Source organism: Paraburkholderia sp. CNPSo 3281, from assembly GCF_024206515.1.
In the GTDB taxonomy this organism is placed as follows: Bacteria; Pseudomonadota; Gammaproteobacteria; order Burkholderiales; family Burkholderiaceae; genus Paraburkholderia; species Paraburkholderia nodosa.
In genome coordinates this window covers 336,960-445,493 of record NZ_JAMBPS010000001.1, presented here as the reverse complement: position 1 = coordinate 445,493, position 108,534 = coordinate 336,960, and the positions used below count along the sequence as shown (strand labels likewise).

Here is a 108,534-nt window from a genome sequence, read left to right as displayed (position 1 = left end):
TCAATCTGAGCCAGGATCAAACTCTTCAGTTCAATACCTGTTACTGTTTTCGGTTTCTCTCGAAACCGGTCGCTCACTCAAAGCTGACAGGTTCTGAATAAATTCAAAAACCTGACTTACTTTAGTGTGAGACTCTTGATACTTTTGCTGCTCCCGGCTTCATTCCGAAGAACAAGACCGGGTCGCCACCGCATCAAGCGCCCACACTTATCGGCTGTAAATTTTTAAAGATCGATCGCGAAGTTGCCGTTAAAACACCTAACTACCGGCTTCTTTCTGCGTTGCTGCGTCAGCAGCAGAGAAATGAGATTATGAAGAATCTTTTTCGCTTCGTCAACCCCTTTTTTTCGCTCACCGCTTAAAAAAGCTGCCGACTCCTGCGTCCGCCGGTTTCCGCGGCGGCCCTCGCTGCCCTGATGTCTGAGACATCGAACTGCGAAGGGGGCGAATCTTATCGCCTCGATCGCGAGTCCGCAAGCCCTTTTCCATCGACTCAATTGAAAAGAGGCGCAACGCGCCTCTTTCAATGAGCGGCATTCGCGCTCATGACTTCGGATCGACCATCGTCGGCGGGTCGAACATCGCCTTGCACGGCGGCGAGAGCTCATCGTAGTGCTGCTTCAGGCACGCCGCGATCTTCTCCTTGTTGGGAATCGCACGCGCGCAGAAGTGGAACGCATCGCCGCGGCACGCGTGTTCCTGCTCGTTGCGCGATTCGCCGCTGCTCGCCATCGCGAAGATCAGGCCGACCAGCAATGCGCCCGCTTTCGTCGTGCGATCGAACGGTTCCCTCATGGCGTTCTCCTCGTGATGCGTGGTCCGACGCGACCTTGCAAGGGCTATTCCCGGCACGCCGCTTGCAGCGCAGCCCTCACCTGCCACGATGAGGCGCTGCTCTCACGCAGCGGAACACCATGAACCCACCGATCATCCGGATCCTCGCGCTTTGCTCGGCGATTGTCATACCAGGCATCCCCCTGGCCGCTCATGCGGACGACAGCGCAAGCCCTTGCGCGGCGCTAAAGCGCATCGTCGCGGCGGCGCCCCAGCATTTCGCGTCACTGAGTCCTGACGACGGACGCGCCGTCGCGCAACCCTATGGCGACGACGCGCAGTGCGCAACGAGCGGCGGGAGTTTTCAGTGCGTCTGGAGTGCGCGCGACGCAGGATCGGGGACGAACGCGCTCGAAGGGGTAGGCGCCGACATTGCCTCGTGCCTGCCCGACGCAACGCACGACGTAAACTCGCCTGGACGCCAGCACTTCTATCTGGGGCAGCGCGGCAGCCGGACCGAGATCACCGCGCAGACCGATGGCTCGACGCGCGTAAAACTGATCGTTTCACATCAATAGGCACGCCATCAGCCAAACGCGTTTGGAAACCGGCAGCTCGAGACGTCATCCATCAAGAGCCCGCGGCCGCACGCCGCCGCGTCGCGCCCGCGGCTCGCGCCGCGCCATGCCGGCGCCCGGTGAGCACGGTCTGCACGATCACCGCAGCAAGCAGGAATGCGCCGCTCGCCAGGTTCTGATAGTAAGGGCTCAGCGTGCCGACCTGATTGATCACATTGTCGATGACACCGAGAAGCAGCACGCCGGCCAGCGGCCCGGCCATCGTTCCCACTCCGCCCGTGAGCAACACGCCGCCGATCACGGCCGCGGCGATCGACTGCAGTTCGTAGCCGGTCCCCGCCCCCGACAACCCCGAGTCCAGATGCGACGCCAGCAGCGCCCCCGAGAGACCGGCGAGCGCACCGGACAATCCATAGGCGAGTATCTTCACGCGCTCCACGCGCACGCCCAGCATGCGCGCCGCCTCTTCGTTGCCGCCGATCGCAAAGATCGCCGCGCCAAAGCGCGTGTGATTGAGCAGCGCGCCGCCGAGCGCATAGACGACCACGAGCACCCAAATGAGATTGTTGACGCCAAACACCGAGCCATTGGCGATGCGCGCGAAGAAACCCGGATTGGCAATCAGCAGATCCTGGCTCGCGAGCACGAGCGCGAGCCCCTTGAGCCCAAGCAGCGCCGCAAGCGTGACGATGAACGGTGCCATGCGCGCACGGGCGATCAGCACGCCGTTCACCAGCCCGATGACGAAACCCGCCGCCACGGGCGCGAGCATCGCGGCGCCCCAGCCATACGGCGCGGCATAGGCGGCCAGCACCGTGCCGAGTCCGACCATCGACCCGACCGAAAGATCGAATCCGCCCAGGACGATGACGATGCTCTGCCCCACGGCGACGAGCCCGAGAAACGCGCCGTTCGACGCGATGTCCGCGAGGTTCGCCGGGCGCAGGTAGTCGGGAAACACCATGCCGGCCACGAGCGCGACGACCACGAGCATCGCGATCGCCCCCCGCGACTGCACGAGCGCGATCACTTGCGCGCGCCGGCTGGCACCCGGTGCGTCGGCGGATTGAGCGTCCGCTGGTTTGGCCTTGTGCATTGTGTCAGGCTCCCGAGCGTTGCAGATACAGCGCGACGACGATGAACACCACCTTGAGGATCTGCGCGTAGGTGAAGCTGATGTTGTTCATGATGAAGCTCGCGTCGAGCACCTGCAGAAGCAGCACGCCGAACACCGCGCCGACAATCGAAATGCGCCCGCCCGACAGCGGCGTGCCCCCGATGACCGAAGCGGCAATCGCATCGAGTTCGAAGTTCACACCCACATAGTTGGGATCCGCCGCGCCAAGCCGCGACGACGCGAACACGCCGGCGAGTCCGGCAAGCGTGCCGCTCACCGCATAGACGAGAAAGAGCGTGCGCCGCACCGGAATGCCCGCGAGAAACGCGGCGCCGCGGCTCGCGCCCACGAGAATCGCATAGCGCCCGAAGGTCGTGCGCCGCACCACGAACGCCACCACCACCGCGAGCCCAAGCGCGATCAGCATGACGATCGGCAGCGGGCCGAGCGGGCCGGCGCCGAGCAGATCGAATGCGGGCGTGTCGGGCAGATTCACGCGCGAGCCGCCCAGCAGCGCCTGCGCGAGCCCGCGCGCGGCGACCAGCAAGGCGAGGCTCGAGATCAGCGGATCGATGGCGAGCAGCGCCACGAGGAACCCGTTGCACAAGCCGACTACGGCGCCCACCGCGACCGCACCCACGAGCGCCGGGCCCACGCCATACGGCAGGAACACGGCAATCGACGCGCTGGCGAGCGCCATCACCGAAGAGATCGATACCGCGCGTCGCGATCGCGAGATTCTGGCCCAGCGCGATCAACACGATCGGCGCTGCCTCGAACAGCAGGCTGCGCGCCGCGAACGGATTCGAGAAGCCGGGCGTGACCGCGAGATTGAACGCCACGAGCGCGGCGAGCGCGAAGTACACGCTCTGCTCGCGCAGCACGGTGCGCCAGGTCTGCGCGCGCGCCGCGGTGCCGGACACAGGCGAGACGGAACGGTTCGAGGAATTCGAAGGATTCGAGGGGCTCAAGCTTGCCTCGTTCACAATCCACGACAACCGCTCCGATGGCGACCAACCTTGAATCGAAGGCCGGCTCACTCACAGGCTGGCCGTTTCGCTACGAAGCGCGCCAGCACCTCACGCTCGACGCCAGCGGCCTCACCGTGCGCATGTGGGCTCGCAACCTCGCCGCGCGGCCCATGCCGTTCGGGCTGGGCCATCACCCGTATTACCCGCGCCCGCCCGGCACGCACATCGCCGCGCGCGTGCGCGCCATGTGGGAAATCGACACGGAAGTCCTGCCGGTCTCGCTCAGCGCCCACCCGGCCGTCGACGCCCTGCAGGCCGGCCTGATCGTCGACGACTTCGATCTCGACAACAACTTCTCCGGATGGCGCCGCGAGGCGGTCATCGAGTGGCCGCACGAAGGCCGTCGTCTCGCGCTGCGCGCAAGCACGCCACTCGACTTCTTCGTGGTCTTCTGCCCGCCCGGCCTGCCGTACTTCTGCGCGGAACTGGTCAGCAACACGACGGACTGGCTCAATCTGCGTCACGAAGGAACCGTGCAGCGCATCGACGTGGGCGGCACCGTGCTCGCTCCCGGCGAAACGCTCGAAGCCCAGCTGGCCTGGCAACCTGAGCGGACCTGAAGCGGCCAGTCGCTCACATGCCCGCGCCGCTATGCCCACCCGAGCGCACGCCCGCCAACGGGGCGCCGTAGCCGCCCGCCTCGGCGTTATTCGGGTGACCGTTCGCGAGTTGCCCGCGCGGATCGGTAGGACCGACCGGCATCTCGCCGGCCTGGCGATTGCCGTGGGTCGGGTACTCGCTGCCGGGCTGGGCGCCCGGCATGAGCGCGAGGCTATTTTGCGGCGCGCGCAGGTCGTCATTCGGCGCGAGCTGGGCAAAAACCTGGCCGGGCGCACCTGCCAGCATTGCGCTTGCCATGAGGCACGGCATGCCCGCGTGGGCGAAGAAAGGCTTCATTGGGAACTCCTTGTCGCGCAACGCGACACGCCTGCAGCACGCGCGTGCTCGCCGTGCTGCTTTCAGGCTAGCAGACGGCCGCCTGCCGCGCCCGATGACGATCCCCAGCAAACCCCGCGCTGCGGTTACTATTCCAGGTTGTAAGGCAAACCAGAAAAAGCGGCACGCCACGGCGGGCCGATACAACGACAACCTCGGTCGACAGGAGACAAAACCATGGACCAGCCGCGTGCCGTCGACGTCCAGACCTTCATCAACGAACATCCGTTTTCGCCGTTCCAGTGGTTCATTTTCGCGATGTGCTTCGTCATCGTCCTGCTAGACGGTTTCGACACCGCCGCGATCGGCTTCATCGCGCCTTCGCTGCTCGGCGAATGGGGCATCCCCAAGCCCGCGCTCGCGCCCGTGCTGAGTGCGGCGCTCTTCGGCCTCGCCTGCGGCGCACTCGCGTCAGGACCGCTGTCCGACCGCCTCGGGCGCCGCGGCATGCTGGTCGGCTCGGTGCTGCTGTTCGGCGTGACCTGCCTCGTTTCGGCGTTCTCCACCAGCATCGGCGAGCTCACGTGGCTGCGCTTCATTACAGGTGTGGGTCTCGGCGCCGCCATGCCGAACGCGGTCACGATGATGGGCGAGTTCTGTCCCGACCGGAACCGCGCCACCGTGATCAACCTGATGTTCTGCGGCTTTCCGCTCGGCGCGGCCTGCGGCGGCTTTCTCGCGGCGTGGATGATTCCGCATTTCGGCTGGCGCAGCGTGCTCATGCTCGGCGGCGTGACGCCGCTCGTGCTCGCCGTGCCGCTTTTCCTGCGCATGCCGGAATCGGTGCGCTACATGGTGGCGAATCAGCGGCCCGTCGAGCGTATTCGCGCCGCGCTCGCCCGCATCTCGCCCGACGCCGCCAAGGCGCAGGTGTTCACGATGACGGAGCACGCCCCGCAAACGGAAAGCCAGGGTCTCGGCGTCGTGCTCTCGCCGATGTACCTCGTCGGCTCGGTGATGCTGTGGGTCGCGTATTTCATGGGGCTCGTGATCTTTTACGCCTCGATCAACTGGATGCCGCTGCTGCTCAAGGACTCCGGTCTCACGGCCTCGAGCGCCACGCTGATTTCGGCGCTCTTCCCGCTCGGCGGCGTGGGCGCGGTGCTGAGCGGCATGCTGATGGACCGCTTCAACGCGAACCGCATCATCGCCGTGTGCTACGTGCTCACCGCGATTTCGGTCTGGCTCATCGGCCAGGCGGCCGGCAACGTGGCCCTGCTCGTGCTCGTGGTGTTCGTGGCCGGCGTGCTGATGAACACGGCGCAATCGTCGATGCCCGCGCTCGCCGCCGCGTTCTATCCCACCCAGGGACGCGGCACCGGCGTGGCCTGGATGCTCGGCATCGGGCGCTTCGGCGGCATTGCGGGCTCGTTCCTCGTGGCCGAACTCGCGCGCCGGCACTTCACGTTTGCAGGCATCTTTGCGACGGTTGCCGTCGCCGGTCTCGTTGCCGGCGCGGCGCTGCTCATCAAGCAGGCCGCGCGGCCGCAGCCGGGCGGATCGTCGGCGGCAAAAACGGAGTCGTTTGGGCACTGAGGCCCGCTGGCGTGTCGAGGATTGCGCCGTGCCGCAGGCTACAGGACGGCGCAATCCGCAGAATGGTCAGCCGCCGAGCGCGCCGAGATTGAGCGTGTGCGAATGGCCGATCCACACGGCGCCGTCGCGATGATCACGCAGGGCATCGGTGGTGTTCGGATGCACGAACACGTCGAGTGCGCCGTGATTGAGCGTGAGCCATTCGACGACTGTCGTGAAATGCTCTCGCGCGATGGCGAGCTGATACGACCACATCGGATGCGGCCCGACCGGGCGTTCGTGAAAGCGCCCGATCTGCACGATCTCGCCGAAGCGGGCTTCGATCGCCTCGCGCAAGGTCCATGCGGCGTCGCGTGTCGCCGCGTCGAAATAGACGTGGGCGTGCCAGCTCGTGATATCGGCGGGATCGAGGTAGTTCATGGCGGAAGCAGGAATGCGGTCAAGGTTCGAGCCGACATTGTCCATCGAATGCCCGCACCGCGCAGGCGAACGCACCGCGTCAGGTTTCAGTGCGCGCCGTTCGAATACGTGTCGCCTACCATCAGCCGAACGATCTCGTCGCCATCGGTGTCGATCACGCGCCGCTCGCCCGCCACTTCGCCGCGCCGCAGCACGACGATGCGCTCGGCCACGGCGAAAATATCGTGCAGGTTGTGCGAGATGAGAATCACGGCCACGCCCTGCGCCTTGAGCCCGCGAATCAACTCCATCACCTTGCGTTGCTCGGGCACACCGAGCGCCGCCGTGGGCTCGTCCATGATGAGCACGCGCGCGTTCCAGTAAATCGCGCGGCCTATCGCAATCGCCTGGCGCTGGCCGCCCGAGAGCATTTTCACGGGGCCCGTGAGCTTGCGCGGCGGGATCACGATATCGAGCCGCTCGAGCACTTCGCGCGCCACCCGCGCCATATGCGGCCGGTCGATCACCTGGAAGCCGAATAGCCGTCTCACGGGCTCGCGGCCGAGGAAGATGTTGCTGCCCACGTCGAGATTGTCGGCCAGCGCGAGATCCTGATAGATGGTTTCGATGCCCTGCGAGCGCGCATCCTGCGGATCGCGCAGTTGGAGCGGACGCCCTTCGAAATGCAGATCGCCCGCATCGGCGCGATACACGCCCGAGAGGATCTTGATGAGCGTGGATTTGCCTGCGCCGTTGTCGCCGGCGAGCGCCAGCACTTCGCCGGGCATGAGCCGCAACGACACGCGCTTGAGCGCCTCCACACCACCGAACCGGATCGAGACGTCGCGCGCCTCCAGAATCGGCGTGTCGCTCGCGCCGCTCATTGCGCGCCTCCGAGCCGATCCTTGTACTGGTCGATCAGCACCGAGAGAATGATGACGATGCCGACCACGATGAATTGCCAGAACGCGTTGACGTCGATGAACACAAGCCCGAATTCGATCACGGCGATGATGAGCGCGCCGATCAGCGTGCCGATGACATTGCCGGTGCCGCCAAAGAGACTCGCGCCGCCGATCACGACCGCCGCGATCGAATCGAGCAGCATGGGCTCACCCGCATTGGCCGCGCCCGCCGCGAAGCGCGCCGTGTAGACGATGCCGCCCACCGCCGCGAACGCCGCCGCAATCAGATAGATTGCGAACAGATGACGGCGCACGTTGATGCCCGCGCGCACCGCCGACTGCGGATTGCCGCCTATCGCATAGGTGTACTGGCCGAAGCGCGTTTGCGAGAGCACGAAGTGCATGATGGCGAGCAGCACGGCCGTGAGAATCACGGGCGTCCAGCCGCTGCCGAGCCACGCGAGCCCAGGATTGTTGACGGAAACGGTCATGCCGCTGCCCGCAGCGAGAAAGCCCACGCCCCGCGCGACCCCATACATGCCGAGCGTGCCGATGAAGGCAGGCACGCCGAGGCGCGCGATCAATACTCCGTTCACGAAGCCTGGAATCAGGCACACGAGCACCGTGAGAGGAATCGACATCAGCAAGATCCACGGCGATTCGCCGCCGGGAATCGTGAACTGCGCGACGCACACCGCCGCGAGCCCCATCACGAAGCCCACCGAAAGATCGATGCCCGCGGTGATGATCACAAAGGTCTGACCGATCGCCAGCAACAGCGGCGCGCTCGCCGCAAGTCCGATCGACTGCAGGTTGTACGCGTTGAACACGAACGACCGATGCGCCGAGATGCGCGCCCACGCCTCGAAGAAGACGAGCAGCGTGCCGAGAAAGAGCCACGGCCAGACCTTGCTGACGAGCGCGAGCCTGTCGAGTCGTTTGTCGTTCATGTGGCTCTGTTCGCGTGGCTTAGTTCGAGTAGATGTACTGCTTCATCTCCGGCTTGTCGATGTTCGACTTGTCCAGCACCACGAAGCCCGTGCCCTTGTAAGTGGGAATCTTCTTGCCGTGGATGGCGTCGGCCGCGAATTTCACGGCGTCATAGCCCATCTCGTCGGGAAGCTGCGCAATGGCGATATCGACGAGGCCGCTTCTGATCTGCTCGTCGATGCCCGGCACGGCGTCGAACACGACGATCTTCACTGCGCCCTGCTTGCCCGCGTTCTTCACGCCTTGCGCCGCGCCCGCGCCCGAAAACGTGTTGGCGCCGAACACGCCCGCGAGGTCGGGATTGCGCGCGAGCACCGCCGCCACGTGCGAGGCGGCGCGATTGGCGTCGTCCTCGTTGTACTGCGTCTCCAGCACCTTGATGTTGGGGTGCTTCTTCATCTCTTCCATGAAACCTTGCGCACGCGCGTCAGTGCTGGAGATACCCGGCTTGTTGTTCTCGCAATAGACGGTGCCCTTGTCGCCGATCGCCTTGGCGAGTGCGCGCGCCGCTACGCGGCCGCCTTCCAGGTTGTCCGAAGCGATATAGGAGAGCGGGAAGTCGGCGTCGCCCTTGCCGGTTTGGTAGCGGCCGTCGCCGATATAGGTGTCGACGGTGATGACCTTGATGCCGGCGTCGGCGGCTTCCTTGAGCGGGCCGATGAGCTGCTGCTTGTCGACGGGCGAGACGAGCAGCACGTCGGGATGCTTGGCGATGAACGCCTTGAGGATCGGCACCTGTTCCGTGGTGTTCCAGGCCTTCGGAACCTGGAACAGCAACTGGATGTTTTCTTCCTTCGCTGCGCGCTCGGCGCCGCGATGCATCGTGAAGTAGAAAGGATCGGTGACGCCGGGCAGCAGCGCGACGACGGGATGCGCCGCATCCGCTTGCGCCACGCCGGGCAGCGCGCCGGCGACGATCGTGGAAAGAACCATCAGACAGCCAAGAGCGATCCGCAACATGTTTGTCTTCCTCCAGGTGAGTCCGACGCACGGCGCCCAATCTTCCCGAGGCGACCACGCCCGGCAGCAGTGGCTCAGTATACTGACGCGCACTGCTGCCGGGCCTGGTGTTTTCCTGCACTCTTTCTGCTCTTTATGCGCTTCAGATGCAGGCGTCCCGATTGGTGGGACGCCTGACTATTTTCATTGCAGGAACAACCGATACGCCGGATTGCTCGTCTCTTCCCAGTGCGGATAACCGAGCGTGGCAAGGAAGCGGCGGAACTCGGCGTCTTCGGCGGCGGGCACCTGGATGCCCACCAGAATCGAGCTGTAGTCGGCGCCCTGGTTGCGGTAGTGGAACAGGCTGATGTTCCAGTTCGGCGCCATCGACGAAAGAAAGCGCATGAGCGCGCCCGGGCGCTCCGGAAACTCGAAGCGAAACAGGCGTTCGTCGTGCGCGAGCGGCGAGCGCCCGCCCACCATGTAGCGGATGTGCTGCTTGGACAGCTCGTCGCCGGTCAGATCGACGCTTGGAAAGCCGTGATCGACGAAGGTCTTCGCGATCTGCTGCGACTCGCCGCGGTTGCGGATCTGCACGCCCACGAAGATGTGCGCGCGCTCGGCGTCGTCGATGCGGTAGTTGAACTCGGTCACGCTGCGCGTGCCGACCAGCTCGCAGAAGCGCTTGAAGCTGCCGCGCTCCTCGGGGATCGTCACGGCGAACACCGCTTCGCGCGCCTCGCCCACCTCGGCGCGCTCGGCCACGAAGCGCATGCGGTCGAAATTCATGTTCGCGCCCGAGGTGATCGCCACCAGCGTTTGCCCCTCGATGCCCTCGCGCTCCGCGTACTGCTTCGTGCCCGCCACGGCCAGTGCGCCGGCGGGTTCGAGCACGCTGCGCGTGTCCTGGAAGACGTCCTTGATCGCGGCGCACAGCGCGTCGGTATCGACGGTGAGCACTTCGTCGAGATAGTGCTGGCACAGGCGGAAGGTTTCCTCGCCCACGAGCTTGACGGCCGTGCCGTCCGAGAACAGTCCGACTTCGGTGAGTTCCACGCGCTGGCCCGCCTCGATCGACTGCGCCATCGCGCAGGAATCATCGGTCTGCACGCCGATCACCTTGATCTCGGGGCGCACGGCCTTTACGTACGCCGCCACACCCGCAGCCAGCCCGCCGCCGCCGATCGGCACGAAGATCGCATGAATCGGGGCCTGATGCTGGCTCAGCACTTCCATCGCCACGGTGCCCTGGCCGGCGATCACGTAGGGATCGTCGAACGGATGCACGAAGGTCAGGCCGCGTTCTTCCTGCAGGCGCACGGCGTGGGCGTAGGTGTCGCTGTACGATTCGCCGGCCTGCACGACCTCGACGGTCGCGCCACCGTGGGCGCGCACGGCGTCGACCTTCACCTGCGGCGTGGTCACCGGCACGCAGATCACGGCCTTCACGCCGAGCTTCGCCGCCGAAAGCGCCACGCCCTGCGCGTGATTGCCCGCCGAGGCGGTGATCACGCCGCGCTCGAGTTGCGCGGGCGAGAGATGCGCCATCTTGTTGTACGCGCCGCGCAGCTTGAAGGAGAACACCGGCTGGTTGTCCTCGCGCTTGAGGAACACGGCGTTGCGCAGGCGCGCCGAGAGGTTCGGGGCGCGCTCGAGTTCGGTCTCGCGGGCAACATCGTAGACGCGGGCGGTGAGGATTTTCTTCAGGTAATCGTCGTGAGAGGCCATGCGAGGGCGCGCCGGGCGCGGTTTCAGGGCGGGAAAGCGTAAATGATAGCGCCAACGGCTCCCGCGCTGGCGGCGCGGGCAGGCGGCTGGCGCTCGATGCGGCAGCGCTATTCACCGACCGGCCGGAAGGCAAATCATCGTCAAAGCGCGCGCAATCCGGCGCGAGTCGTCCGTCAACGCAAGTGAATCTTGTGTGTTCACCAGCTTCCTACGCCGCGTCAGCGCGGGTGCGGATCATGCGGTAAAATCCTTTTTCGAAACAAGGATCGGATGATGCACTGGCAACCTCGGAGAGCCCATTTGATGCCCGCACGGCGCGTGACCCGCCCGGCGGCGCAGCGGCACGCCCGCCACGCACGATCGTGTCGCTAAATCCGAGCGCCGGGGAACCATCGGCGTGAGCGTTGCCGCCATGTGCCTCCCCACCCCTTTCGTCCGTAGCCTGCCACAGGCGGACACGATTTCAGAATAGCGCCCCACGCGCCCCGTCAGCATCCGTCGCAGCGGCCGCGAGCCGTGCGCGGGACTGGCCCAAAGAGTCGTCCAACCATGAACGCACCTCAAGTTTTCGATCCTCACGGCGCCGCCACCGCCGTGGCCGCCGACATCGAACCGCGCCTGCGCGAGATTCCCTATAACTACACGTCCTTTTCGGACCGCGAAATCGTCATCCGCCTGCTCGGCGAAGACGCTTGGAACGCGCTCGCCGTGCTGCGCGCGGAGCGCCGCACCGGCCGCTCGGCGCGCATGCTCTACGAGGTGCTGGGCGACATCTGGGTCGTGCGCCGCAATCCGTATCTGCAAGACGATTTGCTCGACAATCCGAAACGCCGCGCGCTCCTGATCGAGGCGTTGAACCACCGCCTCGCCGAAATCGAGAAGCGCCGCCGCGCCGACCTGCAGGAGCATGCAGACAAAGAAGGCGTGGACCGCGCCGCGCGCGTGGAAAAACTGGTCAGCGCCACGCGCCGCGCCATCGACGCCTTCGCGGGCGAGTTCGAGAAGGTGGCCGACCTGCGCCGCCGCTCGACGAAGGTGCTCGGCAAGCGCACGGCCAAGGACAACATCCGTTTCGACGGCCTCGCGCGCGTCTCGCACGTGACCGACGCGACCGACTGGCGCGTTGAATATCCGTTTGTCGTCCTCACGCCCGATACCGAAGCCGAAATCGCCGGCCTCATCAAGGCCTGTTTCGAACTGGGGCTCACCGTGATTCCGCGCGGAGGCGGCACGGGCTACACGGGTGGTGCGGTGCCGCTCACCCCGTTCTCGGCCGTCATCAACACCGAAAAGCTCGAGCAGCTTGGTCCCGTCGAAATGACCGAGCTGCCGGGCGTGAACCGCAAGGTGGCGACGATTTTCTCGGGCGCGGGCGTGGTCACGCGCCGCGTGACCGAGGCCGCCGACGCCGCGGGCTTCGTCTTCGCAGTCGATCCGACTTCGCTCGATGCGTCGTGCATCGGCGGCAACGTCGCGATGAACGCGGGCGGCAAGAAGGCGGTGCTGTGGGGCACGGCGCTCGACAATCTCGCCTGGTGGCGCATGGTCGACCCGCAGGGCAACTGGCTGGAAGTCACGCGCCTCGACCACAACATGGGCAAGATCCACGACATTCCCGTGGCGCGCTTCGAGTTGAAGTGGTTCGACGGCGAATACGCGCCGGGCGAAAAGCTGCTGCGCTCCGAATCGCTCGATATCGAAGGCAAGCGCTTCCGCAAGGAAGGCCTCGGCAAGGACGTCACCGACAAGTTCCTCGCCGGCCTGCCGGGCGTGCAGAAGGAAGGCTGCGACGGGCTCATCACGTCCGCGCGCTGGGTGCTGCACAAGATGCCCGCGCATACGCGCACGGTGTGTCTGGAGTTCTTCGGCCAGGCGCGCGAGGCGATTCCGAGCATCGTCGAGATCAAGGACTACCTGTTCGAAACGTCGAAACAGGGCGGCGCGATTCTCGCGGGCCTCGAACATCTCGACGAGCGCTATCTGCGCGCTGTGGGCTACGCGACCAAGAGCAAGCGCAACGCGTTTCCGAAGATGGTGCTGATCGGCGATATCGTCGGTGACAACGCCGATGCCGTGGCTACCGCGACTTCGGAAGTCATCCGCATGGCGAACGGCAAGAGCGGCGAAGGTTTTGTCGCGGTATCCGCCGAGGCGCGCAAGCGCTTCTGGCTCGACCGCAGCCGCACGGCCGCGATCGCAAAGCACACCAACGCGTTCAAGATCAACGAAGACGTCGTGATCCCGCTCGACCGCATGGGCGAGTACACGGACGGCATCGAGCGCATCAACATCGAGTTGTCGCTCAAGAACAAGCTGCAACTGGTCGACGCGCTCGAAGCGTTCTTCAAGGCGGGCAAGCTGCCGCTCGGCAAGACGGACGACGCGAACGAGATTCCGTCCGCGGAACTCCTCGAAGACCGCGTGCAGCAGGCGCTCGACCTGCTCAAACGCGTGCGTGAGCGCTGGACCTTCGTGGGCGAGAAGCTCGATCTGTCGCTGCGCGAGGCGCAGCACTATCTCGTGCAACTGGGCTACGAGGCGCTGGCGGAGAAGTTTGCCGACCGCGTGGATGCGCAGCCGGACGCGAACGTCTTCCACGTGACCCAGGACCGCACGGTACGAATCTCGTGGAAGCAGGAGATCCGCGCGGAACTGCGCAAGATCTTCAACGGCGGCGAATTCAAGCCGATCCTCGACGAGGCCCAGGCGATACACAAGAAGGTGCTGCGCGGCCGCGTGTTCGTGGCGCTGCACATGCACGCCGGCGACGGCAACGTGCACACGAACCTGCCGGTCAACTCCGACAACTACGAGATGCTGCAGGACGCGCATGTCGCGGTGGCGCGCATCATGAAGCTCGCGCGTTCGCTCGACGGCGTGATCTCGGGCGAGCACGGCATCGGCATCACGAAGCTCGAATTCCTCACGGACGACGAGATCGCCGAGTTCCGCGCCTACAAGCAGCGCGTTGATCCGCAAGGCCGCTTCAACGCGGGTAAGCTGCTCGAAGGCGCCGACCTGCGCAACGCCTACACGCCGTCGTTCGGCCTGATGGGCTACGAGTCGCTCATCATGCAGCAGTCCGACATTGGCGCAATCGCCGATTCGGTGAAGGACTGCCTGCGCTGCGGCAAGTGCAAGCCGGTGTGCGCGACCCACGTGCCGCGCGCGAACCTGCTCTACAGCCCGCGCAACAAGATTCTCGCGACCTCCCTGCTGGTCGAGGCGTTCCTGTACGAAGAGCAGACGCGCCGCGGCGTGTCGATCAAGCACTGGGACGAGTTCAACGACGTGGCCGACCACTGCACGGTCTGCCACAAGTGCGTGACGCCGTGTCCGGTCAAGATCGACTTCGGCGACGTGACCATGAACATGCGCAATCTGCTGCGCAAGATGGGCAAGAAGAAGTTCAACGCGGGCAACGCGGCCGGCATGTTCTTCCTGAACGCCACGAACCCGCAGACCATCAATCTCGCGCGTACCGCGATGATGGGCGTGGGCTACAAGGCGCAGCGCCTTGGCAACGACTTGCTCAAGAAGGTCGTGAAGAAGCAGACGGCGCATCCGCCCGCATCCACGGGCAAGCCGGCCGTGGTCGAGCAGGTGATCCACTTCGTCAACAAGAAGATGCCGGGCAACCTGCCGAAGAAGACAGCGCGCGCGTTGCTCGACATCGAAGACAACAAGATCGTGCCGATCATCCGCAACCCGAAGACGACGAACGTCGATTCGGAAGCGGTGTTCTACTTCCCCGGCTGCGGCTCGGAGCGTCTGTTCTCGCAGGTGGGTCTCGCCACCCAGGCCATGCTCTGGGAAGCGGGCGTGCAGACGGTGCTGCCGCCGGGCTACCTGTGCTGCGGCTATCCGCAGCGCGGCTCGGGCCAGTACGACAAGGCCGAGAAGATCGTTACCGACAACCGCGTGCTGTTCCATCGCGTCGCGAACACGCTGAACTACCTCGACATCAAGACCGTCGTGGTGTCGTGCGGGACGTGCTATGACCAGCTCGCGGGCTATGAATTCGACAAGATTTTCCCGGGATGCCGCATCATCGACATCCACGAGTTCCTGCTGGAGAAGGGCATCAAGCTCGACGGCGTGACGGGCACGCGCTACATGTACCACGACCCGTGCCACACGCCGATCAAGACGATCGATCCGGTCAAGCTCGTCAACGAGCTGATGGGCTCTGAACACGACGGCTACAAGATCGAGAAGAACGATCGCTGCTGCGGCGAATCGGGCACGCTGGCCGTGACGCGCCCGGACATTTCGACGCAGGTGCGTTTCCGCAAGGAAGAGGAAATCCGCAAGGGCGCGGCGAAGCTGCGCGGCATTCCGATCGTGGGCAACGGCGCGAACGGGGTGCAGCCGGCGACGCAGCAGGAAGCGGGCGGGCAGGGTACGACGCAGGACGTCAAGATTCTGACGAGCTGCCCGTCGTGCCTCCAGGGTCTGTCGCGGTACAACGAAGACGCCAACATTGAAGCCGACTACATCGTGGTGGAAATCGCCCGACACCTGCTTGGCGAAAACTGGATGGCGGACTACGTTCAGAACGCGAACAATGGCGGAATCGAGCGCGTGCTGGTCTAATGGCAGCGCTCAATTTTCGGTGAACGGGTTCGAGGACGACGATGACATGCGTATTCTGCAGTGAGGAAGGCGGCGATGTGCTGTGGCAGGACGAGCGCATGCGTGTCGTGCTCGCGACTGCCGAGGCCGACTATCCCGGCTTTTGCCGGGTCATCTGGAATGCGCACGTCGCCGAATTCTCGGACCTGGGCGCGGCCGACCGGGAACATCTGATGCGCGCGGTCTACGCCGTCGAGCGTGCGCTGCGACGTGTCATGCAGCCTTCGAAGGTGAATCTGGCGAGCCTCGGCAACCAGGTGCCGCACGTGCACTGGCACGTCATTCCGCGCTTCACGAACGACGCCCATTTCCCGCTGCCCGTCTGGGCGCCGCGCCAGCGCACGGTGTCCGAGGCGATGCTGGGCCAGCGTCGCGCGCAGGCCACGCTGCTGCGCGACGCGGTGCGACAGGAAATGGAGCACGCTTAAGGCCTCAGCGGGCGGGGGCGGTGAGCGTCCAATGCGCGTCCATCGCGCGTCCAACAGCGGGAACGATCATGAGTGGACTGAAATCCGATACGCCGGTGCCAACCGGCGTCGTGGTGCACGCCGTCTCGCGCGTGCTGGAACTCCAGTATGCGAACGGGGAGAGCTATCGCGTGCCCTTCGAGCTGATGCGCGTGTATTCGCCCTCGGCGGAGGTGCGCGGGCACGGCCCCGGCCAGGAAACGCTGCAGACCGGCAAGCGCGAGGTGACGATTACGGCGCTTGAAGGTGTCGGCAACTACGCGCTGCAGCCCACGTTCTCCGACGGCCACAACACCGGCATTTACTCGTGGGACCAGCTCTACGAGCTCGCCACGCGCCAGGACGAACTCTGGGCGGAATATTTCGCCAGCCTGAAGGCGGCGGGCGTCGAGCGCGACGCGCCCATGGCGGCGCCCCCTGCCGCGCATGGCCACTGCCACTGACGCTTCCTGTTACGATCCAGCCCCGCCGCTTCTGTGACAGAAGCGGCGCAGCACCCCAATAGAACACCCTTCCGCGAAAGGACGAGCGCGATGAGCAAAACCCACTTCGGCTATCAGACAGTCGACGAACAGGACAAGGCGAAGAAGGTGGCCGGCGTGTTTCACTCGGTCGCCTCGAACTACGACCTGATGAACGATCTGATGTCGGGCGGGCTGCACCGCGCGTGGAAGGCGTTCACGATTGCGCAGGCGAACATCCGGCCCGGCGCGAAGGTGCTCGACATTGCCGGCGGCACCGGTGACCTTTCCATGGCGTTCGCGAAGAAAGCGGGCCCGACGGGCGAGGTCTGGCACACCGACATCAACGAGTCGATGCTGCGCGTGGGGCGCGACCGCCTCATCGACAATGGCGTGATCACGCCGGCGCTACTTTGCGACGCCGAGAAAATTCCCTTTCCGGACAACTACTTCGACGTGGTGACCGTGGCTTTCGGGCTGCGCAACATGACGCACAAGGACGCCGCGCTCGCCGAGATGCGCCGCGTGCTCAAGCCGGGCGGCCGTGTGCTCGTGCTCGAATTCTCGAAGGTCTGGGAGCCGCTCAAGAAGGCGTATGACGTGTATTCGTTCAAGGTGCTGCCGTGGCTTGGCCGGCGCTTTGCACAGGACGCGGACAGCTACCAGTACCTCGCGGAATCGATCCGCATGCATCCGGACCAGGAAACACTCAAGACGATGATGGAACAAGTCGGCCTCGAAGCCGTCAAATATTACAATTTGTCAGCTGGCGTGGTAGCCTTACACGTCGGCACAAAGTATTAGTGTTCCCAACTTACTGTCTTTAAAGGAATTTTCACCATGTCTGAGCCCCGAACCGATGCTTACAAAAAGCTTTCATCGTCATGGGCCAGACGAATCGGCGTCCTGGCTCTCGCCGGCGTGATGATTGCCGGCAGCCTCGCGTCGTTCGATGCGGAGGCTCGCCGTATGGGTGGCGGCCGCAGTTTCGGCAAGCAGTCGTCGGTGGCCTCGCAGCGCAGCACCACGCCGCCGCCTGCCCAGCCCAGCCCCACGAATCCCGCGCAGCAGGCCGGGGCCCAGCGCGCTCCCGGCACGCCGGCTCCCACGCCTGCGCCCGCACCGGCGCGCAATCGCTGGCTTGGGCCGATCGCGGGCCTCGCGGCCGGTCTCGGCATCGCCGCGCTGCTTTCGCACTTCGGTCTTGGCGAGGCGTTTGCCGGCATGATGGCCAACATGATCGTGATCGCGATCATCGCCTTTATCGCCGTCTGGCTGATCCGCAAGTTCATGAGCCGCCGCCGTGCCGCGGAACCCGCGTACCAGGGCGGGTACTCGTCGAACAGCCTGAACTCGTCGTCGGGCGGATATCAGCCGCAGGAGCCGCGCTACACCGCGCCGCCCACGGGGCAGTACCTCGCGCCTGAAGCCAATCCGCTGAGCACGCCGCACATCGACACGCCTGCTGCTGACGTCGCGTCAATTCCGGCCGGCTTCGACACGGAAGCCTTCGTGCGTAACGCGAAGGTCTACTTCGTGCGCCTGCAGGCCGCGTGGGACGCCGGCAACATGGACGACATCCGCGAATTCACGACGCCCGAGATGTTCGCCGAAATCCGCGTCGATCTCGCGGGGCGCGGCGCGCAGTCCAACCAGACCGACGTCGTGCAGCTCAACGCGGACCTGCTCGGCGTGGAAGAGCGCGGCAGCGAGTACCTGGCGAGCGTGCGCTTCTCCGGCCTGATTCGCGAAGCCATGGGCGAGCCGGCCGCACCGTTCGTCGAGGTGTGGAATCTCTCGAAGTCGCGTACGTCGGGCGAAGGCTGGCTGCTCGCGGGCATCCAGCAGGTCGAATCTCACTGAGCCAGCACTGGGGCCGCGCGTCTCGTGATTTGATTCAGATCACGGAGTGTCGCGCCTTCGAGCGGCCGCGCGGCATTGGACAGGGCAGGATGGCGGCGCGATCCTGTGGCTCGAACGTTACAATAGGAACCCGCCCGGGCTTGTGCCCGAGCGGGTTTTCTTATTCCATGCCGATGACTCTTGCCGCCAAGCCCTTCGCCGCTGCCGTCAATCACCTGCTCGCCCGCGAAACGTGGGCCCGTGAGCGTCTCGCCCCCTATGCCGGCAAGACGGCCCGCCTCACGTGCCCGCCCGTCGTGCTCACGCTGCTCGTGCAGCCGGACGGCTATCTGGGTGCGGTCGAGGACCACGATGCAGGCGACGTCGATGTGACGCTGTCGCTGCCCGCAGGCGCGCTCTCGTCGTTCGTGCAGGGCGGCCAGGCGGCCGTGATGAAACACGTGAAGATCGAGGGCGATGCCGAATTTGCCCAGGTCATCGGCAAGCTCGCCGAGCATCTGCGCTGGGAGCCCGAAGAGGACCTCGCGAAGCTGATTGGCGACGCGCCGGCTTCACGCATCGCCACGCTCGCGCGCGCCGCGGGCGAGCAGGCCCTGCGCACCGGGCGCAACGTGTTCGGCTCGGTCACGGAATATCTGCTCGACGAAAATCCGCAGCTCGTGCGGCGCGCCGAACTCGACGGCTTCAATGAAGAACTGTCGCGCGCACGCGATGCGCTGGCACGCGTGGAAAAGCGCATCGAGCGGCTCGAACAAAAATCACTGGCCAGCGGCGGGAGCCAAAGCGCTGCGCCGCGCGGCTCGCGCTAGTCAACAGGCCCCCCAGACATGCGTTTTCTGCGTTTCCTCAAGATTTTCTTCACCGTCATCCGCTTCGGCCTGGACGAGATGATGTTGAGCCGGATCAACGACCGGCGTGTGGCGCTGCTCCTGCGCATCACCACGATCGGCCGTCGCTTCGACGACCCGCCCGGCTTGCGTCTGCGTCTCGCGCTGGAAAGTCTCGGCCCGATCTTCGTGAAATTCGGCCAGGTGCTGTCTACGCGCCGCGACCTGCTGCCGCCCGACATCGCCAACGAACTTGCGAAGCTGCAGGACCAGGTGCCCCCGTTCGATTCGAACGTGGCGATCGGCCTGATCGAGAAGTCGCTGGGCGCGCCGGTCGACACGATCTTCGACGATTTCGAACGCGTGCCGGTGGCGAGCGCGTCGATTGCCCAGGTGCACTTCGCCAAAGTGAAGTCGGGCCAGCACGCGGGCAAGCCGGTGGCGGTGAAGGTGCTGCGCCCGAACATGCGTCCGGTGATCGATTCCGACCTCGCGCTGCTGCGCGACATCGCCGTATGGGCCGAGCGCCTGTGGGCCGACGGCAAGCGCCTGAAGCCGCGCGAAGTGGTGGCCGAATTCGACAAGTACCTGCACGACGAGCTCGACCTCATGCGCGAGGCCGCCAACGGCAGCCAGTTGCGCCGCAATTTCGCGGGCCTCGACTTGCTGCTCGTGCCGGAAATGTACTGGGAATTCAGCACGGCCAACGTGCTCGTGATGGAGCGCATGGTCGGCGTGCCGATCAGCCAGGTGGACAAGCTGCGGGCGGCGGGCGTGGACATTCCGAAGCTCGCGCGCGAGGGCGTGGAGATCTTCTTCACGCAGGTGTTCCGCGATGGCTTCTTTCACGCCGACATGCATCCCGGCAACATACAGGTGAGTCTCGATCCCGCGCATTTCGGCCGCTATATCGCGCTCGATTTCGGCATCGTCGGCGCGCTGTCGGACTTCGACAAGAACTACCTCGCGCAGAACTTTCTCGCGTTCTTCAAGCGCGACTATCACCGCGTGGCGACGCTGCATATCGAATCGGGCTGGGTGCCACCCCATACGCGCGTGGAAGAGCTGGAAAGCGCGATTCGCGCCGTGTGCGAACCGTATTTCGACCGGGCGTTGAAGGACATCTCGCTTGGCCAGGTGCTGCTGCGCCTCTTCCAGACCTCGCGGCGCTTCAACGTGGAAATCCAGCCACAGCTCGTGCTGCTGCAAAAGACCATGCTCAACGTCGAGGGCCTCGGGCGCTCGCTCGATCCGGAGCTCGATCTCTGGAAAACGGCGAAGCCTTATCTCGAGCGCTGGATGACCGAGCAGATCGGTCTGCGCGGCTGGTACGAGCGCTTCAAGATCGAAGCGCCGCAATGGAGCAAGACGCTGCCACAATTGCCGCGCCTCGTGCACCAGGCGCTGCTGCACCGCCAGGAGCCGGGCGGTTTCGCGAACGACGAGACGATCCGCGCGATGCTCGCCGAGCAACGCCGCACGAACCGCCTGCTGCAGGGCCTGCTCGTGTTCGGCGTGGCCGTGGGCGTGGGCATGGTGGCCGCGCGCGTGTGGCTCGCGTTCGCCTACGGCGGCTGACGGACCACGAGAACAAGGAGTGAGACGATGAGCGACCCGACCCTGCCGCCGCAACCGGGCGAAGTGCCCGAGTTCGAAACCCGCGACCCGGCGTCGCCCTCGTTCTGGGACGAGCGCTTCGCGCGCGGCTTCACGCCGTGGGATCAGGCGGGCGTGCAGCGCCAGTTCGAAGCTTTCGCCACGGCGCACCCTGAGGCCGCCGTGCTGATTCCGGGCTGTGGCAACGCCTGGGAGGCACGCTGGCTCGCCGAGCGCGGCCGCACGGTGCGCGCCATCGACTTCGCGCCAGCCGCGGTCGCGAGCGCGCGTACGGCGCTGGGGCAGTACGCGGGTGTCGTCGAAGAGGCGGACTTCTACGCCTACACGCCGTCGTTCACGCCGGCCTGGGTGTTCGAGCGCGCGTTCCTGTGCGCGTTGCCCAAAGCGCAGCGCGCGAGCTACGCCACCCGCATGGCCCAGCTGTTGCAGCCCGGCGCGTTGCTCGCGGGCTACTTCTTCATCGGCGAGACGCCCAAGGGGCCGCCGTTCGCCATCGCGCGCGACGAACTCGACGCCTTGCTCACGCCGTACTTCTCGTTGGCCGACGATCAGCCCGTGGCCGACTCGCTGTCCGTGTTCGTCGGGCGCGAGCGCTGGCTCGTGTGGCGCCGCAACGACGTCGCGCCGTCGCACGTTTGAGCTGTCTTTAGGCAGGCACGCCATGGGCTCGCCGCCTTGCATGGCCGCGCGCTCTCTTGATGTGCACGCAACCTGCCCTCATCTGAGGTGTGGCGGCCGCAACCCTCCGATCCTCCCCGCTGGGCACGCAACCCCGGTAAATGCCAGGGACGATCCTGGTTTGCGGCTATAATTCAAGGCTTTGCAAGCAATTATCAGATTTTCATCAGGATAGAGATCATGCCGATCTACGCTTATCGCTGCGAGTCGTGCGGCTTCGACAAGGACGTGCTCCAAAAGATGAGCGATGCGCCCCTGACGCAGTGCCCGAGTTGCGGCGCGGACACATTTCGCAAGCAGGTCACCGCAGCGGGCTTCCAGCTGAAGGGTTCGGGCTGGTACGTCACCGATTTCCGCGGCGGCAACGGCGGCAAGAGCGGCGCGGCGACCGGCGCGAAGGAGGCTGGCGAAAACGCGCCGTCGCCGGAGGCCAGCAAGCCGGCCGGCGAGGGCGCCGCGAGCGCTTCCAGTGATTCGAGCGCAGCGGCGCCTGCCGCGAGCACCCCAGCGAGCACGCCCAGCCCGGCAGCCTCGACCTGAAAACCTGCGGCGCGATTCCTGCAATCCCAGGGAGAGGCGCCGCGCTTGGCGGTGTACATGACGATCAAGAAAGCGACGTTCAAATCGGTATTCCTGACCGGCCTGCTGGTGCTGGTGCCGCTGGCCATCACGCTGTGGGTGCTGAACCTCGTCATCGGCACGATGGATCAGACGCTGCTGCTGCTGCCCGAATCGTGGCGGCCGGAGCGCATGTTCGGTGTGCGCCTGCCGGGACTCGGCGCGGTGCTTACGCTCGCGTTCATCTTCGGGGTCGGTCTGCTCACGCACAACTTCATCGGCCAGAAGCTGGTGGAGTGGTGGAACGCGCTGGTGCGCCGCATTCCGATCATCGGACCGCTGTACGGCAGCATCCAGCAGGTTTCCGATACACTGCTTTCGAGCAACGGCAATGCATTTCGCAAAGCGCTCCTGATCGAGTACCCGCGCAAGGGTTCGTGGACGATCGCGTTTCTCACCGGCATCCCCGGCGGCGACGTGGTCAACCACCTGCAGGAAGATCACGTGAGCGTGTATGTCCCGACTACGCCGAATCCGACGTCGGGCTTTTTCCTGATGGTGCCAAAGAGCGAGGTGGTCGAGCTGGACATGACCGTCGACGCCGCGCTCAAGTATATTGTTTCGATGGGCGTGGTCGCGCCGGCAACCTCACCACGCCGCCCCATCGATCCTCCGCTTTAATACCGGACGACGCGCTGCTGCGCGCCGCTCCCGTTCATTCATGCATAACGAAAGACGAACATCATGTCGATGAGATCTGAATACTGCGGTCTGGTGACCGAACAGCTGCTGGGCCAAACTGTTTCGCTGTGTGGATGGGTGCAGCGCCGCCGCGACCATGGCGGCGTCATCTTCATCGACCTGCGCGACCGCGAGGGCCTCGTTCAGGTCGTCTGCGATCCGGACCGCGCGGAAATGTTCAAGATCGCCGAAGGCGTGCGCAACGAGTTCTGCGTGCAGGTAAAGGGTCTCGTTCGCAATCGTCCGGAAGGCACGGTCAACGCCAACCTCACGAGCGGCAAGATCGAAGTGCTGTGCCACGAAATCGTGGTGCTCAACGCGTCGGTCACGCCGCCGTTCCAGCTCGACGACGACAACCTCTCGGAAACCACGCGCCTCACGCATCGTGTGCTCGACCTGCGCCGTCCGCAGATGCAGCACAACCTGCGTCTGCGCTACCGCGTGACGATGGCCGTGCGCAAGTATCTCGACGCGCTCGGCTTCGTCGACATCGAAACGCCGATGCTCACGAAGAGCACGCCGGAAGGCGCGCGCGACTACCTCGTGCCGTCGCGCGTGAACGCGGGCCAGTTCTTCGCGCTGCCGCAGTCGCCGCAGCTCTTCAAGCAGCTCTTGATGGTCGCGAACTTCGATCGCTACTACCAGATCGTCAAGTGCTTCCGCGACGAAGACCTGCGCGCCGACCGTCAGCCCGAATTCACGCAGATCGACTGCGAAACGTCGTTCCTCGGCGAGCAGGAAATCCGCGACCTGTTCGAGGACATGGCGCGTCACGTGTTCAAGGAAACGATCGGCGTCGAGCTCGATGCGAAGTTCCCGGTCATGCCGTACTCGGAAGCCATGAGCCGCTTCGGTTCGGACAAGCCGGACCTGCGCGTGAAGCTCGAATTCACCGAGTTGACCGATGCCATGAAGGACGTCGACTTCAAGGTGTTCAGCACACCGGCCAACACGAAGGACGGCCGCGTCGCGGCGCTGCGCGTGCCGAAGGGCGGCGAGCTTTCGCGCGGCGACATCGACGGCTACACGGAATTCGTGCGTATTTACGGCGCGAAGGGTCTCGCGTGGATCAAGGTCAACGAAGCGGCGAAGGGCCGTGACGGTCTGCAAAGCCCGATCGTCAAGAACCTGCACGACGCCGCGATTGCCGCGATCCTCGAGCGTACCGGCGCGCAAGACGGCGACATCATCTTCTTCGCGGCAGATCGCGCGAAGGTCGTGAACGACAGCCTGGGCGCACTGCGCCTGAAGATCGGCCACTCGGAGTTCGGCAAGGCCAACGGCCTCGTCGAGAAGGGCTGGAAGCCGCTGTGGGTCGTCGACTTCCCGATGTTCGAGTACGACGAGGAAGAAAACCGCTACGTGGCCGCGCACCACCCGTTCACGAGCCCGAAGGACGAGCACCTGGAATACCTCGAAACGGATCCGGGCCGCTGCCTCGCCAAGGCTTACGACATGGTGCTGAACGGCTGGGAGATCGGCGGCGGCTCGGTGCGTATCTATCAGGAAGACGTGCAGAGCAAGGTGTTCCGCGCGCTCAAGATCAATGCGGAAGAAGCGCGCGCGAAGTTCGGCTTCCTGCTCGACGCGCTGCAGTACGGCGCGCCGCCGCATGGCGGTATCGCGTTCGGTCTGGACCGCATCGTCACGATGATGGCCGGCGCCGATTCGATTCGCGACGTGATCGCGTTCCCGAAGACGCAACGCGCGCAGGATCTGCTCACGCAGGCGCCGAGCCCGGTGGACGAGCGTCAACTGCGCGAACTGCACATCCGTCTGCGTCAGCCCGAGCAGAAGACGGCGCAGTAAGCGGCACTCCTGCTGCGAAGGCCCATCAGGGCTTTTGCATCGCAACAACAAAAAAGGCGCATCGTGCGCCTTTTTTGCTTTTTGCGTTAAATTACCTTTAGACGCGCCGCAAGCGCGCAGCGCGCGTTCCTCCCCACGCTCCAACACCATGCAGAAGCCGCCGAAGATTCCGGAATCCGTACTCGTCGTCATCCATACGCCGCAACTGGAGGTCCTGATCATCGAACGCGCCGACCGCCCGGGTTTCTGGCAGTCGGTCACCGGCTCGAAAGATCGCCCAGGCGAGCCGTTCGCCGAAACCGCCGTGCGCGAGGTGGGCGAGGAGACGGGTATTGCCGTCGGCGCGGTGGGCGTTCCGCAGGCGGCGCTGCTCGACTGGCACCACGAGATCGAGTACGAAATCTATCCTGTCTGGCGCCATCGCTATGCGCCCGGCGTCACGCGCAATACCGAGCACTGGTTCAGCCTGGAAGTGCCCACGGGCACAGTCGTCACGCTCGCGCCGCGCGAGCATACGGCTTATGTGTGGCTGCCCTACGAGCAGGCGGCGGCGAAGTGCTTCTCGTGGTCGAACCGCGAGGCCATATTGCAACTGCCCGAGCGGTTGCGTGGAGCAAGCAAGTGAGCGAGACCCAGCGCGAGCGCCCCGATCCCTTCGCGGACGAGAACGGCCGCGAAGTCGAGCCGCACCGCCTGGTTCGGTTGCGCGAGGCGCTGCTTGGCCGGCGTTATCGTTCGCGCTATCGCTTTACGAGCGGCAACGACGTGCGGCTTTTCCAGTCGGGCACGGCTCTCTTCTCGGCGATGATCGAGCGCATCGACGCGGCCCAGCGCGATGTCGCGCTCGAAACCTACATCTTTTGCCATGACGATACCGGCCAGGCCGTGTCCGACGCGCTCGTGCGCGCGGCGGGGCGCGGTGTGCGCGTACGCGTGATCACCGACGGCGTGGGCACCGAGAGGCTGGATCTTTTCAACGAATGGCCTGCCGCCGGCGTCGAGCATCGTATCTACAACCCGCATATCTTTGGGCGCTTCGGCTTCTCGCGAACGCACCGCAAGCTGGTTGTCGTCGACGATCTTTACGCGTACTGCGGCGGCATCAACGTCGTCGACGACATGTTGAACGACGGCAAGCCGCTGCCGTTTCCGCGCTGGGATTTCGCGGTAGAGCTGACGGGCCCGGTCGTCGTGGATGTGCGTGAGGCCGTCGAACTTCAATGGCGGCGTATCCGGCTCGGCTATCGGCCGCCGCTTGCCGCGCCGGGGTCGCCAACCTCGCTTTCGCCGGGCGTCCCCGCGAGTGCCGGCTATCTCGCGCCGCATCCAACAGGGCACACCATCGGCCGGCCAACCAAGGCCGTCAATGAAATGCTGCGCGAACTCGCGCCCGTCATGCGCACGGGCCGTGCGCGGCGCATTGTCGAGCGTTTGCGCGAGCGCCTGCGCGCGGGCGTGCCCGATCCGCGCACGGCGCACGTGCCTTGCGTGGCGTTCGTGGCGCGCGACAACGTCGTGAACCGCCGCGCGATCGAGAAGGCCTACCTCGAAGCCATCGGCGAGGCGCGCAAGGAAGTGCTGCTCGCCAATCCGTATTTCATGCCGGGGCGGCGGCTGCGGCGCGCGCTCGTCGAGGCGGCCACGCGCGGCGTCGACGTGAAGCTTTTGATCGGACGAAAAGAATTCAAGGTGCTCGACTACGGCACCCCCTTCCTTTATCACCAGTTGCTCAGCGCGGGCGTTCAGATTGCTGAGTACGAGAAGACCATGCTGCACGGGAAGGTGGCCGTGGTCGATTGCCTGTGGGGCACGGTCGGTTCGTCGAACCTCGACGCGCTTAGCCTGGTGCTCAACAACGAGGCCAACGTCCTGCTCGTGAGCCATGCGCAGATCGAGGAGCTGCGCGACGCCATCCTCGCCGCGTTCGAGGAGTCGCCCGAGATCGACCGCGCACGTTACGAATCGCGCCCGTGGCACGTGCGAGCGGTGAGCTGGTTCGCTTTTTCGCTGTACCGTGCGGTCATGAAACTCATCACCATCGGCGGCTACGACTAGCATCGCTCGCGGGCTGCCGCGCGGCATGTCTGCCATACGCCCCCCCGCACGTGCAATCGAGAGAATGTCGGCTTGCGCGCGGCGCACGAACCCCGAAAATTAGAGTGCCGGTTAGAAATCGGTTTCTAATAAAGTCCTTGTTTCGCGGACGGCTGTCCTCAACAATAGTACGGCCGTTCGATTTAATTCGGGCCCAGATGTAAGCAGTTAATGAGCAGTTGACAGCGACATCGCGGCCACATCGTTACGGTAAAGAAAGCTATGCGAAAAGGCGAACAGACACGAGCCGCCATTCTGGACGCAGCACTCGACCTGGCAGGTCGCGATGGCCTTGAAGGCCTGACCATCGGCCTGCTCGCCGAGCGCATGCAGATGAGCAAGAGTGGCGTCTTCGCTCACTTCGGGTCTCGGGAAGACCTGCAGGTCGAGGTGGTGCGCGAGTACCACCGTCGATTCGAGGAAGAAGTCTTCTTTCCGAGTTTGCGCGAGCCACGCGGTTTGCCGCGTCTGCGTGCGATGCTGTCGCGATGGTTCGAGAAGCGCATTCACGAAGTCACGACTGGCTGCATCTACATCAGTGGCGCCGTCGAGTACGACGACCGCGCCGACAGCCAGGTGCGCGAGACCTTGGTCGCGAGCGTGTCGATGTGGCGTGCTGCGCTCCTGAGGGCCATTTCGCAGGCAATTGAAGAAGGCCATTTGCGCAAGGAGACCGATCCCGCGCTGATGCTCTTCGAACTGTATAGCGTGACGCTCGGCCTGCATCATGACGGCCGCTTCCTGCATCTGCCGGACGCGGTCGAGCATACGTGGGCCGCGTTCGAGAAGCTGATTGTTTCGTATCAGAGCGAGACCCAGTAGCGCCCAGGCCGCAACATCGAAGTCGCGGCGGCGCGCGAGGGACCCGAAGCTCAAATTTTGGAGAGAAGACATGGGACAGTACACCGCGCCGCTGCGCGACATGCAGTTCGTTCTGCACGAACTGCTGAACGTGGAAGGCGAAGTGAAGCAGATGCCGAAGCACGCCGACCTCGACGCCGACACCATCAACCAGGTGCTCGAGGAAGCCGGCAAATTCTGCTCCGAGGTGCTGTTTCCGCTGAACCAGGTCGGCGACCGTGAAGGCTGCACCTACGCCGGCGACGGCGTCGTCACCACGCCTGCTGGTTTCAAGGAAGCGTACAGGCAATACGTCGAAGCCGGCTGGCCCGCGCTCGGCTGCGATCCCGACTACGGCGGCCAGGGCCTGCCTGCGTTCGTGAACAACGCGCTCTACGAGATGCTGAACTCGGCGAACCAGGCGTGGACCATGTACCCGGGTCTTTCGCATGGCGCCTACGAGTGTTTGCATGCGCACGGCACGCCCGAACTCCAGAAGGCCTATCTACCGAAGCTGGTCGAAGGCGTGTGGACCGGCACGATGTGCCTGACCGAGCCGCACTGCGGCACCGACCTCGGCATCCTGCGCACGAAGGCCGAGCCGAACGGCGACGGCTCGTACGCGATCACCGGCACGAAGATCTTCATCTCGAGCGGTGAGCACGACATGGCCGAGAACATCATCCACCTCGTGCTCGCGCGTCTGCCTGATGCGCCGCCGGGAACCAAGGGCATTTCGCTCTTCGTCGTGCCGAAGTTCATTCCCACGGCAACGGGCGAAGTGGGCGAGCGCAATGGCATCAAGTGCGGCTCGATCGAGCACAAGATGGGCATTCACGGCAACGCGACCTGCGTGATGAATCTCGACGGCGCAAAGGGCTGGCTCGTCGGCGAGCCGAACAAGGGCTTGAACGCCATGTTCGTGATGATGAACGCGGCGCGTCTGGGCGTTGGCATGCAGGGCCTCGGTCTCACCGAAGTCGCTTACCAGAACTCCCTCACGTATGCGAAGGAGCGTCTGCAGATGCGCGCGCTGACCGGCCCGAAGGCGCCTGAAAAGGCCGCTGACCCGATCATCGTGCATCCGGACGTGCGCCGCATGCTGCTCACGCAGAAGGCCTGGGCCGAAGGCGCGCGCGCCTTCACGTACTGGTCGGCGCTGCAGATCGACAAGGAGCTCTCGCACGGCGACGAAAGCGAGCGCAAGGAAGCCGGCGACCTCGTCGCGCTGCTCACGCCGATCATCAAGGCCTTCCTCACCGATAACGCATTCGAGAGCACCAACCTCGGCATGCAGGTGTACGGCGGCCACGGTTTCATCGCCGAGTGGGGCATGGAGCAGTACGTGCGCGACGCGCGTATCAACCAGATTTACGAAGGCACGAACACGATCCAGTCGCTCGACCTGCTGGGCCGCAAGGTGCTGGGCGACATGGGCGCGAAGCTCAAGAAGTTCGGCAAGCTCGTGACGGATTTCGTCGAAGCCGAAGGCATCAAGCCGGAAATGCAGGAGTTCGTGAATCCGCTCGCCGACATCGGCGACAAGATGCAGAAGCTCACGATGGAAATCGGCATGAAGGCGATGCAGAACCCGGACGAAGTGGGCGCGGCCGCGGTGCCGTACCTGCGCACGGCGGGCCACCTCGTGTTCGCCTACTTCTGGGCGCGAATGGCGCGCATCGCGCTCGACAAGGAAAGCTCGGGCGACCCGTTCTACAAGTCGAAGCTGGCCACGGCGCGCTTCTACTTCGCGAAGCTGCTGCCCGAAACGGCTACGTCGATCCGCCAGGCGCGCGCGGGTTCGAAGACGCTGATGGAAGTCGACGAAGCGCTGTTCTAACAGCCAACGGGCGCGCGCCTTTCAAAGGCGCGCGCCCCGTCAACACGATGTCCAGAGGCGGCGCCGGTTGCATCACCCGTTGCGGCACGCCGCCCCCACACCTCAATCCGCTCGACATTGCATACCCGCTGGAGGAACAACGTGAGCAACCTCAATATTCGCAAGGTGGCCGTGCTCGGCGCCGGCGTGATGGGCGCGCAGATCGCCGCGCACCTGATCAACGCCCGCGTGCCCGTGCTGCTGTTCGATCTGCCCGCGAAAGAAGGCCCGAAAAACGCCATCGCGCTGAAGGCGATCGAGACGCTCAAGAAGCTCTCGCCCGCGCCGTTCGGCGTGAAGGACGACGCGCAATACATCACGCCTGCGAACTACGAAGACGACATCGCGAAGCTCGCGGAATGCGACGTGGTGATCGAGGCGATCGCCGAGCGCATGGACTGGAAGCACGACCTCTACAAGAAGGTCGCGCCGCACCTCGGCCCGAACGCGATTTTTGCGACCAACACCTCGGGCCTGTCGATCACCGAACTCTCGCATGGCTTCGACGATGCGTTGAAGGCGCGCTTCTGCGGCGTGCACTTCTTCAACCCGCCGCGCTACATGCACCTCGTCGAGCTGATCCCGACGTCGCAAACGAAGCCCGAAATCCTCGACCAGCTCGAATCGTTCCTCACGAGCGTGGTGGGCAAGGGCGTGGTGCGCGCGAAGGATACGCCGAACTTCATCGCGAACCGCGTGGGTGTGTTCTCGATCCTCGCGGTGATCGCCGAGGCGAAGAAGTTCGGTCTGCGTTTCGACGAAGTCGATGACCTCACGGGCGCGCGCCTTGGCCGCGCGAAGTCGGCGACGTTCCGCACAGCGGACGTCGTGGGTCTCGACACGATGGCGCACGTCATCAAAACGATGCAGGACAACCTGAAGGACGATCCGTTCTTCCCTGTGTACGAGACGCCGGCCGTGCTCGCGGGTCTCGTGGCGAAGGGCGCGCTCGGCCAGAAGACGGGCGGCGGTTTCTATCGCAAGGAAGGCAAGTCGATCAAGGTGCTCGACGCCAACACGGGCGAGTACGTCGATGGCGGCGGCAAGGCCGACGAACTGGTGGGCCGCATCCTCAAGCGTCCGCCTGCCGAGCGCCTGAAGCTGCTGCGCGAAACGCAGCACCCGCAGGCGCAGTTCCTGTGGTCGATCTTCCGCGACGTGTTCCACTACATCGGCGTGCATCTGCAGTCGATCGCGGACAACGCGCGCGACGTCGATCTCGCGATCCGCTGGGGCTTCGGCTGGAACGAAGGTCCGTTCGAAGGCTGGCAGGCCGCGGGCTGGAAGCAGGTCGCCGAGTGGGTGAAGGAAGACATCGACGCGGGCAAGGCGCTGTCGAATGCACCGCTGCCCGCCTGGGTGTTCGAAGGCCTGGTCGCCGCGAACGGCGGCGTGCACGGTGCGGAAGGTTCGTGGTCGCCCGCTGAAGCGCGCTACGTGCCGCGCTCGACGCTGCCGGTGTACGAGCGTCAGGTGTTCCGTGCGGCGCTGTTCGGTGAAACGAGCGCACGCGATCCGAAGACCTACGGCAAGACGCTGTTCGAGAACGAAAACCTGCGCGCCTGGGTGGACGACCGCGCGGGCGAGGACGACGTCGTCATCGTCTCGTACAAAAGCAAGATGAACACGATGGGCCCGGGCCTGCTCGACTCCCTCGTGAAGGCCATCGACATCGCGGAAGACGGCTACAAGGGCCTCGTGATCTGGCAACCGACGTCGCTCAAGCTCGGCGCGCCGGGCGGTCCGTTCTCGGCTGGCGCGAACCTCGAAGAGGCGATGCCCGCGTTCATGATGGGCGGGGCGAAGGGCATCGAGCCGTTCGTGAAGAAGTTCCAGGACACGATGCTGCGCGTGAAGTACGCGAACGTGCCGGTGATCGCGGCGGTGTCGGGCATCGCGCTCGGCGGCGGCTGCGAAATCATGCTGCAAAGCGCGAAGCGTGTCGCGCACGTCGAGAGCTATGTCGGCCTGGTGGAAGTGGGCGTGGGTCTCGTGCCCGCTGGCGGCGGCCTGAAGGAGGCGGCGATTCGCGCTGCCGAAGGCGCGCAGGCGATCGGCGCGGCACCGAGCGATCTGCTCCGGTTCCTGCAGAAGTCGTTCGAAAACGCGGCGATGGCGAAGGTTTCGGCCTCGGCGCACGAAGCACGCGCAATGGGCTATCTGAAGCCTTCGGACACGATCGTCTTCAACGTGTTCGAACTGCTCGATACGGCGAAAAAGGAAGCGCGCGCACTCTCCGCCGCGGGCTACCGTCCGCCGCTGCGCGCGACGCAGATTCCGGTGGCGGGCCGCTCGGCGATCTCGACCATCAAGGCATCGCTCGTGAACATGCGCGACGGCCGCTTCATCAGCGACCACGATTACCTGATCGCGGGCCGTATCGCCGAAGCGGTGTGCGGCGGCGACGTCGAGGCGGGCAGTCTGGTCGACGAAGAATGGCTGCTCAAGCTCGAGCGCCGCGCCTTCGTCGATCTGCTCGGCACGCAGAAGACGCAGGAACGCATCATGGGCATGCTGCAAACCGGCAAGCCGGTGCGCAACTAAGCGGCACGACGCATACCAGATACTGGAGTAAGAGATGAGCAAACAGTTGCAGGACGCATACATCGTCGCCGCGAGCCGCACGCCCATCGGCAAGGCGCCGCGCGGCGTGTTCAGGAACACCCGCCCGGACGAGCTGCTGGTGCACGCGATCAGGTCGGCCGTGGCGCAGGTGCCCGGCCTCGACACGAGCGTGATCGAAGACGCCATCGTCGGCTGCGCGATTCCGGAAGCCGAGCAGGGCCTGAACGTGGCGCGGATCGGCGCGCTGCTCGCGGGGCTGCCGCAGAGCGTGGGCGGCGTGACCGTCAACCGCTTCTGCGCATCGGGCCTCACGGCGCTCGCCATGGCCGCGGACCGCATCCGCGTGGGCGAGTCCGACGCGATGATCGCGGGCGGCTGCGAGTCGATGAGCATGGTGCCGATGATGGGCAACAAGCCGTCGCTCTCGCCGCATATCTTCGACCGCAATGAAGACGTTGGCATTGCCTACGGCATGGGCCTCACGGCCGAGAAAGTGGCGGAGCGCTGGAAGGTGAGCCGCGAGGCGCAGGACGCGTTCTCGGTCGAATCGCACCGCCGCGCGCTTGCCGCGCAGCAGGCCGGCGAATTCAAGGACGAAATCGCGCCGTACACGCTCGCCGAGCGTTTCCCGGATCTCGCCTCGGGCGAAGTGAAGGTGAAGGAGCGCCTGATCGAACTCGACGAAGGCCCGCGCGCCGATACCACGCTCGAAGGCCTCGCGAAGCTGCGCGCGGTGTTCGCGAACAAGGGCTCGGTCACGGCCGGCAACAGCTCGCAGACTTCGGATGGCGCGGGCGCGCTGATCGTCGTCTCCGAGAAGATCCTCAAGCAGTTCAACCTCACGCCGCTCGCGCGTTTCGTGAGTTTCGCGGTGCGCGGCGTGCCGCCGGAGATCATGGGCATCGGTCCGAAGGAAGCGATTCCCGCGGCGCTCAAGGCCGCGGGCCTGAAGCAGGACGATCTCGACTGGATCGAGCTGAACGAGGCGTTCGCCGCGCAGTCGCTGGCCGTGATCCAGGACCTCGGCCTCGATCCTTCGAAGATCAACCCGCTTGGCGGCGCAATTGCGCTCGGCCACCCGCTCGGCGCGACGGGTGCGATCCGCGCCTCGACGGTCGTGCACGGCCTGCGTCGCCGCAACTACAAGTACGGCATGGTGACGATGTGCGTCGGCACCGGCATGGGGGCGGCGGGCATCATCGAGCGGCTGTAAGCGTTCATCTGATTTGCGCTTCGGCGTTATCGACACGGTTCGCAGACTTCGCGGTCTGCGGACCGTTTTTCGTATCACGATTGGGATGCGAGGAGACAGGCACATGAGCAACGAAATCCAGGTAGCACACGAAAACGGCGTGCTCACGATCACTATCGACCGGCCCGCGCGCAAGAACGCGCTCACGCCCGCGATGTATCAGGCGATGGCCGACGCGCTCACCGGCGCGAACAAGGACGCCTCGGTGCGCGCGGTGCTGCTGCGCGGCCACGCCGAGATCTTCACGGCCGGCAACGACATCGAAGACTTCCTGAAGGGTCCGCCCGCGGGCGCCGATTCGCCCGTGATCCGCTTTCTCGACGCCATCGCGGCTTGCGAGAAACCGCTCGTCGTCGCGGTGAAAGGGCCGGCGATCGGTGTGGGGACGACGCTGCTGCTGCATTGCGACATGGTCTACGCGGCCGACAACGCGCGTTTTGCCGTGCCGTTCGCGCAACTCGGGCTGTGCCCCGAAGCGGCTTCGTCGCTGCTGCTGCCGCGCATTGCGGGCCACCAGGGCGCGGCGGAAAAGCTGCTGCTCGGCGAGACCTTCGATGCGGCGGAAGCGCATCGCATGGGCTTTGTGAACCGCGTGCTACCGGCGGCCGAACTCGACGCGTTCGTTAGCGGCCAACTGGCGAAGCTCGTGGCGCTGCCCGCCTCGTCGCTGCGTGTGACGAAGTCGCTTATGAAGCGCGCGGATACGCACGAGATCAAGACGCGCATGAGCGAAGAGTTCGTGCACTTCGGCAAGATGCTGCTCGCACCCGAAGCACGCGAGGCGTTCACGGCTTTCCTCGAAAAGCGCAGGCCGGATTTCCGGCAGTTCGATTGAGCGCTAACGGCGCTTCAGGCCGTTTCGTAATCGACGTACCCGGACTCGCGGCAAAAGCTCACGAGCCGCAGTCCGGCGCGCTTTGCAATGGCGATGGCAAGCGAGGAGGGCGCCGAGATCGTCGCGACCATCGGAATGCCCACGCGCGCGGCCTTGCGCACCAGTTCGTAGCTCGCGCGGCTGGAGAGGAAGACGAAGCCCTGCTGCGTGTCGGCGCGCTCCATCACGAGCTGGCCGATGAGCTTGTCGAGCGCGTTGTGGCGACCCACGTCCTCGAAGGCGCGCAGGATCGCGCCGTGTTCGTCGCACCAGGCGGCCGCGTGCAGGCCGCCGGTGAGCTTCGTGAGCGCCTGATGCTGCGGCAACTCGCGTGCGGCGCGCGCGATGGCGTCAGGTGCGAGGCGCGCGGCGAAGCCCGTATCGGGCACCTGCTCGGGTTCGAGATCGAGCAGGTCGATGCTCTCGATGCCGCACACGCCGCAGCCGCTGCGCCCGGCGAGTGCGCGGCGCTTTTCCTTGAGTTCGACGAACGCCTGCTGCACCACGGTCAAGTGGACTTCGGCGTGCGGCAGATCCGACTCTGCGTGCCAGTACACCTCGATGTCCTGAATGTCGGCATTGCGCCCGACGATGCCTTCGGAGATCGCGAAGCCCACGGCGAACGCTTCGAGGTCGCGCGGCGTGCACATCATGACCGCGTGCGAAATGCCGTTGAAGACGAGCGCGACGGGCCATTCCTGGCCCACGTGGTCCTCACGCGTTTCCACGCCGCCGCCGCGGTGCCGATGCACGCGCAATTCGATGGCGCCAGGCTGGCCTTCGGTTTCGAGGGGATGTGTCGGCGGATTCGTCGTCGTGATCTGCGGCCGGTTTGCGGTGCTCATTGGCGTGGGGGTTGGGGTGCGGGTCGAGGTGGTCAAGCGCAAAATTCCATCGGTCCTTGTGCGGCGCGGTACCGCAGCGCCGCCGGGGGACAGCGGGGCCGCGCCGCGCGCGGAAGGTTCTAAAATACCTCAAGCGGGCCGCCCGCGCTTATGTCCGCCTCGCGAGGATACCGTCATGGCATTGAACGAAGCTCCGCTGCTTTTCCGGTTCGAGGTCGACTCGTCGGAAAACCTCACCTATATCCCGATGTGCGTGCGCTTCAACCTGGATCGTTTTGGTCTGCGCATTTCTCTCGCGCAATGGCAGTTGCTGCCCTATGAGGACCGCCGGCTGCTGGCGTGTTTCCCCGTGGACGAGGACACGCAAATCGAGCCCAATTTCGACCACGCGCTCTTCGAGATGATGCGCACGCACGCGAACGTCGAACCCGAATGGTTCGCGCCCGAAGAAGCGCCGGCCTGGCGTGACGTGAACGCGGTGCCGGGCGGCATTGCGCTTCAGTCCGAGCTTGCCAGCCTGCAGGCGCCCGGCCTCGAAGACTGGGCGCAGCTCGACCCGTTCCGGCGCTACGTGCTTGCGAAGCTCGCGCGCAAACCGGAGGGCAATCACGACTTCGCGCCGGCGATGCACGAGTTCGGGCTGGCGGTGCCGCGCTGATTTTTAGCCGCTGTTTCCCGCCGATGCTGCCCGCCACGATTCGTAGCCGATCCCTACCCGATTCCCGCTAACCGCGGCTGCCTTGCGCCGCCGCGGGTCGTTTTCCGCTTCTTTCTCCACATTTACCCTCAAGACCCGGCCGGCCCTGCCGTTATTTCGGGTTGGCGCGTCAGGCGCCGACCGGTCGCGCGCAGTCGTGACCCATCATCCCGCGCTCACGGCGCGGGCGCGAACGACGCTCGGCATTCATGAACCTTCTTTTTTCGAAGCGCCAACTCATCAATCTGGCCGTCGTCGCGGCGGCCGTTGGCGCGAACGCTTTTGTCGCGTGGACGCAGATCGACGGTCAGCGCGAGATCGACCTGCGCGCGAGCCAGGCGGCGACGATCCGTCACGACCTCGACCGCTATCGCGATGCGCTTGGCAGCGGCGTGAGCGCGCTGGGCCGTTTCGCAGCACAGGGCCAGACGGAGTCAGCCGCCGCGCACGACGCGCGCGCCGCCATGCTCGACGAAACCGCCCGCGCACTGCGCGCGGAACTGGCCGGAAACGCCGACCTCGCAGCCCGTTTCGACGCGTTGGCGGCGCAGGCTAGCGCGATGGCGAGCGAGATCGACGTGACGCTTGCGCGCGCCGAGCAGCGCGTTGCCGACGAGCGCGGGCAGGCGACCGTGGCGGCGGGCGCGAGCGGAACCGCGGCGGCGGCGCAGGCTGTGCCGGCTGACGGTGCGGCCAGCCAGGAGTTCGGCACGGCCATGCCCGCGAATGCCGCGCGTTCGCCCGCGGCGCCGTGGGGCGCGCGCGAGGCGCTCGCCAGCAACGCCGCCGCCGCGAAGACGATTCAACCCGGAAACACCGCAGACGCGCGCATGGCCGGTCATGTCGTGACTGGCACGATCTTGCCGCTGCACGCCGCGGCGGATGACGCGGCGAGTGCCGTGACGCTGGACACGCTCACGGTGGCGCCGGCTGTCCAGAATGGCGCCCAGAACCCCATCACGGCGACCGCTGGGCTGCCTGACCCGGCAACGACAACGCCCGCCACGGCCGCGTGGCTCGCCGGCGAATACATCCGCATCGACAACCTCGTGGATCAGCTCGACGGGCAACTCGCGTCGCTGCAACGTGCCGAGGATCTGGCGCTAGCCGCCGCGCTCGCAGACTCGGCGCGCTCGGGCGGCCGCGCACTGTTACTGCTGATCGTGACGATGCTCGCGGGCGCGACGCTCCTCATCTACACGTTCGGCGCGCGCGAGAGCGCCGCCCGCGAGAAGCTGCGCGCCGTGAGCGGCATGCGCCTGCGCAGCGAGCGCTTTCAGGGCCTGTTCGACGCACATCCGGTGCCGATGTACGTGTTCGACCGCGAGACGCTGCGCTTTCTCGCCGTGAACGCCGCCGCGATCCAGCAGTACGGCTACAGCGAGGAAGAATTCCTCACCATGACGATCCGCGATATCCGTCCCGCCGAGGACGTCTCGCGGCTCGAACAACACCTCACGCGCTCGGACATGGTCACGCAGAACGTGCGCATGATGGCCGGCATCTGGCACCATCGCCGCCGCGACGGCTCGATCATCAGCGCCGACATCTCGCATCACTCGCTTACGTTCCTCGGCCGCGACGCCGTGTTCGTGCTCGCCGACGACGTGACCGAGCAGATCAAGGCCGAGGCGGAGGCGCAGCGCTCGAACCAGATGCTCGAGTCGGTGATCGACAACATCCCGCAGCGCATCTTCTGGAAGGACGCGCAGTCGCGCTATCTCGGCTGCAACATGACCTTCGCGCGCGACGCAGGCCTCGCGTACCCCGAGCAGATCATCGGCAAGTCCGACGACGACCTGCCGTGGCGCGCCTACGCCGACGGGATGCGCGAACAGGACCGCGAGGTGATCGACTCGGGGCTGCCGCGCATCAACTACGAGGACAACCACACGATCGACGGCCTGCACCGCACGACGCTCACGAGCAAGCTGCCGCTGCTCGACGGCGACGGCCGCGTGATCGGCGTGCTCGGCTCGTACTCGGACACCACCGAAAGCAAGCGCGCCGACCTCGCGCTGCGCCTGCAAAGCCGCGCGCTCGACGCGTGCGTCAACGCCATTCTGATCACCGCGCCAGGCCCGGGCGGCAGTAATCTGATCGAGTACGCGAATCCGGCGTTTCGCCGCATCACGGGCTTCGATCCGGCCGAGGTGATCGGCCAGGACTGCCGCCTCCTGCAGCGCGACGACCGCGATCAGGACGGACTCATCGCGGTGCGCAAGGCGCTGCTTGCCAATCGCGAAGTGAGCGCCGTGCTGCGCAACTACCGCAAGGACGGCGCGCTCTTCTGGAACCAGTTGCTGATCGCGCCGGTGCCCGATCTCGATGGCCGCATCACGCATCACATCGGCATCATCAACGACGTGACCGAGCTGATCCGCTACCAGGAGCAGCTCGAATACCAGGCGAACTACGACAGCCTCACGCTGCTGCCCAACCGCAACCTGCTGCGCGACCGTCTCCAGCACGCACTGCTCGCGGCGCAGCGGCACGACACGGGCGTGGCCGTGGTGTTCATCGACCTCGACGGCTTCAAGAACGTCAACGACAGTCTCGGCCACAGCGTGGGCGACCGGCTGCTGGGTGTGGTGGCCGAGCGGCTCCAGCGCTGCACGCGCACGACCGACACGGTCGCGCGCCACGGCGGCGACGAGTTCGTGATCGTGCTTACCGACACCATCGACGAGAAGTCGCTGATCGGCTGGATGGAGCGGGCGCGCGCGCTGATCTCGGAGCCGGTGTGGATCGACGGCACCGAGCTGTATGTGGGCTGCAGCATGGGCGCGAGCGTCTACCCGCAGGACGGCAACGATGCCGAGACGCTCATGAAGAAGGCCGACGTCGCGATGTACCGCGCGAAGGACATGGGCCGCAATACGTTCCAGTTCTTCCAGCCCGAAATGAACGCGAATGTGGGGGCGCGCCTGAATCTGGAGCGGCGCCTTCGCCGGGCGCTGCGCGACAGCGAGTTCCTGCTGCACTACCAGCCGCAGGTCGAGATCGAGGGCGGCCGCATCATCGGCATGGAGGCGCTCGTGCGCTGGCGCGATCCCGAGGTCGGGCTCGTGTCGCCTGCGCAGTTCATTCCCGTGGCCGAGGAAAGCGGCCTGATCGGCCCGCTCTCCGACTGGGTGCTGCGCGAGGCCTGCCGGCAGAATCGCGCGTGGCAGCTCGCGGGGCTGCCGCCCGTGCGCGTGTCCGTGAACTTCTCGGCGAAGACGTTCCACCAGCGCGACATTGCGCAACTCGTGAAGGACGTGCTGCAGGAAACCGGGCTGGAAGCCTGCTGGCTCGAAATCGAGCTGACCGAGAGCACGCTCATGCGCAATGCCGAAGAAGCCGTGTCGATGTTGAACGAGTTGCATGCGCTGGGCATCGGTATTGCCATCGACGACTTCGGCACCGGCTATTCGAGCCTGAGCTACCTGAAGCGTCTGCCCGTGGACCGGCTCAAGATCGACCGCTCGTTCGTGGCCGACATCGGCACGAGCAGCGACGACGAAACGATCACGGCAGCCATCATCGCGCTTGCGCACGAGCTGCAGTTGCAGGTGATCGCGGAAGGGGTGGAGACCTCGGCGCAGTTCGCCTTCCTGCGCGCGCGCGCGTGCGACGAGCTGCAAGGCTACTTCTTCGCGCCGCCGCTACCCGGCGACGAGGCCGCGGCGCTGTTGCGCGCGAGCGCGACCTACGAGGACGCGCCTGGGCTTGTGTGGACGGTTTGAGCCGGGTTTGAGCCGAGTGCAAGCGCCGGGGGCGCTTGCGGCCTGGTTATTCGATCGGCGGCAACTGACGCGGACGGCGGTCCGTGCCGGTCGCGACATAGGTGAGCGTGGCTTCCGTCACCTTGACGACTTCCTCCTGGAGGCGCATACGCTGCGCGTACACCTCGACCTCGACGGTCACCGAGGTGTTGCCGGTCTTGACGATATCGGCGTAGAAGCTCAGCAGATCGCCCACGAACACCGGTTGCTTGAACACGAACGAGTTCACCGCGACGGTCGCGACGCGTCCGTTGGCGCGGCGGCTTGCCGGAATCGAGCCGGCAATGTCGACCTGCGCCATGATCCAGCCGCCGAAGACGTCGCCGTGAACGTTGGCGTCCGAAGGCTGTGGCACGACGCGCAGCGCAGGCGATTTTTGGGGGAGCGGGAAGGAGTCGGTCATCGGGCGTCCATGAAAAGGGATCGAACGGCGCAAGGCTTTGCGGCGCAGGCCTCGCGCCGGCGTGGGGCGCTCAGCGGCGTGCGCCGCCTTCTGCGACAATACGTCGATCAGGAATTGTACGGGAAAGCATAAGGCGCGGCGGGCGGGTCGATTAGAGCCCTCCACCTTCGCGAAACCCGTCGCCAGGAACCTCACATCCGCCCCACATGACTCGCCGTGCCGTTTCGCCGCGCCAGCTTCCGGTTCCCGAACCGGACTTGGCGCGCCGCCTGGCACAGGCATCACGCCGCTCGCCCCATGCGCCGCTTTCCCGCTTCCAACGAACCCCCGCTGCCCGCCACCGGGCCGCGCAACGACTGGCAGACGATCGTTTCGCTGCTGCCTTACCTCACCGCTTACCGTTGGCGCGTGGGGTTCGCGCTCACCTGCCTGATCGGTGCGAAGGTGGCCAACCTCGGCGTGCCGATCGTGATGAAGCACATCGTCGACGGTCTCGCCTCGGTGCGCCATCTCACGGCGCTCGGTCGCGCGGAGCACGCGCCCGGCATCGTGCTCGCGGGCGGCATCGGACTGCTCGTGGTGGCGTACGCCGTCGTGCGTCTGTCGACGTCGCTGTTCACCGAGCTGCGCGAAATCCTGTTTTCGAAGGTGACCGAGAGCGCCGTGCGCCAGCTCGCGCTCAAGGTGTTCCGCCATCTGCATGCGCTCTCGCTGCGCTTTCACCTCGAACGGCAGACGGGCGGCATGTCGCGCGACATCGAGCGCGGCACGCGCGGCATCACGCAGCTCATTTCGTACTCGCTCTACAGCATCCTGCCGACGCTCGTGGAAGTGGGCCTCGTCCTTGGCTTCTTCGTGGTGAAGTACGAGGCGTACTACGCGATCGTCACGCTCATCGCGCTCGTGGCGTACATCGTGTTCACGGTGAAGGTGACGGAGTGGCGCACGCATTACCGCCGCACGATGAACGAACTCGATTCGCGCGCCAACGCACGCGCAATCGATTCGCTCATCAACTACGAGACCGTGAAGTACTTCGGCAACGAAGAATGGGAGACGAAGCGCTACGACGAAAACCTGCACCGCTACCGGCAGGCCGCGATCAAGTCGCAGCACTCGCTTTCCGCGCTCAACTTCGGGCAGCAGGCGATCATCGGCACCGGGCTCGTGTTCATCCTCTGGCGCGCCACGCAGGGCGTGATGGCGGGGCGGCTCACGCTCGGCGACCTCGTGCTCATCAATACCTTCATGCTGCAGCTCTATATTCCGCTGAATTTTCTCGGCGTGGTGTATCGGGAGCTCAAGCAGAGCCTCACCGACATGGACCGCATGTTCACGCTGCTCACCGTCGAGCGCGAAGTGGCCGACGTGCCCGGCGCGCAGGCGCTTGCGGTGCGCGGCGCCGAGGTGCGCTTTTCGCACGTGAACTTCGCGTACGAGCCGTCGCGCCAGATTCTGCACGATCTGAGTTTCACCATTGCGGCGGGCACGACCACGGCCGTGGTGGGACATAGCGGCTCGGGCAAGTCCACGCTCGCGCGGCTCTTGTTCCGCTTCTACGATCTCGATCGAGCGAGCGGGGGGGCGATTACGATCGACGGCCAGGATATCCGCGATGTGACGCAGGATTCGCTGCGCGCCTCGATCGGCATCGTGCCGCAGGACACGGTGCTGTTCAACGACTCGATCTACTACAACATCGCCTATGGCCGGCCCACGGCGAGCCGCGAGGAAGTGATCGCGGCGGCGCGCGCGGCGCACATTCATGCGTTCATCGAGAGCCTGCCCAAGGGCTACGACACGTCCGTGGGCGAGCGCGGCCTCAAGCTTTCGGGCGGCGAGAAGCAGCGCGTGGCGATCGCGCGCACGTTGCTCAAGAATCCGCCCATTTTGCTGTTCGACGAGGCGACGTCAGCGCTCGATTCGCGTTCGGAGCGCGCCATCCAGCACGAGCTCGACCAGATCGCGCGCGAGCGCACGACGCTCGTGATCGCGCACCGGCTCTCGACCGTCGTGCACGCGCAGCAGATCATCGTGATGGATCACGGGCGCATCGTCGAGCGCGGCACGCATGCGCAATTGCTGCTTGCCGGCGGACACTATGCGCAGATGTGGGCGCTTCAGCAGCAGAAGGCGGCTGAGGCGCCCCAGTCCCAGTCACAACAGGGGCAGGTGGAGTTGCCGGCGGCGGGTGGAAACTGAAGAGGCGCGCCGCGCCGGCATTGGCATGGCGCGTCGCGTCGCGGGTTTCAGCCGGGGTGCGCGTCGGTCGAATTGCGCAGCGCGGCGTCGAGCGCTTCGAGTTGTGCGGGTGTGCCGACGTTTTCCCATATGCCTTCGTATAGCTCGCCGCTCACGCGCCCTTGCGCAATCGCCTCGCGATAGTACGGCGTGAGCGCGCGCTTCGTGCCGGGCGCGAGGTCGCGGAACATGCGCGTGTCATAGAGGCCGATATTGCCGAACGTGTAGCGCGGCGCGCCTTCGAGCGCTAGCCGGCCGTCGACGCCCAGCGCGAAGTCGCCCTTCGGGTGGAACGGCGGGTTCGGCACCATCACGAGATGCATGCCCGGCTGCGCCTGCGCCGCGAGCGCTTGCGCGTGCGTCTTCAGGCGCGCGAAATCGTAGGCGCTGTAGACGTCGCCGCTCACCGCGAGGAACACCTCGGGCGTGCCCATCAACTCGATGAGCGGCAGCGCCTGAGCAATTCCTCCCGCCGTTTCGAGCGCGTCGTGCTCGGGCGAATAGTGGAGCGTCACGCCAAAGCGCGCGCCGTCGCCGAGCGCGGCCTCGATCTGTGCGCCAAGCCATGCGTGATTGATGACGATGCGCGTGTAGCCCGCCGCGGCGAGCCGCTCGATCTGCCACTCTACGAGCGGTTTGCCGCCCACGGTGAGGAGCGGCTTCGGGCAGGCGTCGGTGAGCGGGCGCATGCGTTCGCCGCGTCCGGCTGCGAAGATCATGGCGGTGCGGCCGTGGCCCGCCTTGGCCGGCGTGTGATTCGATTGGGTCATGACGGCCCGCTTCAGAAGGTGTAAGCGACTTCGACGGCGCTGCCCTGCAGCTCGTCGATGAGCCGTGCGAACGGCGCGAGCGGGCGGTAGCGGTGCGCGACCTTGCTCGCGTAGGCGAGAAAGCGCGGCAGGTCGGCCATGTAATGCGGTTTGGCGTCGCGATAGTTGATGCGGCAGAACAGGCCGAGCACCTTGATGTGGCGCTGCAGGCCCATCCACTCGAGCTGGCGGTAGAACTCGCCGAAGTCGGCATCGACAGGCAGTCCCGCCTTCTTGGCGCGCTCCCAGTAGTGCGCGAAGCAGTCGAGCTCGAACTCCTCGTCCCAGCTCAGGAACGCGTCGCGCAGCAGCGAGACGACGTCGTAGGTGATCGGGCCGTACACGGCGTCCTGGAAGTCGAGCACGCCGGGGTTGGGCGTGGCGATCATCAGGTTGCGGGGCATGAAATCGCGCAGCATGAAGCTTTGCGGCTGCGCGCGGGCGCTCGCCACGAGCAGGGCGAAGGTGCGATCGAGCACGCCGCGCGTGGCTTCGTCGACCTTGCGGCCCAGATGGCGCTCCAGATACCACTCGGGCATCAACTCCATCTCGCGGCGCATGAAGGCTTCGTCGAAGTCCGGCAGCACGCCAGGCCGTGAGCTGAGCTGCCAACGGATCAGCGCGTCGATCGCGTCGCGCATCAGCTCGCGCGAGCGCGCACCGGGGCCGGCTTCCTGCAGCGCTTTCAGGTAGGGCGCCGTGCCGAGATCGGTCACGAGCATGAAGCCCGCGTCGAAATCGGCTTCGAGCACGCGCGGCACGTGGACGCCGGCCGCCTCGAGCCACTGCGCGATCTGGGCGAATTCGCGGCTCTTTTCGGGCGGCGGGGCGTCGACGGCGATCAGCGTCGCGCCGTGCGCGCCCGCGCTCGCGAGGCGGAAATAGCGCCGAAAGCTCGCGTCGGCCGAGGCCGGGGCGAGCGTTGCGAGGTCGAGGGCGTACTTGCCGACGTGGCTGCCGAGCCAGGCGGCGAGCAGGTCGCGGCGATTGTCGGTCGGAGAGGCGCCAGAGGAAGCGGCGGGAGAATGCGCGGCGGAAAAGGTCATGAAAGCCAGAGGCAAAATCAGTGGATCAACGTCTTGCCATATAATACCCCACGACTTTTTTGACGCGACTCGCGCCAAAGCCCGCATGACGGTTCGCTCGCCGCATTCATCGTCGCTCCAGGGGGACGATGAATTGTAATTAATTGTTTGCAGCCCGGCCTCGATCCGGTTCATCGGGAGGCGGGTGCCCAGGCGGGCCACCATCATGCAGAGGGCAGGCGGCCGGGCCGATTCGCCAAAACCATACATGCCGCCCAGACAGCTTTTCCAGACGATCTCCCTTAGTGACGACGGCGTGCCGGGCAAGCGGCGGCTCATCGCGGCACTCCTGGCCGTACCGGGTCTGGTGCCCGCGCTCGCGCACGCCCAGCTCTCGGGCGCGGCCGCGCAGCCCGAGCAGCTGGACGGCCCGTGGAGCCTGCGGATTGCACCGCAACTCGAAGATCACCCCAATGCGTCGGGCCAGCACCCGGCGACGTTCGTGCTCGGCGATTCGACGACCGGCACGGTGGACACCGACCTCGCCGTCAAAGGCGCCTCGGAGCTGCGCCAGGGTTCGAACGTGGTGAAGGGCGACGCCCTGCACTACGACCAGGACACCGACATGGCCAATGCCTACGGCAATGTCACGGTCGTGCAGAACGGCACGACGTTCTCGGGGCCCGAGGCGCATTTGAAGGTCGAGGCGAACGAGGGCTTCATGCCCGCGCCGAAGTACCATTTCACGCTCACGGGCGGCTCGGGCAGCGCCGCGCGCGCCGACCTGCTGGACAGCGAGCGCTCGGTGCTCACGACCGGTACCTATACGGCGTGCCACTGCTCGACCAATCCGGCGTGGTACATCAAGGGCAGCGAGTTCGATTTCGACACCGGCAGCGACGAAGGCGTCGCGCACAATGCCGTGCTGTTCTTCCAGGACGTGCCGATCTTTGCGAGCCCGTGGCTGTCGTTTCCGCTTTCGGGTGACCGTCGCAGCGGCCTGCTGCCGCCGACGTTCTCGGTCAGCTCGACGAACGGCTACGAAATCTCGCTGCCGTATTACTTCAACATCGCGCCGAACCGCGACTTCACGTTCACGCCCGAGATCATCTCGAAGCGCGGCGTGTTCCTGCAGGGCAACTACCGGTATCTCTCGACGAATTACTCGGGTTCGATCACCGGGACCTTCCTGCCCGACGACGCGATCACGAAGACGAACCGCTACGCGCTGTTCATCCAGCACAACCAGAACTTTGGCAACGGGTTCGGCGGTTACGTCTACTACAACAAGGTCTCGGACAACACCTATCCGTCGGACCTGTCGTCGCCGGCCAACCAGTTCCTGAACGGCACGCAGACGCTGTACCAGCAGGAAGCCGGCCTCACGTACAACAACGGGCCGTGGTCGGTGCTGGGCCGCTACCAGCACTGGCAGACGGTCGAGTCGTCGACGCCGCCCTATGGCCGTGAGCCGCAGTTGAACGTGAAGTACGCGAAGTACAACGTCGGCGGCTTCGACTACGGCATGGAAGCCGACTATTCGCGCTTCCGCATTACGGAAGACAATGCGACCCAAGGCGACCGCGTCGTCTTCAACCCGTACCTGTCGTACTCCCTGATGGGGCCGGGTTACTTCGTCACGCCGAAGGTTCAGTGGCACTTCGCGTCGTACAACCTGAGCAACATCGGCCCGGCGGGCACGACCTTCGGCTCGCCGGTCGGCACGCCGAAGAGCTTCACGGAATCGATCCCGACCTTCAGCTTCGACACGGGCCTCGTGTTCGACCGCTCGGTCCACCTGTTCGGTCAGGATTACATCCAGACGCTGGAACCGCGCCTGTACTACGTGTACACGCCGTACCGCAACCAGCAGTTCGCGCCCCTTTTCGATACCGCAGAGTCGGACTTCGGCCTCGCGGAAATCTTCACGCCGAACACCTTCGTCGGTAACGACCGCATTGCCGACGCGAACCGCCTTACGGCCGCGCTTACCACGCGCTTCATCGACCCGGCTTCGGGCGACGAGCGCGCGCGCTTCGTGATCGCGCAGCAGTACTACTTCCAGGATCAGCGCGTCACGCTCAACTCGGGCGAGAGCACGAGTCAGGCAACGCATTCGGACCTGATTGCGGGCGCGGCCCTGAAAATCGGGGCCGGTTTCGCTTCGGAAACGGCGTTCCAATATAATGCCGACAGCAACCAGCTCACCAAGGCGAGCATCGGTTTCGGGTACAGCCCGGGAACGAGCCGCGTGCTGAACGTGGCCTACCGCTACACGCGCGCGAACACCACGCTCGACTTCCAGCCGATCAATCAGGTTCTGATCTCGGCTCAATGGCCGTTCTCGCACCGGGTGTACGCCGTGGGCCGCTTCAACTACGATCTGAACGGCCATCGGATCGTCGACGGCCTGGTCGGCATGCAGTACGACGCCGACTGCTGGGTGCTCGGGGTCGGCCTGCAGCGTTACGCGAACGGGCTCAATACGTCGGGCACGCCGAATTCGTCAACGCGGTTTCTCGCGCAGCTTACGCTCAAGGGACTGTCGAACGTCGACAACGGGCTGGTGGCGGCGTTCAGGACCGCAGTGCCGGGGTACACGCAGCTGCCGGCTCAGTCGCCGCCGGATTCGCGCTTCACTGATTATCAATAACGCGTGATCCGGAGCGCCTTGCTTGCGCGAGGCGCCTCGGGGCAACGCGGTGTCGGTTGCATAGAGACGGGCGAAGCGTGCCCGCCAACATTGGAGTATCTGTGGGAATCATGAAAAAGCTTCGCCTGGCAGCGTACGCTGCGAGTCTCTTCGCCGTCGCAGGCGTGTTGCCGGCCGCGCCGGCGCAAGCTCAAGGTCTCCCGGCTGGCAACGGCCAGACGGTCGACACGATCGCCGCAGTCGTCAATGACGGCGTGATCACGCAGCGCGAGCTCGACAGCCGCGCCGAAATGATTGCTCACCGGCTGCAGCAGCAAAATGCGCCGGTTCCGCCCGAGGAGCAGTTGCGCGCGCAGGTGCTCAACCAGATGGTGCTCGAGCGCATTCAGCTCCAGAAGGCCAAGGAAGACGGCATCACCGTCGACGACGCCGGCGTGCAGCGCACGCTCGAGCGCCTCGCCCAGGCCAACGGCATGGATCTCGCCACCTATCGCGCGCGCATCGAGGCGGCTGGCGTGCCCTGGACCACCTTCATGCGCGACGCGCGCACCGAGCTCACGCTCTCGAAGCTGCGCGAGAAGGAGGTGGACAGCAAGGTCACGGTGACCGACGCCGAAGTCGCGAACTACATCGCGAGCCAGCGCGGACCGAACGCGGGCCAGTCGAGCGACCTGCATTTCCAGCACATCTTCATCAAGGCGCCGCTGAACGCCTCGGAAACCGACATCGAAGCCGCGCAGGCGAAGGCCAATGCGCTGCTCAAGGAGGCCCAGTCGGGTAGCAAATTCGAGAGCCTTGCGAAGTCGAACTCGCAGGCGAGCGACGCGGGCAAGGGCGGCGACATGGGCTTCCTGCCGCAGTCGAAGCTGCCGCCCGAATTCGTGACCGCCGCTTCCACGCTGCGTCCGGGCGAGGTGAACCCCTCGGTGATCCGCACCAGCGACGGCTTCGAGATCGTGCGCCTCGTCGAGCGCCGCCAGGGCCAGGGCACGGCCGCCGACGCGCCCAAGCTCGTGCAAACGCACGTGCGCCACATCCTGCTGCGTGTGGGCGACGGCATGTCCGAGCCCCAGGCGCGCCAGAAGTTGCTCGAAATCCGCCAGGAAATCGGGGCGGGCGGCGACTTCGCCAAATTTGCTCGCACCTACTCGCAGGACGGCTCGGCTTCGCAGGGCGGCGACCTCGGCTGGATCAGCCCGGGCGAGACCGTGCCTGAATTCGAGCGCGCCATGAATACGCTGCAGGACGGCCAGTTAAGCGAGCCCGTACGCACCGAGTACGGCTACCACCTGATCCAGGTGCTGGGCCGCCGCGACGCCGAAGGCTCGATCGCGCAACAAATGGAACTCGCGCGCCAGGCCATCGGCCAGCGCAAGGCGGAGCAGGCCTACGCCGACTGGCTGCGCCAGCTGCGCGACAGCGCCTACGTCGATTACAAGATCGCGGGCATGACGCCGCCGCACAACTGAGAGTCACACAGGGATCGAGCCATGAACGCCTCCGCATCGTCGTCGCCGGCTCCGCGGAGGGCGGGGCCGATCCGCATTGCCATCACCACGGGTGAACCGGCCGGTGTCGGCCCCGAGCTGACTGCCGCCGCGATGGCGGGCGCCTCGGCGCACTGGCCCGACGCGCAGTTCGTCGTGCTCGGCGACAGCGCGCTGCTCGAAGCGCGCGCGCAGGCCGTGAGCGTCGACTGGGCCGCCGTGCTGGCGAACCAGCCCGTGCAGGTCGAGCATGTGGCGCTGGCCACGCCTGCCAAGCCCGGCAAACTCGACCCCGCGAACGGCCGCTATGTGCTGGCGCTGCTCGACCGCGCCATCGACGGCGCGCTGGCCGGCGAATTCGACGCGATCGTCACCGCTCCGCTGCAAAAGAGCACCATCAACGACGCCGGCGTGCCGTTCACCGGCCACACCGAATACCTCGCCGAACGCACGCACACGCCGCGCGTGGTCATGATGCTGGCGGGCACCGGCGCGCGTCCGTTGCGCGTGGCGCTCGCCACGACGCATCTGCCGCTCAAGGACGTGTCGGCGGCGCTCACCGTCGAGGGGCTCGTCGAAACCCTCGGCATCATCGACCACGACCTGCGCCATCATTTCGGCGTGCCGCTGCCGCGCATCCTGGTGACCGGCCTCAACCCGCATGCGGGCGAGAATGGCTACCTGGGGCGCGAGGAGATCGACACGATCTCGCCGGCGCTGGCCGCCGCTGCCGCGCAAGGCATCGACGCGCGCGGCCCGTACCCGGCCGACACGCTGTTCCAGCCGCGCTACCTCAAGGACGCGGACTGCGTGCTGGCTATGTTCCACGATCAGGGCCTGCCGGTCCTGAAATACGCGACGTTCGGCGAAGGCATCAACGTCACGCTCGGCTTGCCGATCGTGCGCACCTCGGTCGATCATGGCACCGCACTCGACCTCGCCGGCACTGGCCGCGCGGACGCGGGCAGCCTGATCGCCGCCCTCGACACCGCCGTTTCGATGGCGCGCCACCGGCGCGCCATCTGATTGATTCCAGAGAAGATGTCCAACAGCAGCAGACAGCATCAGGGCCATTTCGCGCGCAAGCGCTTCGGCCAGAACTTCCTCGTCGACACAGGCGTGATCGATTCGATCGTCGACGTCATCCGCCCGCTGCGCGGCGAGCGCATGGTCGAGATCGGGCCGGGTCTCGGCGCGCTCACCGAGCCGCTCATCGAGCGTCTCGCCACGCCCGAATCGCCGCTGCACGCGGTCGAGCTGGACCGCGACCTGATCGCGCGCCTCACGAAGAAGTTCGGCCCGCTGCTCGAACTCCATGCGGGCGACGCGCTCGCGTTCGACTTCGGCTCGCTCGCGGCGCCGGGCGAGAAGCCCTCGCTGCGCATTGTCGGCAACCTGCCGTACAACATTTCGAGCCCGCTGCTGTTTCATCTCACCAGCTTCGCCGAACGCGTGATCGACCAGCACTTCATGCTGCAGAACGAAGTGGTCGAGCGCATGGTGGCGGAGCCCGGTAGCAAGGCGTTCGGCCGTCTCACGGTGATGCTCCAGTACCGCTACGTGATCGACAAGCTGATCGACGTGCCGCCCGAGTCGTTCCAGCCGCCGCCGAAGGTGGATTCCGCGATCGTGCGCATGATTCCCTACGCGCCGCACGAACTGCCGAAGGTCAACGACGCCGTGCTTGGCGAACTCGTGACGGCGGCCTTCTCGCAGCGCCGCAAGATGCTGCGCAATACGCTCAGCGACTACCGCGAGCGCCTCGATTTCGACGCGCTAGGCTTCGATCTGGCGCGCCGTGCCGAGGAAGTGCCCGTTGAGGAATACGTGAGTCTCGCGCAGGCGCTGGAAGGGGCTGGCGGCGCTTGATGTGCGCGTGGTGCGCCGCCTCGCCGGTGCGCTAGCCGCCGCTCAGGCCGCCTCGGCGCGCTGGGCCTCGTAGGCCTTGAGCTGGCTGTAGACGATGCGTAGCACCGAAAGCTCGCTCGACGCGTGCTGTGCCGCGCCGCCGCGCTGGATCAGGTCGCCGAGCACGTGATCGGCCTCGATGCGCGAACCGTTCTGCACGTCGCGCAGCATCGAGGCGGTGAGCGACGAACCCCTGGCGAACAGCATCGCGCGCGAACGCTCGAGGAAGCTGTCGCGCACGGCGTGGCCGTGCCCAGCTGCGATCGCGCGGCATTCGGCGAACAGGCGCTCGATGATCGCGGCGCCGTCGGACGTGGCGAGAATCGCGCCAATGGGCGCGCGGAAAAGACACGTGCTGCCCGCGAGCGACGCGAGGAACACCCACTTCTCCCACATCTCCTGAAGGATGTGATCGCTCGCCTTCACGTGAAAGCCGGCATTGCCGAACTGATCCGCCACGGCTTGCACACGCGGTGAGACGCCGCCGCCGAGTTCGCCGAACGTGATGGCCTGCACGTCGTTCAGATGCACGATCTCGCGCTTGTCGTTGAGCGTGGACGCGATCAGGCAGACGCCGCCCAGCACCGCCTGCGTGCCGAAGCGCGCCTGCAGGACTTCGAGATGACGCATGCCGTTGAGCAGCGGCAGGATCAACGTGTTCGGGCCGACGGCTGCGGCGAACGAATCGATGGCATTGTCGAGGTCGTAGGCCTTGCAGCTCAGCAGCACGAGATCGAACGGTTGAACGCCTTGCGGCTCGAGCGCTTCGCGCGTAACGGTCTTGACCTCGCGCAGGGTGAGATCGCCCGCCGGACTGCGAATGACAAGGCCCGCTTCGTGCAGTTGCGCGGCGCGCGCCTCACGTACCAGAAACGTCACGTCACGCCCCGCAGCGGCGAGCCGGCCGCCGAAATAGCCGCCCGTCGCACCCGCACCGACTACCAGAATTCGCATGTCCCCTCCTCGGTTCTCACGTTCATTGCCTGCGCGCTTTGCAGACGCGCATTGCTTACGCCTCGCTGGCGAAATTGCCGCAGCAATTTCGGGATGGCGTCCATGCTAGAGCAAATCGGCACATCTTGCCGGCGCCGGCAGGGCTGGCCCGTTTTTGGTACAGTCCGTTTTTTGACGATGGCAAAACGGAGTACACCATGCGCCTGCTGCACACGATGATCCGGGTCGGCGACCTCGATCGCTCGATCAAGTTCTATACCGAACTGCTCGGCATGAAACTGCTGCGCCGCGAAGACTACCCCGATGGCAAGTTTACGCTGGCCTTCGTCGGGTACACGGACGAGCGCGATGGCACCGTGATCGAACTGACGCATAACTGGGATACGGCTTCGTACGATCTTGGGACTGGCTTCGGCCATCTGGCGGTCGAGGTGGACGATGCCTACGCTGCCTGCGCGAAGATCAAGGAGCAGGGCGGGACGGTGGTGCGCGAAGCCGGTCCGATGAAGCATGGGACCACGGTGATCGCGTTCGTGACCGATCCGGACGGGTACAAGATCGAGTTTATTCAGAGGAAGAAGTAAAGTCTTTCTCGTGGCGGTGTCGGGATTGCCCGATGCCGTCGCTTGAGGCTCATTGAGCATTAAGTCGAATTGGCAATCGTCCGGAATTAAAAAGAAAATATTGGGCGATTTGTGAGAATTTGAATATTCCGTTATCTCTATCTCGTTTTGGATACGAGTGCGGCTATTTGTCGATTGCGCGTCTCATCATTATTGGTGATTGATTTCGTATGTCATTGCCAGGCGCTTGTTTCGGTGGATTCTGGATTGCCGGGACTACCTGGGTGCGATCTCCTACGACTCCATTTCAGACTCTTCCTATATACGTAGAAGTATCGGCGGAAGAAACTCTCTCCCCTGTCATTAAACATGAAACGGATTCGGCAAGGCGCTCCTACGCGCGGGGTAGCCACCTTCGGGCTGGCACGCGCAGGTTGTGCGTATCCGCGCGAGCGTAATCGAATTCGTCGAGCGAGGGAGTGCAGCGTGCAGGCAAGCAACCAGTTTCCGCGTATTTCGTTTCTTATCCTCAGTGGATTCATGGCATCGCTGGACATTTCACGAATCAACCTGCAGTCACTGACGACGAGTCGAGTGCGCCAGCGGTGATGAACCCCGTCTGCAGAGACGCGGCGATCGATTCATTCGTGGAAAGCCCAATGCATCTGCCCGCTCAAGGCAATCCCACCACATCGAGACGCCGCTTTGGCGCACTGATGCGTTTGGTGGACTTTGCTGTGATCGCAGCGTGCGCGTTCATTGCGCTGCGGCTGGAGGCAACAGCGGCTCAGCCCGGCTACGACAACGCGCTTGTCGCCTTCGCACTATTGGCGTCGGTCTTCCTCTTTCCGCTCTTCGGCCTGTATCAGGCCATTCGCAGCCACATCTTCTGGCGCTGCGTTTGCGCGCCTGTAGTCGCCTTGGTGCTCGCTTTCGCCGTCGCATTGCTGATCGCGACCACGTTGCTCGACCCATATCGACCGGCGGGTGACTGGTTCGTGCGGTGGATGTACCTCTCCGGTCTGGGCCTCGTGATCTGCCGGATCACCGAACGCAGCCTTTGTCTGCGCCGGAAGGAGCAGGGCGCACGTACGCGCGCGGTTGCGATCGTCGGCAGCGGGGCGTATTGCGACCACTTGCTGCGCAAGGTCGAAACAATGCCATATTCGATTTACAGCGTGTCGACCATCTTGGACACCGGCCCCGGGACTGCCATGGCGTCCAGCGTCGTACCGGCGTTTCGCGACCGGGAACGGTTTGCCGAATACGTGCGGCATTATTGCGTCGCGGAAGTCTGGCTCGCGTTGCCGCTCTCGGAAGCGAACACGATTCGCGAATTCATCGACCTGTTTCGCAACGACCTCGTGAACATCCGGTTCGTTCCCGATGTCAGTGGCCTGGCGCTTTTCGAAGGTGAAATGGTCAACCTCGACGGCACGTTTGCGATCAACCTCGTGGGTTCACCGTTTTCGTCTGGCGCCGTCGTGTCGAAGGATATTTTCGATCGCGTGTTTGCATTGCTGGCTGTCATCGGGCTGGCTCCGGCGCTTTTCATCATCGCGCTCGCCGTGAAGCTTTCCTCGCCGGGGCCTGTGTTCTTCACGCAGCGTCGCAAAGGTGCGAACGGCAAGGTCTTCAACATCTACAAGTTCCGCAGCATGCGAGTGCATGAAACGGCCCACGGCGTCGTCAGGCAGGCAACCCGTAACGACCCCCGTATTACGCGTGTTGGTGCTTTCCTGCGTCGTACGAGTCTCGATGAACTACCGCAATTCCTAAACGTGCTGCGCGGCGAAATGTCGGTAGTCGGGCCGCGCCCACACGCCATCGAGCATGACGCGCTCTATCAAAACATCGTGGACGACTATGTTCACCGCTATCGCATCAAGCCGGGAATTACAGGCTGGGCGCAAGTCAACGGCTTTCGCGGCGAAACGGATTCAGTCGAGAAGATGCGGGGCCGCATCGAACACGATCTCTATTACCTCAGCAACTGGTCCTTCTGGCTCGACATGCGAATCATAGTCGCAACGATCTTCAAGGGACTGGTACATCGCAACGCGTATTGAATAGCCGGAATGTGGACGTGCTGACACGAATCAATCAACCGTTTAGTCGCGCAGGTCGCAGGCAGCTGCACGAGGCCGCCGCCCGGCTTGCGACTAGCGCTACTGCAATCGCGCTCTGTGTAGCGCTGGGCGCTTGTGCCATCGCGCCGGGCATGCGCATGCTGGTTTCGCCGGGAACGATTCAAGCCGCGCCGGGCGCCGCCACCGGCACGAATGCCGCGACTGCTTCATCCGAGGCATCTCCAGGCGGCGAAGGCACGCAAGTCGCCAGTGCGACTTCCTCCACGCCCGAAGTGGACATCACGGAACTCAATGTCGACACCGTAAAGCGCTTCCAGGAAGCGCGGCAGAAGCAGCAACAACAGCAGGTCGATTTGCTTTCGACGACTCCGCAGGCTTACACGATTGGCGCCGGCGACGTGCTCCAGATCGTCGTATGGGACCATCCTGAACTCTCCGCGGCCGTAGGCAGCACGCAGTCGCAAGCCTCCACGCGGCCCGGCGATCCGTTCTCCGGCTTCATCGTCGATCAATCGGGCGACCTCACGTTTCCCTACGCCGGTGCGATGCGCGTTGCCGGACTTCGCACCGAGGAAGTTCAACGCCGCTTGACGACGTCGCTTGGCCGCTATTTCGTCAAACCGCAGGTGACGGTGCGCATGGCCTCCTATCGCGCGCACGAAGTCTATGTGGACGGCGAAGTGCGCAACCCAGGTGTGGTTGCAGTCAATGACGTGCCGATGTCGCTTTATGAAGCGATTTCGCGCGCGGGCGGCTTCGCGGACACGGCCGATCAAAGCGACCTCGTGCTCGTGCGCGACGGCAAATCGCACCGCGTGAATCTCACGCAGATGGTGGCAAGCGGCCTCAGCCCGTCGCGCCTCTATCTCAAGCCGGGCGACATGTTACGGGTCGTCGCGCGCGACGAAAACGACGTCTACGTGATGGGCGAAGTCAACAAGCCGATCTCCGCCATTCCGCGTCGTACGGGGCGTATCACCCTGGCTGACGCCATCGCACAGGCGGGCAGCGTCAATTCGTCTACCGCAGACGCAGCGCAAATGTTCGTCATTCGTGGCGCGTTGAGCGGCAAGCCTGAAGTCTTCCATCTGGATGGTCGTTCGCCGGTGGCAATGCTCGTTGCGAAGGAGTTTGATCTTCAGCCCAAAGATGTCGTGTATGTCGATGGCAATGGCCTTGTCCGCTTCAATCGCGTATTGACGTTGTTGATTCCTGTGATCAACGCGGGCTTGACTGCGGGGGTGATGGCGAAATGATCGAGAGCGTTCTGGTCGTTTGCGAAGGCAACATCTGCCGCAGCCCGTTGGCGTGCGCCATGCTGGCGCGTTCGGTCCCGGGCATCACTTTCAGTTCGGCGGGTACGCATGCGCTGACAGGCGAGGGCGCGGACCCGCTCATGATCGAAATGGCGCGCGTTCGTGGCGTGGGACTCGAGGGTCACGTAGCGACGCCGATTACCGACGAGCGCGTGCGCAACGCCGACCTGATCCTCACCATGACGAAGCTGCAGCGGGAGCATATCGAGCACGCCTGGCCGTTCGTGCGTGGCAAGGTGTATCGGTTGATCGAAACGGAAGGCGTCGACATCGTCGACCCGTATCGTCGACATCGCGCGACGTTCGACCTCGCGGTTGCACAGATCGAACTCGGCGTCGCGCACTGGCGCGACGTCCTCGCAGGACAGCAAGTTCATTGAATCATGACTCTTCTGAAAAAAAATCCGCAGACCAATACCGCGGACGACGATGAAATCGACCTCTCGGAGTTGTTTGCCGTGCTTCGCGAGAACCTTTGCTTGATTGGTATCGTCACGGCAATCGTGTTCGTACCCGGGGCGCTCTACGCGTTTCTCGGCACGCCTGTTTATCGCGCGGATGCGGTGATTCAGGTGGACGACGACTCGGGCATGGGTTCGATCAACGACAAGCTGGGTGACCTGGCATCGCTGTTCCAGTCGAAGGCGACTGCGGACGCGGAAATCGAGTTGATTCGCTCGCGTACCGTGGTAGGCGAGACGGTCGACAAGCTCCATGTCGATATCGACGCGCGTCCCCACTATTTCCCGCTGATTGGTGCGCCGATCGCGCGCTATCGCGCGCAATTCAGCGATGGATTGCTCCCGCCCATGCTCGGGATGAAAAGCTTCGCGTGGGGCGGTGAGCGCATCGGCGTCGCGCAGTTCACCGTACCCGCGGCGCTTTACGAGAAGAAGTTCAAGCTAACGGCCCTTGATGACGAAGCGTTTGAACTCGTTGATCCTGACAACAATGTGGTGCTTCGGGGACGCGTCGGAACGATAGTCAACGGCAGAACGGAGTATGGTCCGATCACGCTCAAGGTGACGTCGTTGCTGGCTCATGCGGGCGCGCGTTTCGATTTGAAGCGCTTCTCGACGCAGCTAACCGTCGCCGAACTCCAGAAAAACCTGGACATTGCCGAGAAGACGAAGCAGTCGGGGATCATCGGCATGAAGCTCGATGGCATCGACGCCCAACGCGTCACGGCTATCGTCAACATGATTGCGAGCCTTTACGTGCAGCGCAACGTCGATCGCAAATCGGCGCAGGCGGAGCAGATGCTCAGCTTCCTTGGTGAGCAGTTGCCGCAACTGCGCGCTGACCTGGACAAGGCGGAAGCTCGTTATAACGCATTTCGGGCGATGTCCGGCGCGATCGATCTCGACGCGCAGGGCAAGCTCCTCCTGCAAACGGTCGTCGATACACAAACGCGTTTGACGGAGCTTCAGCAACAGCGCGCTGACCTTGTCCAGCGATACACGGCATCGCATCCCATGGTCGCGGCGGTGGACGCGCGTATTGCGGAACTGGAGCGCCAGCAGGATCAATACGAGAAGCAGGTGACGGCGCTACCCGACACGCAGCAGCAGGCGCTGCGGCTCATGCGCGACGTGAAAGTCAGTACCGATCTCTACATGAAACTGCTTGATAGCACGCAGCAATTGCGCGTGCTGAAGGCGGGCCAGCTTGGCAACGTGCGGACGGTCGATTACGCCGTCGTGCCCGAAGCGCCTGTGCGCCCGTTGAAGCTTCTGGTCCTGCCTCTAGCCCTGATGCTAGGTCTGCTGCTTGGGTGTGGGCTCGCGCTCGCACGCCGCATGTTCAATCGTGGGCTGGAGACCCCGGCGGAAATTGAGCACGCCGTCGATATTCCCGTATACGCAATCATCTCGCACAGCGACAAGGAACTTGCACTGCGTCAGTCCGTGCGCCGCAACCCGACGAGGTCAGCCGTTCTCGCAGCGGCGTATCCAGACGATGTGGCGGTGGAAGGATTGCGCAGTTTGCGTACCGCCATGCAATTTGGGCTACTCAAGCCCGAGAACAACATCGTGATGCTTACCGGGCCGCGGCCGGGCGTCGGCAAATCGTTTGTATCGGTGAACCTGGCAACGGTGCTGGCGGCAACCGGCAAGCGCATTCTATTGATCGATGCCGACATGCGACGCGGCGACGTTCACGTGTACTTCTCCATCAATCGCAAGCCCGGGTTCTCCGAGCTACTGACTGGGCGCGAGGCGAAGGATGTCATTCATCACGAAGCGCTGCCCAACCTGGACGTGGTGACGTCAGGCTCGATACCCGAGCGTCCGGCGGAACTTCTCGTTCGAGAGCGACTTGGCGAAATGCTGAAGGCGCTGGCACAGACATACGACATGGTCATCATCGACTCACCGCCTGTGCTAGCGGTGACCGACGCAGTCCTGATAGGCAAGCACGCAGGCGCCACGCTAATGGTCGTGCGCCATGGGCGCCATTCCGCCGCCGAGTTGCGCGAATGCACGCGCCAGCTTGCGAGCGCTGGCGTCGATGTCGATGGTTTGCTGCTGACGGATGTGCCTGGACGTGGCACATCCTACGGCGCGCACTCGAACTACACCAGGAAGTCCAACTAAGACGGGGCGCCGCGTCGCACGAACCGTTCAAGGCAATGCTGATGGAAAAAAATGTACTACTAACATTTGGAACGCGACCAGAGGCGATCAAGATGGCGCCTCTGGTCAAGCGCCTCCAACGCGAGCCGGGCGTTCGGTGTCGGGTGTGCGTTACCGGGCAGCATCGCGAGATGCTGGATCAGGTGCTCAGCTTGTTCGCCGTTGAGCCCGACTTCGATTTGAACATCATGAAGCACGGTCAGGATCTCTATGACGTCACGGCTTCCATTCTGGCGGGCATGCGTGACGTGCTCGAACAAGAGCAACCCGATCTGGTGCTCGTGCATGGCGATACGACCACGACGATGGCGGCAACATTGGCCTCGTTCTATAACCGCACGCCGGTCGCACACGTTGAAGCGGGATTGCGGACTGGGAACCTGCTTTCGCCCTGGCCGGAAGAAGCCAACCGCAAGCTGACGGGCGCGCTCGCGTCGCTTCATTTTGCACCCACTGAAACTGCGCGGGAAAACCTGCTGCGCGAAGGCGTTTCGGCGCAATCAATCATTGTTACGGGCAATACCGTCATCGACGCGTTGCTGCACGTGAGAGAGCGCCTCGCGACGGATGCAAAGCTGAACGAGCAAGCACAACATGCTCTCCCGAAACTCGACCCCAAGCGTCCGCTCATTCTGGTAACGGGCCACCGCAGAGAGAGTTTCGGGGATGGCTTCGAACGCATCTGCACGGCGCTCGCGCAAGTCGCGCGGGCGTGGCAGGACGTGGACGTCGTCTATCCCGTTCATCTGAACCCGAACGTGCGCGAACCCGTCAATCGCCTGCTCACCGGAATTGCGAATGTGCATTTGATCGAGCCGCTTGACTATTTGCCCTTCGTCAGCCTCATGGACCGCGCGCATTTGATCCTGACGGATTCGGGCGGAATCCAGGAGGAGGCTCCCTCGCTGCGCAAGCCGGTGCTCGTGATGCGTGAAACGACCGAGCGCCAGGAGGCAGTCGATGCGGGCGTGGTGCGGCTCGTTGGCACGGACGTAAGCGCAATCGTGCAGGGCGTGACGCACTTGCTGGAAGACCGGAAGGCTTACGCGTCGATGGGCCGCGCCGACAACCCGTACGGGGACGGACACGCATGCGAGCGCATTACGAGTGCGTTGAATGACTGGTGGGGTACCGCCGCTCGCGCGGCGTGAGGACATGAAGAATAGAGGCTTGGCTACCATGAACTTCGAAACGATTTCGGTTGTTGGTCTGGGTTATATCGGCCTCCCCACAGCGGCAGCGTTCGCTGCGCGCCGCAAGAAAGTCATTGGCGTTGACGTCAACCAGCACGCAGTCGACACGATCAACCGCGGCGCCATTCATATTCTCGAGCCGGAACTCGACATGCTGGTTCAGGCGGCGGTATCGCAGGGGTATCTGCGCGCGACGACGCATCCCGAACCCGCCGACGCATTTCTCATCGCCGTTCCGACGCCGTTTTCGGACGGCCACAAACCCGACCTTTCATACATCGAAGCGGCAAGCCGTGCCGTCGCGCCGGTACTGAAAAAGGGCGACCTGGTTGTGCTCGAATCGACTTCGCCGGTTGGTGCGACCGCGCAAATGTCCGAGTGGATGGCGGGGATGCGTCCGGACCTGACCTTCCCGCAGCAAATGGGAGATGCGTCCGACGTGCGTATTGCACACTGCCCTGAGCGGGTGTTGCCTGGCCACGTGATTCGGGAACTCGTTGAAAACGATCGGGTGATTGGCGGCATGACGGCGCGTTGCAGCGAGGCGGCGCGCGAGCTTTACCAAGTGTTCGTGCGTGGCGAATGCATCGTTACGGACGCCCGAACCGCCGAGATGTGCAAGCTCACCGAGAACTCGTTCCGCGATGTGAATATCGCGTTCGCGAATGAGCTTTCACTGATTTGCGACCGACTGGATATCAACGTGTGGGAATTGATCAAGCTGGCGAACCGGCATCCGCGCGTGAATATCCTCCAGCCGGGGCCGGGCGTGGGCGGGCATTGTATCGCCGTCGATCCGTGGTTCATCGTGGATTCGGCACCTGAGCAGGCTCGTCTCATTCGTGCCGCGCGTACGGTGAACGATGACAAGCCGCATTGGGTTGTCGAGCGTGTGGAGCGCGCAGCGAGGCGCTTTCGTGAGCCGGTGATCGCGTGTCTTGGGCTCGCGTTCAAGGCGAACATCGACGATCTGCGTGAAAGCCCGGCTGTGGAGATTGCGAAGGAACTGGCCCAGCGTTTTCCGGGGCAGGTGGCGGCGGTCGAGCCGAATATTCGCGAACTGCCGGAGGGGTTGCAGGGTGTCCTGCATCTGTGTGATCTGCGTGCCGCGTTAGCTGAGGCCGATGTGATTGTGATTCTGGTCGATCATTCGCCGTTCAAACAGGTCGATCCGGTCCGGTTGCAGGCGAAGGTGGTGATTGATACGCGTGGGGTGTTGGCGTGAACGCAGAGCAAGCGTTTTCACCGCGCAATCGGACCGCAAATGGATAAGGCAGGATGCTCGCCGCGAATCCTGGGCGCAGCGGGACGGATGGCGCGAGCGCCGCGCCTCAGCCGCAACTTGTTCGCGATGATCGCGTGGCAGGTTGGCAATTACCTCGTGCCGCTGGCAACGTTCCCGTATCTCACGCGCATGCTCGGGCCGACGAATTTCGGCATCCTCAGCTATGCGTCGGCCATTGCTGTCTACGGTGTGCTGTGGACGGACTGGGGCTTCAACCTCAGTGGGCCGCGCGCGATCGTGGAATGCCGCGGCGACAAGACCGCCATCAACGAACTGATCTGGTCGGTCATCTTCGCGAAGGCGCTGCTTTGTCTTGTTTCTCTGCTCGCGCTGGGCATCGCGATGCGCTTCGACAGGCACGCCGCCGCCGCGCTACCCGTCGTGCTGATGTCGTGGATCACCGTCCTGAGCAACGTGTTCACGCTCAACTGGGTGCTGCAAGGGCTGGAGCGATTTTCGCTGTTCGCGGTGGTGTCGCTGGCGGGGCGCTTCGCGACCCTGCCGCTGATCTTCGTATTCGTCAAATCAGCTGACGACATTGCGATCGCGGCGGCGATTCAGGCGCTTGCACCCTGCCTGACGGGTCTCTTCTCGCTGCTGATGGTACGCCGACTCGGGCTGCTGGGCCTGCCGGGCCGAGCATGGCGCTCGGCGGCACGGCGCCTTGCACAGAGTGCCGACATGTTCCTGTCGACGATCTCAGTCAGCCTGTTCGGAGTGAGCAATACCGTGCTGCTCGCTGCGCTCACCGATCCCTATCAGGTGGGGCTCTACGCGGCCGCCGATCGCATCAAGACCGTGGGAAACATCGTGCCCGCCCAGATCAATACCGTGTTGTATCCGCGGGTGTCGGCGCTGATGCTGGACAGGCCGAGGTCCGCGGCGAAGCTCACGGCGCTTGGCGCCGCCGCAACGCTCGCCATCACTGGCGCGGGCGTGCTTGCCGTCACCGCGCTCTCGGGCTACGTGACGAGCGTAATTCTCGGGCGCGGCTTCGGCGCGGCGGCGCCGGTGTTGACATTGCTCTGCCTCGCGACGGTGTTCGGCAATCTCGCCTATCTGCTCGGCCTCCAGGTGCTGGTGCCGTTCACGAACGGCAAGTTGAGGTCGATCGTCATGCTGCTCGCGGGCATCCTCAACATTGGATTGTCGTGCGCGCTGATTCCGCGCTTCGGCGCACGCGGCGGCGCGTGGGCGTTCCTGATCGCCGAGGCGGCGATCTTCACGGTGTTCGTCCTGGTAATCGCGAGATCGACCCGCATGCGGGCGCATTTCACACAATTGCTGAGGGCATGAATGGCAGCAAGATTTCCGGTCATGATCGTTTCACTTGCGCGCTCGGGTCGGCGCGAGCGCATCGCAGAGGTGATGTCTAGATATGGCGTAGATTTTTCGTTTATTGACGCGATCGATGCCCGGGGTTTCGAGAGCGGCGAACTCGCCCGTCTTTACGACGACTCGGCGGCGCGCTCGCGCTACCGGCGAGCGCTGACGCGGGGCGAGGTGGCGTGCTTCCTCAGTCATCGGCTGCTTTGGCAGCGCATCGTAAGTGGCGGCAGGAGCGTGATCGTGCTCGAAGACGACGCGTTGCTGGATCACGTGTTCTTTACGGAAGTGCTGAGTTGGCGCGAAGACACGCTCGCACGCATGGCTGACGTCGTGCTGCTGGGGCGGTCGAAGCTGAGCCGGTCGAGCGCGGCGCGGGCGTACCTCTACGAGCCGCTCAAGCGCGCCGAACGCATCGACGGACTGCGGATTGGTACACCCTTCAAGCAATGGACTTCGGGTGCTGTCGGCTACTGGATCTCGCCGCGCGGCGCGATGCTCGCGCTGGCTCATACGGAAGGGCCGGTGCGGGCGCTACTCGACGACTGGCCGTGGCATCGTGACGACGGTGGGATGAACATCAAGGAACTGCGGCCCTACGTGGTATGGGAGGCGTTCGAATCACTGGCGAGCGACCTGGAAGGCGAGCGCATCCGCCTTGCGCCGACGAGAGCCCTATGGCGCGATTGCCTGCTCGAGCCCTTGCGCACAGTGAGACTCATCGCGCGCTGGACAGTCGCGGCGGTGATTCGCATCGTCGAGTCTGCCGGTGGCAGCGGCAAGCGGCAGGGCGGCGCGCAATGATTGACTCGGCAGTCCCGATGCGCGAATCACGCGCGGGCGCTTGGGACAAATCGGTGAGGGCGATGATCTGGCTCATCCTCCTGGCCGGTATCGCACTGTCGCCGTTCTCAGACTTCCTTTCCGTTTATGCGCTGAAGGGGCAGGTCGGCGGCGACATGGGCGCGCGCTATTCGCTTTTCGTGCGAGGCGCGATGGTCGCCGGGTTGATCGCCATGATGCTGTTCAGCGGACGGGTACGGCTCTCGAACTGGCGCATCTGCTTGTTGGCGCTGGTTGTGGTCACCATGTCGTGCGTCTCGCTGGCGTTCGACGACATGGCTGGGGGGGAATTCGTCGAAGAAGTCATCGTGATCGCGAAGGTCTTTTCGCTGTTCGTCTATGTCGCGGCATTCTCCGAACTCACGGACGCTCAACTGGAGAAAGTCGAAGCCTTGATGCGCGTGACGTTGCTGGTGTACGCGCTCGCGATTCTCGCAGGCGCCGTGTTCTCGATTGATATCTTCCGCAGCTATCGGGGCGGCACGCAGATCCGCGCGGGCTACAAAGGCATCATCTATGCGCAGAACGAGGCGTCGGGGTTACTGCTCTCGGGGCTGGCGCTGGCGTACCTGCACGTCGTCCGGAATGGCTGGAGCGCAAGGCGCATCGGGCTAATCGTGGCGCTTTTCGTGGCGGCGTTCCTGTTGGGCACGAAGGGTGCGCTGGTCACCGGCTTCGGCGTCGTTGCGGCGTACTCCTATGCGCGATACGGCGTTATCAAGGCGAGTGTCCGGCTCGTCGTTGTCGTCGCGATGATGTCGGTGATTGCGGTTGCGGTCTATTTCATCGTGCCCTTCGTGCACCAGGCGGTTGATCTAAGCATTCAATACTTCAGATATCAAAGCGATCACGCGGGCGGCGGCAAGATCGCGACAGTGCTCATGTCCGGTCGCGACATAAAGTTCTCGAATGTATGGGACGAACTCGCCAGTCGAGACTTCCTGCCTCTGCTCACAGGCGGTTATCCGATCGTTCGTTACCTCATCGAAATGGACGGACCCGACCTCACGTTGATCATGGGGATCCCGGTGTTCTGCCTGTACCTGCGGGATATTTTCAGGCTGTACGCACAGCAGGGCGATGGGCATATCTCGCACTACGGAAGTTATTTCCTCCTCTTGCTGATGATGATCGCGTGCTCGGCCGGTCACGTGTTGACGTCTGCGATCGTTGCGCCTTATCTCGCCGTGATCGCGGACCTGGTGCGCCGATGGTCCGACGAGGAGCGCAGGGCAATTGCGGACGGGCGATGAACGTATGAAAAGCGAGTGCCAGTGTCATGGTTAAAGCAATGTGTGTGCTTCACGTGGGTCCTGGATTTGGCCAGCGAGGGGGTGTCGCCTCCGTGCTCGACGAGTTGCGAGCCGCGAAAGCGCTGTTCGAGGAGAACGCGATTCGAGTCGAATTCTTCGAGACGCGCGGCTTCAAGGCGACGAAGGACAGACTGCTGTTCTTCGTGCTGGACATACCGCGATTCTTCCTGCGTGTGTTGAATGGAATTGATGTCATTCACTTCCACGTTTCGGCGCGCGGCTCGATGCTGAGGAATCTGATCCTCTATCGGGTCACTCGCATGCTCCAACGAAAGGTGATTTTTCACTGGCACTCGAACAACCTTCCCGATTGCATCGAGCAGTCCAACGGATGGATCAAGTCGGGTTTGAGGGACTTCATCGAGTCGTCCGACGAGGCCATCGGCGTGTCTACCGCAATGGCCGCGGACATTCGCAAGTTCAGAAATGGAGCAAGCGTTCGGGTCGTCGGCAACTGTGCGCTCAATGCGGAGCGCATTGCGTCGCTTGGGCCGGCGAAAGCGATGAACGCACGCGATCCTCAGTCATACGTCGCGTTTTCGGGAAGCTTCTCCGAAGAGAAGGGGCTGTCCGAGCTGTTCGCCGCGGTTGCGATTTTGAAGAAGAAACAGCGGCACATTCACGTGAAGCTTGCCGGGACGGGCGAAACGGATCAATGGGCCGAGCTTGCCCGGCAGTTCGAAATAGAGGATCGTATTTCGTTTGTCGGCTGGCTGCGCGGTGACGAACTGATGGACTTCTACCGCAACGCGCGGGTGTTGTGTTTGCCCAGTCATCGTGAGTCGTTCGGCATCGCGACCCTCGAGGCAATGCTTTGCGGTCTTGCGGTCGTAGGCACAAGGACGGGAGGATTCTTCGATCTCGTCAAGGAAGGGAAGACGGGATTTCTGGTCGAATCGGGCAATGCCGGGCAGCTTGCTGAGGCGCTCGAACAGATCTGCGTTAATCCCGGCATGGCGTGGCAGATGGGCGAGGCGGGGCGTCGGTACGGCCTTGCGTGTTACTCGGTCAAGAGTGTGCGCGCCGAGTATGTTCTTTGTTACCGTGGGCTACGGTGACAACCCCTTCGAGCGCCAGATCAAGCTATTTAGGAACACATATGAAGCTTGCATCATTGCAATTACCGCGCTTTGGTTTGTGCGGCGTGACGCTGCTCGCGTGCGCGCTCATGATGCCGGCTCTGACAAATGCGGATCTGCCACCGGTCGACCCCGCAGGAACGCGAATGATCCACGTGGATTGGGACGCCGGATTTGGTAGTGTGGTATCGCTGCAAGCGAATCCCGGAGGGATCGAGATCGTGTCCGATCCGGAAAATGCGGCGCGCAAGGTCTTGCGGTCGACGATTGCGCGCCGCGAAAGCTATACGCATGTCGCGAACGGTACGCCGCGAGCTGAATTGCTGTTCCGCGAGCCGGCGACGTTCGCACAAGGATCCGATTATCTCGTCCGATGGAGCACGTACATTCCGCGCGATTTCGAATTCGACGGTAAGCAAATGGTGATCATTTCGCAGATTCATCAGTCGGCGAGGGAGGGAGGGCCGACGCTCGCGTTGACCTTACTCGCGACGAACTACTACATTTCGACGCGCGGCGGCACGCAGGTGGAGAAGACGACCGCCGGCGCAAAACTGTGCTGCGCTGATGGCGACAAAGGGAAGTGGGTCTATTGGATGCTTCGCTATATCCCAGACGACTCTGGCCAGCAGTCGCTTACGCAGCTTTGGAAGAATGGCGAATCGGTCTTTCGTTCCGAACACGTCGCCAATGCCTATCCCGATGATCAGCATGCCTATTTGAAAGTCGGATTGTATAAGGCCGGATGGGAGAAAGAGCCATCCGACGTGGAAGTCCAAACATTGTTCTATGGACCTGTCTCAATCTTCAAGCGATAAATCAGTTATGGAAATATCACGTAAGAAGGGACGGGATCAGGTCGGAGGGATTTGCGATGCGCTATTGCATAGGATCAAAAGTGACGATTACTGCGGTTACGATCCCTACGATGCGTTGAACAGCAGTCTGTTCTCGACGCTCGGAGGCATGCGCCTTCGGATGGCCAGAATTGCCTGGCAGCAGTTGCACAGGCGCAGTCCGATCAATCTAAGGGCGCTCTGCGCGATTGAAAAAGCCAGGAATCCGAAGGGGATTGCGTTGATGGTGCTCGGATTGATCGAGCGCTTTGAGCAGCGGCGAAGCAATGCCGACCTTGACGAGGCGATCAGGCTGGGCGACTGGCTGTTGTCCCAGCGGGCCAATCCACAGGCCTGGCCGCACAGTGCATGGGGATACAACTTCCATTGGGCTGCGCGAGCATTCGACGTACCGCGTGGCAAGCCAAATGCGATTACGACGTGCTATGTCGCGCGAGCGCTTCTCGGGCTATGGCGGGTGACGGGCGAGCGCCGGTTTGTCGAGAGCGCGCTGGACGCAGGAAAATTCCTGCAAACCCTGTACATGGTGCAGGAAGAAGGCGTTTTCTATCGCTATGTGCCCGGCGAGAGCGTGATGGTTCACAACGCCAACCTTTGGTCGGCTGCGATCGTCGCATTGACGGCGAGTCACGCAGGGGATGGCGCGGCGTGCGAGCAGGCGCTGCTCGCGGCACGTCATTCGGCCCACGCGCAGGGCGCGGATGGCGCGTGGCGGTACGGCGAACGCAGTCATCACGGGTTCGTCGACGGATTCCACACCGGCTATAACCTGGAGGCTTTGTCCACACTGCAAGGGGCGTTGGCGACGCGTGAGTTCGAGCAAGTCGTGGAGCGGGGCATGGGGTTCTACCGACAAGCATTTTTCGAGCCGAACGGCGATGTGAAGTACTACGCGAGCCGAACGTATCCACTCGACATGCATTCGGTTGCGCAAGCTGTCATCACGCTGCTGCGTGTCGGCGGGTCCGACGAAGACCATGAACTTGCGCGACGAGTTATCCATCGCGCGATCGAACGCCTCTATCTGCGAAGCAGGGAACGCTTTGTCTATCGACAGGGGCGCTATTTTTCCAACCAGGTGAATTACATGAGATGGACTCAGGCGTGGGCGTTCTACGCGCTGAGTCTGTATGGCGCCGACGCCGAGCGGCGCACGCGAGTTGCACAATGAAACGAATAGAGCTGTTTTCCTGCCCGATGGACGTGGCTACCGGCCGCGAGACCGTCGAGTTGATCAGGAACCGCGTCGAGGCCAGGCAGTTTACGCAGCATGTCGTCGTCAACGCGGCGAAGGTCGTGCACATGCAGCGCGATATCGTCCTTGCGGCGTCGATTCGCGCATGTGACATCATCAATATTGACGGCATGGGCGTCGTCTGGGCCGCGCGCATGCTCGGCGTTGACGTGCCGGAGCGGGTTGCCGGCGTCGATCTGTTTGACGACCTGCTCGCGATGGCTGCCGAGTGCGGCTTTCCGGTCTTTCTGCTTGGCGCCACGTCCGAGGTGGTGCAGGCCACTGCGGAGACCATCGGTGGGCGTCATCCTCGCCTGATCGTGGCGGGCTATCACCACGGCTACTTCTGGGACGATGAGCCCGCGATCGTCGAGAAGATCGGTGCATCGGGCGCACGCCTTTTGTTCGTTGCGATTACATCGCCGAAGAAGGAGAACTTCATCGATCGCTGGCGCGCGCAACTTGGCGTGGATTTCGTCATGGGAGTGGGGGGCACGTTCGATGTCGTCGCGGGGAAAGTGTGCAGGGCGCCAGTGTGGATGCAACGTTACGGCCTCGAATGGCTCTATCGTGTCATTCAGGAGCCGGGTCGCATGTGGCGTAGATACCTGACTACGAATTTGCAATTCGCCGGCCTGCTGCTCAAGGCGATACTGCGCATGCCGCGAAGGCACGTGCATTAATCGGGGACAACGTGATCATTTCACCGAACGTCGTCATCGGTGGCAGGAGTGGGAAACCTGCGGCGCCCGCTCACATCCCCGGCACCATCTCGGGCGGATGCTGCTTAAGCTGCTTCCTCGCCTCGCGAAACTCCGGAAAGATCGATTCAACGGTTTCCCAGAACCTTGGGCTGTGATTCATCTCGCGCAAATGCGCGAGTTCATGCGCCACCACATAGTCCACGACGGAGAGCGGAAAATGAATCAGCCGCCAGTTCAGGCGAATTCTCCCTTCGCTTGAACAGCTCCCCCACCGCGTCGCCGCCGAAGAAAGCCCATAAGACCGGAACGAGACCCCAAGCTTCTCGGCATACACCTCGAGCCGCTCACCGAAAATCCGCGTCGCTTCGCCCTGCAGCCATCCAGTCACGCGGTCCTTGATCTGCTGCGCGTCAGCATGCGGCGGCAGCGGCAACGCAAGCACGCGCGTCTCCTGATCGAACGCGAGCAAGGAAGCCCCCAGCTTCACCGTAATTGGCTTGCCAAGATAAGGCAGCTCGGCCCCGTCGCTCCATTCCACGCGCGGCAAGGCGCGCTGCTCCGTGCGCGTTTGCCATTCGGCGAGCTTGGCGAAAATCCACCGCTGCTTCTCGGCGATCGCGGTCTCGATATCGGCGATCGTGACCCACCTGGGGGCCGTGATGCTGAGCCCGGTGCCGTCGATCACGAACCCGATCGATTTGCGCGACGAGCGCTTGAGCCGGTAATGCAGCGTGCGCGCGCCAAGCACGATAGTACGCAGGCGCGTGCCATCGGGCGCAAGCGGTGCCTTGCCGGGCTTTTCGGGCGAGTGCGGAGTCGCAGGCTGCGGTGTGAGAGAGGGGGAGGACGCATCAGGCGGCACCACAGGCGCCGGTTCAGCAAAGAGCGGCAAGTCGAGTTGCCGGTTGTCGAGTGCCGCGTTTGGGCGCGGCGTGGGGGACTTCTGCATCGTCAGGCCTGGTGCGGATGGGCGTGCGCGGCGTGGGCGTGCGCCGTTCGCGGGTCGTTTGCGCGGGGCTTCTGGCGCCGTGTCGCGTGGCGCGCCCAACCGTGCGGCGAGCAGCGCCCACATCCGCGCCACGACGCTTCGCGCGACGCGAGCCAGTTCGCCCTGCGCCTCAAATCCGTGCCGCTTTCGCCGCTGCGCCATCCGTTTCGCGATATGCCTCAGGATCGATCCGCCGCATTTCCGTTTCGATCCACGTTTCCACGCGCGTGTTCACTTCGTCGGGCGTGAGTCCGGTCGTCTCGATCGGCTTGCCGATCGACACCGTGACTATACCCGGATATTTCATGAACGAGTTTCGGGGCCAGACGTGGCCCGCGTTGTGCGCGATCGGCACCACGGGCGCGCCCGTTTCAATGGCGAAGCGCGGGCCGCCGGTCTTGTACTTGCCCTGCTTGCCCACCGGTATGCGCGTGCCTTCGGGGAACATGATCACCCATGCGCCTTCGGCCATGCGCTCCTTGCCCTGACGTATCACCGAGGTGAACGCGTTCTTGCCTTCCTTGCGGTTGATATGAACCATCTTCAGCATGCCCAGCGCCCAGCCGAAGAACGGCACGAACAGCAGCTCGCGCTTGAACACGTAGCACATCGGCCGCGGCATGAGCGCGGGAAACGCCAGCGTCTCCCATGCGGACTGGTGCTTCGAGAGCAGCACGGCCGGCCCGTTGGGCAGGTTCTCCATGCCCTCGATGCGGTAACGAATGCCATTGAGGTAGCGCGCAACGAACAGCGTGGAGCGGCACCAGCCCACGGCCATCCAGTAGCGCCGCGTCGCGTTCATGAACGGGAACGCGATAAAGCACGCCGTGGCGTACGGCATCGTGTAGACGATGAAATAGATGAACAGCAGCAGGGAGCGGAGAAAGCGCATCGGTCGAGCCGGGTTAGTGTTCGCGTGTGCCGCCTGCGCCTTTACGCAGGGACGTTCGCAAGAAAGTCGAGCGCGAAAGCGCGCAGGTCGTCGTGGATCAGCGTGCCGTCGGGCAGGCCGCCGGCGGCGAGCGTTTTCTCGCCCTTGCCCGAACGCACGAGGTGCGTGCGAAAGCCGAGTACCGCGCCTGCCTGGAGGTCACGCAGCGAGTCGCCTACCACCGGGGTATAGGCCGGTTCGATCTCGAAGCGCTCCGCGATCATCTTGAGCATGCCCGGCTGCGGCTTGCGGCACTCGCAATGGTCCTGTGCCGTGTGCGGGCAAAAGAACACGGCGTCGATGCGGCCGCCCACGGCTGCCGCCTGGCGGTGCATCTTCGCGTGCATGGCGTTGAGCGCGGCCATGTCGAACAGTCCGCGCCCGATGCCCGACTGGTTCGACGCCACCGCGACGCGATAGCCCGCCTGGTTCAGGCGCGCGATCGCTTCGAGGCTGCCGGGTATCGCGACCCATTCGTCCGGCGACTTGATGAACGCGTCGGAGTCGACGTTGATCACGCCGTCGCGGTCGAGGATCACGAGTTTTCTGGTAGTGCTGGTCGGCATGGCGTCTCGCTCAGTTCCGCTTGTTTGCGCTTACGCAGCCAGCCGCGAGATGTCCGCGACGCTGTTCATCTGCCGATGCAGCGCCTTGAGCAGCGCGAGGCGGTTCGCACGCAGCGCCGGGTCTTCGGCGTTGACCATCACGTCGTTGAAGAACGTGTCCACGGTTTCGCGCAGCGCCGCGAGCGCGGTGAGCGCGCCCGTGTACTCGCGTGCGGCGAGCTGCGTTTCCACGCGCGGCGCGACCTGTTCGAGCTGCGCGTAGAGCGCCTTCTCGGCGGCTTCGACGAAAAGTGCGATCTGCACGCCCGCATCTTCCGCTCCCTCGGACTTCTTGAGGATGTTCGAGATGCGCTTGTTGGCCGCCGCGAGCGAGGCCGCTTCCGCGAGCGCTGCGAATTCGCGCACCGCGTCCAGACGCGAAACGATGTCGTCGAAGCGCGTGGGGTTCAGCGCAAGCACCGCGTCCACCTCGGTGGCCGCGAAGCCGCGTTCGCGCATCATGCCGCGCAGGCGGTCCATGCAGAACTCGTAGATGGCCTGGGTCGACTCCGTCACGGCCTCGATGCCGGCAAATTGCGCGGAGGTCGCGCGCAGCAGCTCGACGAGGTCGAGCGGCAGCTGCTTCTCGACGAGAATGCGCAGCACGCCCAGCGCGTGACGGCGCAGCGCGAACGGATCCTTTTCGCCCGTGGGCGCGAGGCCGATGCCCCAGATCCCGACGAGCGTTTCCAGCTTGTCCGCGAGCGCGACGATCGTGCCCGTCGTGGTGGCGGGCAGGACGTCGCCGGAGAAGCGCGGCTGGTAGTGCTCGGAGCACGCAACCGCCACTTCTTCGGGCTCGCCGTCGTGGCGTGCGTAGTAGGTGCCCATCGTGCCTTGCAGCTCGGGGAACTCGCCCACCATGTCGGTCAGGAGGTCGGCCTTCGCGAGGCGTGCGCCGCGTTCCGCGAGCGCGATATCGGCGCTGCACATCAAGGCAATCCGGCCGGCAAGCGCTTCGAGGCGCTCCACGCGCTGCAGCGTCGAGCCGAGCTTGTTGTGATACACCACGTTCGCGAGCAGCGGTACGCGGTCGGCCAGCGGCTTCTTCTTGTCCTGTTCGAAGAAGAACTTCGCGTCGGCCAGACGCGGGCGCACCACGCGCTCGTTGCCCTCGACGATCTCGTCGGGCGTTTGCGTCGCGATGTTCGAGACGATCAGGAAGCGCGAGCGCAGCCGGCCCTGGTCGTCGGTGAGCGCGAAGTACTTCTGGTTCGTCTGCATCGTGAGGATCAGGCATTCCTGCGGCACTTGCAGGAATTCGTCCTCGAACTTGCAGGCGTAGACGACCGGCCATTCGACGAGCGAATTCACTTCGTCGAGCAGCGACTCGGGCATCACGACCTTGTCGCTGCCAGCGTGTTCGATGAGTTGCGCGCGGATCGATTCGCGGCGGTCGGCGTAGCTCGCGATCACGAAGCCCTTGTGCTGGAGCGTGTGCGCGTACTCGTCGGCGTGCTGGATGGCGATCAGGCCTTCGGAGAGGAAGCGGTGGCCGCGCGTGGTGTCGTCGGCATCGACGCCGAACGCCGTGACCGGCACGATCTGGTCGCCGTGCAGCACCGTGAGGCGATGCACCGGGCGCACGAACTGGACGTTGCTGCCGTCCGGGCGCTGGTAGGTCATGACCTTCGGGATCGGCAGCTTGCCGAGCGCTTCGTCGAGTACGGCTTGCAGGCCGTCGGCGAGCGTGGCGCCCGGCGCCGAGTAGCGCAGGAAGAACGCTTCGTTCTTGCCGTCACTCGCGCGCTCGAGGTCGCTCACGGGGAAATCAGGGAAGCCGAGCGCCGCGAGCTTCTTCGCGAGTGGCGCGGTGGGCTGGCCGTTGGCGTCGAGCGCGACCGAAACGGGCAGCACTTTTTCTCGCACCTGCTTTTCGGGCGCGACGCTGCGCACGTTCTTGATCGTGACGGCGAGGCGTCGCGGCGTCGCGTAACGTTCGAACGAGAGGTCGCCTTCGATCAGGTCGCGCGCGGCGAGGCGCTGCGCGATGCCTTCGGCGAACGCGTCGCCCAGGCGCGCGAGGGCCTTCGGCGGCAGTTCCTCGGTCAGCAGTTCGACGAGGAGAGTGGCGTGATGAGCTTGCGTCATTGTTCTTGAGATCCGTTCATTCCTCGTCGAACTTGCGTTCGACCTTCAGCGGCGGCGCCCAGGCGGGCATCGCGGCGTCCTGTTCGTCGGTGGTGAGGCCCGGCACGCCGTGCACGGGGTTGCCGAGCATCGGGAAGCCGAGCTTTTCGCGCGACTCGTAGTACGACTGCGCCACGCTGCGCGAGAGCGCGCGAATGCGGCCGATGTACGCTGCGCGCTCCGTCACGGAGATCGCGCCGCGCGCGTCGAGCAGGTTGAACGTGTGGCCGGCCTTGAGCACGAGTTCGTAGGCGGGCAGCGCGAGCTGCAGATCGATCATGCGCTTCGCTTCGGCTTCGTACGCGTTGAAGAACGTGAACAGCAGGTCGACGTTCGCGTGCTCGAAGTTATAGGTCGATTGCTCGACTTCGTTCTGGTGGTAGACGTCGCCATACGTGAGGCGGCGCATTTCCGGGCCGTTCGGGCCTTGCTCTTCCCACTCGGTCCAGACGAGGTCGTAGACGTTCTCGACCTTCTGCAGATACATCGCGAGACGCTCGAGACCGTAGGTGATTTCGCCGAGCACCGGCTTGCAGTCGATGCCGCCCACCTGCTGGAAGTAGGTGAACTGCGTGACTTCCATGCCGTTGAGCCACACTTCCCAGCCGAGGCCCCAGGCGCCGAGCGTGGGGTTCTCCCAGTCGTCTTCGACGAAGCGCACATCGTTCTGCTTCAGGTCGAAGCCGAGCGCCTCGAGCGAGCCGAGGTACAGGTCGAGAATGTTCTCCGGCGCGGGCTTGAGCACCACCTGGTACTGGTAGTAGTGCTGCAGACGGTTCGGGTTCTCGCCGTAGCGGCCGTCCTTCGGGCGGCGCGAGGGCTGCACGTAGGCCGCGCGCCACGGCTCGGGGCCGATTGCGCGCAGGAAGGTGTGGACGTGCGAGGTGCCGGCGCCGACTTCCATGTCGATCGGCTGGAGCAGTGCGCAGCCCTGCTTGTCCCAGTAAGACTGGAGCGTCAGGATGATTTGCTGAAACGTGAGCATGTGTGCCTGCAGTGTCTTTCGGGCTTTCGGGGGCGGAATGCGGCGGCCGAGCCAGGCGAGCACGCCGGCGGGGCGGCGATCCTCCGCCTTGCCCCTTCCCCTTGCCTGGCCCGGGCCGGGAGGCGGCCAGGTGCTAAAACATTGAATTTTACCGGATTGCCGGAGCCTTGAGACCTGGACGGGGTTCGGGCGGGCGGCAGCGGTGTGGTTGCGTCGTCAGCGGGGCGTTGCGCGGCTGATTTTTTTGTTCGCCGGCTTGCGGTCCTTCGCGCCCTTGAAGGCCGGTCCGAACGCAAAGCCGAGCGCCAGCAGCAGCAACGACATGGCGATCACCGTGTTGTTGCCGCTCGTCACGTAGGGCGTGAAGCCGCTCGTGCCTTCGACCTTCACGTCGAGCGAGCCGACCGTGAACGTCGGCAAACGCGCGATCACGCGGCCTTTCGCGTCGATGGCGGCGGTGGCGCCCGTGTTGGTCGCGCGCAGCATCGGGCGGCCGGTTTCGAGCGAGCGCATGCGCGCGATCTGCAGGTGCTGGTCGAGCGCGATGGTGTCGCCGAACCACGCGAGGTTCGTCGAGTTGATGAGGATGCCCGGCGAGGTCGGGCTCTCGCGCACGGTGCGCGCGATCTCCTCGCCAAAGATGTCCTCGTAGCAGATGTTCACCGCCACGAGCTCTCCGTGCACGCGGAAGGGCGGCTGCACGGGCGCCCCGCGCGCGAAGTCGCCGAGCGGGATGTTCATGAGATTGACGAACCAGCGGAAGCCCCAGGGCACGAATTCGCCGAAGGGCACGAGGTGATGCTTGTCGTAGCGATAGAGGCCGTTCTGGCCCGGCGTGATGCCGAAGAGGCTGTTGGTGTAGTCGATCACGCGACCATCGGACGTGATTGTGCCGCCGACTGCGCCAAACAGGATGGCCGTGTTCGTGCCGTCGGCGAAGGCGCGGACATCGCGGCCGAACTTCTGGGGAATTTCCTGCACGAGCACCGGCACCGCGGTTTCGGGCGTGACGACGAGATCGGCGGGCTTTTCGGTAATCAGCTTCTGGAACTCGTTGAGCGCATCGTTCATGCCCTGCTCGGAGAACTTCATGTCCTGCTTGACGTTGCCCTGCAGCAGCCGCACGTTGAGTGGCGTGCCGGAGGGTTGCGTCCACGAGACGAGCGAGAGCAGCAGGCCGGCGGCGATCACGGCGAGCGCGAGCAGCGCCGGCGTCGCCGCTGCGCCGCGCCGAGGCGTCGCGCCATGCCCCTTCATGTCGCGCGCGCGCAAAACCGCCTGCGCGATGAGCGCCGCGACGAGCGCGAGCACCCAGCCCACGCCATAGACGCCCACGATCGGCGCAAAACCGGCGAGCGGACCGTCCACTTGCGCGTAGCCGCTCGAAAGCCAGGGAAAGCCGGTGAACACATAGCCGCGCGCCCATTCGCCGAGCGCCCACGCACTCGCGAATGCGAAGGCGCCGTGCCACGTGGGCGAGAACGGCAACTCGCCGCTGCGTCCATTCTTCGCGTGCCCCGCGCAAAATGACCAGATGAGCGCGGCGAGCGCCGGATACAGACCGAGGTAAAGCGAGAACAGCACGAGCGCGGCGCCCGCGAGCACCGCGGGCATGCCGCCGTAGAAGTGCATGCTCACGTAAAGCCACCAGACGCCGCTCACGAAGTTGCCGAAGCCGAATGCCCAGCCCGTGAAGAGCGCGCTCCTCCAGCCGCTGGTGCGCGTGAGCCAGAAGTAGAACAGCGCAAAGATCGCAATGGCGAGCCAGCCGCCGTGCGGCGTGGGCGCGAACGACAGCGTGTTGAGCGCGCCCAGCGCGGCGGCGGCGAGATAGTGCCAGAAGGGCAGCGCGCGGCGCGCGGCGCCGTTGGCGGTTTCGCTCGCGCGCGTCTCGGTGCGGGTATCGATCGGTTCGGCCATGCGGTGCTGTGGAATGCGATGGAAAGCGCGCTGAAAAGCGCGAGTGCGGATTGCGCGACGAGCGCAACGATAGCACTTTCGTGCGACGTTACCGGGATGGTCTCCTGGGGGCGGATCGAAGCTTCGGCGCGCTCGAAGCAAAAACGCCAGCCCGGAGGCTGGCGTCGTCTGCGCATAGGCGGCGCGCTCGCGTTGCGTCAGGTACCCGGCGGCTGCAGCGCGGCTTCGCGCTGTCCTGCCATCGGGTCGCGCCGCACCAGCAGCATGTGAACCTGGCGCGCGTCGGCGCGCAGCACCTCGAAGATCAGGTCGTCGATGCGCACCTTCTCCCCGCGATGCGGCACGCGCCCGAAGTGATTCGTGACGAAGCCGCCGATCGTATCGACTTCCTCATCGGAGTAATGGGTGCCGAACGCCTCGTTGAACTGCTCGATTTCGGTGAGCGCGCGCACACGGAACCGCCCGTCGGGCGAGGCGATGATGTTGCCGCTTTCCTCGTCGAAGTCGTATTCGTCCTCGATGTCGCCCACGATCTGCTCCAGCACGTCCTCGATCGTGATGAGACCGGCCACGCCACCGTATTCGTCCACGACGATAGCGATGTGATTGCGGTTCTGGCGAAAGTCGTGCAGCAGCACGTTCAGGCGCTTGGACTCGGGGATGAACACGGCCGGACGCAGCATGCCGCGCACGTCGAATTCCTCTTCGGCGTAGTAGCGCAGCAGGTCTTTCGCGAGCAGCACGCCGATCACGTTGTCGCGGTTGCCGTCGTACACCGGGTAGCGCGAGTGCGCTTTCTCGAGCACGAACGGAATGAATTCGTCAGGACTTTCGGCGATGTTGATCGCGTCCATCTGGGCGCGCGGGATCATGATGTCGCGCGCGCAAAGCTCGGACACCTGAAACACGCCTTCGATCATCGAAAGCGAATCGGCGTCGATCAAGTTGCGCGCGTGCGCGTCCTGGAGGATTTCGAGAAGCTCGCTGCGAGAATCGGGCTCGGGCGAGATGAAGTCGGTCAGCCGCTCGAGTAGGGAGCGCTTTTCCTGCGGTTTGTCGGTCTGGCGTCGACTGGGATAAGAGTCGTTCATGGTGGTGCGCCCTTTGCCGCTGGGGGCAGGGCGCGCTGTTGCGGAGGGTTAAGGATACAACATGCCTGTGGCGCGACCGTGTAATGCCACACAAAGGACACACACCGGCAGATCAATCCTAACGCAGATGCGGCGTCGCCGCCCGGCGGACGAAAAAGCGGCGCGCCGTAAGGCCGGTCGCCGCTCGGTCAACGTGACCAGTGCAACCTCAAGCGCAACGCGCGAGCAGCCGTTCCAGCGCGCGGTCGCGCATGCCGCTCTCGCGCAGTGCATCGACGGTGCGGCGCACGTAGTCGAGCGTCGTGCCGTAGCGGCCAGACGCGCAGCCGAACACGGTGCGCACCGTGGCTTCGGAAAGCTTGCCGGTGTAAGACGACACATCGCGCCGCATGACGAATGCGAGCGCGGCGACGCGGCGGCCATCTGCGAGCACGCAGGGCAGCCAGGCGGGGCGGTACGAGCCCATCGGCATCTCGCGGCGCCAGAGCGCTTCGAGATGCGGCATCGCGCCTTCGGCCGCAAGACGGAACGCGACGCCCGCGCACGAGCCGCCGCGGTCGAGCGCCAGCACGAGGCCGGGCTGCTCGGGCGTGCCGCGGTTCACGCGCGACCACAGGTAAAGCCCCCGATGGTAGCCGTGCACGCGCGAACGCACGTTCTCGACGGTGGGCAGCCCTGGGTTCCAGATCAGCGAGCCATAGCCGAACAGCCAGATGTCGCTCGCGCCGTCCCAGCCTCGCGCTTTTAGCGTGCAGGCGAGCGAGGCGCGCAATTCGTCTTCGCTCAGGAGCCGCGACTCGCCGAGCGCCGGCGGGTAGCCGGGGCAGGGCACGCTCGCATCGCCCGCCTCGGGCAGTGCTGAGGGTTCGGCGAAATCGGGCGTGCGTTTGTCGTTCATGGCGTGGGCTTACTTGTACGGATCCGGAAAGCCTAGCGAGTTGAGCACCTCGGTTTCGATGCCTTCCATCTCTTCGGCTTCGGTCTCGTCTTCGTGATCGTAACCCTGCGCGTGCAGCGCGCCGTGCACGAGCAGATGCGCGTAGTGCGCGGCGAGCGGCTTGCCCTGCTCGGCGGCTTCCTTTTCCACCACGGGGCAGCACAGGATCAGATCGCCCGTGACCGGGTCGTCCTCGCTCTCGGCATACGCGAAGGTGAGCACGTTGGTCGCGTAGTCCTTGCCGCGATACGTGCGGTTGAGCGTGCGGCCTTCCTCGGCGTCGACGAAGCGCACGGCCAGTTCCGCGTCCGCGAAGAGCGCGGCCTTGAGCCACGCCGCCACGGTGGCGCGCGGCAGCGCGGCCTTGTGCTCGGGGAACGCCTTCGCGGCGGGGAACTGCACGGTCAGTTTGAGTTTCGGTGCGCGGGGCATGGGGCTAAAGCTGTGAAACGACGCAGGCGGCGGCGTTAGCGCGCGTCGCCAACGCCCTCGTCCTTTTTCGAATGCGCGTCATAAGCCTCGACGATACGCGCGACGAGCGGATGGCGCACCACGTCCGCACTCGTGAAGTGCGTGACGGCGATGCCGCGCACGTCCTTCAGCACATGCTGCGCCTCGATCAGGCCGCTCTTGTGGCCGCGCGGCAAGTCGATCTGCGTGGTGTCGCCGGTCACGACCGCCTTCGAGCCGAAGCCGATACGCGTGAGGAACATCTTCATCTGCTCGGGCGTGGTGTTCTGCGCCTCGTCGAGAATGATGAACGCGTGATTGAGCGTGCGCCCGCGCATGTAGGCGAGCGGCGCGATTTCGATCATCTGGCGCTCGAACATCTTCGCGGTCTTGTCGAAGCCGAGCAGATCGTAAAGCGCGTCGTACAGCGGACGCAGATACGGATCGACCTTCTGCGACAGATCGCCGGGCAGGAAGCCGAGACGCTCGCCCGCTTCCACGGCCGGACGCGTGAGCACGATGCGCTTGACCTGGTCGCGCTCGAGCGCGTCCACGGCGCAGGCCACGGCGAGATAGGTCTTGCCGGTGCCCGCGGGCCCGATACCGAACGTCACGTCGTGCGAGATGATCTGCTTCAGATACTCGCGCTGCGCGGGCGTGCGGCCGCGCAGGTCGGCGCGGCGCGTGTAGAGCTTCGGGCCCAGTTCCTCGACGTCGACGCCTTCGCGCGCGGGCTCGTCGAACGGATGATCGGGGTCGCCGCGAAAACGCGGGTCGATCTCGGCGGCGTCATTGCCACCGCTGTTGCCACCGTTCACATTGCCGCGCACGCCGCCGTTGCCATTGCCGCGCGGATCGTTCGCCGAATTGCTGCCGAAGTTCACGGGGTGCCGGGCTTCGACGAGCGCCAACTGAATGTCGTCGACGGAGAGCGGATCGCGCGCCCGGTTGTAGAAGTTCTCGAGCGCCGCGAGCGCCAGCTTGGCGCCACGCCCGCGAATGGTGATGCGATGGCCGCGCCGCGCGAGCGTCACGTCGAGCGCTTGCTCGATCTGTCGCAGGTTTTCGTCGAGCGGGCCGCAGAGGTTGGCGAGCCGCGCGTTGTCGTCGCGCGGCGCGGTGAATTCCAGATGCTGCTGATTGGGCTTCAAGGTGTCTCTGAACTCCTGAATTCCTGCGATGCGCCGATTAATGCGCGAGCGTCGAAGCGTCTTCGTGAGCGAGCACGAGTTCGCCGCGCAGCGAGTGGGGGTACGCGTGGTTGATCTTCACGTCGATCATCTGGCCGATCAGGCGAGCGTGCGAAGCGAGCGGCACCGGGAAGTTCACCACACGGTTGTTCTGCGTGCGGCCCGAGAGTTCGCTCGGGTCCTTGCGCGAAGGGCCTTCCACGAGAATGCGCTCGACTCGGCCGACCATCGACTGGCTGATGCGCGCCACGTTCTCTTCGATCGTGGCCTGCAGGTGCTGCAGGCGCTTGAGCTTCACCTCGCGCGGCGTGTCGTCTTCGAGATTCGCGGCGGGCGTGCCCGGGCGCGGGCTGTAGATGAACGAGAAGCTCGTGTCGTAGCTCATCTCTTCGACGAGCGCCATCATCTTCTGGAAGTCCTCTTCGGTCTCGCCGGGGAAGCCGACGATGAAGTCCGTGGAGAGCGACAGATCCGGGCGGATCGCGCGCAGCTTGCGGATGATCGACTTGTACTCGAGCACGGTGTAGCCGCGCTTCATCGCCATCAGCACGCGGTCCGAGCCGTGCTGCACCGGCAGATGCAGGTGGCTCACGAGTTTGGGCACCTTCGCGTAGGTGTCGATCAGGCGCTGCGTGAATTCCTTCGGGTGCGAAGTCGTGTAGCGGATGCGCTCGATGCCGGGGACTTCGGCGACGTATTCGATCAACGTGGCGAAGTCGGCCACGTCGTGCGCGCCGGCCGTCAAAGCGCCGCGATAGGCGTTCACGTTCTGGCCAAGCAGCGTGACTTCACGCACGCCCTGGTCGGCGAGGCCCGCGATTTCGGTGAGCACGTCGTCGAGCGGACGCGAGACTTCCTCGCCGCGCGTGTAGGGCACGACGCAGTAGCTGCAGTATTTCGAGCAGCCTTCCATGATCGAGACGAACGCGCTCGGGCCTTCCACTCGCGCGGGCGGCAGATGGTCGAACTTCTCGATTTCGGGGAAGGAGATGTCCACCTGCGCGCGGCCGGAGGCGCGGCGCGCGTCGATCATCTGCGGCAGGCGGTGCAGCGTTTGCGGGCCGAACACGAGGTCCACGTACGGCGCGCGCGCGACGATCGCCGCGCCTTCCTGGCTCGCCACACAGCCGCCTACGCCGATCAGCAGGTTCGGGTTCGCTTCCTTGAGCTCGCGCACGCGGCCGAGGTCGGAGAAGACCTTCTCCTGCGCCTTTTCGCGCACCGAGCAGGTGTTGAAGAGGATGACGTCCGCGTCTTCGGGGGTGTCGGTCTTCACGAGACCTTCGGCGGCGCCGAGTACATCGACCATCTTGTCGGAGTCGTACTCGTTCATCTGGCAGCCAAAGGTCTTTACATATACTTTCTTGGTCATCGGGTTTCGCCGTTCGCAGTGGTTGACCTGGGGGCGTCGTCCGCTTGATGCACGCGCGTGATGCACGGTCTGCACGTCAGGACTACGGTGTTTTAAGGGGCCGAATCGGGGCGCGGCGATGTCGGCTGTGAGCCGGCTTCGGCATCCTGTTTCTGGCCAGGCGCGTCTAGCAACTTGGGACGTTCCGCGTTGTTTTTCGCTTCTTTCTGCCGGCGCCGCATTTGCCGATATTTACCAATGCGGATGCGGCTGCGGATCACTTTCTGCGCAATCCAACATTATATCCGTTTGCGTCTGCGGCTTTGCGTCGCAACGGCTGGATCCGTGCAGGGGACGAGCGCTTCCAGTTCGCCCGAAGTCTGCGCGAAACGCTCGGTGAGGAAATCGAGCAGCGCCCGCACGCGCGGCGCGAGAAAGCGGTTGCGGTGATAGAGCGCGTGCAGCGGCGCGTCGGGGTAGCGCCACTCGGGCATCACGGTCTTGAGCCGCCCGGCGCGCAGATCGTCCGCGACATCCCAGATCGACTTCACCGCGAGGCCGTAGCCGCACAGCGCCCACTGGCGCGCGACTTCGCCATCCGTCGATTCGAGTGCGCCATCGAGCGGCACCGTATAGGTCTGCGTTTCGGCCTGCGATCCGCTGCCGCGCGTGAAGCGCCATTCGTTCACCGGCCCCGCCGCCGAACCGATCACGATGCAGTCGAAACGGGCCAGATCGTTCGGGTCCTTCGGCTCGCCGCAGCGCGCGAGGTAGTCGGGCGAGGCGCACAGCACGCGGCGGTTCGGCGCGAGCCAGCGCGCCACGAGCGAGCTGTCCTGCGGCGTGCCGAAGCGGATCGCGAGATCGATGTCTTCGAGCACGAGATTCGAGAGCGAGTCGGTCAGCATCAGCGCGAAACGCACGTCGGGATAGAGGGCGCGGAATTCGTCGAGCCAGCTCATCAGCAGATTGCGGCCGAAATCCGAGGTCGCCGAAATGCGCACCTTGCCGCGCACTGCGTTCTGGCCCTCCTGCAAGGCCGCTTTGGCGTCGTCGAGTGAGCGCAGCGCGTGCTCGCTGCAGGTGAGGTAGAGGCGGCCTTCGTCGGTGAGGCGCAGCTGGCGGGTGGTGCGGTCGAAAAGACGCGCACGAAGCTCCGCTTCGAGCCGCGCGAGCCGGGCGCTGGCCGCCGCGGGCGTGAGGCCGAGCTTGCGGCCCGCCGCGGAAAGGCTGCCGAGGCGTGTCGCTTCCACGAAGAGGCGCACGTCGCCGAGGTTGTCCATCGCGCGATTATTAGAAATAGATTGAAAATGATTCAAATGCTACGCCAATTATCAAATTCGAGTGTAGCCGCGAAAATGCGCGTGTTTTCAGGACATCCGCCACGGCCCGCACGCCATGCAACTCGATCACGTCACCCTCGTCACGCACGACCTCGAAGGCACATGCCGCTTCTTTCGCGACATCGTCGGCCTCGATGACGGCCCGCGGCCGCTGTTTCGCGTGGACGGCCACTGGCTCTACGCGAACGGCCGCCCGGTCATCCATCTGGTCGATGCGACCGGGCCCGCCCGCTTGTCAGGTGGATCGTCTGCGCTCGTCGCGCCGCGCATCGACCACGTGGCGTTTCGCGTGGCACCGGGCGTTGAGTGGCGCGCACTCGTCGAGCGGCTTGCGGCGCACCGCGTGCCGTACCAACTGACGGAGGTGCCCGCGAGCGCGGAAGTGCAGCTGTTCGTCGCGCTCGCGCCGGGTGTCGTCGTCGAGTTCGTGACGTCGCTGCCGGTTGGCGCGGCGGCTTGATGGCCGCTGGATGCCACTGAAGCCCATTTGAATCCAGGCTGATTTTCGGAGATTTCGATGCCTATCCCCTTACTCGCGCTGGCCATCAGCGCCTTTGCCATCGGCACCACCGAGTTCCTCATCATGGGCCTGTTGCCCGATGTGGCGCGCGATCTGAACGTGACGATTCCCGCCGCGGGCCTGCTCGTGACGGGCTACGCGCTCGGCGTAGCGGCCGGCGCGCCGCTGCTTGCCGTGCTGACGAGCCGCATGCCCCGCAAGCTCGCGCTGCAACTACTGATGGGCGTGTTCATCGTCGGCAACGTGATGTGCGCGGTCGCCTCGAACTATTCGCTCTTGATGGTCGCACGTGTCGTCGCGTCGTTCGCGCACGGTTCGTTCTTCGGCATCGGCGCCGTGGTGGCCGCCTCGCTCGTGCCGCAGGAAAAGCGCGCGAGCGCCATCGCGCTGATGTTCACGGGACTCACGCTCGCCACCGTGCTGGGCGTGCCGTTCGGCACCGCCATTGGCCAGCAGTTCGGCTGGCGCATGGCGTTCTGGATCGTGAGCGGCCTTGGCGTGATTTCGCTCGTCGGCGTGACGGCTCTGGTGCCCAATCATCACGACAGCGGCCCGGCCGGACTCGGCCACGAAGTGCGCGTGCTGCGCGACCCGCAGGTGTGGCTCGCGCTCGGCATGACGGTGCTGGGCTTCGGCGGCGTGTTCGTCGTGTTCACCTACATCGCGCCGATTCTCGAACAGGTGGGCGGCTTCTCGCCGCGCGGCGTGACGCTGATGCTCGTGCTGTTCGGCGTGGGCCTGACGCTCGGCAACACCCTGGGCGGCAAGCTCGCAGACCGCGCGCTGATGCCTTCGCTCATGGGCATTCTCCTGATGCTCGCCGTGGTCATGGCCATCTTCACGAAGACGAGCCACGCCATGTGGCCCGCCGCGATCACCGTCTTCGTGTGGGGCGTCGCCGCGTTCGCGACCGTGCCGCCGTTGCAGATGCGCGTGGTCGCGAAGGCCGCGGCGGCGCCGAACCTCGCTTCGACGTTGAACATCGGCGCGTTCAACGTGGGCAACGCAATGGGCGCGTGGATGGGCGGTCTCGCCATTGCGCACGGCGTGGCGCTCGACTCGCTGCCGTGGGTGGCCGCGGCCGTCTCGGTGGCGGCGTTCGTGCTCACCTCGGCGGCGGCGCGGCTCGACACGCGCGCCGTACCGCTGCCCGAAGCGCGCGTGGCGGCGCGGCAGAATACGTGAGCGCCCGATGAGGGCAACGCGCAAGGCCGTGCAGCGGGCAATGCGCCTTATGCGCAGGACGCGAAAGCAATCCAGGATTGGCGCTCTGCAATGCTGATAACAGTGTGAAGATAACTTCGTTGGGCCCGGCAAATCGCGATGCTAGTCTTGCCTCCATTCATGCTCTTGCGCCGCAATCACGCGGCGCGCCTGGAGGCAGCCATGCATTCACCCCTCGCGCTCGTCCGCGATGCACAACCCGATATTGCGCACACCGAAGGATCTTACGAGACGCTGGAGCATCTCGTGGGTGTGAACCTCGCCCGGCTGCGCGCCGAACGCCAGCTTTCGCTCGATGCGCTCGCACGCGCCTCGGGTGTCTCGCGCGCGATGCTCGCGCAAGTCGAGTCGGCGCGCAGCGTGCCGTCGATCAAGGTGCTGTGCAAGGTGGCGGCGGCGCTCAAAGTCTCGGTTTCGGCGTTCCTGCGGCGCCATGCCGTGAACGGCTTCGAGCATTTGCCCGCCGAGCGGGCGTCGCGCCTCGTTTCCGCCGACGGCCGTTTTTCGGCGCGCGCGCTCTATCCGGAAGGGGAACCCGCCGCCGCCGAATTCCACGAACTGCGCATCGCGCCGCTGCATACTGAGCCCGGCGTGCGCCGCCCGCCCGGCACGACGGTGAACCTCGTGGTGAGCGAGGGTACGCTCGAAGTGAGCGTGCACGATCGACGCCAACTGCTCGCAACCGGCGACGCGATCGTTTTCGACGCCGACCAGCCGCACAGCCTGCGCAACCCGGGCGACACCGAGGCGCGTGTGTTTCGCGTGACGCTCAACGCCGAGACGCCGCCGCGCTGGGACGTGCCAGCCGCGCCGGCTGGCGGCGAAGCGGCGTCGGCAGTCGAAGCGGTCAGGACGGTCGACGCGGTGGAGGCGGTCAAGTCGGTCGAGTCGGTCGCAGCCGTGGCGGCGCAGCCGGCATGAGCCGCGTCGCATTTTCGAGAAAATTGTCTACTCGTACTTTTTCGCGCTGCACAGATGCGCAGCCTGTTGTATCCTTTGCCCGCCGGTTAAGTCAGGTAATAAGCCGGTAATCAGTGCGTCTTCAGGGCGGGGTGAAATTCCCCACCGGCGGTATGCCGGCCGCGCCGCAAGGCAAGGTCGACGAGCCCGCGAGCGCCTGCGCGAGCCTCATTGTGTCGTGCGCAGGGTCAGCAGATCTGGTGCGAAGCCAGAGCCGACGGTCATAGTCCGGATGAAAGAAGATGTGCAGATGGTCATGTTTGCCCATCCGCCGCGGCGTTTTGGCCGATGCGCGTGCGTCCCCATTTTCGGGGCGCGCCGCATCCGTGCGAATCACGCGTGCCGGGGATTCCTGTCTGTTTGCAATGCCCTGAAACGTTTTTCGCCTAACTCTCGCGAGGAGCGTTTCACATGTCCCTTACTGCCAGTACCACTCTCGCTTCATCCCAGGACGCGCCGCTCGACGCCGCCGCCGATCTCCCGTTCATCGATTCCGAGCCGGTGCCGCCGCGCATTGCCGCCGCGTTGCAAGCCATGCGCGAAGGCCGCCCGGTCGTGCTGCAGGACGACCACGACCGCGAGGACGAGGCCGATCTGATCGTCGCGGCCGAACGCCTCACGCCCGAAACGATGGCGCTCTTCATCCGCGAATGCAGCGGCATCGTCTGCCTGTGTCTGTCCGACGAAAAGGTGCGCGCGCTCGAACTGCCGCCGATGGTGGCCCACAACGAGAGCCGCAACCGCACCGCGTTCACGGTCTCGATCGAAGCGCGCGACGGCGTGAGCACGGGTGTTTCGGCCGCCGACCGCGTGACGACGATCCGCGCCGCGATTGCCCCGGACGCGAAGCCTGCCGATATCGTGCGCCCGGGCCACGTGTTCCCGCTGCGCGCGCAGAAGGGCGGCGTGCTGGCGCGCCGCGGCCATACTGAAGGCACCGTCGATCTGGCGGTGCTCGCGGGCCTCGCGCCCGCCGGCGTGCTGTGCGAGCTGATGAACCCGGATGGCACGATGGCGCGCGGCAAGCAGGTCGACGACTTCGCGAAGCTGCACAATCTGCCGGTGCTCTCGATTGCCGAACTGGTGGCGTTTCGCGAGTCGCTCGCCGTGGCGCGCGAGCGCTGCGCCGAGCCGGCCTGAGGCGCGTTGAAAGTAGCGGGGTGAGGGACGTGGCGGCCGATGGGCGCCGCGTCCCGTTTTCATTGCGGCGCGTGCGACTTGTGCGATCTGCGCGCCTTTGGGGCGCGCAGCCTTACGACTGCACGTCGCCGAATTCGCCGCGCACGCCGGCCTCGACGAGCGCCGGCAGCTCTTCCATGTGCGCCATGATGCGCGTGATGCCCATCTCGCGCAGCACATCGGCGTAGCCCGACGGAATGTGGCTCGCGCCCACGAACGCAATCGTCTTCATGCCTGCCGCGCGCGCGGCGTTCAAACCCGAAATGCTGTCTTCGACGACGATGCAGCGCGCCGGCTCCACGCCGAGCTGCTTCGCCGCGTGCAGGTATACGTCCGGATAAGGCTTGGGCCGCGCGACCTGCTCGGCGCTGAAGATGCGCTCACCGAAGATGGTGTCGAGCCCGGCGCGCCGCACCGAAGCGTGCACGCGCGTGAGCCGGCTGTTCGAAACAACGGCGGCAGGCAGCGTCACCCGGCGCAAGGCGTCGCGCACGCCGTTGATCGGGCTCACCGACTCGGCAATGGCGGCTTCGCAACGATGTTCGATGGTCTCGAGAAAGTCCTCGGGCATCGTGAGGTCGAAGCGCGCGGCGACGTCGGCGAGAAAGCGCGAGGTCTGCTGGCCGAACGCCGCGTTCACGGCGGCGTGAAAATCGATGCCGGGAAAGGTGCCGCTGAGCGTGTCGAACAGAACGCGGTCGGCGATGACTTCGCTGTCGACGAGCACGCCGTCACAGTCGCAGATGAGATGGTCGATCATGCGTGAAACGAGAGGCCGGGCAGCGCGCGGCCAGCGGTCGGCGGCCGGTGCGTGCGCCTGAGCCAGGCAGGCGGGAAGGTGGAAACTCCCATCATACGTGCTTTTGCTTTTTGCACGCAGCGCACTCGCGGCCTGCGAGGCTCAGCCGTCGTCCATTGCGTTTGCCTCGCGGGTGTCGGCCCATTCTTTTGCCGCGCGTATCGCGCGCTGCCAGCCGGCCAGGCACCTTGCCGCATCGTCGCGCGGCAACGAGGGCGTGAAGCGGCGCTCGAGGCTCCAATGCTGCTGGAGTTCATCGATATCGCGCCAGAACCCCACCGCGAGCCCGGCCAGATATCCCGCGCCCAGCGCGGTGCTTTCGCTCGAGCGCGGCCGCAACACGTTCACGCCCAGCAGGTCGGCCTGAAACTGCATGAGCAGATCGTTCGCGCTGGCGCCGCCATCCACGCGCAGCTCGTTCACGCGCATACCGGCATCGGCCTCCATGGCGGCGAGCACGTCGAACGACTGATAGGCGATCGACTCGAGCGCCGCGCGTGCGATATGCGCCGCGGTCGTGCCGCGCGTGAGCCCGAACAGCGTGCCGCGCGCGTGCGCGTTCCAGTGCGGCGCGCCGAGGCCGGCGAACGCGGGCACGAGGTACACGCCGTCGCTGTGCGGCACGCTGGCCGCGAGCGGTTCGATTTCCGCTGCGCTGCGAATGATGCCGAGGCCGTCGCGCAGCCATTGCACCACCGCGCCCGCGATAAAGATGCTGCCCTCCAGCGCGTATTGCGTTTGCCCGAGCGCTTGCCACGCGATGGTCGTGACGAGGTTGTGGCTCGACTCGACAGGCTGCGCGCCGGTATTCATCACGAGAAAGCAGCCGGTGCCGTAGGTGTTCTTCACCATGCCGGGATGCATGCACATCTGCCCGAAGAGCGCCGCATGCTGGTCGCCGGCCACGCCGGCAAGCGGGATTTCGGCTGCAAAGAGCGCTGCCGCCGTGCGTGCATAGACCTCCGACGACGAACGCACCTGCGGCAGCATGCTGCGCGGAATCTCGAAGAGCGCGAGCAGGTCATCGTCCCAGCGCAGCGTGTGGATGTCGAAGAGCATCGTGCGCGCAGCGTTCGTGATGTCGGTGGCGTGCAGCGCGCCGCGAGTGAAGTGCCACAGCAGCCAGGCGTCTACGGTGCCGAACGCGAGCCGGCCCGCGCGCGCCTTTTCGCGCGCGCCCTCGACATGATCGAGAATCCAGCGGATTTTCGTCGCCGAAAAGTACGCGTCGATCGGCAGGCCGGTTTTCGCGCGCACCATTGGCTCGAGGCCGCGCGCCTTCAGTTCGTCGCAATAGCCGGCCGTGCGGCGGTCCTGCCAGACGATGGCGTTGTACACGGGCTGACCCGTTTCACGGTCCCACACGATGGTCGTTTCACGCTGGTTCGTGATGCCGATGCCCGCAATCGCTGCGGCCCCGACGCCCGCGCGCGTGAGCGCTTCCGCCGCGACGCCTGCCTGGCTCGACCAGATGTCGCGCGGGTCATGCTCGACCCAGCCGGGCCGCGGGTAAAGTTGCGCAAACTCCTTCTGTGCGAGCGCGACGATTGCGCCGCTGCGCTCTAGCAGCAGGGCGCGTGAACTCGTCGTGCCCTGGTCCAGCGCGAGGATGTACGACTCGGCGTGCGACTGAGGCATCGTGCAGTCTCCCTGGAGGGTGCGCGGCACGCGCGTCGACCGGCCGTCGACCGGCGCGCAACGAGACGCGTGGCATCGAATCCAGCATAGCCCGAAAGCGATTTGCGCTCGCCTCGGCGCGACGGAACGGCCAGGGTGTCGCTCGCGCGGCGCGGTGCGACAATAACCGAGTCGGGATGCAGTCGTTCCAACCAGTCGAAAACGATAACGAGGCAATCATGCGTGCAATTGCAATGATCGGTGCGGCCGTGCTGCTCGCGGGGTGCGTGGGCGCGCCGCCGGGCCCGGAAGGCGGGGGGCGCGCACCGTCGCTGGCCGCGTTGCAACAGATGTGCGGCGGTCAGGCGGTCGATTTCGGTGCGTATGCGCCGGGCGTCTACGCGGCCATTTTCGATGCGTGGGTCGCCAATCGGCGCGGCAGGCTGCCCCAGGACCAGTTTTGCGGCTTCCAGGCTCAGCTCGCGCAGCAATACACCACGCTCGGCAAGAGCGGCAACGGCGAGGCTCGGGGTGAGTGGGTGAACTTCCTCAATACGCAGCGCGCCCAGGCGCTGAGCTGGCGGGCGGCGGTCGACCCCACGCTGAGAGCCGGGTAGGCGAATAGTGCCGCGGCAGGGTGCGCGCGTCCGCGCGTGCAAAGCAGCACGCGCAAAAAAATGGTCACGCGGGCATGAAGCGCGCGGGTCCGCGTGACCATGCACTGCAGGCGCGTACGTCTACTGCCGTGCGCCTGCATCGGGGACGTGCCCGACAAGCCGGGCTGGCGGACGACTCACGCGTCCGCGCAAATCGATAGAGGGCAATGGAGCCTGTGGCTACGCGGGTGCTCGGCCCGCGGGATCAGGCTACGAACACCGCTTGATGGCGCGCAACGCAGAGTCGCCGATTTCGGTTAGTCGCCATTGCTGAAGGCCGGATGCAAGGCGCTCCAGTTGGACGAGCTGTCGTTCGAGCAAGGCGTCCAGTTCTTCTCGCTCCATGTCGAGCTGGTTGGGGGCGTCCTGTACTAGCAGCAGGGTGGCGAATTCATGCGGACTCAGCATCGTTCTCTCCGTGTTGCCGCATCAGAGGTCGCCGGTTGCGGCCCGCAGGGCGGCGCAGCGACAGGAATGCGGTGGTGTGAGCGAAAGCCTGCGACCGTGCAGATCGGCTGGCTGGAGGGACCGGCCGCCCGGGCCGCCTGTGCGCGGCCAAAACGGCATCCAGCCCGGGATCTACCTCGGGGAACTGGAGTGTAGTCAACGCCGCTGCGTTGTACAAACCACGCCCCAAAAATTTTCCCTTTGACATTCGAGCCCGCACGCAGCGGTAGTGCGAGCCGCCTGGATTCGCGAAATCACTTGAGGTTCGTGCCGCAGCGCGGCACGCAGCGAGCGAATCCGCTTCGATACGCTACGCATCAAACGCACGGTATGCCCGCGGGTAATGCGTTTGCGCCTCGGCCGGTGATCGTCACATGACGTAACGCGAAGAGGTCGTCTATTCGCGGAACTGCGGGAACCGGGCCCGGTCTGTGCTTTATGACTGCAGCTACGCGAAAGTACAGCTAAGATGGAAATAGGGATGGCTTGTAACGTTCGCCGCGCGTGACTGGCGCAGTTCGCCGGGCCTCGGGCTTCCTACCGGGCGCCGCGCGTCGTGAGCGTAAAACGCCGCTTCGGGAGTAGGACACAATGCGTAACGACAATGAGCCTCGCCATGTGATGCCCTGGCGCATCGAAGACATCGATCTCACACGTATCGACCGTCAACGTGCCGCCGCCAACGAAGATCTGATGCTGCTCCTCGCCGCCTCTTCGTTCATTGAAAGTGGTTCCGACCTTTACACCAGTAACCTGAACGTATTCTTCAACGGCGACCCCGAGGTCTCAGAGTGGCTCAACCGCGAATGGGAGCCCGAGGAGCTTCAGCACGGGCGCGCGCTGAAGACGTATATCCAGTACGTGTGGCCCGAGTTCGACTGGGACGCGGCGTTTCAGACCTTCATCGAAGAGTATTCGAAGACCTGTTCATTCGAGGAGTTCGAGAAAACGCGCGCGCTCGAAATGGTTGCGCGCTGCGTGGTCGAAACCGGCACCGCCACGCTTTACCGTGCGATCGGCGAGTATTCGGATGAGCCCGTGCTCAAGGAAATCACCGACAACATTCGCAGCGACGAAGTGCGCCACTACAAGCACTTTTTCCGCTATTTCAAGAAGTACAACCAGATAGAAGGGCACGGGCGTCTCGCCGTACTCGGTGCGCTCATGCGCCGCGTGATGGAGATCAAGAACGAGGATTCCGAGATTGCGCTGCGCCATGTGTACGCGAGCCGCTACCCCGACCGCGTGCGCGACGATGCCTATAGCCGCGAGCTCACCGCGCGCGTGAACAAGCTGGTGCGCCACAATCTTTCCGCCGACATGTGCGTGAAGATGCTGCTCAAGCCGCTCAACCTGCCTGCGAAGATCCGGCCCGGCGTGCACTATCCGCTCGCGAAGATCACGCAACACGTCTTTTTCCGCTAGGACACCGGCGCGCAAAGACAAAAAGCCCGCTGCTCGAGCGGGCTTTTTCGTTTCTGGACGCGAAGATCAGCGATCGCGCTGGCCGTTGCCGTCGCGGCGCGAATTGCCGCCGGGGCGGCCGCCGAGCAGTGCGCCCGGGTTGCCTTGCGGCTTGCGTTGTTGCGGGCGGCCCATGGCGCTCTCGTGCGAAACGCCGCGCTGGCTTTCGCGACGCGTATGCTCGCCGCGCGCGCCTTGAGCGCCGTGATTCGCGCCTTGCTGTTTCACGGGCTTGGCGGTGCGCACGCCGCCGCCGTTCGAGGCCGGCTTGGCCGGGCGCTGGCCGCCGTTGCCGCCACCGCTGGCTGGCTGCGCGCGGTTGCTGTCGCGGCCACCTTCGCGGTTACTTTCACGGCCACCTTCGCGGTTGCCTTCACGGCCACCTTCGCGGCCACCTTCGCGATTACCGCCGCGCGACTCACGCGGTTCACGCGCCTGCGCGGGCCGGCCGCCGTTCGTGGCATTCACGCCATTCGACGCACCGCGGCCAGGGCCTTGTCCCTGGCGCGGAGAGCGGCCTTGCGGCTGGCTGCGGCGCTGGATCGGCTCAGGCTTCGCGTTCGGGTCCGGCTCGAAGCCCGCAATGATCTCCTGGGGCACCGCGCGCTTGATGAGCTTCTCGATGTCCTTGAGCAGTTGATGCTCGTCCACGCACACGAGCGACACGGCTTCGCCCGTCGCGCCCGCGCGGCCGGTGCGGCCGATGCGGTGCACGTAGTCCTCGGGCACGTTCGGCAGATCGTAGTTGACGACGTGCGGAAGCTGGTCGATATCGATCCCGCGTGCGGCGATGTCGGTGGCGACGAGAACCTGCAGCGTGGCGTCCTTGAACTCGCTCAAAGCGCGCGTGCGTGCCGACTGGCTCTTGTTGCCGTGAATCGCGAGCGCGCTGATGCCGTCCTTCGTGAGCTGCTCGGCGAGGCGGTTCGCGCCGTGCTTGGTGCGCGTGAACACGAGCACCTGAAACCAGTTGTGCTGGCGGATCAGGTGCGTGAGCAGGTCGCGCTTGCGGTCGCGATCGACGGGATAGATCTTCTGCGCCACGGTTTCGGCCGTGGTGTTGCGGCGCGCGACTTCGATGAGCGCCGGCGAGTCGAGCAGGTTGTCGGCGAGCGCCTTGATCTCGTCGGCGAAGGTGGCCGAGAAGAGCAGGTTCTGGCGCTTGGGCGGGAGCTTCGCGAGCACGCGCTTGATGTCGTGGATGAAGCCCATGTCGAGCATGCGGTCGGCTTCGTCGAGCACGAGAATCTCGAGCTGCGAAAGATCGATCGTCTTTTGCTGCATGTGATCGAGCAGGCGCCCCGGCGTCGCGACCACGATATCCACGCCGCGCCTGAGCGCGTCGATCTGCGGATTGATGCCCACGCCGCCGAACATCACCGTGGACTTGAGCTTCAGATACTTGCCGTAGGCGCGCACGCTCTCTTCGACCTGCGCGGCGAGCTCGCGCGTGGGCGTGAGGATCAGCGCGCGCACCACGCGCTTGCCGCCCGCTGCCGGCGCCATGTCCGTGAGGCGTTGCAGGATCGGCAGCGTGAAGCCGGCGGTCTTGCCGGTGCCGGTTTGCGCGCCGGCGAGCAGGTCGCCGCCGCCGAGCACGGCGGGAATCGCCTGCGCCTGGATAGGCGTGGGCGTGCTGTACCCAAGTTCGTTGACTGCGCGGACCAGCGGTTCGGACAAGCCGAGAGAATCGAAAGACATAAACACCTGTTGTATTGCAGTAGCGCGGGCGTCGCTTCGCGGCCCGAAGGCGCGCTGCGCAGCCAAAGCGGTGTTGCCGGCTTCAAATGCGCCCGGTGAAGCCGCTTCTTCGCGTTGTTCGGAGGGCGCGCCAGTGCGCGCGCCGCGTTTTTTCTTCATGGAACGGACGGGTCTATCAAGACCCGTCGTCTGGCGTTAAGTTGCATCGTGCGGCCGCGGACACTGCGGCGGCCGTGCGATGTCTTCCCATTGACGCGTCACGCGACGTAGCGCGCGACGCTCACGAATTGACAGACGCTCCCGGCGAGCACGAACAGATGCCAGATTCCATGTCCGTGCCGGATGCGCTCGTCATTGACGAAAAAATAAATACCGACGCTGTAAATGACGCCGCCGGCCAGCAGCCACGCGGTGCCCGCGGCCGGCAAGGCTTCGATGAGCGGGCGAACCGCCACCACCGCGAGCCAGCCCATCACCACGTAGAGCACCATCGAAAGCATTCTCGTGCGCCGCCCGAGCGTGAGTTCCTGGACGATGCCAAGGGCCGCGAGGCCCCAGCTCACGCCGAAGAGCGACCAGCCCCAGGGCCCACGCAGCGTCACGAGCGCGAACGGAGTATAGCTTCCCGCGATGAGCAGATAGATCGCGGCATGGTCGCACTTTTGCAGCACTGCCTTCAGGCGTATGCCGCGCACGCCGTGATACAGCGTCGAGATCGTGTACAGCGCGCACAACATCGCCCCGTATACCGCAAAGCTCACGACCTTATACGCGTCGTGATCCAGCGCCGCGAGCGTCACGAGCGAGACCAGCCCCGCTACCGACAACATCGCGCCCACGAGGTGAGTAATGCTGTTCAGACGCTCACCGGCGTGCATGACGACCACTCCTTGTTCTTCGTGAGCGCAGCGCGCGCCGGTGGAACAGTGTTCCACCCCGTACGGCGCCGTGCTCGACCGCGGCGTTCAAAACCAGGCCTGACGGGCCACGGAACCGCCTTCACCGCACGGCCCGGCGCCAAATAGCGAAGGGCGCAGCCCGCGCTTTGCGGACTGCGCCCTTATCAGGCAATCGTTACTATAGCAGTAACCACTTGCGTGGGACCGCCGTAAGGGCTGGGGCCCTAACGGCGGCGGTCGGCTTTGCATGGGACCAGAGTAAGCGCTATGGGACCGGAGCAGGCGCTAAAGCGTCAACTCCGGTCGACATGCTAACTCTGGTCGACACAGGCGTCAGTCGAGCGGAGACGAGCGCAGGTCCGAGACCTGCTGCGGGGACACCGGCGTGCCCTTGTTGCCCCAGGACATGCGGATGAACGTCACCACCGCCGCAACCTCCTGGTTCGAGAGCGCCTGCGCGAACGGCGGCATGCCGTACGGGCGCGGATTGCCCCCCGTGCTCGGCGGATAGCCGCCGTTGAGCACCATGCGGATCGGGTTCACGGCCGAGTGCATCTGGATCGACTGGTTGTTCGCAAGCGGCGGGAAGTTCGGCGGCATGCCGAGACCGTTCTCCGCGTGGCACTTCGCACACTGGTCATGGTAGATCTTCTGACCTTGCTGCAAGAGTTCGCCGCCGAACGCTTCCGAAGTCTCCATCTGCATCGTTTCGGGCGCTTCCTTCTTCTGCGGGATGGTCTTCAGATACGAGGCCATCGCGTGGATGTCGTCGTCCGAGAGGTATTGCAGGCTGTTGTGGATCACGTCCGCCATCGGACCGAACACGGCGCCGCGCTGCGAAACGCCGGTCTTCAAGAGGCTTGCGATGTCCTTGATGTCCCAGTCGCCGAGGCCGCCTTCGCTGCCCGTGAGCGACGGCGCATACCAGTTCTGCAGCGGGATCAGGCCGCCCGCGAAGGCCGCCGAGTTGACCGGGCCGCCCACCGCGTTGATGGACGTGTGGCACATGCCGCAATGGCCGAGGCCTTCCACGAGATACGCGCCACGGTTCCATTCGACCGACTTGGTCGGATCGGGCTTGTATTCGCCTTCGCGGAAGAACAGTGTGCGCCAGCCGATCAGCAGGTTGCGGTTGTTGAACGGGAACTTGAGTTCGTGCGGGCGGCTAGGCACGTTGACTGGCGGGACGGAGCGCAAATAGGCAAAGATCGCGTCGGCGTCGGCGCGCGTGACCTTGGTGTAGCTCGCGAACGGGAACGCCGGATAGAGCAGGCTGCCGTCCTTGGAGCGGCCCGTGTGCATGGCGCGATAGAAGTCGTCGGCGCTCCACTTGCCGATGCCGTACTGGTCGTCAGGCGTGATGTTGGGGGTGTAGAGCGTGCCGAACGGCGTGGCCATCGGCAGGCCGCCCGCGAACATCTGGCCGCCGCGCACGGTGTGGCAGGCGATACAGTCGCCAGCGCGCGCGAGATACTCGCCCTTCTTGATGAGATCGGCCTGGTCGACGGGCGTCGCGGCCTGCGCTGCGCCATTGTGCAGATAGCGGGTGCCCGACCAGAGCACCGGCACGAGGGCCGCGGCGGCGGCCACGACGACGGCGGAAAGTGCGAACAGGGACTTGCGGTTCATATTGGCTGTCTCCCCGGCGCCTTATTGCGGTTCGCTGCCGCAGGCAAGCGGCGTCTTGAGTGAGCCAGCCGGCGCCGGCACGGGGTTCTGCGGCGCGCTCTGCGTGGAGAGCCAGGCCGCGACCGCGTTCACGTCTTCGTCGGTGAGGCGCGTGGCGATCTCATGCATGCAGTCGGGCGCCTTCGCATGCCGCGAGCCCGAGCGCCAGGCGCCGATCTGCGCGCTGATGTAATCCATGTGCAGACCGACCAGACCCGGAATGGCCGGCTCCATGCCGGTGAGCTTCGCGCCGTGGCAGGCCGCGCAGGCGGGCACCTGCTTGGCCGGGTCGCCGTGCAGGACGATCTGCTGACCGCGCGCGAGCGTGTCGCTGCCGACCGAAGGTTTCGCGGGCGGTGGGTAGGGCGGCCGCTGCTGTGAGAAGAACGTCGCGATCTCGTGCAGGTAGTCGTCGGAGAGATAGGTGACCAGATAATTCATCGGAGGGTACTTGCGGCGCCCCTCGCGGAAGTTCATTAGCTGGTTGAACAGGTACTCGGCCGGTTTGCCGGCGAGACGCGGGAAGTAGTCGTTGTCGGTGCCCTGCCCGTGCGAGCCGTGGCACGCGGTGCAACCCTGTACGCGTGAGGCGATCGTGTCCGGGGCGTTGGGCTGCGGCGCGGAGGCCGCCGTCTGGGCATGTGCCGCGCTGAGAACGCCGGTCGTCCCGAGCAAAAGTGCTGCTGCCAGAGGCGCGACGAGCGGAATGAGCGGTCGGAAGATACGTCTTGGGGACACGCGTAACTCCATCTTTATCGTGGACCTGACCAGGCTTCGAACGGCCCGGCTTTTAGGCTGCGCGCGATGAAAGCAGAAGACCGTGCGCGCTGCGACGACGCAGCAGATTCTAGCATCGGGAACTCATAGTGACCATTTGCCACATGCGCCACAAGCGCCCGCCGATGCCTTCGCGGCGCCACCGCGACGCGCTTGCGGCCGATCGTCGCGGTGGCGCCGGTTATGATTCTGCACCTGTTCGCCGATCGGTGACACGGGGTTGTCCCGCACCGGCGCCACACTCGGCGAGCCGCTCGTTGCCGGGTTCATGCATGACCTGATGCCGGGCGCATGCCGCCGCTGCTTTCGGTCTCGTGCCTCGGCTCGATGCTCGCGCATGGAACGCGCGTTGAAGCCGCATCGAGCCCGCATTGAACCGAATGGCGCGCCGGCTATCGAAGCAGGCACCCTTGCGGGCACGCGATGTGATGCGTGTGCGTGCTGCTGTTGCCGTTTTCATGTTGTTTCCTTGCCACTTGTCTCGATGACTCCAATTGCACTTTCCCTATCGTTGCATCAAGCCGACCGATCCCCTTCGCGCGAAGTCCGTGCGACCCGCAACACGCGGGAGGGCGAGGTCCGATGAAAGCTGACTGGCTCTGGATCGGGCAGGTCGCCATGGCGGCCATCGTCAACATTGCCTACGCATTCGCGCTCGGCTCTGCGTTCTATGGCGCGTGGCTCGACAAGGACGGCCGCACGGCCGTCGCGCCCGCGCGCCTCGCATGGCTGCGTGCGCAACGCTCGCTGCGCGCTGCGGCATTCGTGCTCGTGGCGGCGCTCATCCTGTGGATGCTTTACGAGAGTGCGTCGGTCAGCGGCGAACCGTTGCCCAGCGCGTTCGGCGTGGTCGGCACGGTGCTCTCGCAAACGCACGTTGGCCACGCGTGGAGCGTTGCGTTCGTCGGCGCGCTCGTGCTGCTCGGCTGCGCGTTCGCGGCTTCGAGTGTGGCGCGCGACGGCGTGCTGTGGCTCGCGCTCGTCGCCATCGCCGCCGGGCGGGCGGGGCTCGGGCACGCGGCCGATGCGGGCTTCGCCTCGGCCGCGCTCGGGCTGCACACCCTCCATTTGCTCAGTGCGAGCGCGTGGAGCGGCATCGTCATGGCGGGGGGACTTGCCGTGCTGCCGGCGCTCGGCGCATCGACGGCGCGCGGCGTGCTGATCCGCACGGCGGGCCAGATTTCGAACGTGGCGTTCTTTGCGGTCGGCTTCGTGATCGCGACGGGCGTGTTCGACGCGCTGCGCGGCAGCGGCGGCTCGATCGACGCCATGGTCGGCAGCACCTGGGGCCGCGTGCTGATGCTCAAGGCCGTGCTCGTCCTGCTCGCGCTCGCGATGGGCGGCTTCAACCGGCTCGTGGCGATGCCGGAGTTGCGGCGCGCGGCGTCGACAGCGGCGGCGCGCCGTTTCGTCAACGTGATCCATCTCGAAGCGATCGTGATGATCGGCGTGCTGGTGGCCGCGGCCGCGCTCGCGCACAGCGTGCCGGCCTACGTGTTGCAGGGCTGAAACGTCGTCGCTGCAACCTATTCGTAGCCGAGCCGGTGACTGAGGATCGGTGAGAAGAAGAGGGCGAGGGCGCAGCCCGTGGCGTTGCCTTCGAGCTCCGCGAGCGCGGCCCCGGACGTTGGATTGGCGATCAGCGCAATCAGCTGCGGCGCGCACCACAGCGCCGCGGCGCCGATCGCGGCGTACTCGACCCAGCGAATGCGCCAGCCGCGCGTGAAGGCGATTGCGGCAGCGAACACGCGCAGGAAGCCGAAGGCGACGAGTGCGCCGACGGCGGCTTGTTCGCGGACCAGATAGTCGGGAAGCGACGCGTCCATGGAATCCTTTGCAACACCGAAGTTGGGTTGCAAAGGAATCAGCAAGGAGCAGGCCAGTGGGTGACGTTCGCTGGCGGGGAATGCGTTCGCTGATGGCCACGCCTTGCGCGGCGCGGCCTTCCATGAACTGGCTGTGTGCGCAAACGACATAAGCCGTTCGCGCGTGTCGCGAGCGCGCGCGCCTGAGCGCGCAAAGCCACGCAAAACGTTACCTCGCCGAAACGCGCGACGCCCGGCGTGTCACGTTACGCTGTGCGCCGCGCGTTTCGACGTTCATTTGTGCATCACCATTCGGCGACGCTGCCATCCTCGTGACGCCACACCGGATTGCGCCAGCGGTGACCGGTCTTCGCCATTTCGCGCACCTTCTCCTCGTTCACGTCGATGCCGAGACCCGGGCCCTGCGGAATCGAGACGAAGCCGTCTTCGTACTCGAAGACTTCGGGATTCCTGATGTAGTCGAGCAGGTCGTTGCCCTTGTTGTAGTGGATGCCGAGGCTCTGCTCCTGGATGAACGCGTTGTAGCTCACCGCGTCGATCTGCAGGCAGGTGGCGAGTGCGATCGGCCCGAGCGGGCAGTGCAGCGCGAGCGCGACGTCATAGGCTTCGGCCATCGCGGCGATCTTGCGGCACTCGGTGATGCCGCCCGCGTGCGAGGCGTCGGGCTGGATGATGTCCACGTAGCCGCCCGCGAGAATGTGCTTGAAATCCCAGCGCGAATACAGACGCTCGCCCAGCGCGATCGGCGTGCTGGTCTGGTTGACGATGTCGCGCAGCGCCTCGACGTTCTCCGAGAGCACGGGCTCCTCGATGAACATCAGCTTGAACGGATCGAGTTCCTTCGCGAGCACCTTGGCCATCGGCTTGTGCACGCGGCCATGGAAGTCCACGCCGATGCCGACGTTCGGGCCCACGGCCTCGCGCACGGCCGCGACGTTGTTGATGACGCCCTGCACCTTGTCGAAGGTGTCGATGATCTGCAGCTCTTCCGAGCCGTTCATCTTCACGGCCTTGAAGCCGCGCTCCACCACGGCGCGCGCGTTGTTGGCGACGTCGCTCGGACGGTCGCCGCCGATCCACGAATACACCTTGATCTTGTCGCGCACCTGGCCGCCGAGCAGCGCGTGAACCGGCACGCCATGGTGCTTGCCCTTGATGTCCCAGAGCGCCTGATCGACACCGGCAATGGCGCTCATCGAGATCGGGCCGCCGCGGTAGAAGCCCGCGCGATACATCACCTGCCAGTGGTCTTCGATGAGGAGCGGATCCCGGCCGATCAGATAGTCGGCGAGTTCATCGACGGCGGCGGCTACCGTATGCGCGCGGCCTTCGACGATCGGCTCGCCCCAGCCGACGATCCCTTCGTCCGTTTCGATCTTCAGAAAGAGCCAGCGCGGCGGGACGACGAAGGTTTCGAGCCTGGTGATTTTCATGCGGTGTCTCCATGACCTTAAGCGGTAGGGCGGCGCTCGCACCACGCGCGAGCGGCAACGTCTTCAAGCGCACATGCTACTGCAAAATTCGCCTTTAAGTGCTATTAATAGTATTATTTAGCAACGCTTCCCAATATCCAGGAGAACGGCGATTCAACGCGATCTGCACGGCACGGTGGCCTACGAACTCGGCAGCGCGATCCTGCGCGGCGACTACCCGCCTGCGACGGTCCTGCCGCGCGAGGCCGAACTCATGGCAACGTTCGACGTGAGCCGCACGGTGCTGCGCGAGGCGCTGCGCACGCTCACCTCGAAAGGGCTCGTGGAGTCGCGCCCGCGCGTGGGCACGCGGGTGCGGGCGCGCGAAGCGTGGAACCTGCTCGATGCCGACGTGCTCGACTGGTACGCGCGCGTGGCGCCGCCGCTCGCTTTCGCGCTCAAGCTCCAGGAAATGCGCGAGATGATCGAGCCGTTTGCGGCAGGGCTGGCCGCGAACGCGCACGACGCCGATGCGCTTGCCTCGATCGCCGCCGCGCACGCGGCCATGGCTGGGGCGCGCAATGTAGACGAGTGGGTGCGCGCGGACCTGCGCTTCCATCTCGCGGTACTGGGCGCCTGCCGCAACGAATTGCTGGTGCCGCTCGGCACGCTGATCGAGCGCACGCTCGAAGGCCAGTTGCGCGTGAATGCGAAGCGCGCCGACGTATTCAACGCTGCGCTGCCCGATCACACCCTCGTGTACGACGCGATCGCGCAACGCGACGCCTATGCGGCGAGCCGCGCGATGGCGGCGCTGCTGCGCGTGACGCGCGAGCGCATCGAGCGCTGAACGCGTATGCCTAATGGGTGTCTTCGCAACGAATCGCATAAAGCGCAGCGAATTGCAGATGTAAAACGTTTGCGCTGGCACAATCAATAGCGTTTGCTATGCTTTAGCCCGATCGCACGGCGCTTTGGCTTTCAGTGCCGTCAACAAGTCAAAGGCAAGGCTAACGGTTAAGCGATGAAGAAGAGCGAAGCGAAAGACACGCAACTGGACAACGCAACCCTGCTGGAAATCATCAAGGCGCAGTCGGACATCGCGAAGCTCGGGCTCGATCTCGGCGGCGTGATGGCCTACGTGGCCGAGCGCACCGAGCAGCTCACGCGAGCGCAAGGCGCGGTCGTCGAGCTAGCCGAAGGCGAGGACATGGTGTACCGCGCGGCCTCGGGCAACGTCGCGGACCTCCTTGGATTGCGCCTCGCGCGCGAAACGAGCCTGTCGGGCATGTGCGTGCGCGAGGGCGAGATCCTGCGCTGCGACGACTCCGAAAGCGACCCGCGCGTGGACCGCGAAGCTTGCCGGCGCGCCGGCCTGCGCTCGATGATCGTCACGCCGCTCAAGCATCTCGAGACGATCGTCGGCGTTCTGAAAGTCACGAATTCGGAAGTCGACGCCTTCAAGGACGAGGACATCCGCACGCTCTCGCTGATGTCCGAACTCATCGCCGCGGCGATGTTCCATGCCGCGCGACACGAGACGAGCGAACTCTATCTGCGCGCGACGCATGACGCGCTCACGGGTCTGCCCAATCGTGCGCTCTTTTACGATCGCCTGCGCCAGTCGGTGGATCTCGCGGTGCGCTCGTCGGGCGGACTCGGCGTGCTCAATCTCGACATGGATGGCCTCAAGCCGATCAACGACCGCTACGGCCATCGCGCCGGCGACGCGGCGATCCGCGAGACTGCGGCGCGCATTGCACGTCACAGCCGCCGCGTGGACACGGCCGCGCGCGTCGGCGGCGACGAGTTCGCCGTGATCCTGCCGGGCATCGCGGGGCGCGGGGACGCCGAGGCCTACAGCCGCCGGCTCGTGGACACCGTGGGCGAGCCGTTCGAGTTCGAAGGACATCGCATCGATCTCGGCGTGAGCGTGGGCGTTGCGATCCTGCCCGAAGACGGCACCGAGATGACGGCGCTGATCGAATACGCGGATCGTTCGATGTACGAAACGAAGCGGGAGCGCAAGCAGGTTAGGTGAACGGTGCCGCTGTCTGGCGGACTGCGGTTAATCGGTTCGCCAGGCGCGAGCACGGAACCCGGAAATGAAAAAAGCCGCTGTCCTTGTGGGATAGCGGCTTTCTTTTGCAACTGGTGGCGAATCAGGGATTCGAACCCCGGACCTGCGGATTATGATTCCGTCGCTCTAACCGGCTGAGCTAATTCGCCGAAGAAAAGAATTATCGCGGTACCGCCGGAAGTTGTCAACCCCCTTCGTCATCTTTTCTGCAGGGAAGGCGCTCGCCGGGCGAGAAGCCCCTCCCGGCGGCGCTCACAGCCTCAATCCTGCGCGTAAATATCCGAGTCCTTGGTTTCCTTCACGAACAGCATGCCGATCACGAAGGTACCCAGCGCGATGATGATCGGGTACCAGAGGCCCGAGTATATATCGCCGCGCGCCGCCACGATCGCGAAGGCCGTCGCCGGCAGGAAGCCGCCGAACCAGCCGTTGCCGATGTGATAGGGCAGCGACATCGAGGTGTAGCGGATGCGGGTCGGGAACATCTCCACCAGCATCGCCGCGATCGGCCCGTACACCATGGTCACGAAGATCACGAGGATCGTCAGCATCACCACCGTCATCGGCCAGTTCAGCTGCGCGGGATCGGCCTTCAGCGGATAGCCTGCCGCTTTCAGCGTGGCCGCGAGCGTCTTCTCGAACAGCGAGCCGGCTTCCTTCGCACCGGGCGCCCTGCCGTCAAATGTATCGATGGTCGCGTCGCCCACCTTGATCTGCGCGAGCGTGCCCGCCGGGGCGGCGACGTTCTCGTAGTTCAGGCCGGCCTTCGAAAGCGCGCTCTTGGCGATGTCACACGAGCTCGTGAACTTCGAGGTGCCGACCGGGTTGAACTGGAACGAGCATTCGGCCGGATCCGCGATCACGACGATCGGCGCGCGCTGCGTAGCGGCTTCGAGCGCCGGGTTCGCGTAGTGCGTGATCGCCTTGAAGATCGGGAAGTAGGTGAGCGCCGCGATCAGGCAGCCAGCCATGATGATGGGCTTGCGGCCGATCTTGTCCGAAAGCGCGCCGAAGAACAGGAAGAACGGCGTGCCGATCAACAGCGCCAGCGCGATCAGGATGTTGGCGCTCGAACCGTCCACCTTGAGCGTTTGCGTGAGGAAGAAGAGCGCATAGAACTGGCCCGTGTACCAGACCACGGCCTGGCCGGCCGTGAGGCCGAAGAGCGCGAGCAGCACGATCTTGAGGTTCTTCCACTGGCCGAACGCTTCCTTGATCGGCGCCTTCGAGATCTTGCCTTCCGCCTTGATGCGCTTGAACGCCGGCGATTCGTCGAGCTGCAGACGGATCCACACCGAAACCGCGAGCAGCAGGATCGAGGCGATGAACGGAATGCGCCAGGCCCATGCGGCGAACTGTTCTTCGCCAACAAACGTGCGCACGCCGAGAATCACGAGCAGCGAGAGGAACAGGCCGAGCGTGGCGGTCGTCTGGATCCACGAGGTGTAGAAGCCGCGGCGTCCGGGCGGAGCGTGTTCCGCGACGTAGGTCGCAGCGCCGCCGTACTCGCCGCCGAGCGCGAGACCCTGCAGCAGACGCATGCCGATGAAGATCACCGGTGACGCAATGCCGATCGCCGCGTAGCCGGGCAGGAAACCGACCACGAAGGTCGAGATACCCATGATGACGATCGTGACGAGGAACGTGTGCTTGCGGCCCACGAGGTCGCCGAGGCGCCCGAACACGATCGCGCCGAACGGACGCACGGCAAAGCCGGCGGCGAAGCCGAGCAGCGTGAAGATGAAGCCGGCCGTGGGATTGACGCCGGAAAAGAAGCTCTTGCTGATGAAGGCCGCAAGCGATCCGGCCAGGTAGAAGTCGTACCACTCGAACACGGTGCCGAGCGACGACGCGAAAATCACGCGTTTTTCGTCGCTGGTCATCGGCGCGTGCGAGGCGTGTCCGCCAACGGTTGCCATAGATGTCTCCAGTATTGATATGCGTGTGGTCCGTCGGGCAGGCGACTCTTAGACCCGCGGTCCTGCGGAGCATTATTGGAATGGAAACTTACGGGCTTCTGACGCGCGTGTGGGTTTCTGAATGTGGTATAGGAATGGGGTCTGATCTGCTATATTCGCCGAATGCGCGAGTAAAATCACGCATTCCGATTGGAACGTCTTATAAAGTTTGATCTTTGAGCCGTGCGCCGCGGATCGGGTAAGGGTAAGTCCCATCCCGGTTTTCTGACGCGATCCGTTGGTTTCGCAGTGGTTTCGCCGCCAAAGCGCCGGCGCGGCCGCTCAAGCGAGCGCGCGCAGCCGCAGCGTCACGCGCACGAGCGTGCCGGCGAGGCGCGGCGTGTCCTGATAGACGTGGTCGTCGATGGCGAGTGTCCCGCCGTGCATCGTGACGATCTCGCGCACGATCGCGAGCCCGAGCCCGCTGCCTTCACCGTCGCGCCCGAGAATGCGGTAGAAGCGCTCGAGCACGCGCTCGCGCTCGGCGCTCGGAATGCCCATGCCCGTGTCTTCCACCTCGAGATGGACCACGCCCGCCGCGGGCTCGGGCCGCACGCGCACGGTGATGCGCCCGCCCGCGGGCGTATAGCGGATCGCGTTGTCGATGAGGTTCGAGAGCATCTCGCGCAGCATCACCGGGTTGCCGTCCACTTCGACGCGCGCCGCCGCTTCGCCATCGACTTCCTCGCTGCCGTAGGCCGTTTCGGGGCCTTCGTAGCCGAGGTCCATCTGCTTGGCGAGCGCCGGCTGCACCCAGTCGCGCACGGCGTGGCGCGCCACGTCGGCTACGTCCACCGGCGTGAAGACCTGCCCCGACATGCGGTTTTCCGCGCGCGCGAGCGCGAGCAGCTGCGTGACGAGCCGCGCGGCGTGCGCGGAGCTCGTCGCGATCTGCTCGAGCGAGCGGTGCACTTCGGCGGGCGCGTTCTGGCGCAGCGCGAGTTCGGCCTGGGTGCGCAGGCCCGCGAGCGGCGTTTTCATCTGATGCGCGGCGTCGGCTATGAAGCGCTTTTGCAGTTCCATGTTCTGTTCGAGCCGCGTGAGCAGGTCGTTGAACGAGGTGACGAGCGGCTCGATTTCGGGCGGCGCGCGGCGCGCTTCGAGCGGCGAAAGATCGTCGGGGCGACGCATGCGGATGTTCGACTGCAGCGCATGCAGGGGAGCGAGGCCTCGCGAGAGGCCGAACCACACGAGCAGGATCGCGAGCGGCAAGATCACGAACTGCGGCAGGATCACGCCCTTGATGATGTCGTTGGCGAGCTGGCGGCGCTTGTCGAGCGTTTCCGCGACCTGCACGAGCACGGGTTGGCCTTGCCGATCGGCGGCGCTGGGATGCGTCGGCTCCACCGTTGTATAGGCGACGCGGATGTCGATGCCACGCAGCGTGTCGTCGCGGAATTCGACGAGACCCGGCGGCGGTCGGTCGTCGTCGTGCGGCAGCGGCATGTCGCGATCGCCGCCGATCAGCTCGCCGCGGCTGCCGAGCACCTGATAGAACACGCTGTCCACGTTATCGGCGCGCAGGAAGTCGCGCGTGGAGGCGGGCAGTGTCAGCTCGGCCACGCCGTTGACGGGCTGGATCTGGCGCGCGAGCACATAGGCGTCGGTCTCGAGCGCGCGATCGAAGGGGCCGTTGGCGATCGATTTCGCTACCAGATACGTGACCGCGATGCTCATCGGCCAGAGCAGCAGCAACGGCGCGAGCATCCAGTCCAGAATCTCGCCGAAGAGCGAGCGCGGGCGCGCCTCGGCGACGGCTTCGGCTTCGTCGGGTGGGGCGAACGGATCGGCGTAGCGGGCGTCGCGCGCGTCGTCGTCGAGGGCGTCGGCCGCGAATGCGCTCGCGCCCGGGGCGCTGTCGCCGGCCGAACCGGCCACGCCTGCGGCGCCCTTGGGCGGCACGGCGCGCGCGATGGGAGGACGCCCGGCCATCGTCGATCCTGCCTACTTGAAGTAGTGGCTGGCGGGCATCGCCGGCGCGGCGTCCGGCGCGCCGGCCTCGGTCCGGGCGGGCGTCTGGCCTGCGCCGGCCTGTGCTTCCTTCGCCTCCTTTTCGAGGCAGTAGCCGAGCCCGCGCACGGTCACGATGCGCACACCGCCCGCTTCGATTTTCTTGCGCAGCCGGTGCACGTAGACTTCGATGGCGTTATTGCTGACTTCCTCGCCCCATTCGCACAGGTGATCGACGAGCTGCTCCTTCGAGACGAGCCGCCCGAGCCGCTGCAGCAGCACTTCGAGCACGCCCAGTTCGCGCGCGGAAAGATCGAGCACCTGGTCGTTGATGCGCGCAATGCGCCCCACCTGGTCGAACGCCAGCGCGCCATGCCGCACGACGGTCGGGCCGCCGCCCGCGCCGCGCCGCGTGAGCGCACGCACGCGCGCTTCGAGCTCGTTGAGCGCGAAGGGCTTGGCCATGTAGTCGTCGGCGCCGAGGTCGAGGCCTTTGACGCGCTCGTCCACGCTGTCGGCGGCGGTGAGGATCAGCACGGGCAGGTTGGAATTGCGCGCGCGCAAACGGCGCAGCACTTCGAGGCCCGGCATTTTCGGCAGGCCCAGATCGAGAATCAAGAGGTCGAACGACTGCATCGACAAGGCAGTATCGGCATCCACGCCGCTACGCACGTGATCGACGGCATAGCCCGATTGGCGGAGTGATCTCACGAGCCCGTCCGCGAGTATGCTGTCGTCTTCGGCAATGAGGATTCGCATGTTGCGCCAGCGTCGCCTTCGAGGCTTTTTGACCTCGTAGTCAGGCTCGTAACGCCCGCGCCGCACCGCGTCCTTGAAGGCGCGGTCAGGCGACGCGCGGCGGTCTCCCGAAATTTGTGGTTCTGGATAGCCAGAAAGGCTTGCCAAAACCACTGTTTTTTTATACAGTGTCTGCGTTCGTGTGCATTAGCCCGAATGAGGCGTGCGCATGGTCACGAGACGCCGTTCATCATAGCAAAGGACGATTCATGGAAGATAGCAAGAAAGGCTCGGCTGGGCTGACTGCTGAAAAGAGCAAGGCGCTGGCCGCCGCGCTCGCGCAGATCGAAAAGCAGTTCGGCAAGGGGTCGATCATGCGACTCGGCGACGGCGATGCGGTCGAGGACATCCAGGTCGTCTCCACCGGTTCGCTCGGCCTCGACATCGCACTCGGCGTGGGCGGTTTGCCGCGCGGCCGGGTGGTCGAGATCTACGGTCCGGAATCGTCGGGCAAGACCACGCTCACGCTGCAGGTGATCGCCGAAATGCAAAAGCTCGGCGGCACGGCGGCGTTCATCGACGCGGAACACGCGCTCGACGTGCAATACGCCGCCAAGCTCGGCGTGAACGTGCCCGAACTGCTCATCTCGCAGCCGGACACGGGCGAGCAGGCGCTCGAAATCACCGACGCGCTGGTGCGCTCGGGCTCGATCGACATGATCGTGATCGACTCGGTCGCGGCGCTCGTGCCGAAGGCCGAAATCGAAGGCGAAATGGGCGACTCGCTGCCGGGTCTGCAGGCGCGTCTGATGTCGCAGGCGCTGCGCAAGCTCACCGGCACGATCAAGAAGACGAACTGCATGGTGATCTTCATCAACCAGATCCGCATGAAGATCGGCGTGATGTTCGGCAACCCGGAAACCACCACGGGCGGCAACGCGCTCAAGTTCTATTCGTCGGTGCGTCTGGACATTCGCCGCATCGGTTCGATCAAGAAGAACGACGAAGTGATCGGCAGCGAAACGCGTGTGAAGGTCGTGAAGAACAAGGTCGCGCCGCCGTTCCGCGAAGCCGTGTTCGACATTCTCTACGGCGAGGGCATCTCGCGTCAGGGCGAAATCGTCGACCTCGGCGTGCAGGCCAAGATCGTCGACAAGGCGGGTGCGTGGTACAGCTATAACGGCGAGCGCATTGGCCAGGGCAAGGACAACGCACGCGAATTCCTGCGCGAGAACGCGGACATTGCTCGCGAGATCGAAAACCGCATCCGCGAATCGCTTGGCGTGAGCACGATGCCGGACGGCGTCAAGGATTCCGGCGAAGTCGAAGTCGCTGGCGAAGAGTAAGTCCACCAGGCTCTCGTAGATAAGGCAAGCTGATGCGCAAGGGCGGGTCACACACGTCCTCGCCTTCCGGCGAGCAGGCTAACCCGCATGCGGGTTCGTCTGTGGACAGGGGCGCCGAGCGGCGCTCCGCCGTCAAGCCTGCCGACTCGCGCACGAGCCGCTCAAGCCATTTGAGCCGCGACGCCCAGGCGGGCGATCGCGGCTTCGCGCATTCTGGCGCGGCGTATTCCCCGCCCGCCGATCTCAGCGACGATGGCGGCGCGGTCTTCGAAGTCCCGTTCGAGGCTTACTTCAGCGGGGCCGACGAAGCCGCGGCAAACATGCCACCAGAGCCGCCGCTGTCCGAACCAACATTCAAGCGATCGCGTCGCGCGCCTCTCGAAACGGCGCGCGAATCCAGTGCACCGCAAGCCGACCAATACGAGCGTAGCTCGGCCAGCCGCGCCGCACGCGCCAGCGAGCGCGAACAATCGTCCACGGCGAAGCAGCGCCCCGAGCGCTCCCTCAAGGGCCGCGCGCTTGGCTATCTTTCGCGCCGCGAATACAGCCGCGCCGAACTCTCGCGCAAGCTCATGCCGTACACCGAGGACGCCGACGCACTCGAAGTCCTGCTCGATTCGCTCGAACGCGAAGGCTGGCTCTCCGACGCGCGCTTTGCCGAAAGCGTCGTGCACCGGCGCGCGTCGCGCGTGGGGGCAGGGCGTATCGTCAGCGAACTCAAGCGCCACGCCGTGGGCGAAGCGCTCATCGAAGAGGTGAGCTCGCAACTGCGCGAGACCGAGCTCGTGCGTGCCCGCACGGTCTGGCAAAAGAAGTACGGCCAGTTGCCCGAGACGCCTGCCGAACGCGCGCGCCAGGCGCGCTTTCTCGCGGCGCGCGGCTTCTCGATGTCGATCATCGGCAAGATCCTCAAGGGAATCGAGGAAGACTGGTCCGACAACTGAGCCGGCCGTCTCGAAAATCCGCGCAGGCAAGTCCCCGCCCGGCCTGTGTGTTCGCGGCTGTCTCAAATACCCGGTATGTTAAAATCGCGAGGTTTTCCCATCCGGTCTTACCTTTAGCATGCCGCTTTCTCCGCCCGTGCCCCGCCAGTTGCGCCATCAGCGCGCCATCCGGGCGGTTGCCTATGAGCGCGAAGACGGCCTGTGGGACATCGACGCGTGCCTGACCGACCACAAGCCACGCGACGTGCCGCTCGCCGCCGGTGTCCGGCCCAATGGTCTGCCGATCCATGAACTCTGGCTGCGCATTACGATCGATCGCAAGCTCAACGTCGTCGACGCCGAAGCGTCGTCCGACTGGGTGCCTTACGACGGTCAGTGCCAGAACGCTAATCCCGCCTATCGGGCCCTTATCGGGCTCAATCTCCTCGACAACTTCCGCCGCGAAGCGGGCCGGCTCCTCGCCGGCACGCTCGGCTGCACACACCTCACAGAAATGTTGGGCGTTTTGCCAACGGCTGCGGTCCAGGCGTTCGTCGGGGCGGTGTGGGACACATCGAATGGCTCGCCGGGTGAAGCGCCCGGACCGGAACTCGGCAAGACCGCCGGAGGCAATGAGGCCGCCGGTGAAAAGCCGCCCTTCCAGCTTGGCCGCTGCCATGCGCTGCGGTTCGACGGGGAGGCGGTGAAGCAGTTTTATCCGCGCTGGTATGGCCATGTGCCGCGTTCGATAGCACGCGGCGCGGAAACCCCCAGCGTGCGCGACAGCCGGAGCCCGGGCCAAGAGGGCAGGGCCGACGCCGTCTCGCATGAATAACAACAGCGGAATCGAAGTTCACTCCAACTCTCAGACTGAAGGAATCACGCATGAAGATTCACGAGTACCAGGGTAAGGAAATCCTGCGGAAATTCGGAGTCGCGGTCCCGCGCGGCATCCCGGTGTTTTCGGTGGATGACGCGGTCAAGGCCGCTCAAGAGCTGGGCGGTCCGGTCTGGGTCGTCAAGGCGCAGATCCACGCTGGCGGCCGCGGCAAGGGCGGTGGCGTGAAGGTCGCCAAGACGATCGAGCAAGTCCGCGAATACGCGAACCAGATCCTCGGCATGCAGCTCGTCACGCACCAGACCGG

Annotated in this window: 94 protein-coding genes, 1 tRNA gene and 1 riboswitch (1 of these 96 cut by a window edge); of the genes, 56 read left to right on the top strand and 39 right to left on the bottom strand. The window is 64.9% G+C overall.

Annotated features, from left to right (window positions below; genetic code table 11):
• Nucleotides 1-543 precede the first annotated feature (543 nt).
• Entirely contained in the window at nt 544-795 is a 252-nt protein-coding gene (locus M3I56_RS02065; RefSeq protein ID WP_375541661.1) for a hypothetical protein, read from the bottom strand.
• Between the two features lie 119 nt (nt 796-914).
• On the opposite strand from M3I56_RS02065, the gene M3I56_RS02060 reads away from it, so the two are divergent.
• Complete coding sequence (locus tag M3I56_RS02060) at nt 915-1,352, top strand: hypothetical protein (protein WP_028209015.1); 438 nt, start codon at nt 915-917, stop codon at nt 1,350-1,352.
• 52 nt (nt 1,353-1,404) lie between these two features.
• On the opposite strand, the gene M3I56_RS02055 is transcribed toward M3I56_RS02060, so the two are convergent.
• Nucleotides 1,405-2,448 carry an ABC transporter permease gene (locus tag M3I56_RS02055; protein WP_254352331.1) on the bottom strand — a complete coding sequence of 348 codons (1,044 nt, stop codon included), beginning with the start codon at nt 2,446-2,448 and terminating at the stop codon, nt 1,405-1,407.
• 4 nt (nt 2,449-2,452) lie between these two features.
• Nucleotides 2,453-3,169 carry an ABC transporter permease gene (locus tag M3I56_RS02050; protein ID WP_254352351.1) on the bottom strand — a complete coding sequence of 239 codons (717 nt, stop codon included), beginning with the start codon at nt 3,167-3,169 and terminating at the stop codon, nt 2,453-2,455.
• A gap of 119 nt (nt 3,170-3,288) precedes the next feature.
• Here M3I56_RS02050 and M3I56_RS02045 point away from each other — a divergent pair, with 119 nt between their 5' ends.
• A complete protein-coding gene (locus tag M3I56_RS02045; protein WP_254352330.1) occupies nt 3,289-3,492 on the top strand; it encodes a hypothetical protein in 204 nt (67 codons plus the stop codon).
• Nucleotides 3,476-4,060: a hypothetical protein gene (locus M3I56_RS02040; RefSeq protein WP_254352329.1), complete on the top strand. Its 585-nt coding sequence runs from the start codon at nt 3,476-3,478 to the stop codon at nt 4,058-4,060. Before M3I56_RS02045 ends, M3I56_RS02040 begins: the two co-directional genes overlap by 17 nt.
• Nucleotides 4,061-4,073: 13 nt before the next feature.
• Here M3I56_RS02040 and M3I56_RS02035 read toward each other — a convergent pair whose 3' ends face one another.
• Nucleotides 4,074-4,397 (bottom strand): hypothetical protein, encoded by a 324-nt coding sequence (locus M3I56_RS02035; RefSeq protein WP_375541660.1) that lies wholly within the window; start codon nt 4,395-4,397, stop codon nt 4,074-4,076.
• A 216-nt stretch (nt 4,398-4,613) separates the two neighbouring features.
• On the opposite strand from M3I56_RS02035, the gene M3I56_RS02030 reads away from it, so the two are divergent.
• Nucleotides 4,614-5,972: an MFS transporter gene (locus M3I56_RS02030; RefSeq protein WP_254352328.1), complete on the top strand. Its 1,359-nt coding sequence runs from the start codon at nt 4,614-4,616 to the stop codon at nt 5,970-5,972.
• 66 nt (nt 5,973-6,038) lie between these two features.
• Here the strand turns inward: M3I56_RS02030 and M3I56_RS02025 are convergent, their stop codons facing one another.
• From M3I56_RS02025 to ilvA, 5 genes are all read right to left on the bottom strand, one after another.
• Entirely contained in the window at nt 6,039-6,392 is a 354-nt protein-coding gene (locus M3I56_RS02025; protein ID WP_254352349.1) for a DOPA 4,5-dioxygenase family protein, read from the bottom strand.
• Nucleotides 6,393-6,478: 86 nt separating this feature from the next.
• Entirely contained in the window at nt 6,479-7,255 is a 777-nt protein-coding gene (locus tag M3I56_RS02020; protein WP_254352327.1) for an ATP-binding cassette domain-containing protein, read from the bottom strand.
• Nucleotides 7,252-8,226: a ribose ABC transporter gene (locus M3I56_RS02015; protein ID WP_254352326.1), complete on the bottom strand. Its 975-nt coding sequence runs from the start codon at nt 8,224-8,226 to the stop codon at nt 7,252-7,254. The genes M3I56_RS02020 and M3I56_RS02015 overlap by 4 nt, the downstream gene beginning before the upstream one ends.
• Before the next feature lie 19 nt (nt 8,227-8,245).
• Nucleotides 8,246-9,226 carry an ABC transporter substrate-binding protein gene (locus M3I56_RS02010; RefSeq protein WP_254352325.1) on the bottom strand — a complete coding sequence of 327 codons (981 nt, stop codon included), beginning with the start codon at nt 9,224-9,226 and terminating at the stop codon, nt 8,246-8,248.
• 183 nt (nt 9,227-9,409) lie between these two features.
• Nucleotides 9,410-10,936, bottom strand: a complete 1,527-nt coding sequence (ilvA, locus tag M3I56_RS02005) for a threonine ammonia-lyase, biosynthetic (protein ID WP_254352324.1) — start codon at nt 10,934-10,936, stop codon at nt 9,410-9,412.
• A 549-nt stretch (nt 10,937-11,485) separates the two neighbouring features.
• Between ilvA and M3I56_RS02000 the strand changes: the two genes are divergently transcribed.
• From M3I56_RS02000 to M3I56_RS01915, 18 genes are all read left to right on the top strand, one after another.
• On the top strand, nt 11,486-15,532 hold the full coding sequence (locus tag M3I56_RS02000; RefSeq protein WP_254352323.1) for an FAD/FMN-binding oxidoreductase: 4,047 nt from the start codon (nt 11,486-11,488) through the stop codon (nt 15,530-15,532).
• 41 nt (nt 15,533-15,573) lie between these two features.
• Nucleotides 15,574-15,999, top strand: a complete 426-nt coding sequence (locus tag M3I56_RS01995) for an HIT family protein (protein ID WP_254352322.1) — start codon at nt 15,574-15,576, stop codon at nt 15,997-15,999.
• Between the two features lie 68 nt (nt 16,000-16,067).
• Entirely contained in the window at nt 16,068-16,481 is a 414-nt protein-coding gene (locus tag M3I56_RS01990) for a gamma-butyrobetaine hydroxylase-like domain-containing protein (protein ID WP_028206026.1), read from the top strand.
• A gap of 90 nt (nt 16,482-16,571) precedes the next feature.
• On the top strand, nt 16,572-17,303 hold the full coding sequence (ubiE, locus tag M3I56_RS01985) for a bifunctional demethylmenaquinone methyltransferase/2-methoxy-6-polyprenyl-1,4-benzoquinol methylase UbiE (protein ID WP_069262911.1): 732 nt from the start codon (nt 16,572-16,574) through the stop codon (nt 17,301-17,303).
• A gap of 36 nt (nt 17,304-17,339) precedes the next feature.
• Nucleotides 17,340-18,362: a Tim44 domain-containing protein gene (locus M3I56_RS01980; RefSeq protein ID WP_254352321.1), complete on the top strand. Its 1,023-nt coding sequence runs from the start codon at nt 17,340-17,342 to the stop codon at nt 18,360-18,362.
• A gap of 173 nt (nt 18,363-18,535) precedes the next feature.
• On the top strand, nt 18,536-19,171 hold the full coding sequence (locus M3I56_RS01975) for an SCP2 domain-containing protein (RefSeq protein WP_254352348.1): 636 nt from the start codon (nt 18,536-18,538) through the stop codon (nt 19,169-19,171).
• An 18-nt stretch (nt 19,172-19,189) separates the two neighbouring features.
• A complete protein-coding gene (gene ubiB / locus M3I56_RS01970) occupies nt 19,190-20,767 on the top strand; it encodes a ubiquinone biosynthesis regulatory protein kinase UbiB (RefSeq protein WP_254352320.1) in 1,578 nt (525 codons plus the stop codon).
• A gap of 27 nt (nt 20,768-20,794) precedes the next feature.
• A complete protein-coding gene (locus M3I56_RS01965) occupies nt 20,795-21,445 on the top strand; it encodes a methyltransferase domain-containing protein (protein ID WP_254352319.1) in 651 nt (216 codons plus the stop codon).
• Between the two features lie 219 nt (nt 21,446-21,664).
• Complete coding sequence (locus M3I56_RS01960; protein WP_254352317.1) at nt 21,665-22,024, top strand: FmdB family zinc ribbon protein; 360 nt, start codon at nt 21,665-21,667, stop codon at nt 22,022-22,024.
• Between the two features lie 57 nt (nt 22,025-22,081).
• Entirely contained in the window at nt 22,082-22,723 is a 642-nt protein-coding gene (locus M3I56_RS01955; protein WP_042266455.1) for a DUF502 domain-containing protein, read from the top strand.
• Between the two features lie 63 nt (nt 22,724-22,786).
• The gene (gene aspS, locus M3I56_RS01950; protein ID WP_254352316.1) at nt 22,787-24,592 is read left to right on the top strand and encodes an aspartate--tRNA ligase; all 1,806 of its coding nucleotides are present in this window, start codon (nt 22,787-22,789) and stop codon (nt 24,590-24,592) included.
• A 148-nt stretch (nt 24,593-24,740) separates the two neighbouring features.
• Entirely contained in the window at nt 24,741-25,217 is a 477-nt protein-coding gene (nudB, locus tag M3I56_RS01945) for a dihydroneopterin triphosphate diphosphatase (RefSeq protein WP_254352314.1), read from the top strand.
• A 68-nt stretch (nt 25,218-25,285) separates the two neighbouring features.
• Nucleotides 25,286-26,647 (top strand): cardiolipin synthase ClsB, encoded by a 1,362-nt coding sequence (gene clsB / locus M3I56_RS01940; RefSeq protein ID WP_254336451.1) that lies wholly within the window; start codon nt 25,286-25,288, stop codon nt 26,645-26,647.
• 261 nt (nt 26,648-26,908) lie between these two features.
• Nucleotides 26,909-27,508, top strand: coding sequence for a TetR/AcrR family transcriptional regulator (locus M3I56_RS01935; protein ID WP_028206015.1), 600 nt, complete (start codon nt 26,909-26,911; stop codon nt 27,506-27,508).
• A gap of 70 nt (nt 27,509-27,578) precedes the next feature.
• Complete coding sequence (locus M3I56_RS01930; protein ID WP_254352312.1) at nt 27,579-29,366, top strand: acyl-CoA dehydrogenase C-terminal domain-containing protein; 1,788 nt, start codon at nt 27,579-27,581, stop codon at nt 29,364-29,366.
• A 141-nt stretch (nt 29,367-29,507) separates the two neighbouring features.
• The gene (locus M3I56_RS01925) at nt 29,508-31,949 is read left to right on the top strand and encodes a 3-hydroxyacyl-CoA dehydrogenase/enoyl-CoA hydratase family protein (protein ID WP_254352310.1); all 2,442 of its coding nucleotides are present in this window, start codon (nt 29,508-29,510) and stop codon (nt 31,947-31,949) included.
• 34 nt (nt 31,950-31,983) lie between these two features.
• Nucleotides 31,984-33,183, top strand: a complete 1,200-nt coding sequence (locus tag M3I56_RS01920; protein ID WP_254352308.1) for an acetyl-CoA C-acyltransferase — start codon at nt 31,984-31,986, stop codon at nt 33,181-33,183.
• A 103-nt stretch (nt 33,184-33,286) separates the two neighbouring features.
• On the top strand, nt 33,287-34,057 hold the full coding sequence (locus M3I56_RS01915) for an enoyl-CoA hydratase (protein ID WP_254352306.1): 771 nt from the start codon (nt 33,287-33,289) through the stop codon (nt 34,055-34,057).
• A 14-nt stretch (nt 34,058-34,071) separates the two neighbouring features.
• On the opposite strand, the gene fdhD is transcribed toward M3I56_RS01915, so the two are convergent.
• Entirely contained in the window at nt 34,072-34,941 is an 870-nt protein-coding gene (gene fdhD / locus M3I56_RS01910; protein WP_254352347.1) for a formate dehydrogenase accessory sulfurtransferase FdhD, read from the bottom strand.
• A 175-nt stretch (nt 34,942-35,116) separates the two neighbouring features.
• Here fdhD and M3I56_RS01905 point away from each other — a divergent pair, with 175 nt between their 5' ends.
• Nucleotides 35,117-35,599 (top strand): nitrate reductase associated protein, encoded by a 483-nt coding sequence (locus M3I56_RS01905; protein ID WP_028206009.1) that lies wholly within the window; start codon nt 35,117-35,119, stop codon nt 35,597-35,599.
• A 248-nt stretch (nt 35,600-35,847) separates the two neighbouring features.
• Nucleotides 35,848-39,366, top strand: coding sequence for an EAL domain-containing protein (locus M3I56_RS01900; RefSeq protein ID WP_254352304.1), 3,519 nt, complete (start codon nt 35,848-35,850; stop codon nt 39,364-39,366).
• A gap of 46 nt (nt 39,367-39,412) precedes the next feature.
• Here the strand turns inward: M3I56_RS01900 and M3I56_RS01895 are convergent, their stop codons facing one another.
• A complete protein-coding gene (locus M3I56_RS01895) occupies nt 39,413-39,808 on the bottom strand; it encodes an acyl-CoA thioesterase (RefSeq protein WP_158758619.1) in 396 nt (131 codons plus the stop codon).
• A gap of 297 nt (nt 39,809-40,105) precedes the next feature.
• On the opposite strand from M3I56_RS01895, the gene M3I56_RS01890 reads away from it, so the two are divergent.
• Nucleotides 40,106-42,010: an ABC transporter ATP-binding protein/permease gene (locus M3I56_RS01890; protein ID WP_254352302.1), complete on the top strand. Its 1,905-nt coding sequence runs from the start codon at nt 40,106-40,108 to the stop codon at nt 42,008-42,010.
• A 47-nt stretch (nt 42,011-42,057) separates the two neighbouring features.
• Here the strand turns inward: M3I56_RS01890 and murU are convergent, their stop codons facing one another.
• A complete protein-coding gene (gene murU / locus M3I56_RS01885) occupies nt 42,058-42,768 on the bottom strand; it encodes an N-acetylmuramate alpha-1-phosphate uridylyltransferase MurU (protein WP_254352346.1) in 711 nt (236 codons plus the stop codon).
• 62 nt (nt 42,769-42,830) lie between these two features.
• Nucleotides 42,831-43,904, bottom strand: coding sequence for an aminoglycoside phosphotransferase family protein (locus M3I56_RS01880; RefSeq protein WP_375541659.1), 1,074 nt, complete (start codon nt 43,902-43,904; stop codon nt 42,831-42,833).
• A 247-nt stretch (nt 43,905-44,151) separates the two neighbouring features.
• Between M3I56_RS01880 and M3I56_RS01875 the strand changes: the two genes are divergently transcribed.
• The 4 genes from M3I56_RS01875 to rsmA all read left to right on the top strand — a co-directional run bounded on the left by M3I56_RS01875 (nt 44,152) and on the right by rsmA (nt 49,892).
• Nucleotides 44,152-46,536 (top strand): LPS-assembly protein LptD, encoded by a 2,385-nt coding sequence (locus M3I56_RS01875; RefSeq protein WP_254352301.1) that lies wholly within the window; start codon nt 44,152-44,154, stop codon nt 46,534-46,536.
• 101 nt (nt 46,537-46,637) lie between these two features.
• Nucleotides 46,638-48,005, top strand: coding sequence for a peptidylprolyl isomerase (locus M3I56_RS01870; protein WP_254352299.1), 1,368 nt, complete (start codon nt 46,638-46,640; stop codon nt 48,003-48,005).
• A 21-nt stretch (nt 48,006-48,026) separates the two neighbouring features.
• A complete protein-coding gene (gene pdxA / locus M3I56_RS01865; protein ID WP_254352298.1) occupies nt 48,027-49,049 on the top strand; it encodes a 4-hydroxythreonine-4-phosphate dehydrogenase PdxA in 1,023 nt (340 codons plus the stop codon).
• A gap of 15 nt (nt 49,050-49,064) precedes the next feature.
• A complete protein-coding gene (gene rsmA / locus M3I56_RS01860) occupies nt 49,065-49,892 on the top strand; it encodes a 16S rRNA (adenine(1518)-N(6)/adenine(1519)-N(6))-dimethyltransferase RsmA (RefSeq protein WP_254352296.1) in 828 nt (275 codons plus the stop codon).
• 42 nt (nt 49,893-49,934) lie between these two features.
• Here the strand turns inward: rsmA and panE are convergent, their stop codons facing one another.
• On the bottom strand, nt 49,935-50,885 hold the full coding sequence (gene panE, locus M3I56_RS01855) for a 2-dehydropantoate 2-reductase (RefSeq protein WP_254352294.1): 951 nt from the start codon (nt 50,883-50,885) through the stop codon (nt 49,935-49,937).
• Between the two features lie 197 nt (nt 50,886-51,082).
• Between panE and gloA the strand changes: the two genes are divergently transcribed.
• From gloA to M3I56_RS01785, 14 genes are all read left to right on the top strand, one after another.
• Nucleotides 51,083-51,469 (top strand): lactoylglutathione lyase, encoded by a 387-nt coding sequence (gene gloA / locus M3I56_RS01850; RefSeq protein WP_254352293.1) that lies wholly within the window; start codon nt 51,083-51,085, stop codon nt 51,467-51,469.
• Between the two features lie 638 nt (nt 51,470-52,107).
• Nucleotides 52,108-53,517, top strand: coding sequence for an undecaprenyl-phosphate glucose phosphotransferase (locus M3I56_RS01845; RefSeq protein ID WP_375541663.1), 1,410 nt, complete (start codon nt 52,108-52,110; stop codon nt 53,515-53,517).
• A gap of 152 nt (nt 53,518-53,669) precedes the next feature.
• Nucleotides 53,670-54,794, top strand: coding sequence for a polysaccharide biosynthesis/export family protein (locus M3I56_RS01840; RefSeq protein ID WP_254352291.1), 1,125 nt, complete (start codon nt 53,670-53,672; stop codon nt 54,792-54,794).
• Nucleotides 54,791-55,234, top strand: a complete 444-nt coding sequence (locus M3I56_RS01835) for a low molecular weight protein-tyrosine-phosphatase (RefSeq protein WP_254352289.1) — start codon at nt 54,791-54,793, stop codon at nt 55,232-55,234. The genes M3I56_RS01840 and M3I56_RS01835 overlap by 4 nt, the downstream gene beginning before the upstream one ends.
• Before the next feature lie 3 nt (nt 55,235-55,237).
• The gene (locus M3I56_RS01830) at nt 55,238-57,451 is read left to right on the top strand and encodes a polysaccharide biosynthesis tyrosine autokinase (RefSeq protein ID WP_254352288.1); all 2,214 of its coding nucleotides are present in this window, start codon (nt 55,238-55,240) and stop codon (nt 57,449-57,451) included.
• A gap of 41 nt (nt 57,452-57,492) precedes the next feature.
• The gene (wecB, locus tag M3I56_RS01825; protein WP_254352343.1) at nt 57,493-58,641 is read left to right on the top strand and encodes a non-hydrolyzing UDP-N-acetylglucosamine 2-epimerase; all 1,149 of its coding nucleotides are present in this window, start codon (nt 57,493-57,495) and stop codon (nt 58,639-58,641) included.
• A gap of 28 nt (nt 58,642-58,669) precedes the next feature.
• A complete protein-coding gene (wecC, locus tag M3I56_RS01820) occupies nt 58,670-59,908 on the top strand; it encodes a UDP-N-acetyl-D-mannosamine dehydrogenase (RefSeq protein WP_254352286.1) in 1,239 nt (412 codons plus the stop codon).
• A gap of 39 nt (nt 59,909-59,947) precedes the next feature.
• On the top strand, nt 59,948-61,264 hold the full coding sequence (locus tag M3I56_RS01815; RefSeq protein ID WP_254352284.1) for a flippase: 1,317 nt from the start codon (nt 59,948-59,950) through the stop codon (nt 61,262-61,264).
• On the top strand, nt 61,265-62,098 hold the full coding sequence (locus M3I56_RS01810; protein ID WP_254352282.1) for a glycosyltransferase family 25 protein: 834 nt from the start codon (nt 61,265-61,267) through the stop codon (nt 62,096-62,098).
• A 62-nt stretch (nt 62,099-62,160) separates the two neighbouring features.
• The gene (locus M3I56_RS01805) at nt 62,161-63,390 is read left to right on the top strand and encodes an O-antigen ligase family protein (protein WP_254352280.1); all 1,230 of its coding nucleotides are present in this window, start codon (nt 62,161-62,163) and stop codon (nt 63,388-63,390) included.
• Between the two features lie 92 nt (nt 63,391-63,482).
• Entirely contained in the window at nt 63,483-64,508 is a 1,026-nt protein-coding gene (locus M3I56_RS41315; RefSeq protein WP_254352279.1) for a glycosyltransferase family 4 protein, read from the top strand.
• A 41-nt stretch (nt 64,509-64,549) separates the two neighbouring features.
• Nucleotides 64,550-65,347 carry a heparin lyase I family protein gene (locus M3I56_RS01795; protein WP_254352278.1) on the top strand — a complete coding sequence of 266 codons (798 nt, stop codon included), beginning with the start codon at nt 64,550-64,552 and terminating at the stop codon, nt 65,345-65,347.
• The gene (locus M3I56_RS01790) at nt 65,319-66,557 is read left to right on the top strand and encodes an aspartate-semialdehyde dehydrogenase (protein WP_254352276.1); all 1,239 of its coding nucleotides are present in this window, start codon (nt 65,319-65,321) and stop codon (nt 66,555-66,557) included. Before M3I56_RS01795 ends, M3I56_RS01790 begins: the two co-directional genes overlap by 29 nt.
• Nucleotides 66,554-67,303 carry a WecB/TagA/CpsF family glycosyltransferase gene (locus tag M3I56_RS01785; protein ID WP_254352275.1) on the top strand — a complete coding sequence of 250 codons (750 nt, stop codon included), beginning with the start codon at nt 66,554-66,556 and terminating at the stop codon, nt 67,301-67,303. The genes M3I56_RS01790 and M3I56_RS01785 overlap by 4 nt, the downstream gene beginning before the upstream one ends.
• Nucleotides 67,304-67,373: 70 nt before the next feature.
• On the opposite strand, the gene M3I56_RS01780 is transcribed toward M3I56_RS01785, so the two are convergent.
• The 12 genes from M3I56_RS01780 to M3I56_RS01725 all read right to left on the bottom strand — a co-directional run bounded on the left by M3I56_RS01780 (nt 67,374) and on the right by M3I56_RS01725 (nt 81,185).
• Nucleotides 67,374-68,273: a M48 family metallopeptidase gene (locus M3I56_RS01780; protein WP_254352273.1), complete on the bottom strand. Its 900-nt coding sequence runs from the start codon at nt 68,271-68,273 to the stop codon at nt 67,374-67,376.
• A gap of 169 nt (nt 68,274-68,442) precedes the next feature.
• On the bottom strand, nt 68,443-69,204 hold the full coding sequence (locus tag M3I56_RS01775) for a 1-acyl-sn-glycerol-3-phosphate acyltransferase (RefSeq protein WP_254352271.1): 762 nt from the start codon (nt 69,202-69,204) through the stop codon (nt 68,443-68,445).
• Nucleotides 69,205-69,245: 41 nt separating this feature from the next.
• Complete coding sequence (gene gmhB, locus M3I56_RS01770) at nt 69,246-69,809, bottom strand: D-glycero-beta-D-manno-heptose 1,7-bisphosphate 7-phosphatase (protein WP_254352270.1); 564 nt, start codon at nt 69,807-69,809, stop codon at nt 69,246-69,248.
• 30 nt (nt 69,810-69,839) lie between these two features.
• Nucleotides 69,840-71,939 (bottom strand): glycine--tRNA ligase subunit beta, encoded by a 2,100-nt coding sequence (gene glyS / locus M3I56_RS01765; RefSeq protein WP_254352267.1) that lies wholly within the window; start codon nt 71,937-71,939, stop codon nt 69,840-69,842.
• A gap of 16 nt (nt 71,940-71,955) precedes the next feature.
• Nucleotides 71,956-72,963, bottom strand: coding sequence for a glycine--tRNA ligase subunit alpha (gene glyQ / locus M3I56_RS01760; RefSeq protein ID WP_081771794.1), 1,008 nt, complete (start codon nt 72,961-72,963; stop codon nt 71,956-71,958).
• A 216-nt stretch (nt 72,964-73,179) separates the two neighbouring features.
• Entirely contained in the window at nt 73,180-74,883 is a 1,704-nt protein-coding gene (gene lnt, locus M3I56_RS01755) for an apolipoprotein N-acyltransferase (RefSeq protein WP_254352266.1), read from the bottom strand.
• 197 nt (nt 74,884-75,080) lie between these two features.
• The gene (locus M3I56_RS01750) at nt 75,081-75,974 is read right to left on the bottom strand and encodes an HlyC/CorC family transporter (protein WP_254352264.1); all 894 of its coding nucleotides are present in this window, start codon (nt 75,972-75,974) and stop codon (nt 75,081-75,083) included.
• A 208-nt stretch (nt 75,975-76,182) separates the two neighbouring features.
• Entirely contained in the window at nt 76,183-76,872 is a 690-nt protein-coding gene (locus M3I56_RS01745) for a gamma-glutamylcyclotransferase (RefSeq protein WP_035513857.1), read from the bottom strand.
• A 9-nt stretch (nt 76,873-76,881) separates the two neighbouring features.
• Complete coding sequence (ybeY, locus tag M3I56_RS01740) at nt 76,882-77,343, bottom strand: rRNA maturation RNase YbeY (RefSeq protein WP_028205986.1); 462 nt, start codon at nt 77,341-77,343, stop codon at nt 76,882-76,884.
• 35 nt (nt 77,344-77,378) lie between these two features.
• Nucleotides 77,379-78,512: a PhoH family protein gene (locus tag M3I56_RS01735; RefSeq protein WP_028205985.1), complete on the bottom strand. Its 1,134-nt coding sequence runs from the start codon at nt 78,510-78,512 to the stop codon at nt 77,379-77,381.
• Between the two features lie 37 nt (nt 78,513-78,549).
• Nucleotides 78,550-79,923 (bottom strand): tRNA (N6-isopentenyl adenosine(37)-C2)-methylthiotransferase MiaB, encoded by a 1,374-nt coding sequence (miaB, locus tag M3I56_RS01730; protein ID WP_254352262.1) that lies wholly within the window; start codon nt 79,921-79,923, stop codon nt 78,550-78,552.
• Nucleotides 79,924-80,201: 278 nt separating this feature from the next.
• Nucleotides 80,202-81,185, bottom strand: coding sequence for a LysR family transcriptional regulator (locus M3I56_RS01725; protein ID WP_254352261.1), 984 nt, complete (start codon nt 81,183-81,185; stop codon nt 80,202-80,204).
• A gap of 115 nt (nt 81,186-81,300) precedes the next feature.
• Here M3I56_RS01725 and M3I56_RS01720 point away from each other — a divergent pair, with 115 nt between their 5' ends.
• The 4 genes from M3I56_RS01720 (at nt 81,301) to ribB (ending at nt 85,089) form a co-directional block, all read left to right on the top strand.
• Nucleotides 81,301-81,705, top strand: coding sequence for an extradiol dioxygenase (locus tag M3I56_RS01720; protein WP_254352259.1), 405 nt, complete (start codon nt 81,301-81,303; stop codon nt 81,703-81,705).
• 57 nt (nt 81,706-81,762) lie between these two features.
• Nucleotides 81,763-82,950, top strand: a complete 1,188-nt coding sequence (locus M3I56_RS01715; protein WP_254352258.1) for an MFS transporter — start codon at nt 81,763-81,765, stop codon at nt 82,948-82,950.
• A 201-nt stretch (nt 82,951-83,151) separates the two neighbouring features.
• Nucleotides 83,152-83,910, top strand: coding sequence for a helix-turn-helix domain-containing protein (locus M3I56_RS01710; RefSeq protein WP_254352256.1), 759 nt, complete (start codon nt 83,152-83,154; stop codon nt 83,908-83,910).
• 113 nt (nt 83,911-84,023) lie between these two features.
• A riboswitch (FMN riboswitch) is annotated at nt 84,024-84,197 on the top strand.
• A 163-nt stretch (nt 84,198-84,360) separates the two neighbouring features.
• A complete protein-coding gene (gene ribB, locus M3I56_RS01705) occupies nt 84,361-85,089 on the top strand; it encodes a 3,4-dihydroxy-2-butanone-4-phosphate synthase (RefSeq protein ID WP_254352254.1) in 729 nt (242 codons plus the stop codon).
• Nucleotides 85,090-85,201: 112 nt separating this feature from the next.
• On the opposite strand, the gene M3I56_RS01700 is transcribed toward ribB, so the two are convergent.
• Complete coding sequence (locus M3I56_RS01700) at nt 85,202-85,888, bottom strand: HAD family phosphatase (protein ID WP_254352253.1); 687 nt, start codon at nt 85,886-85,888, stop codon at nt 85,202-85,204.
• A 141-nt stretch (nt 85,889-86,029) separates the two neighbouring features.
• Nucleotides 86,030-87,565 (bottom strand): glycerol kinase GlpK, encoded by a 1,536-nt coding sequence (gene glpK / locus M3I56_RS01695; RefSeq protein ID WP_254352251.1) that lies wholly within the window; start codon nt 87,563-87,565, stop codon nt 86,030-86,032.
• Nucleotides 87,566-87,783: 218 nt separating this feature from the next.
• Between glpK and M3I56_RS01690 the strand changes: the two genes are divergently transcribed.
• Entirely contained in the window at nt 87,784-88,161 is a 378-nt protein-coding gene (locus tag M3I56_RS01690; protein ID WP_028205978.1) for a hypothetical protein, read from the top strand.
• A 249-nt stretch (nt 88,162-88,410) separates the two neighbouring features.
• On the opposite strand, the gene M3I56_RS01685 is transcribed toward M3I56_RS01690, so the two are convergent.
• On the bottom strand, nt 88,411-88,608 hold the full coding sequence (locus M3I56_RS01685) for a hypothetical protein (RefSeq protein ID WP_028205977.1): 198 nt from the start codon (nt 88,606-88,608) through the stop codon (nt 88,411-88,413).
• 630 nt (nt 88,609-89,238) lie between these two features.
• Here M3I56_RS01685 and M3I56_RS01680 point away from each other — a divergent pair.
• Complete coding sequence (locus M3I56_RS01680) at nt 89,239-90,072, top strand: ferritin-like domain-containing protein (protein WP_028205976.1); 834 nt, start codon at nt 89,239-89,241, stop codon at nt 90,070-90,072.
• Nucleotides 90,073-90,138: 66 nt separating this feature from the next.
• Here the strand turns inward: M3I56_RS01680 and M3I56_RS01675 are convergent, their stop codons facing one another.
• The 4 genes from M3I56_RS01675 to M3I56_RS01660 all read right to left on the bottom strand — a co-directional run bounded on the left by M3I56_RS01675 (nt 90,139) and on the right by M3I56_RS01660 (nt 95,129).
• Nucleotides 90,139-91,812, bottom strand: a complete 1,674-nt coding sequence (locus M3I56_RS01675) for a DEAD/DEAH box helicase (RefSeq protein ID WP_254352249.1) — start codon at nt 91,810-91,812, stop codon at nt 90,139-90,141.
• Nucleotides 91,813-92,069: 257 nt separating this feature from the next.
• On the bottom strand, nt 92,070-92,690 hold the full coding sequence (locus M3I56_RS01670; RefSeq protein WP_254336332.1) for a hemolysin III family protein: 621 nt from the start codon (nt 92,688-92,690) through the stop codon (nt 92,070-92,072).
• Nucleotides 92,691-93,044: 354 nt separating this feature from the next.
• Entirely contained in the window at nt 93,045-94,340 is a 1,296-nt protein-coding gene (locus M3I56_RS01665) for a cytochrome c (RefSeq protein WP_254352248.1), read from the bottom strand.
• Between the two features lie 21 nt (nt 94,341-94,361).
• On the bottom strand, nt 94,362-95,129 hold the full coding sequence (locus M3I56_RS01660; RefSeq protein ID WP_254352246.1) for a c-type cytochrome: 768 nt from the start codon (nt 95,127-95,129) through the stop codon (nt 94,362-94,364).
• Between the two features lie 609 nt (nt 95,130-95,738).
• Here M3I56_RS01660 and M3I56_RS01655 point away from each other — a divergent pair.
• Nucleotides 95,739-96,665 carry a CopD family protein gene (locus M3I56_RS01655; protein WP_254352245.1) on the top strand — a complete coding sequence of 309 codons (927 nt, stop codon included), beginning with the start codon at nt 95,739-95,741 and terminating at the stop codon, nt 96,663-96,665.
• 17 nt (nt 96,666-96,682) lie between these two features.
• Here M3I56_RS01655 and M3I56_RS01650 read toward each other — a convergent pair whose 3' ends face one another.
• Together M3I56_RS01650 and dgoD are read right to left on the bottom strand one after the other, a co-directional pair.
• Entirely contained in the window at nt 96,683-96,982 is a 300-nt protein-coding gene (locus M3I56_RS01650; RefSeq protein ID WP_254352244.1) for a hypothetical protein, read from the bottom strand.
• A 284-nt stretch (nt 96,983-97,266) separates the two neighbouring features.
• Nucleotides 97,267-98,415 (bottom strand): galactonate dehydratase, encoded by a 1,149-nt coding sequence (gene dgoD, locus M3I56_RS01645; RefSeq protein ID WP_254352242.1) that lies wholly within the window; start codon nt 98,413-98,415, stop codon nt 97,267-97,269.
• 133 nt (nt 98,416-98,548) lie between these two features.
• Here dgoD and M3I56_RS01640 point away from each other — a divergent pair, with 133 nt between their 5' ends.
• The gene (locus tag M3I56_RS01640) at nt 98,549-99,244 is read left to right on the top strand and encodes an FCD domain-containing protein (RefSeq protein ID WP_254352342.1); all 696 of its coding nucleotides are present in this window, start codon (nt 98,549-98,551) and stop codon (nt 99,242-99,244) included.
• A gap of 174 nt (nt 99,245-99,418) precedes the next feature.
• Nucleotides 99,419-100,435 carry a sensor domain-containing diguanylate cyclase gene (locus M3I56_RS01635; protein ID WP_254352240.1) on the top strand — a complete coding sequence of 339 codons (1,017 nt, stop codon included), beginning with the start codon at nt 99,419-99,421 and terminating at the stop codon, nt 100,433-100,435.
• A 111-nt stretch (nt 100,436-100,546) separates the two neighbouring features.
• Here M3I56_RS01635 and M3I56_RS01630 read toward each other — a convergent pair.
• The 4 genes from M3I56_RS01630 to M3I56_RS01615 form a co-directional block, all read right to left on the bottom strand.
• Nucleotides 100,547-100,623, bottom strand: a tRNA-Met gene (locus M3I56_RS01630).
• Between the two features lie 111 nt (nt 100,624-100,734).
• On the bottom strand, nt 100,735-102,393 hold the full coding sequence (locus tag M3I56_RS01625) for an MFS transporter (RefSeq protein WP_254352239.1): 1,659 nt from the start codon (nt 102,391-102,393) through the stop codon (nt 100,735-100,737).
• A gap of 321 nt (nt 102,394-102,714) precedes the next feature.
• Complete coding sequence (locus M3I56_RS01620) at nt 102,715-104,364, bottom strand: sensor histidine kinase (RefSeq protein ID WP_254352237.1); 1,650 nt, start codon at nt 104,362-104,364, stop codon at nt 102,715-102,717.
• Between the two features lie 12 nt (nt 104,365-104,376).
• Nucleotides 104,377-105,141, bottom strand: a complete 765-nt coding sequence (locus M3I56_RS01615) for a response regulator transcription factor (protein ID WP_254352236.1) — start codon at nt 105,139-105,141, stop codon at nt 104,377-104,379.
• Between the two features lie 248 nt (nt 105,142-105,389).
• Between M3I56_RS01615 and recA the strand changes: the two genes are divergently transcribed.
• From recA to sucC, 4 genes are all read left to right on the top strand, one after another.
• Nucleotides 105,390-106,466: a recombinase RecA gene (recA, locus tag M3I56_RS01610; protein WP_254352235.1), complete on the top strand. Its 1,077-nt coding sequence runs from the start codon at nt 105,390-105,392 to the stop codon at nt 106,464-106,466.
• Between the two features lie 32 nt (nt 106,467-106,498).
• Nucleotides 106,499-107,410, top strand: coding sequence for a recombination regulator RecX (gene recX / locus M3I56_RS01605; RefSeq protein WP_254352233.1), 912 nt, complete (start codon nt 106,499-106,501; stop codon nt 107,408-107,410).
• 118 nt (nt 107,411-107,528) lie between these two features.
• The gene (locus M3I56_RS01600) at nt 107,529-108,224 is read left to right on the top strand and encodes a DUF2889 domain-containing protein (RefSeq protein ID WP_254352231.1); all 696 of its coding nucleotides are present in this window, start codon (nt 107,529-107,531) and stop codon (nt 108,222-108,224) included.
• A gap of 50 nt (nt 108,225-108,274) precedes the next feature.
• Nucleotides 108,275-108,534, top strand: partial view of an ADP-forming succinate--CoA ligase subunit beta gene (gene sucC / locus M3I56_RS01595; RefSeq protein ID WP_028205962.1) — the beginning only. Its footprint extends 907 nt past the window's final position; the window shows 260 of its 1,167 coding nt (coding positions 1-260); the start codon lies at nt 108,275-108,277; the stop codon falls past the right edge of the window.

What these genes read in the sequence shown, in the direction of transcription:
- M3I56_RS02000 (WP_254352323.1), top strand. Translation starts at nt 11,486, where the DNA reads ATGAACGCACCTCAAGTTTTCGATCCTCACGGCGCCGCCACCGCCGTG.
- M3I56_RS01955 (WP_042266455.1), top strand. Translation starts at nt 22,082, where the DNA reads ATGACGATCAAGAAAGCGACGTTCAAATCGGTATTCCTGACCGGCCTG.
- M3I56_RS01835 (WP_254352289.1), top strand. Translation starts at nt 54,791, where the DNA reads ATGATCGAGAGCGTTCTGGTCGTTTGCGAAGGCAACATCTGCCGCAGC.
- M3I56_RS01975 (WP_254352348.1), top strand. Translation starts at nt 18,536, where the DNA reads ATGACTCTTGCCGCCAAGCCCTTCGCCGCTGCCGTCAATCACCTGCTC.
- M3I56_RS01915 (WP_254352306.1), top strand. Translation starts at nt 33,287, where the DNA reads ATGAGCAACGAAATCCAGGTAGCACACGAAAACGGCGTGCTCACGATC.
- M3I56_RS02015 (WP_254352326.1), bottom strand. Translation starts at nt 8,226, where the DNA reads ATGAACGACAAACGACTCGACAGGCTCGCGCTCGTCAGCAAGGTCTGG.
- M3I56_RS01845 (WP_375541663.1), top strand. Translation starts at nt 52,108, where the DNA reads ATGCATCTGCCCGCTCAAGGCAATCCCACCACATCGAGACGCCGCTTT.
- M3I56_RS02020 (WP_254352327.1), bottom strand. Translation starts at nt 7,255, where the DNA reads ATGAGCGGCGCGAGCGACACGCCGATTCTGGAGGCGCGCGACGTCTCG.
- gloA (WP_254352293.1), top strand. Translation starts at nt 51,083, where the DNA reads ATGCGCCTGCTGCACACGATGATCCGGGTCGGCGACCTCGATCGCTCG.
- M3I56_RS01775 (WP_254352271.1), bottom strand. Translation starts at nt 69,204, where the DNA reads ATGCGCTTTCTCCGCTCCCTGCTGCTGTTCATCTATTTCATCGTCTAC.
- M3I56_RS01635 (WP_254352240.1), top strand. Translation starts at nt 99,419, where the DNA reads ATGAAGAAGAGCGAAGCGAAAGACACGCAACTGGACAACGCAACCCTG.
- gmhB (WP_254352270.1), bottom strand. Translation starts at nt 69,809, where the DNA reads ATGCCGACCAGCACTACCAGAAAACTCGTGATCCTCGACCGCGACGGC.
- M3I56_RS01715 (WP_254352258.1), top strand. Translation starts at nt 81,763, where the DNA reads ATGCCTATCCCCTTACTCGCGCTGGCCATCAGCGCCTTTGCCATCGGC.
- M3I56_RS02055 (WP_254352331.1), bottom strand. Translation starts at nt 2,448, where the DNA reads ATGCACAAGGCCAAACCAGCGGACGCTCAATCCGCCGACGCACCGGGT.
- ribB (WP_254352254.1), top strand. Translation starts at nt 84,361, where the DNA reads ATGTCCCTTACTGCCAGTACCACTCTCGCTTCATCCCAGGACGCGCCG.
- M3I56_RS02030 (WP_254352328.1), top strand. Translation starts at nt 4,614, where the DNA reads ATGGACCAGCCGCGTGCCGTCGACGTCCAGACCTTCATCAACGAACAT.
- M3I56_RS01880 (WP_375541659.1), bottom strand. Translation starts at nt 43,904, where the DNA reads ATGACCTTTTCCGCCGCGCATTCTCCCGCCGCTTCCTCTGGCGCCTCT.
- nudB (WP_254352314.1), top strand. Translation starts at nt 24,741, where the DNA reads ATGCAGAAGCCGCCGAAGATTCCGGAATCCGTACTCGTCGTCATCCAT.
- M3I56_RS02050 (WP_254352351.1), bottom strand. Translation starts at nt 3,169, where the DNA reads ATGGCGCTCGCCAGCGCGTCGATTGCCGTGTTCCTGCCGTATGGCGTG.
- M3I56_RS01615 (WP_254352236.1), bottom strand. Translation starts at nt 105,141, where the DNA reads ATGCGAATCCTCATTGCCGAAGACGACAGCATACTCGCGGACGGGCTC.
- M3I56_RS01900 (WP_254352304.1), top strand. Translation starts at nt 35,848, where the DNA reads ATGAACCTTCTTTTTTCGAAGCGCCAACTCATCAATCTGGCCGTCGTC.
- M3I56_RS01920 (WP_254352308.1), top strand. Translation starts at nt 31,984, where the DNA reads ATGAGCAAACAGTTGCAGGACGCATACATCGTCGCCGCGAGCCGCACG.
- M3I56_RS02060 (WP_028209015.1), top strand. Translation starts at nt 915, where the DNA reads ATGAACCCACCGATCATCCGGATCCTCGCGCTTTGCTCGGCGATTGTC.
- M3I56_RS01600 (WP_254352231.1), top strand. Translation starts at nt 107,529, where the DNA reads ATGCCGCTTTCTCCGCCCGTGCCCCGCCAGTTGCGCCATCAGCGCGCC.
- M3I56_RS01685 (WP_028205977.1), bottom strand. Translation starts at nt 88,608, where the DNA reads ATGCTGAGTCCGCATGAATTCGCCACCCTGCTGCTAGTACAGGACGCC.
- wecB (WP_254352343.1), top strand. Translation starts at nt 57,493, where the DNA reads ATGGAAAAAAATGTACTACTAACATTTGGAACGCGACCAGAGGCGATC.
- glpK (WP_254352251.1), bottom strand. Translation starts at nt 87,565, where the DNA reads ATGCCTCAGTCGCACGCCGAGTCGTACATCCTCGCGCTGGACCAGGGC.
- M3I56_RS01680 (WP_028205976.1), top strand. Translation starts at nt 89,239, where the DNA reads ATGCGTAACGACAATGAGCCTCGCCATGTGATGCCCTGGCGCATCGAA.
- M3I56_RS02065 (WP_375541661.1), bottom strand. Translation starts at nt 795, where the DNA reads ATGAGGGAACCGTTCGATCGCACGACGAAAGCGGGCGCATTGCTGGTC.
- M3I56_RS01875 (WP_254352301.1), top strand. Translation starts at nt 44,152, where the DNA reads ATGCCGCCCAGACAGCTTTTCCAGACGATCTCCCTTAGTGACGACGGC.
- M3I56_RS02010 (WP_254352325.1), bottom strand. Translation starts at nt 9,226, where the DNA reads ATGTTGCGGATCGCTCTTGGCTGTCTGATGGTTCTTTCCACGATCGTC.
- M3I56_RS02040 (WP_254352329.1), top strand. Translation starts at nt 3,476, where the DNA reads ATGGCGACCAACCTTGAATCGAAGGCCGGCTCACTCACAGGCTGGCCG.
- M3I56_RS01665 (WP_254352248.1), bottom strand. Translation starts at nt 94,340, where the DNA reads ATGAACCGCAAGTCCCTGTTCGCACTTTCCGCCGTCGTCGTGGCCGCC.
- M3I56_RS01840 (WP_254352291.1), top strand. Translation starts at nt 53,670, where the DNA reads ATGCGCATGCTGGTTTCGCCGGGAACGATTCAAGCCGCGCCGGGCGCC.
- M3I56_RS01810 (WP_254352282.1), top strand. Translation starts at nt 61,265, where the DNA reads ATGGCAGCAAGATTTCCGGTCATGATCGTTTCACTTGCGCGCTCGGGT.
- M3I56_RS01710 (WP_254352256.1), top strand. Translation starts at nt 83,152, where the DNA reads ATGCATTCACCCCTCGCGCTCGTCCGCGATGCACAACCCGATATTGCG.
- rsmA (WP_254352296.1), top strand. Translation starts at nt 49,065, where the DNA reads ATGTCCAACAGCAGCAGACAGCATCAGGGCCATTTCGCGCGCAAGCGC.
- M3I56_RS01805 (WP_254352280.1), top strand. Translation starts at nt 62,161, where the DNA reads ATGATCTGGCTCATCCTCCTGGCCGGTATCGCACTGTCGCCGTTCTCA.
- M3I56_RS01745 (WP_035513857.1), bottom strand. Translation starts at nt 76,872, where the DNA reads ATGAACGACAAACGCACGCCCGATTTCGCCGAACCCTCAGCACTGCCC.
- M3I56_RS01620 (WP_254352237.1), bottom strand. Translation starts at nt 104,364, where the DNA reads ATGGCCGGGCGTCCTCCCATCGCGCGCGCCGTGCCGCCCAAGGGCGCC.
- M3I56_RS01750 (WP_254352264.1), bottom strand. Translation starts at nt 75,974, where the DNA reads ATGAACGACTCTTATCCCAGTCGACGCCAGACCGACAAACCGCAGGAA.
- M3I56_RS01655 (WP_254352245.1), top strand. Translation starts at nt 95,739, where the DNA reads ATGAAAGCTGACTGGCTCTGGATCGGGCAGGTCGCCATGGCGGCCATC.
- M3I56_RS01830 (WP_254352288.1), top strand. Translation starts at nt 55,238, where the DNA reads ATGACTCTTCTGAAAAAAAATCCGCAGACCAATACCGCGGACGACGAT.
- M3I56_RS01625 (WP_254352239.1), bottom strand. Translation starts at nt 102,393, where the DNA reads ATGGCAACCGTTGGCGGACACGCCTCGCACGCGCCGATGACCAGCGAC.
- M3I56_RS01650 (WP_254352244.1), bottom strand. Translation starts at nt 96,982, where the DNA reads ATGGACGCGTCGCTTCCCGACTATCTGGTCCGCGAACAAGCCGCCGTC.
- M3I56_RS01725 (WP_254352261.1), bottom strand. Translation starts at nt 81,185, where the DNA reads ATGGACAACCTCGGCGACGTGCGCCTCTTCGTGGAAGCGACACGCCTC.
- panE (WP_254352294.1), bottom strand. Translation starts at nt 50,885, where the DNA reads ATGCGAATTCTGGTAGTCGGTGCGGGTGCGACGGGCGGCTATTTCGGC.
- M3I56_RS01780 (WP_254352273.1), bottom strand. Translation starts at nt 68,273, where the DNA reads ATGCAGAAGTCCCCCACGCCGCGCCCAAACGCGGCACTCGACAACCGG.
- M3I56_RS01720 (WP_254352259.1), top strand. Translation starts at nt 81,301, where the DNA reads ATGCAACTCGATCACGTCACCCTCGTCACGCACGACCTCGAAGGCACA.
- M3I56_RS01895 (WP_158758619.1), bottom strand. Translation starts at nt 39,808, where the DNA reads ATGACCGACTCCTTCCCGCTCCCCCAAAAATCGCCTGCGCTGCGCGTC.
- M3I56_RS01700 (WP_254352253.1), bottom strand. Translation starts at nt 85,888, where the DNA reads ATGATCGACCATCTCATCTGCGACTGTGACGGCGTGCTCGTCGACAGC.
- murU (WP_254352346.1), bottom strand. Translation starts at nt 42,768, where the DNA reads ATGATCTTCGCAGCCGGACGCGGCGAACGCATGCGCCCGCTCACCGAC.
- M3I56_RS01690 (WP_028205978.1), top strand. Translation starts at nt 87,784, where the DNA reads ATGCGTGCAATTGCAATGATCGGTGCGGCCGTGCTGCTCGCGGGGTGC.
- glyS (WP_254352267.1), bottom strand. Translation starts at nt 71,939, where the DNA reads ATGACGCAAGCTCATCACGCCACTCTCCTCGTCGAACTGCTGACCGAG.
- M3I56_RS01785 (WP_254352275.1), top strand. Translation starts at nt 66,554, where the DNA reads ATGAAACGAATAGAGCTGTTTTCCTGCCCGATGGACGTGGCTACCGGC.
- M3I56_RS01795 (WP_254352278.1), top strand. Translation starts at nt 64,550, where the DNA reads ATGAAGCTTGCATCATTGCAATTACCGCGCTTTGGTTTGTGCGGCGTG.
- ybeY (WP_028205986.1), bottom strand. Translation starts at nt 77,343, where the DNA reads ATGCCCCGCGCACCGAAACTCAAACTGACCGTGCAGTTCCCCGCCGCG.
- M3I56_RS01670 (WP_254336332.1), bottom strand. Translation starts at nt 92,690, where the DNA reads ATGCACGCCGGTGAGCGTCTGAACAGCATTACTCACCTCGTGGGCGCG.
- ubiB (WP_254352320.1), top strand. Translation starts at nt 19,190, where the DNA reads ATGCGTTTTCTGCGTTTCCTCAAGATTTTCTTCACCGTCATCCGCTTC.
- glyQ (WP_081771794.1), bottom strand. Translation starts at nt 72,963, where the DNA reads ATGCTCACGTTTCAGCAAATCATCCTGACGCTCCAGTCTTACTGGGAC.
- M3I56_RS01905 (WP_028206009.1), top strand. Translation starts at nt 35,117, where the DNA reads ATGGCATTGAACGAAGCTCCGCTGCTTTTCCGGTTCGAGGTCGACTCG.
- lnt (WP_254352266.1), bottom strand. Translation starts at nt 74,883, where the DNA reads ATGGCCGAACCGATCGATACCCGCACCGAGACGCGCGCGAGCGAAACC.
- ilvA (WP_254352324.1), bottom strand. Translation starts at nt 10,936, where the DNA reads ATGGCCTCTCACGACGATTACCTGAAGAAAATCCTCACCGCCCGCGTC.
- M3I56_RS01815 (WP_254352284.1), top strand. Translation starts at nt 59,948, where the DNA reads ATGGATAAGGCAGGATGCTCGCCGCGAATCCTGGGCGCAGCGGGACGG.
- fdhD (WP_254352347.1), bottom strand. Translation starts at nt 34,941, where the DNA reads ATGAGCACCGCAAACCGGCCGCAGATCACGACGACGAATCCGCCGACA.
- M3I56_RS01890 (WP_254352302.1), top strand. Translation starts at nt 40,106, where the DNA reads ATGCGCCGCTTTCCCGCTTCCAACGAACCCCCGCTGCCCGCCACCGGG.
- dgoD (WP_254352242.1), bottom strand. Translation starts at nt 98,415, where the DNA reads ATGAAAATCACCAGGCTCGAAACCTTCGTCGTCCCGCCGCGCTGGCTC.
- wecC (WP_254352286.1), top strand. Translation starts at nt 58,670, where the DNA reads ATGAACTTCGAAACGATTTCGGTTGTTGGTCTGGGTTATATCGGCCTC.
- M3I56_RS02035 (WP_375541660.1), bottom strand. Translation starts at nt 4,397, where the DNA reads ATGAAGCCTTTCTTCGCCCACGCGGGCATGCCGTGCCTCATGGCAAGC.
- M3I56_RS01995 (WP_254352322.1), top strand. Translation starts at nt 15,574, where the DNA reads ATGACATGCGTATTCTGCAGTGAGGAAGGCGGCGATGTGCTGTGGCAG.
- recA (WP_254352235.1), top strand. Translation starts at nt 105,390, where the DNA reads ATGGAAGATAGCAAGAAAGGCTCGGCTGGGCTGACTGCTGAAAAGAGC.
- ubiE (WP_069262911.1), top strand. Translation starts at nt 16,572, where the DNA reads ATGAGCAAAACCCACTTCGGCTATCAGACAGTCGACGAACAGGACAAG.
- aspS (WP_254352316.1), top strand. Translation starts at nt 22,787, where the DNA reads ATGTCGATGAGATCTGAATACTGCGGTCTGGTGACCGAACAGCTGCTG.
- pdxA (WP_254352298.1), top strand. Translation starts at nt 48,027, where the DNA reads ATGAACGCCTCCGCATCGTCGTCGCCGGCTCCGCGGAGGGCGGGGCCG.
- M3I56_RS01965 (WP_254352319.1), top strand. Translation starts at nt 20,795, where the DNA reads ATGAGCGACCCGACCCTGCCGCCGCAACCGGGCGAAGTGCCCGAGTTC.
- M3I56_RS01990 (WP_028206026.1), top strand. Translation starts at nt 16,068, where the DNA reads ATGAGTGGACTGAAATCCGATACGCCGGTGCCAACCGGCGTCGTGGTG.
- recX (WP_254352233.1), top strand. Translation starts at nt 106,499, where the DNA reads ATGCGCAAGGGCGGGTCACACACGTCCTCGCCTTCCGGCGAGCAGGCT.
- M3I56_RS01675 (WP_254352249.1), bottom strand. Translation starts at nt 91,812, where the DNA reads ATGTCTTTCGATTCTCTCGGCTTGTCCGAACCGCTGGTCCGCGCAGTC.
- M3I56_RS02025 (WP_254352349.1), bottom strand. Translation starts at nt 6,392, where the DNA reads ATGAACTACCTCGATCCCGCCGATATCACGAGCTGGCACGCCCACGTC.
- M3I56_RS01930 (WP_254352312.1), top strand. Translation starts at nt 27,579, where the DNA reads ATGGGACAGTACACCGCGCCGCTGCGCGACATGCAGTTCGTTCTGCAC.
- M3I56_RS01660 (WP_254352246.1), bottom strand. Translation starts at nt 95,129, where the DNA reads ATGGAGTTACGCGTGTCCCCAAGACGTATCTTCCGACCGCTCATTCCG.
- M3I56_RS01935 (WP_028206015.1), top strand. Translation starts at nt 26,909, where the DNA reads ATGCGAAAAGGCGAACAGACACGAGCCGCCATTCTGGACGCAGCACTC.
- M3I56_RS01960 (WP_254352317.1), top strand. Translation starts at nt 21,665, where the DNA reads ATGCCGATCTACGCTTATCGCTGCGAGTCGTGCGGCTTCGACAAGGAC.
- miaB (WP_254352262.1), bottom strand. Translation starts at nt 79,923, where the DNA reads ATGACCAAGAAAGTATATGTAAAGACCTTTGGCTGCCAGATGAACGAG.
- M3I56_RS01790 (WP_254352276.1), top strand. Translation starts at nt 65,319, where the DNA reads ATGGACCTGTCTCAATCTTCAAGCGATAAATCAGTTATGGAAATATCA.
- M3I56_RS01980 (WP_254352321.1), top strand. Translation starts at nt 17,340, where the DNA reads ATGTCTGAGCCCCGAACCGATGCTTACAAAAAGCTTTCATCGTCATGG.